This is a genomic window from Micromonospora sp. NPDC047670 (genome assembly GCF_043204915.1).
Taxonomy (GTDB): Bacteria; Actinomycetota; Actinomycetes; order Mycobacteriales; family Micromonosporaceae; genus Micromonospora.
This window is the reverse complement of sequence record NZ_JBIDDA010000011.1, coordinates 75,848-185,002: the sequence shown is the minus strand read 5'-3', so window position 1 is coordinate 185,002 and position 109,155 is coordinate 75,848. Positions and strand designations below refer to the sequence as shown.

General features: G+C 73.8%; 87 protein-coding genes, 2 pseudogenes and 1 riboswitch. Of the genes and pseudogenes, 43 read left to right on the top strand and 46 right to left on the bottom strand.

The genetic code is table 11. From position 1 onward, the window contains the following. Nucleotides 1-162: 162 nt before the first annotated feature. From ACGF7U_RS24405 to ACGF7U_RS24395, 3 genes are all read right to left on the bottom strand, one after another. Nucleotides 163-1,164 (bottom strand): glycosyltransferase family 2 protein, encoded by a 1,002-nt coding sequence (locus ACGF7U_RS24405; RefSeq protein ID WP_393110279.1) that lies wholly within the window; start codon nt 1,162-1,164, stop codon nt 163-165. Continuing rightward, nucleotides 1,161-2,813 carry a carbamoyltransferase gene (locus ACGF7U_RS24400; RefSeq protein ID WP_393110277.1) on the bottom strand — a complete coding sequence of 551 codons (1,653 nt, stop codon included), beginning with the start codon at nt 2,811-2,813 and terminating at the stop codon, nt 1,161-1,163. The genes ACGF7U_RS24405 and ACGF7U_RS24400 overlap by 4 nt, the downstream gene beginning before the upstream one ends. A gap of 139 nt (nt 2,814-2,952) precedes the next feature. After that, complete coding sequence (locus ACGF7U_RS24395; protein ID WP_393110275.1) at nt 2,953-4,218, bottom strand: globin domain-containing protein; 1,266 nt, start codon at nt 4,216-4,218, stop codon at nt 2,953-2,955. A 117-nt stretch (nt 4,219-4,335) separates the two neighbouring features. On the opposite strand from ACGF7U_RS24395, the gene ACGF7U_RS24390 reads away from it, so the two are divergent. Then, on the top strand, nt 4,336-4,836 hold the full coding sequence (locus ACGF7U_RS24390; protein ID WP_393110273.1) for an RrF2 family transcriptional regulator: 501 nt from the start codon (nt 4,336-4,338) through the stop codon (nt 4,834-4,836). Between the two features lie 253 nt (nt 4,837-5,089). Here the strand turns inward: ACGF7U_RS24390 and ACGF7U_RS24385 are convergent, their stop codons facing one another. After that, on the bottom strand, nt 5,090-6,349 hold the full coding sequence (locus tag ACGF7U_RS24385; RefSeq protein ID WP_393110271.1) for a hypothetical protein: 1,260 nt from the start codon (nt 6,347-6,349) through the stop codon (nt 5,090-5,092). Between the two features lie 309 nt (nt 6,350-6,658). On the opposite strand from ACGF7U_RS24385, the gene ACGF7U_RS24380 reads away from it, so the two are divergent. From ACGF7U_RS24380 to ACGF7U_RS24360, 5 genes and pseudogenes are all read left to right on the top strand, one after another. Beyond that, nucleotides 6,659-8,752 carry a hypothetical protein gene (locus ACGF7U_RS24380; protein WP_393110269.1) on the top strand — a complete coding sequence of 698 codons (2,094 nt, stop codon included), beginning with the start codon at nt 6,659-6,661 and terminating at the stop codon, nt 8,750-8,752. Nucleotides 8,753-8,960: 208 nt separating this feature from the next. Continuing rightward, complete coding sequence (locus ACGF7U_RS24375; RefSeq protein WP_393110267.1) at nt 8,961-11,018, top strand: type IIA DNA topoisomerase subunit B; 2,058 nt, start codon at nt 8,961-8,963, stop codon at nt 11,016-11,018. Between the two features lie 38 nt (nt 11,019-11,056). Next, nucleotides 11,057-11,317 (top strand): annotated as a pseudogene (locus tag ACGF7U_RS24370) (DNA gyrase subunit A); the annotation flags it as partial. After that, nucleotides 11,291-12,118: pseudogene (locus tag ACGF7U_RS24365) on the top strand (LAGLIDADG family homing endonuclease); the annotation flags it as partial. The pseudogenes ACGF7U_RS24370 and ACGF7U_RS24365, both read left to right, overlap by 27 nt. A gap of 30 nt (nt 12,119-12,148) precedes the next feature. Further along, nucleotides 12,149-14,845 carry a DNA topoisomerase (ATP-hydrolyzing) gene (locus tag ACGF7U_RS24360; RefSeq protein ID WP_393110299.1) on the top strand — a complete coding sequence of 899 codons (2,697 nt, stop codon included), beginning with the start codon at nt 12,149-12,151 and terminating at the stop codon, nt 14,843-14,845. A 140-nt stretch (nt 14,846-14,985) separates the two neighbouring features. On the opposite strand, the gene ACGF7U_RS24355 is transcribed toward ACGF7U_RS24360, so the two are convergent. From ACGF7U_RS24355 to ACGF7U_RS24340, 4 genes are all read right to left on the bottom strand, one after another. Beyond that, nucleotides 14,986-16,332 carry a uracil-xanthine permease family protein gene (locus ACGF7U_RS24355; RefSeq protein ID WP_393110265.1) on the bottom strand — a complete coding sequence of 449 codons (1,347 nt, stop codon included), beginning with the start codon at nt 16,330-16,332 and terminating at the stop codon, nt 14,986-14,988. Between the two features lie 276 nt (nt 16,333-16,608). Then, complete coding sequence (locus tag ACGF7U_RS24350; RefSeq protein ID WP_393110263.1) at nt 16,609-17,832, bottom strand: glycosyltransferase family 2 protein; 1,224 nt, start codon at nt 17,830-17,832, stop codon at nt 16,609-16,611. Continuing rightward, nucleotides 17,774-19,363: a glycosyltransferase family 39 protein gene (locus ACGF7U_RS24345; protein ID WP_393110261.1), complete on the bottom strand. Its 1,590-nt coding sequence runs from the start codon at nt 19,361-19,363 to the stop codon at nt 17,774-17,776. Before ACGF7U_RS24345 ends, ACGF7U_RS24350 begins: the two co-directional genes overlap by 59 nt. A 320-nt stretch (nt 19,364-19,683) precedes the next feature. Further along, the gene (locus ACGF7U_RS24340) at nt 19,684-20,292 is read right to left on the bottom strand and encodes an alpha-ketoglutarate-dependent dioxygenase AlkB (protein ID WP_393110297.1); all 609 of its coding nucleotides are present in this window, start codon (nt 20,290-20,292) and stop codon (nt 19,684-19,686) included. 193 nt (nt 20,293-20,485) lie between these two features. Here ACGF7U_RS24340 and ACGF7U_RS24335 point away from each other — a divergent pair, with 193 nt between their 5' ends. From ACGF7U_RS24335 to ACGF7U_RS24315, 5 genes are all read left to right on the top strand, one after another. Continuing rightward, nucleotides 20,486-22,444 carry a hypothetical protein gene (locus ACGF7U_RS24335; protein WP_393110259.1) on the top strand — a complete coding sequence of 653 codons (1,959 nt, stop codon included), beginning with the start codon at nt 20,486-20,488 and terminating at the stop codon, nt 22,442-22,444. A 167-nt stretch (nt 22,445-22,611) separates the two neighbouring features. Beyond that, the gene (locus ACGF7U_RS24330; protein WP_393110257.1) at nt 22,612-23,250 is read left to right on the top strand and encodes a hypothetical protein; all 639 of its coding nucleotides are present in this window, start codon (nt 22,612-22,614) and stop codon (nt 23,248-23,250) included. Nucleotides 23,251-23,521: 271 nt separating this feature from the next. Next, nucleotides 23,522-24,673, top strand: coding sequence for a helix-turn-helix domain-containing protein (locus ACGF7U_RS24325; RefSeq protein ID WP_393110255.1), 1,152 nt, complete (start codon nt 23,522-23,524; stop codon nt 24,671-24,673). Nucleotides 24,674-24,858: 185 nt separating this feature from the next. Continuing rightward, nucleotides 24,859-25,020, top strand: coding sequence for a hypothetical protein (locus tag ACGF7U_RS24320; protein WP_393110301.1), 162 nt, complete (start codon nt 24,859-24,861; stop codon nt 25,018-25,020). Nucleotides 25,021-25,231: 211 nt separating this feature from the next. Then, a complete protein-coding gene (locus tag ACGF7U_RS24315; RefSeq protein ID WP_393110253.1) occupies nt 25,232-25,405 on the top strand; it encodes a hypothetical protein in 174 nt (57 codons plus the stop codon). Between the two features lie 10 nt (nt 25,406-25,415). On the opposite strand, the gene ACGF7U_RS24310 is transcribed toward ACGF7U_RS24315, so the two are convergent. The 6 genes from ACGF7U_RS24310 to pseB all read right to left on the bottom strand — a co-directional run bounded on the left by ACGF7U_RS24310 (nt 25,416) and on the right by pseB (nt 32,122). Further along, nucleotides 25,416-26,468, bottom strand: a complete 1,053-nt coding sequence (locus tag ACGF7U_RS24310; protein WP_393110295.1) for a PseG/SpsG family protein — start codon at nt 26,466-26,468, stop codon at nt 25,416-25,418. Continuing rightward, a complete protein-coding gene (locus ACGF7U_RS24305; RefSeq protein ID WP_393110293.1) occupies nt 26,465-27,187 on the bottom strand; it encodes a cytidylyltransferase domain-containing protein in 723 nt (240 codons plus the stop codon). The genes ACGF7U_RS24310 and ACGF7U_RS24305 overlap by 4 nt, the downstream gene beginning before the upstream one ends. A 119-nt stretch (nt 27,188-27,306) precedes the next feature. After that, nucleotides 27,307-29,142 (bottom strand): class I SAM-dependent methyltransferase, encoded by a 1,836-nt coding sequence (locus ACGF7U_RS24300; RefSeq protein ID WP_393110251.1) that lies wholly within the window; start codon nt 29,140-29,142, stop codon nt 27,307-27,309. Further along, nucleotides 29,139-29,975: a hypothetical protein gene (locus ACGF7U_RS24295; RefSeq protein WP_393110249.1), complete on the bottom strand. Its 837-nt coding sequence runs from the start codon at nt 29,973-29,975 to the stop codon at nt 29,139-29,141. Before ACGF7U_RS24295 ends, ACGF7U_RS24300 begins: the two co-directional genes overlap by 4 nt. A gap of 9 nt (nt 29,976-29,984) precedes the next feature. Then, nucleotides 29,985-31,142: a DegT/DnrJ/EryC1/StrS family aminotransferase gene (locus ACGF7U_RS24290; protein ID WP_393110247.1), complete on the bottom strand. Its 1,158-nt coding sequence runs from the start codon at nt 31,140-31,142 to the stop codon at nt 29,985-29,987. Continuing rightward, nucleotides 31,139-32,122 carry a UDP-N-acetylglucosamine 4,6-dehydratase (inverting) gene (pseB, locus tag ACGF7U_RS24285; protein ID WP_393110245.1) on the bottom strand — a complete coding sequence of 328 codons (984 nt, stop codon included), beginning with the start codon at nt 32,120-32,122 and terminating at the stop codon, nt 31,139-31,141. The genes ACGF7U_RS24290 and pseB overlap by 4 nt, the downstream gene beginning before the upstream one ends. A gap of 246 nt (nt 32,123-32,368) precedes the next feature. Between pseB and ACGF7U_RS24280 the strand changes: the two genes are divergently transcribed. Genes ACGF7U_RS24280 through ACGF7U_RS24260 form a run of 5 tightly spaced genes read left to right on the top strand, consistent with a single transcriptional unit; the run spans nt 32,369 to nt 37,031 of the window. Continuing rightward, on the top strand, nt 32,369-32,611 hold the full coding sequence (locus ACGF7U_RS24280) for an acyl carrier protein (protein WP_393110243.1): 243 nt from the start codon (nt 32,369-32,371) through the stop codon (nt 32,609-32,611). Next, nucleotides 32,592-33,374: an SDR family NAD(P)-dependent oxidoreductase gene (locus ACGF7U_RS24275; protein ID WP_393110241.1), complete on the top strand. Its 783-nt coding sequence runs from the start codon at nt 32,592-32,594 to the stop codon at nt 33,372-33,374. Before ACGF7U_RS24280 ends, ACGF7U_RS24275 begins: the two co-directional genes overlap by 20 nt. Then, nucleotides 33,371-34,765 (top strand): AMP-binding protein, encoded by a 1,395-nt coding sequence (locus tag ACGF7U_RS24270; RefSeq protein ID WP_393110239.1) that lies wholly within the window; start codon nt 33,371-33,373, stop codon nt 34,763-34,765. The genes ACGF7U_RS24275 and ACGF7U_RS24270 overlap by 4 nt, the downstream gene beginning before the upstream one ends. Next, nucleotides 34,759-35,811 (top strand): acyl-protein synthetase, encoded by a 1,053-nt coding sequence (locus ACGF7U_RS24265; protein ID WP_393110237.1) that lies wholly within the window; start codon nt 34,759-34,761, stop codon nt 35,809-35,811. The genes ACGF7U_RS24270 and ACGF7U_RS24265 overlap by 7 nt, the downstream gene beginning before the upstream one ends. Further along, nucleotides 35,808-37,031, top strand: a complete 1,224-nt coding sequence (locus tag ACGF7U_RS24260; RefSeq protein WP_393110235.1) for an acyl-CoA reductase — start codon at nt 35,808-35,810, stop codon at nt 37,029-37,031. The genes ACGF7U_RS24265 and ACGF7U_RS24260 overlap by 4 nt, the downstream gene beginning before the upstream one ends. A gap of 120 nt (nt 37,032-37,151) precedes the next feature. On the opposite strand, the gene pseI is transcribed toward ACGF7U_RS24260, so the two are convergent. The 4 genes from pseI to ACGF7U_RS24240 form a co-directional block, all read right to left on the bottom strand. After that, on the bottom strand, nt 37,152-38,204 hold the full coding sequence (gene pseI / locus ACGF7U_RS24255) for a pseudaminic acid synthase (protein ID WP_393110233.1): 1,053 nt from the start codon (nt 38,202-38,204) through the stop codon (nt 37,152-37,154). After that, on the bottom strand, nt 38,201-38,704 hold the full coding sequence (locus ACGF7U_RS24250) for a GNAT family N-acetyltransferase (protein ID WP_393110291.1): 504 nt from the start codon (nt 38,702-38,704) through the stop codon (nt 38,201-38,203). Before ACGF7U_RS24250 ends, pseI begins: the two co-directional genes overlap by 4 nt. Nucleotides 38,705-38,745: 41 nt before the next feature. Then, complete coding sequence (locus ACGF7U_RS24245) at nt 38,746-39,882, bottom strand: glycosyltransferase family 2 protein (RefSeq protein WP_393110231.1); 1,137 nt, start codon at nt 39,880-39,882, stop codon at nt 38,746-38,748. Between the two features lie 89 nt (nt 39,883-39,971). Continuing rightward, complete coding sequence (locus ACGF7U_RS24240; protein WP_393110229.1) at nt 39,972-41,297, bottom strand: polysaccharide pyruvyl transferase family protein; 1,326 nt, start codon at nt 41,295-41,297, stop codon at nt 39,972-39,974. Nucleotides 41,298-41,559: 262 nt separating this feature from the next. On the opposite strand from ACGF7U_RS24240, the gene ACGF7U_RS24235 reads away from it, so the two are divergent. The 5 genes from ACGF7U_RS24235 (at nt 41,560) to ACGF7U_RS24215 (ending at nt 46,783) form a co-directional block, all read left to right on the top strand. Further along, nucleotides 41,560-42,837 carry an acyltransferase family protein gene (locus ACGF7U_RS24235; protein WP_393110227.1) on the top strand — a complete coding sequence of 426 codons (1,278 nt, stop codon included), beginning with the start codon at nt 41,560-41,562 and terminating at the stop codon, nt 42,835-42,837. A 167-nt stretch (nt 42,838-43,004) separates the two neighbouring features. Beyond that, nucleotides 43,005-43,469 carry a hypothetical protein gene (locus ACGF7U_RS24230; protein ID WP_393110225.1) on the top strand — a complete coding sequence of 155 codons (465 nt, stop codon included), beginning with the start codon at nt 43,005-43,007 and terminating at the stop codon, nt 43,467-43,469. A gap of 205 nt (nt 43,470-43,674) precedes the next feature. Next, entirely contained in the window at nt 43,675-44,433 is a 759-nt protein-coding gene (locus ACGF7U_RS24225; protein ID WP_393110223.1) for a hypothetical protein, read from the top strand. Nucleotides 44,434-44,718: 285 nt separating this feature from the next. Continuing rightward, a riboswitch (cyclic di-AMP (ydaO/yuaA leader) is annotated at nt 44,719-44,860 on the top strand. A 227-nt stretch (nt 44,861-45,087) separates the two neighbouring features. Continuing rightward, nucleotides 45,088-45,933: a C39 family peptidase gene (locus ACGF7U_RS24220; RefSeq protein WP_393110221.1), complete on the top strand. Its 846-nt coding sequence runs from the start codon at nt 45,088-45,090 to the stop codon at nt 45,931-45,933. A gap of 106 nt (nt 45,934-46,039) precedes the next feature. Then, a complete protein-coding gene (locus tag ACGF7U_RS24215; protein ID WP_393110219.1) occupies nt 46,040-46,783 on the top strand; it encodes an alpha/beta fold hydrolase in 744 nt (247 codons plus the stop codon). Between the two features lie 52 nt (nt 46,784-46,835). On the opposite strand, the gene ACGF7U_RS24210 is transcribed toward ACGF7U_RS24215, so the two are convergent. The 4 genes from ACGF7U_RS24210 to ACGF7U_RS24195 form a co-directional block, all read right to left on the bottom strand. Continuing rightward, a complete protein-coding gene (locus tag ACGF7U_RS24210; RefSeq protein WP_393110217.1) occupies nt 46,836-48,560 on the bottom strand; it encodes a CDP-glycerol glycerophosphotransferase family protein in 1,725 nt (574 codons plus the stop codon). Between the two features lie 36 nt (nt 48,561-48,596). After that, nucleotides 48,597-50,099: a D-ribitol-5-phosphate cytidylyltransferase gene (locus ACGF7U_RS24205; RefSeq protein WP_393110215.1), complete on the bottom strand. Its 1,503-nt coding sequence runs from the start codon at nt 50,097-50,099 to the stop codon at nt 48,597-48,599. Nucleotides 50,100-50,244: 145 nt separating this feature from the next. Continuing rightward, complete coding sequence (locus tag ACGF7U_RS24200) at nt 50,245-51,063, bottom strand: ABC transporter ATP-binding protein (RefSeq protein WP_393110213.1); 819 nt, start codon at nt 51,061-51,063, stop codon at nt 50,245-50,247. Continuing rightward, nucleotides 51,056-51,952, bottom strand: a complete 897-nt coding sequence (locus ACGF7U_RS24195; protein ID WP_393110211.1) for an ABC transporter permease — start codon at nt 51,950-51,952, stop codon at nt 51,056-51,058. The genes ACGF7U_RS24200 and ACGF7U_RS24195 overlap by 8 nt, the downstream gene beginning before the upstream one ends. Nucleotides 51,953-52,157: 205 nt before the next feature. Between ACGF7U_RS24195 and ACGF7U_RS24190 the strand changes: the two genes are divergently transcribed. Then, nucleotides 52,158-52,766 carry a TetR/AcrR family transcriptional regulator gene (locus ACGF7U_RS24190; RefSeq protein ID WP_393110289.1) on the top strand — a complete coding sequence of 203 codons (609 nt, stop codon included), beginning with the start codon at nt 52,158-52,160 and terminating at the stop codon, nt 52,764-52,766. Between the two features lie 10 nt (nt 52,767-52,776). On the opposite strand, the gene lhgO is transcribed toward ACGF7U_RS24190, so the two are convergent. After that, nucleotides 52,777-53,973, bottom strand: a complete 1,197-nt coding sequence (gene lhgO / locus ACGF7U_RS24185; RefSeq protein WP_393110209.1) for an L-2-hydroxyglutarate oxidase — start codon at nt 53,971-53,973, stop codon at nt 52,777-52,779. A 118-nt stretch (nt 53,974-54,091) separates the two neighbouring features. On the opposite strand from lhgO, the gene ACGF7U_RS24180 reads away from it, so the two are divergent. From ACGF7U_RS24180 to ACGF7U_RS24165, 4 genes are read left to right on the top strand one after another with little or no spacing between them, the layout of a single operon-like run. Continuing rightward, nucleotides 54,092-55,231 (top strand): DegT/DnrJ/EryC1/StrS family aminotransferase, encoded by a 1,140-nt coding sequence (locus ACGF7U_RS24180; protein WP_393110207.1) that lies wholly within the window; start codon nt 54,092-54,094, stop codon nt 55,229-55,231. Nucleotides 55,232-55,256: 25 nt separating this feature from the next. Continuing rightward, a complete protein-coding gene (locus ACGF7U_RS24175; protein ID WP_393110205.1) occupies nt 55,257-56,189 on the top strand; it encodes an NAD-dependent epimerase/dehydratase family protein in 933 nt (310 codons plus the stop codon). Then, nucleotides 56,186-56,653 carry an acyltransferase gene (locus ACGF7U_RS24170; protein ID WP_393110204.1) on the top strand — a complete coding sequence of 156 codons (468 nt, stop codon included), beginning with the start codon at nt 56,186-56,188 and terminating at the stop codon, nt 56,651-56,653. Before ACGF7U_RS24175 ends, ACGF7U_RS24170 begins: the two co-directional genes overlap by 4 nt. 13 nt (nt 56,654-56,666) lie before the next feature. Further along, nucleotides 56,667-57,854 carry a glycosyltransferase family 4 protein gene (locus ACGF7U_RS24165; RefSeq protein WP_393110203.1) on the top strand — a complete coding sequence of 396 codons (1,188 nt, stop codon included), beginning with the start codon at nt 56,667-56,669 and terminating at the stop codon, nt 57,852-57,854. A gap of 104 nt (nt 57,855-57,958) precedes the next feature. On the opposite strand, the gene ACGF7U_RS24160 is transcribed toward ACGF7U_RS24165, so the two are convergent. Then, nucleotides 57,959-59,068 carry a lysylphosphatidylglycerol synthase domain-containing protein gene (locus ACGF7U_RS24160; protein WP_393110201.1) on the bottom strand — a complete coding sequence of 370 codons (1,110 nt, stop codon included), beginning with the start codon at nt 59,066-59,068 and terminating at the stop codon, nt 57,959-57,961. Between the two features lie 234 nt (nt 59,069-59,302). On the opposite strand from ACGF7U_RS24160, the gene ACGF7U_RS24155 reads away from it, so the two are divergent. Together ACGF7U_RS24155 and ACGF7U_RS24150 are read left to right on the top strand one after the other, a co-directional pair. After that, nucleotides 59,303-60,403, top strand: coding sequence for a DegT/DnrJ/EryC1/StrS family aminotransferase (locus ACGF7U_RS24155; RefSeq protein ID WP_393110199.1), 1,101 nt, complete (start codon nt 59,303-59,305; stop codon nt 60,401-60,403). Beyond that, nucleotides 60,400-61,365 (top strand): Gfo/Idh/MocA family protein, encoded by a 966-nt coding sequence (locus tag ACGF7U_RS24150; protein ID WP_393110197.1) that lies wholly within the window; start codon nt 60,400-60,402, stop codon nt 61,363-61,365. Before ACGF7U_RS24155 ends, ACGF7U_RS24150 begins: the two co-directional genes overlap by 4 nt. 150 nt (nt 61,366-61,515) lie before the next feature. Here ACGF7U_RS24150 and ACGF7U_RS24145 read toward each other — a convergent pair whose 3' ends face one another. Then, a complete protein-coding gene (locus ACGF7U_RS24145) occupies nt 61,516-63,576 on the bottom strand; it encodes a DUF6541 family protein (RefSeq protein ID WP_393110195.1) in 2,061 nt (686 codons plus the stop codon). Between the two features lie 506 nt (nt 63,577-64,082). Here ACGF7U_RS24145 and ACGF7U_RS24140 point away from each other — a divergent pair. Further along, nucleotides 64,083-65,840 (top strand): CDP-glycerol glycerophosphotransferase family protein, encoded by a 1,758-nt coding sequence (locus ACGF7U_RS24140; RefSeq protein WP_393110193.1) that lies wholly within the window; start codon nt 64,083-64,085, stop codon nt 65,838-65,840. Between the two features lie 77 nt (nt 65,841-65,917). Here ACGF7U_RS24140 and ACGF7U_RS24135 read toward each other — a convergent pair whose 3' ends face one another. Together ACGF7U_RS24135 and ACGF7U_RS24130 are read right to left on the bottom strand one after the other, a co-directional pair. After that, a complete protein-coding gene (locus ACGF7U_RS24135; RefSeq protein ID WP_393110191.1) occupies nt 65,918-66,463 on the bottom strand; it encodes an acyltransferase in 546 nt (181 codons plus the stop codon). A 165-nt stretch (nt 66,464-66,628) separates the two neighbouring features. After that, complete coding sequence (locus ACGF7U_RS24130) at nt 66,629-66,967, bottom strand: DUF952 domain-containing protein (protein ID WP_393110189.1); 339 nt, start codon at nt 66,965-66,967, stop codon at nt 66,629-66,631. Nucleotides 66,968-67,066: 99 nt separating this feature from the next. Here ACGF7U_RS24130 and ACGF7U_RS24125 point away from each other — a divergent pair, with 99 nt between their 5' ends. The 3 genes from ACGF7U_RS24125 (at nt 67,067) to ACGF7U_RS24115 (ending at nt 69,643) form a co-directional block, all read left to right on the top strand. Beyond that, on the top strand, nt 67,067-67,378 hold the full coding sequence (locus ACGF7U_RS24125) for a hypothetical protein (RefSeq protein ID WP_393110187.1): 312 nt from the start codon (nt 67,067-67,069) through the stop codon (nt 67,376-67,378). A 129-nt stretch (nt 67,379-67,507) separates the two neighbouring features. Next, nucleotides 67,508-68,164 (top strand): response regulator transcription factor, encoded by a 657-nt coding sequence (locus ACGF7U_RS24120; protein WP_393110185.1) that lies wholly within the window; start codon nt 67,508-67,510, stop codon nt 68,162-68,164. A 9-nt stretch (nt 68,165-68,173) separates the two neighbouring features. Further along, a complete protein-coding gene (locus tag ACGF7U_RS24115) occupies nt 68,174-69,643 on the top strand; it encodes an ATP-binding protein (RefSeq protein WP_393110183.1) in 1,470 nt (489 codons plus the stop codon). Here ACGF7U_RS24115 and ACGF7U_RS24110 read toward each other — a convergent pair. The 4 genes from ACGF7U_RS24110 to ACGF7U_RS24095 form a co-directional block, all read right to left on the bottom strand. Further along, entirely contained in the window at nt 69,593-70,567 is a 975-nt protein-coding gene (locus ACGF7U_RS24110; protein ID WP_393110181.1) for a TAXI family TRAP transporter solute-binding subunit, read from the bottom strand. The genes ACGF7U_RS24115 and ACGF7U_RS24110 overlap by 51 nt on opposite strands. Before the next feature lie 80 nt (nt 70,568-70,647). Further along, on the bottom strand, nt 70,648-71,322 hold the full coding sequence (locus ACGF7U_RS24105) for a hypothetical protein (protein WP_393110179.1): 675 nt from the start codon (nt 71,320-71,322) through the stop codon (nt 70,648-70,650). Between the two features lie 102 nt (nt 71,323-71,424). Further along, complete coding sequence (yaaA, locus tag ACGF7U_RS24100) at nt 71,425-72,219, bottom strand: peroxide stress protein YaaA (protein ID WP_393110177.1); 795 nt, start codon at nt 72,217-72,219, stop codon at nt 71,425-71,427. 63 nt (nt 72,220-72,282) lie between these two features. After that, nucleotides 72,283-73,902, bottom strand: coding sequence for a hypothetical protein (locus tag ACGF7U_RS24095; protein ID WP_393110175.1), 1,620 nt, complete (start codon nt 73,900-73,902; stop codon nt 72,283-72,285). Between the two features lie 136 nt (nt 73,903-74,038). On the opposite strand from ACGF7U_RS24095, the gene ACGF7U_RS24090 reads away from it, so the two are divergent. Continuing rightward, nucleotides 74,039-75,079, top strand: coding sequence for an App1 family protein (locus tag ACGF7U_RS24090; protein WP_393110173.1), 1,041 nt, complete (start codon nt 74,039-74,041; stop codon nt 75,077-75,079). A 65-nt stretch (nt 75,080-75,144) separates the two neighbouring features. After that, nucleotides 75,145-75,642: a DinB family protein gene (locus tag ACGF7U_RS24085; RefSeq protein WP_393110171.1), complete on the top strand. Its 498-nt coding sequence runs from the start codon at nt 75,145-75,147 to the stop codon at nt 75,640-75,642. Nucleotides 75,643-75,732: 90 nt separating this feature from the next. Here the strand turns inward: ACGF7U_RS24085 and glgB are convergent, their stop codons facing one another. From glgB to glgA, 3 genes are read right to left on the bottom strand one after another with little or no spacing between them, the layout of a single operon-like run. After that, nucleotides 75,733-77,835, bottom strand: a complete 2,103-nt coding sequence (gene glgB, locus ACGF7U_RS24080) for a 1,4-alpha-glucan branching protein GlgB (protein ID WP_393110169.1) — start codon at nt 77,833-77,835, stop codon at nt 75,733-75,735. Beyond that, on the bottom strand, nt 77,823-79,919 hold the full coding sequence (locus ACGF7U_RS24075) for a maltotransferase domain-containing protein (RefSeq protein ID WP_393110167.1): 2,097 nt from the start codon (nt 79,917-79,919) through the stop codon (nt 77,823-77,825). Before ACGF7U_RS24075 ends, glgB begins: the two co-directional genes overlap by 13 nt. Before the next feature lie 38 nt (nt 79,920-79,957). Further along, complete coding sequence (glgA, locus tag ACGF7U_RS24070; RefSeq protein WP_393110165.1) at nt 79,958-81,166, bottom strand: glycogen synthase; 1,209 nt, start codon at nt 81,164-81,166, stop codon at nt 79,958-79,960. A 71-nt stretch (nt 81,167-81,237) separates the two neighbouring features. Between glgA and glgC the strand changes: the two genes are divergently transcribed. Together glgC and pgm are read left to right on the top strand one after the other, a co-directional pair. Continuing rightward, nucleotides 81,238-82,470, top strand: a complete 1,233-nt coding sequence (glgC, locus tag ACGF7U_RS24065; RefSeq protein WP_393110163.1) for a glucose-1-phosphate adenylyltransferase — start codon at nt 81,238-81,240, stop codon at nt 82,468-82,470. Further along, nucleotides 82,467-84,113, top strand: coding sequence for a phosphoglucomutase (alpha-D-glucose-1,6-bisphosphate-dependent) (pgm, locus tag ACGF7U_RS24060; RefSeq protein ID WP_393110161.1), 1,647 nt, complete (start codon nt 82,467-82,469; stop codon nt 84,111-84,113). Before glgC ends, pgm begins: the two co-directional genes overlap by 4 nt. A gap of 422 nt (nt 84,114-84,535) precedes the next feature. Here pgm and ACGF7U_RS24055 read toward each other — a convergent pair whose 3' ends face one another. Continuing rightward, a complete protein-coding gene (locus tag ACGF7U_RS24055) occupies nt 84,536-85,465 on the bottom strand; it encodes an NAD(+)/NADH kinase (protein ID WP_393110159.1) in 930 nt (309 codons plus the stop codon). Between the two features lie 311 nt (nt 85,466-85,776). Here ACGF7U_RS24055 and ACGF7U_RS24050 point away from each other — a divergent pair, with 311 nt between their 5' ends. The 4 genes from ACGF7U_RS24050 to ACGF7U_RS24035 all read left to right on the top strand — a co-directional run bounded on the left by ACGF7U_RS24050 (nt 85,777) and on the right by ACGF7U_RS24035 (nt 89,546). Then, nucleotides 85,777-86,565, top strand: a complete 789-nt coding sequence (locus tag ACGF7U_RS24050; protein WP_393110157.1) for a sugar phosphate nucleotidyltransferase — start codon at nt 85,777-85,779, stop codon at nt 86,563-86,565. A gap of 11 nt (nt 86,566-86,576) precedes the next feature. Next, the gene (locus ACGF7U_RS24045; RefSeq protein WP_393110155.1) at nt 86,577-87,584 is read left to right on the top strand and encodes an SDR family NAD(P)-dependent oxidoreductase; all 1,008 of its coding nucleotides are present in this window, start codon (nt 86,577-86,579) and stop codon (nt 87,582-87,584) included. A gap of 67 nt (nt 87,585-87,651) precedes the next feature. Then, nucleotides 87,652-88,638, top strand: a complete 987-nt coding sequence (locus ACGF7U_RS24040; protein ID WP_393110153.1) for an NAD-dependent epimerase/dehydratase family protein — start codon at nt 87,652-87,654, stop codon at nt 88,636-88,638. Nucleotides 88,639-88,640: 2 nt separating this feature from the next. After that, complete coding sequence (locus ACGF7U_RS24035) at nt 88,641-89,546, top strand: NAD-dependent epimerase/dehydratase family protein (protein WP_393110151.1); 906 nt, start codon at nt 88,641-88,643, stop codon at nt 89,544-89,546. Between the two features lie 9 nt (nt 89,547-89,555). On the opposite strand, the gene ACGF7U_RS24030 is transcribed toward ACGF7U_RS24035, so the two are convergent. Then, nucleotides 89,556-90,854 carry a lipopolysaccharide biosynthesis protein gene (locus ACGF7U_RS24030; protein ID WP_393110149.1) on the bottom strand — a complete coding sequence of 433 codons (1,299 nt, stop codon included), beginning with the start codon at nt 90,852-90,854 and terminating at the stop codon, nt 89,556-89,558. Nucleotides 90,855-91,429: 575 nt separating this feature from the next. On the opposite strand from ACGF7U_RS24030, the gene wzy reads away from it, so the two are divergent. Then, complete coding sequence (gene wzy, locus ACGF7U_RS24025) at nt 91,430-93,022, top strand: O-antigen polysaccharide polymerase Wzy (protein WP_393110147.1); 1,593 nt, start codon at nt 91,430-91,432, stop codon at nt 93,020-93,022. A 39-nt stretch (nt 93,023-93,061) separates the two neighbouring features. On the opposite strand, the gene ACGF7U_RS24020 is transcribed toward wzy, so the two are convergent. The 7 genes from ACGF7U_RS24020 to ACGF7U_RS23990 all read right to left on the bottom strand — a co-directional run bounded on the left by ACGF7U_RS24020 (nt 93,062) and on the right by ACGF7U_RS23990 (nt 101,361). Then, nucleotides 93,062-94,342, bottom strand: coding sequence for a glycosyltransferase (locus tag ACGF7U_RS24020; protein ID WP_393110145.1), 1,281 nt, complete (start codon nt 94,340-94,342; stop codon nt 93,062-93,064). A 34-nt stretch (nt 94,343-94,376) separates the two neighbouring features. Next, complete coding sequence (locus ACGF7U_RS24015; protein ID WP_393110143.1) at nt 94,377-95,567, bottom strand: glycosyltransferase; 1,191 nt, start codon at nt 95,565-95,567, stop codon at nt 94,377-94,379. Between the two features lie 8 nt (nt 95,568-95,575). Further along, nucleotides 95,576-96,802 (bottom strand): glycosyltransferase family 4 protein, encoded by a 1,227-nt coding sequence (locus ACGF7U_RS24010; RefSeq protein ID WP_393110140.1) that lies wholly within the window; start codon nt 96,800-96,802, stop codon nt 95,576-95,578. A gap of 38 nt (nt 96,803-96,840) precedes the next feature. Then, a complete protein-coding gene (locus ACGF7U_RS24005; protein WP_393110138.1) occupies nt 96,841-98,712 on the bottom strand; it encodes a polysaccharide biosynthesis protein in 1,872 nt (623 codons plus the stop codon). Between the two features lie 149 nt (nt 98,713-98,861). Next, a complete protein-coding gene (locus ACGF7U_RS24000) occupies nt 98,862-99,506 on the bottom strand; it encodes a NeuD/PglB/VioB family sugar acetyltransferase (RefSeq protein ID WP_393110136.1) in 645 nt (214 codons plus the stop codon). Continuing rightward, nucleotides 99,503-100,651 carry a DegT/DnrJ/EryC1/StrS family aminotransferase gene (locus ACGF7U_RS23995; RefSeq protein WP_393110134.1) on the bottom strand — a complete coding sequence of 383 codons (1,149 nt, stop codon included), beginning with the start codon at nt 100,649-100,651 and terminating at the stop codon, nt 99,503-99,505. Before ACGF7U_RS23995 ends, ACGF7U_RS24000 begins: the two co-directional genes overlap by 4 nt. After that, the gene (locus ACGF7U_RS23990; RefSeq protein WP_393110132.1) at nt 100,648-101,361 is read right to left on the bottom strand and encodes a sugar transferase; all 714 of its coding nucleotides are present in this window, start codon (nt 101,359-101,361) and stop codon (nt 100,648-100,650) included. Before ACGF7U_RS23990 ends, ACGF7U_RS23995 begins: the two co-directional genes overlap by 4 nt. Nucleotides 101,362-101,596: 235 nt before the next feature. Between ACGF7U_RS23990 and ACGF7U_RS23985 the strand changes: the two genes are divergently transcribed. Next, entirely contained in the window at nt 101,597-102,541 is a 945-nt protein-coding gene (locus ACGF7U_RS23985) for a DUF389 domain-containing protein (RefSeq protein ID WP_393110130.1), read from the top strand. A 6-nt stretch (nt 102,542-102,547) separates the two neighbouring features. Here ACGF7U_RS23985 and ACGF7U_RS23980 read toward each other — a convergent pair whose 3' ends face one another. Further along, nucleotides 102,548-102,979 carry a hypothetical protein gene (locus ACGF7U_RS23980; protein WP_393110128.1) on the bottom strand — a complete coding sequence of 144 codons (432 nt, stop codon included), beginning with the start codon at nt 102,977-102,979 and terminating at the stop codon, nt 102,548-102,550. A 654-nt stretch (nt 102,980-103,633) separates the two neighbouring features. After that, the gene (locus ACGF7U_RS23975; protein WP_393110127.1) at nt 103,634-106,126 is read right to left on the bottom strand and encodes a Tex family protein; all 2,493 of its coding nucleotides are present in this window, start codon (nt 106,124-106,126) and stop codon (nt 103,634-103,636) included. Nucleotides 106,127-106,260: 134 nt separating this feature from the next. Here ACGF7U_RS23975 and ACGF7U_RS23970 point away from each other — a divergent pair, with 134 nt between their 5' ends. Then, the gene (locus ACGF7U_RS23970) at nt 106,261-107,772 is read left to right on the top strand and encodes a deoxyguanosinetriphosphate triphosphohydrolase family protein (protein WP_393110125.1); all 1,512 of its coding nucleotides are present in this window, start codon (nt 106,261-106,263) and stop codon (nt 107,770-107,772) included. Nucleotides 107,773-107,814: 42 nt separating this feature from the next. On the opposite strand, the gene ACGF7U_RS23965 is transcribed toward ACGF7U_RS23970, so the two are convergent. Further along, nucleotides 107,815-108,963 (bottom strand): MBL fold metallo-hydrolase, encoded by a 1,149-nt coding sequence (locus ACGF7U_RS23965; RefSeq protein WP_393110123.1) that lies wholly within the window; start codon nt 108,961-108,963, stop codon nt 107,815-107,817. Nucleotides 108,964-109,155 lie beyond the last annotated feature (192 nt).

The following is a 109,155-nucleotide window of genomic DNA, read 5'->3' as shown; positions in this document are numbered from 1 at the left end:
CCCCCGGCACCACACGCACCTTCTCCGGATCACCGTTGTACGGAACGTCCTCCACCAACGTGCCATCCCGATCCAGCAACACCGCGTCGAACAGGCGCCGACCTGCGCCGATCGGGGCGTCGTCCATGTCGGAGCGGTTGCCCCGGGCGGGGGAGGTGGACATCAACGTCCCGCTCCGGGTCGCTCCGCGCGGCTGCGCCACCAGCCGCGGAGCCAGTGCGTGACCGCCAGCGGCGGGATGGCCGCGCTGGTCACCAGCATGGTGGCGACCTCGTCGGCGGTCCGGGGCCCGGGGGCGATCCGGGCGCGGGCGAACTCGGCGGTGCCGGCCGTCCAGCCGAGCGCCCCGGCCACGGCGACGCCGCCGAGCACGGCCCGGGGCGCGCCACCGGCGAGGGGCCGCAGGGCGGCGGCGACCAGGGCGAGCGCGCCGGCCGCCGTGACGGCGACGTGCCGGTGCCGCCGCCCGGGCGGCAGCCGCAGGTCGGTTCGCCAGTGCCGGCCGTACAGCCGGCGCAGCAGCGCGTCGTCCGCGTTGCCGCGCTGGACCCGCAGGCTCACCCAGCGGTCCTCGGGGCGTACCGGGTGGGTCACCGCCCGCTGGCCACGGACCAGCTCCCAACCGGCGCGCCGCACCCGGTGGGCCAGCTCGGCGTCCTCCCGGTAGGCGCGCGGGAAGCGCTCGTCGAACCCGCCCGCGTCGGCCAGCGCGTCCCGGCGGTAGGCCATGTCGGCGGTGATCCACTCGCCCTCCGCGAGCCCGGCGGTGCCGCGCTCCCAGTCGGTCGGCCGACGGCGGGTCGGCAGCGGCACGTGGACCCGGCCCTGCACCCCGCCGACCAGGTCGCCGACGCGCAGGTCCGTCAGGAGCCGGCGGGCCCAGTCCGGCGCCGGGACCACGTCGTCGTCGAGGAAGACGATCCAGGGGGAGCGGGCCGTGCGCCAGCCGAGGTTGCGGGCCGCCGCCGGCCCCGCGCCGGGGCCGTTCAGCACCTTCGTGTACGCGGCCAGCGCCCCCGGCACCGCCAGCTCGCCGGTCGAGTCGCGGCGGTCGTCGACGAGCAGGATCTCCGGGTCGGGCAGCTCGCCGACCTGCTCGGCGAGCGCCTCCAGCAGCACCGCGAGGCTCGGCCGGCCGAGGGTCGGCACCACGATGCTGATCACTTCGCACCCCCCAGCGCGCCGCGCCGCACCGCGAAGGGGCCGAGCGCCAGCAGCTCCACGGGGGCGGAGCCGAAGAGCTCCATCGCCTCGCGCGGGGTGTCGACCATCGGCCGCCCCGCGGTGTTCAGCGAGGTGTTCACCACCACCGGCAGCCCGGTCAGCCGCTCGAACTCGGCCAGCATCTCGGCGACAACTGGCTCGGTGTCGGCGTGCACGGTCTGCACCCGGGCGGTGCCGTCCACGTGGGTGACCGCGGGGATGCGGTCGCGCCAGTGCGGCTTCACCCGGTGCACGAAGAGCATGTACGGGCTGGGGAAGACGCCCTCGAAGATCTCCGCGAAGCGTTCGGCGCGGACCATCGGGGCGATCGGGCGGAACTGCTCGCGTCCCTTGACATCGTTCATCCGGGCGGTGGTGGCGGGGTCGCCGGGGTGGGCCAGCAGGGAGCGGTGTCCCAGCGCCCGGGGGCCGTACTCGCTGCGGCCCTGGTACCAGGCGACGATGCCGTTGTCGGCCAGCACCCGGGCCGCCTCGGCGGCGATCGAGTCCGGCCGGGAGTACGGCAGCGCCGCACGCCGCAGCTCCGCCTCCAGTTCCTCGTCGGTCCAGCCGCGGCCGAGGTCCGCGCCGGCCATCGGGGCGGAACGGTCGCCCAGGTCACGGGCGACGTGCAGGGCCGCGCCGAGCGCCGTGCCGGCGTCCCCGGCGGCGGGCTGCACCCAGACGTTCCGGTACGGGCCCTCGGCGGCGAGCCGGGCGTTGGCCACGCAGTTGAGCGCCACCCCGCCGGCCATGGCCAGCGTGGACGCCCCGCCCGAGGCGTCGTGCAGCCAGCGGGCCAGGTCGAGGACGACCTCCTCCAGCCGGGCCTGCACGCTGGCGGCCAGGTCGGCGTGGTCGTCGGTCATCTCGCCGTCGGCGGCGCGGGCCTTGGCCATGCTGCCCCAGTCGATCCGGTCGACGGTGAAGCCGCCCTCCGGGGTGACCCGGACCAACTCGCGCAGCAGGCCCAAATGCTTCGGCCGGCCGTAGGAGGCGAGCGCCATCACCTTGTACTCGTCGCTGGAGTGCAGGAAGCCGAGGTGCCGGGTGAGGTCCTCGTAGAGCAGGCCGAGGGAGTGCGGCAGCTCCTGGGAGTGCAGTGGTCGCAGCAGCCCGTCGGAGTACACGCCCGCCAGGTGGCTGGCCACCTCGCCGCGTCCGTCCAGGACGAGCACCGCCGTGTCGTCGCCGCCGGGCGGGGCGGCCAGGCCGGCGGACGCGGCGTGCGCGACGTGGTGCGGGACGAACCGCACCTTCGCCGGATCCAGGCCGGGCAGGGCGGCGGCGAGGAACTGGGGCGCGCGCTGGGCGTACTCGACGCGCAGCCAGTCCCACGGGTCGGTGAGCCCCAGGCTCTCCGCGGGGCGGCAGAGCCCGGGATCGAAGGAGTACGCGACGGCGTCGAGGTCGTCCGCGTCGATGCCCGCGCTGGCCAGACACCAGGCGGCGGAGAGTTCGGGCAACTCCCACGCGGAGAAGGCGAGGGGACGTTTGCCGTGCTTGCGGCGGCTGAACCGCTCCTCTTCGGCGGCGGCCACCACCCGGCCGTCGACCACCAGGGCGGCCGCCGGATCGTGAAAGATCGCGTTGATGCCAAGGACCCGCATGCGGAGTCCCTACCCTCGACTTCTCCTCCTAACCTCTAGATCATCGACTTCTCTCGGCGGGCGGGTCAGTCGGTTGTGGAGCGCCACCGGGCGGCGGGGCGACAAGCCCCACCGCCCGTAACGGCGCGGCGACTCCGGGTCAGGACTGGTCGTCGCGGAGCATGCCCGGCCCGAACACCTCGTAGGCGATCCGCTCCGTTGGCACGCCCCGGCGCAGCAGACCACCCCGGACGGTGTTCATGAACGGCAGCGGCCCGCAGAGGTGCACGTGGGCGTCGGGGGAGAGCGGGATCAGCGCCGGGTCGACGCGCCCGCCGGCCACCTCGGCGGTCAGCCCGGCCAGCTCGGCGTCGGTGACCTCCTCGTACCAGAGGGCGGTGCGCAGGTTGGGCAGGGCGGCGTGCAGGCGCGGCAGTTCGCCGCGGAACGCGTGGGCCGCGCCGGCCCGGTCGGCGTGCACCAGCACCACCGGGCGGTCGGGCTCGGTGGCCGCCAGGTGCTCCAGCGCGGCCATCGCCGGGGTCAGCCCGATGCCCGCGCTGACCAGCAGCAGCGGGCCCTCGCCGGCGACCGCGCTGACCTCGCCGAAGGGCGGGCTGAGCCGGAGCAGGGCGCCCTCGGCCACGTGCTCGTGCAGGAAGGTGGAGACCATGCCGTCGGGGGCGCCGGCGACGCCGCGGACCCGTTTGACGGTGATCCGCCAGTGCTCGGCCCCGGGCCGGCCGGAGAGGCTGTACTGGCGGATCTGCTGCCCGCGACCGCCGTCCAGGTCCACGGCGACCGACGCGTACTGACCGGGGACGAAGGTGGGCGCCGGGCCGCCGTCGGCCGGGACCAGGGTGAACGAGACGACGTCCACGGCCTCGGTGACCCGGCCGGTGACCCGCCAGTCCCGCCAGACCGACTCGCCCTCGCCGAGCCCGGCCCCGGCGTAGAGGCGGGCCTCCCGGGCGACCAGTTCGCAGGCGAGCAGCCAGTACACCTCGTCCCAGGCCGCCGCGACCTCCGGCGTGACCGCGTCGCCGAGCACCTCGCCGACGGCGGCGAGCAGGTGGCGACCCACGATCGTGTACTGGCCCGGGGTGATGCCGAGGGAGGCGTGCTTGTGCGCGATCCGGTCCAGGATCGGGCCCCACGGTGCGTCGCTGCCGCCGGTCAGGTGCTCCGCGTACGCGACCACGGCCGCCGCGAGCGCGGCCTTCTGGGCGCCGGTCGCCTGGTTGCCCCGGTTGAAGATGTCGAGCAGCTCCGGGTGGGCGTCGAACATCCGCTGGTAGAACCGGCCGGTGATCGCCTCGCCGTGCGCCTGCACGGCGGGCAGGGTCGCCGTCACCACTGTTGCTGAGGACTCCGAGAGCACGACCTGTCTCCTTCTGCGCTGAACCGCTCGGGCCGTGCCAGCCAAACAGGTATGTGGAATACCTCTTCAGGGTCGAAAGTCCCGGGTCGAGAGTCGTCCGGATCACACGCCCGGTCCGTCGGCCCCTGGGTCGGCGGCGTCCGCGCTGGCTAGGGTCGGTGCGTGAAGCTCAACCGGTCCACCGACATGGCGCTGCGGATCGCCATGCTCGCCGCCGCGAACCCGCGCCGGATGACCGTGGACGAGCTGGCCGACCAACTGGTGCTGCCCCGCAACCACGTAGCGAAGGTGGTCCAGCGGTTGCAGCGGCTCGGCGTGCTGGTCACGATCCGGGGTCGCTCCGGCGGGGTGGCCTTCGCCGAGGGCGGCCACGACGTCACGGTGGGCCGGGTGGTCCGGGCGTTCGAGGGCGCCGACGAGGTGGTGTCCTGCGACGAGCCGGCCTGCTCGCTGCGGGCCGCCTGCCGGCTGCGGGGTGAGCTGCGCCGCGCCCGGGACGCCTTCCTCGCCGTGCTGGACGGGGTGACCCTCGGCGGTCTCGTCGACGGCCCGACCGGCCCCGTGCTGCTCGCCCTCGGCCTGCCCCGCGCCCGCCCCGCCCCCGACGGACCGCCGGGCGGCGTGTCCGGCGGCCCGGCGCGGGCCGGGTCGGGTGCGGTCTGAGGAGAGGGCTCGTCCGGGGCGCTCCCGGACCTCGCCGCCCGCCCGTGCTCGGCGTCGGCATCCGCGGCCGGCCCGACGTCGTTTCGGGTCCGGCCCGACGTCGTTTCGCGGCCGGCGCCGGGCCCCCGTAACCGCCACGGCCGTCCGCCGCCCCGGCGCCGAACCCGGCCGCACGCCGTCCGCGTCCGGCCCGACGTCGGACGCGGCGGGACCCCGCGCCGGGCGGCACGGGGTCCCGGTGGCGTCGTCCGGGTCAGGCGACGATGATCGAGCCGTCGCCGGCGCGGACGCAGGAGACCGCGCGGGCGCTGGTGGCGGCGGCCCCGCTCAGACACTGCCCGAGCACCTGGTGGCCGGCGGCGTTCGGGTGCCAGGACTCCTGGCAGGTCTGGAAGTAGGACACGCAGGTGTTCGCGATCCGCTGGATGGCGATCTTGTCCTTGCCCTCGAGGCTGGTGACGAAGGTGCCGTTCGGCGGGCTGTCCTGCAGCCGGATCGGGGTGGCCAGTGCCCCGGCCGGGCTGGCCGCCGACTCGCAGAGCCGGGCGCCGTCGAAGGCCCGCTGCACGTTGAGGTAGACCAGGTCCGCGCCGGGGAACTCGGCGGCCATGCTGTCCCGGGCGGACTTGACCAGCGTGCCCAGGCCCTGCGAGAAGCGGTGCCCCGGCAGCAGGCTGGCCCGGTGGATCGGGCAGCCGGCCGCGTACCGCTCGGCGCCCAGCGCCCGGAACTTGTCCCGCGTGTCGTCCCGGCTGTCCTCGCTGTGGAACGTCGCTTCGAGGTCGAACGGCAGCGGGTTGGTGTAGTCCTGGAAGACGATCCGGTGCTGGCCGTCGGCGTCGATCTCGCGCAGCGTGGTGAGCAGCTGGCGTACGGCCGCCGTGGTCTCCGCGGTCGCGGCGCTCCACTGGGCGGCGGTGGCCAGGTCGGCGTCGGTGCAGGGTTTCTGCTCCACCGGCCCGCCCAGGTACGCCCAGAACTCCCACCAGCCGGTCCAGGCGTCGGCGATGAAGCGGTTGGCGCACTTCTCGGCGACGTCGCCGAAGGTGAACGAGCTGTTGTTCGAGCCGAGGCCGAGCAGCACCAGGTCGATGTCGTGGGTCCGGCCGACCGCGCGGAGCTGGTCGAGCTGGGCGGCGACCTGCCGGCCGCTGCTCCGGGCCGCGGAGGCGGTGGCGATGTCGTGCGGCTGGCCGCCGGAGCACGCGAGGTTGAACCGGTCCTGGATGCCCGGCAGGTTCGCCCGGTGCAGCGAGGCGTTCGCCGAGCGGTGGCAGAAGAACGCGTTGTTGTTGGGTGCGGTCCAGCCCGGGAAGCCTTGCGCCGCCCCGGTGATGTCGACGACCGGTGTGTACGCCCCGGCGCCCTCGCCGCTGATGAAGCTGTCGCCGAGCGCCACCGCGGCGGTGGGCGGCACGGCCGCGGCCGGGGCGGGCAGCCCGACGGCGGTCGACAGGGCGGTGGCGGCGACGGCGAGCGCCGCCGCGAGAGCGGTACGACGGAACCTGGACATGACGTCCTCCATCTGTCCATCGAAACGTGAAAGATCCTCCGAGGCCGCGATCACATCACCGGCGCACGATGGGCGTCAATGGAATGTCGCGGAAAATCTCGATGGAGGAGACGTCCGACGGGAGGTCGCCACGGCCCATGCCCTGACGGAACGTCGACCATCGGGTGGCGGCGGGGCGGTCGTGAGGGCCTATGTCCCGCTTGTACTCACAGGATGTGACAGCTATGGACACCGGTCGAAGTCCGTCTCTACAGTTCCGGCGTCCGGCTTTCTACTTCCACGGGGGTTGCGGTGGCCGTCGGCCGCTCGATGCGTGCTGTCCGAATCCAGAACCGATCCGTCCGCCGCCTCATGGTCGGCGGGCTCGCGGCGGCGCTCGGCGCGACCGCGCTGGTCGCGCCCGCGTGGGCCGCGCCGCAGCCGCCAGCCGGCGGCACGGGCGCCGCCGCCGAGGCGGAGCGAGCCGCAGCGACGGCCGCGCGGACCGGCCGGCGGGTGGAGGTGCTCGCCGCCCGCACCGAACTGACCCAGGTCTTCGCCAAGCCCTCCGGCGGCTTCGTCGCCGAATCGGCCGCCGTCCCGCAGCGGGTCCGCCGGGCCGACGGTTCGTGGGCCGACATCGACCTCACCCTGCGTCGCGACGGCGCCGACGGGTTCCGCCCGGCGGTCTCCCCGGCCGATGTGCGGTTCTCGGCCGGCGGGCACGGCCCGGCCACCACGCTGACCAGCGGTGGGAGGTCGCTGACCCTGTCCTGGCCGCACGCGCTGCCCGCGCCGGTCGTCAGCGGGGACGCCGCCACCTATCCCGAGGTGCTGCCCGGCGTGGACCTGGTCCTGCGGGCCACCCGCACCGGATTCACGCACGTCCTCGCGGTGAAGACCGCGCAGGCGGCCGCCAACCCGGCCCTGCGGGAGATCCGCTTCGACCTCGGCGGCGACGTGCGGGTCCGGCGCGACGCGGACGGCTCACTGCGGGCGCACGCCGGTGCCGTCGAGGTGGCGCGCAGCGCGCCGGCGGAGATGTGGGACTCGGCCTCCGCCACCGGCCGGTCGGCAGCGGGGCGGTCCTCCGCCGCCGGTCCCGGCGCGGGGGCCCGGACCGCTCCGGTCGCCACCGCCATCGACGCCGCCGGCGACCTGGTGCTGCGCCCCACGCCGCGCCTGCTCGACCCGGCCCGGGCCGCCTTCCCGGTCTACATCGACCCGGCCTGGTCCTCGGGCGCGTCCCGCTGGGCGTACGCGACGAACAACAACTCCAACAACAGCGACCTCAGCGCCGCCCGGGTCGGCATGGACTCCGTGAGCGGGGTCGTCTACCGCTCCTACTTCGAGTTCCCCATCTCCGCCCTCCGTGGCAAGCACATCGAGTCCGCCTACGTGCAGATGCGGCTCGACCACTCCCACTCCTGTGGCAACACGCCGACCTACATGTACCAGTCGGTCGGCATGACCAGCGTGCCTCGCGTGACCTGGGCGCCGACGTTGAGCACGCTGCGGGCGTCCGCCGGTTCGCACGCCAACGAGAGCGGCAGCTGCGTCGACTCGCCCCAGCCGGACATGACGGTCAACTTCACGGGCAGCGGCGTCACCGCCGGGCTCAGCAGCGCCCTCACCAGCGGCATGACCGCGATCACCTACGGTTTCTGCGCGTGCAGCGACTCGTCCGGGACCGGTGAGAGCACGCCGGACCGTTGGAAGAAGTTCATCCCCTCCAACGCCCGGCTGGTGGTCGACTACGACTCCCTGCCCGGCCAGCCGACCAACCTCCAGACCGGCGGGCAGGAGTGCGTCGCCGGCGGCCGGGTCGCCCTGTCGACCGCGCCGACCCTCTCCGCCGTCTTCCCCGACGCGGACGCCGGCCAGACCCTGCAGACCACGTACGAGCTGCTGGAGATTCCCGCCTCGGGCAGCTACGACAGCAGCACCCCGCGGCTGACCCCGCCGGCCGGCGCGGCGGTGACCGCGGGTGCCCGGTCCACCACGGCGCCCCTGACCGGCGTCAGCGGCGGCAGGGCGTACGCCTGGCGGGTCCGCGGCACCGACGCGGCGCCCTACGACATGACCAGCCCCTGGTCGCAGTGGTGCGAGTTCACCGTCGACGACACGGCCCCGACGGTGACCGTCGACCCGGTCACCGATCCCGCGCCGCCCGGCCAGCTCCACACCTACAAGGTCCGCTCGCCCGACCCGGACGTGGTGAGCTTCCGGTACGGCTGGAGCAGCCCGCCGACCGAGGAGGCGGAGGCCGGCACCAGCCTGGGCTATCCCGGCAAGACGGTGTCGGTGACCCTGACCACCCCGGCGTACGGCACGAACACCCTCTACGTCGCGGCCGTCGACAGCGTCGGGAACGTCGGGTACGGCTCCGTTGTTGTCCAGGTGGACCCGCCCGCGGCCGGCTGACCCGCGAACCGGTCACGGCGCCGACGGACGCCTGATCCGGACAGACCTCGCGACACCGCCGCAGGGGCCCGCACCGCGACGTGGTGCGGGCCTCGCTGCGGGGCGCCGTCGTCCTGTCGCATCTCCCGGTTAGGCTCGCTCCGGCGCACCGGCGGACCGACGATGTCGGACGCGGCACCACACCGCCGAGACCTGGGAGTACGACCAGTTGACCGCAGAGCCTGAGACCCTGTACGGGGCCGACGACCTCACGCACCTCGAGGGGCTGGACGCCGTCCGCAAGCGGCCCGGCATGTACATCGGCTCCACCGACAGCCGTGGCGTGGGTCACCTCGTCAACGAGATCCTCGACAACTCGACCGACGAGGGCGTCGCCGGCCACGCCACGAAGGTCGAGGTGACGCTGCACGCCGACGGCTCGGTCCAGGTCGACGACGACGGGCGGGGCATCCCCACCGACGTGCACGCCAAGTCGGGCATCTCCGGCGTCGAGCTGGTGCTGACCCGGCTGCACGCCGGCGGCAAGTTCGGCGGCTCCGGCTACAAGACCTCCGGCGGCCTGCACGGCGTGGGCGCCTCGGCGGTCAACGCCCTGTCCCGCCGGTTCGACGTCACCGTCCGCCGGGGTGGCAAGATCCACGCGATGTCGTTCCGGCACGGCGTGCCGGGGATCTTCGACGGCGACGGCCCCGAGGCGGCCTTCACCCCGGGCCCGGGGCTCCAGATCGTCGGCGCGATGAAGCGCGGCCAGCGCACCGGCACCTCGATCCGCTGGTGGCACGACGCGCGCTACTTCGAGACCGGTGCCGCGCTGGACGCCGACGCCGTGCGGATGAAGCTGCGCAACACGGCGTTCCTGGTCCCCGGCGTGAGCTACACGCTGCGGGACCACACCGGCGAGGAGCCGACCGAGGAGAGGTTCCACTACCCCAACGGGCTGACCGACATGGTGGAGTTCCTCGCCCCGGCCGGCGACCGGCCCGTCTCCGGCATGCTGCTGGTCACCGGCGAGGGCACCTACCGGGAGAACGCCGCCGACGCCAACGGGGTGATGCAGTCCAACGTGCAGCGTCGGGCCGAGGTCGAGGTGGCCTTCCGCTGGGGCACGGGCTACGAACGCACCGTCGAGTGCTTCACCAACACCATCCGCAACGCGCACGGCGGCACGCACCGAAAGGGCTTCGAGCGGGCCCTGGCCCGCACCCTCGCCGACGCCGTCCGCAACACCCGTGGCCTGCTCAAGGCCAAGGAGGACCCGCCCACCCTGGACGACGTGCTGGAGGGCATGACGGCGGTCGTGCACGTCCGGATCCCGGAGCCGCAGTTCACCTCGCAGACCAAGGACGAGCTCTCCACCGCCGGAATCACCAAGGTCATCCAGTCGCTGGTCGAGCAGCACCTGAAGTCCTGGCTGGAGGACCGGCGGACCAAGGCCGAGGCGCGCACGGTCCTGCAGAAGATCGTCGACGCGGCCCGGGTGCGGCTGACCCAGAAGCAGCAGAAGGACGCCGCCCGGCGCAAGACCGCGCTGGAGGGCGCGTCGATGCCCGCCAAGCTGGTCGACTGCCGCGCGGCGGGCATCGAGCGTAGCGAGCTGTTCATCGTGGAGGGGGACAGCGCCCTCGGCACAGGGCGGCTTGCTCGATCTGCGGAATACCAGGCGCTTCTTCCGATTCGGGGCAAGATCCTCAACGTACAGAAGGCCAACCTCCAGCAGGTGCTGGACAACGCCGAGTGCGCGGCGATCGTGCAGGTGCTCGGCGCCGGCTCCGGTCGCACCTTCGACCTGTCGGCCATGCGCTACGGCCGAGTGCTGATCATGGCGGACGCCGACGTGGACGGCGCCCACATCCGCACCCTGCTGATCACGCTCTTCGCCCGCTACATGCGACCGCTGATCGAGGCCGGCCGGCTCTACGCCGCGATGCCGCCCCTGCACAAGATCACCACCAGGGGGCGCAACCCGCAGACGATCTACACCTACACCCAGGCCGAGATGGAGGCGACGGTCCGCAAGCTGGAGAAGGCCGGCAAGCAGATCGTCACCCCGATCCCGCGGTTCAAGGGCCTCGGCGAGATGGACGCCGACGAGTTGTGGGAGACCACGATGAACCCGGCCACCCGGGCGGTCCGCCGGATCACCCTCGACGACGTCGACGCCGCCGAGCGGATCCTCGAACTGCTGATGGGCGAGAAGGTGGAGCCGCGCCGCAACTGGCTGATCGACTCCGCAGACCGGGTCGACCGCGAGGCGATCGACGCATGACCAGGCCCGTCACCACCCGCCCGGAAGAGAGCTGAACGATGGCACGCCGCAAGGACGACCGCGCCAAGGTGGACTTCTCCGCCTTCGACCAGGCCGGCGCGCGGGTCTTCGACAACCCGCTGGTCACCGAGGTCTCCGACTCCTACCTGGAGTACGCCTTCTCGGTCATCCACTCCCGGGCCCTGCCCGACGCCCGCGACGGCCTCAAGCCGGTGCACCGGCGCATCCTCTGGTCGATGTACGAGCAGGGGCACCGCCCCGACCGCGGGCACGTGAAGTCGGCCCGCATCGTCGGGGACTGCTTCGTCGCGGGGACCCTTGTCTCGACGCCCGAGGGCCTGCGGCCGATCGAGGCTGTCGACGTCGGCGACCTCGTGTTGGACGGCGACGGGGCTGCCGTCCCGGTGACTGCGGTCTATCGGAACCCGGATTCGGACCTGGTCCGAGTCACCTGGAACAACGGCCACACCATGGTCGTGACTCCAGGACAGCGGTTCCGCGTGGTGAACGAGGACCTGACCGTCCGGTGGCTGGAAGCGCGAAACCTGACCGGACATCTCACCGTCGCCTACGGCACGCGCCGGCACGCGCCACCCGCGAAGGAGGATGGCACGTATGACTATGTCCGTGGGCTCGTGGTGGCTGAAGGCTTCGCCGTCGATCGGTCCCGCAACGCGGACGGCCGCGTACGGCTGCACATGTGCGACGTCGAACCGCTCGACGTCGCCCACGGTTGGGCCATCGCGAACGGGTTGAACGCTTCCCGCAGCAAGCGCGAGGCAAGCAATCCGCGCCATCGCGACCAGCACATCCTGACGTTCGCCAGGCATCAGGGTCTGCTCGAGGCCGGCAAACCACTCAGTCATGAGAAACGCGTGCCCGACGACGTCATCGAGGACCGTTCCGCGTGGGTGCCGTTCCTCGCCGGGTTCTTCGACGGTGATGGTTACGTCCGTAAGCGTTTCCGGGAACTCGTCTTCGTGAGCACGAGCGAGACCCTGGTGCGCCAGATCTACTCCATGCTCGCTGACCTGGGGGTGCATGGTCATCATTGGAGCAGCGGACGAGCCGGCCACCGCCCGCTTCTCGGCCTGTCTGTCACCGGGCGTGATGCTGCCGTCGTCGCCGAGATGCTCCTGCCCTGGGTGCGAATCGGCTACAAGGGCGACGATCTTCGGCGGGTAACTGAGCTGGGCTATCGCTACGGCGGCAAACAGGGCAACGACCGCCTGCCATGCCGGCCGGTGATGCGGGAGTTCACCAACGCTCACCAGGGCGGCGGATGGTTCCGCGACGAGGACGGAAATGCCTTCCGGGCGTCCCTGTCAGGCACCGGGAGCAAGGTGCGGTACGGCAAGGACCGCAACGGCGTACCTCTGTCGGAGCGGTCCTTTCCCCTCTGGCGCGCGGAGCGGGACGGTTGGGTCCGCAAACTTCGGCGCATCGGCTCGCCCCTCGCCGGTCGGCTCGAGGCGCTGGCCGGACAATCGTTCCTCCGGGTCGTCGCCGTCGAGGCCGTTCCCTCCGCTGCCACCTACGACATCCAGGTTGGCTCCGACGAGCACGCCTTCGCAGCTGAGGGCTACGTGGTCCACAACTGCATGGGTAAGTACCATCCGCACGGCGACACCGCCATCTACGATGCGATGGTCCGGATGGCGCAGGACTTCTCGTTGAACATTCCGCTCATCGACGGACACGGCAACTTCGGTTCCCCAGACGACGGACCGGCCGCGCCGCGCTACACCGAGGCCCGGATGTCCCGCGAGGCGATGCTGCTCGTCGGGGAGCTGGGCGAGGACACCGTCGACGTCGAGCCCAACTACGACGGCTCGCTCACCCAGCCCACCGTGCTGCCGGCGGCCTTCCCCAACCTGCTGGTCAACGGCGCGTCCGGGATCGCGGTCGGGATGGCGACCAACATGATCCCGCACAACCTCGGCGAGGTGGTCCAGGCCGCCCGCTGGCTGATCAACCACCCGGACGCCACGCTCGACAAGCTGATGGAGTTCGTCCCCGGCCCCGACCTGCCCACCGGCGGCCTGCTGCTCGGCCTCGACGAGGTGCGTCGGGCCTACGAGACCGGGCGCGGCGTGGTGCGGATGCGGGGCAAGGTCGAGATCGGCCCGGTGGAGGGCAGCCGGGGCCGGCAGGCGATCACCGTCGTCGAGCTGCCCTACGGCGTCGGCGCGGAGAAGGTCATCGCCGCCATCACCAACGAGGTCAACAAGACCAAGCGGCTCACCGGCATCGCCGACGTCAAGGACCTCACCGACCGGGAGAGCGGCACCCGCCTGGTCATCGAGTGCAAGGTCGGGGTCAACCCGCAGGCCCTGCTCGCCGACCTCTACCGGCTCACCCCGCTGGAGCAGTCGTTCGGCGTGAACAACCTGGTGCTGGTCGACGGGCAGCCGCAGACCCTCGGGCTGAAGGCGCTGCTGGAGGTCTTCCTGGCCCACCGCTACGAGGTGGTGACCCGGCGCAGCTCCTACCGCCGCCGCAAGCGCGAGGAGCGGCTGCACCTGGTCGACGGCCTGCTGATCGCCCTGCTCGACATCGACAAGGTCGTCAAGCTGATCCGGGCCAGCGAGGACGCCCAGGCCGCCAAGGACGGCCTGATGCAGAAGTTCAGGCTCTCCGAGATCCAGGCCACCTACATCCTGGACACCCCGCTGCGCCGGCTGACCAAGTACGACCGGATCGAGCTGGAGGCCGAGCAGGAGAAGCTGCGCGGGGAGATCGCCGAGCTGTCCAAGATCCTCGACGACGACAAGGTGCTCAAGAAGGTCGTCTCCGACGAGCTGTCGGCCGTGGTGAAGCAGTTCGGCGCGCCGCGGCGTACCACCCTGGTCGACGGCGACCTGAAGGAGGTGCTGGCGGCCTCCGCGCCGGCCGGCCCGCTGGAGGTCGCCGACGACCCGTGCCAGGTGATCCTCTCCGCGACCGGGCTGGTGGCCCGGACCGCGGCGGAGTCGGAGGAGGCGTCCGAGGGGCGCCGGCGGCACGGCCGGGTCAAGCACGACGCCGTACGCGCCGTCGTGCACTCCACCGCCCGGGGCCGGGTGCTGCTGGTGACCAGCGCCGGCCGCGCGTTCAAGGTCGACGTGCTGCCGCTGCCGGTGCTGCCGGAGCAGGCCGGGACGGTGTCGCTGCGCGGCGGGATGGCCGCCGCCGAGCTGGTGCCGCTGGAGCCGGGCGAGACCGTCGTCGGGCTGGCGCCGCTCGGGTCGACGGCCGAGGGCTCGCCCGGGCTGGCACTGGGCACCCGGCAGGGCGTGGTCAAGGTCTGCGCGCCGGAGTGGCCCGTCCGCTCCGACGAGTTCGAGGTGATCGGCCTGCGCGAGGGCGACGAGGTGGTGGGGGCCACCTGGCTCACCGACGGCGCCGAGACGCTCACCTTCGTCACCTCGGAGGCGTCGCTGCTGCGCTTCCCCGCCGGGCTGGTGCGCCCGCAGGGCCTCAGGGGCGGCGGCATGGCGGGCATCAACCTGCCGGCGGGCGCGCGGGTGGTGTTCTTCGGCGCGGTCCGCACCGACGACCCGGCGCACGGCGAGCCGATGGTGGTCACCTCCACGGGCGCCACCGTGAAGGTGACGCCGTTCAAGGCGTACCCGGCGAAGGGGCGGGCGACCGGCGGGGTGCGTGCCCACCGCTTCCTCAAGGGTGAGACCGACGTGGTCGTGGCCTGGGTCGGGCCGCGGCCGGTGGGCGCCACCGCCACCGGCGAGCCGGTGGAGCTGCCGGCGGCCGACCCGCGCCGCGACGGCTCCGGCTTCGCCGTAATGCTCGGCCCGACCGTCGTCGGCCATCAGGTCGAGCGCGACTGACCCGTCCTCGGCCAAGGGCCGGCTGCGCGAGCAGCCGGCCCTCATCCCTGCTCTCCGGGCCACTTCGTCGATCACGGGTTGCCGGTCGGCGGGCATCGCGCGCCGCCAACCCCTTGACCAACGTCGGCCGGGTGAGTGGGTCAGAGTTCGGGCTCGGGGGCCTGACGGGTCCCGGGGGTGGTGCCGCGCAGGCGGGCCACCAGGCGCATGCCGTGGTAGATGACCAGGGCGGCGGCGGTGCCCAGGGCGATGCCGTTGAAGGACAGGTCGCCGGCGGTCAGGGTGTAGTTGGCAGCGCCGACGATCAGCGCGACCGCCGCCGTCATCAGGTTCACCGGGTCGTGGAAGTCGACCCGGTTCTCGATCCAGATCCGGGCGCCGAGGATGGCGATCAGGCCGTAGAGCGCGGTGGTGGCGCCGCCGAGCACGCCGGCCGGCACGGTGAGGATCAGCGCGCCGAACTTCGGGCTGAGCCCGAGCAGCACCGCGGCCACCCCGGCCACCCAGTACGCGGCGGTGGAGTAGACCCTTGTCGCGGCCATCACGCCGATGTTCTCCGCGTACGTGGTGGTGCCGGAGCCGCCGCCGGAGCCGGCGAGCACGGTGGCCAGGCCGTCGCCCAGGAACGCCCGGCCCATGTCCCGGTCCAGGTTGCGGCCGGTCATCGCGGCGACCGCCTTGACGTGTCCGGCGTTCTCCGCGACCAGCACCAGGATCACCGGGATCACCAGCACCACCGCGCGCAGGCTGAAGCTCGGCGCGTGGAACTCGGGCAGGCCGAGCCAGGCGGCGTCCCGCAGCCCGTCGACCGCCTTCGGGTCCAGGTCACCGAGGACGGCGGCGAGCAGCCAGCCGACCACCACACCGAGCAGGATGGACAGCCGGGCCAGGAAACCCCGGAAGGCGACCGTGGCGAGCAGGATCGCGGCCAGGGTCACCACGGCGATCAGCGGCTGGGCCTTCACCCCGGTGCCGCTGCCGCCGCCGTCCCAGGCGACCGGCGCGAGGTTCAGGCCGATGAGCGCGACGATCGCCCCGGTCACCACGGGCGGCATCAGCGCGTCGATCCAGCGTGACCCGGCGAGCTGCACGACGAGCCCGACGGCGGCGAGCGCGACGCCGGCCACGACGATGCCGCCGAGTGCCGGCCCGATGTCCCCGCCGGCCTTCGCCGCCAGCACCGGCGCGATGAAGGCGAAGGACGAGCCGAGGTACGAGGGCAGCCGGTTGCCGGTGATCAGCAGGAACAGCAGCGTGCCGAGCCCGGAGAAGAAGAGCGTGGTCGCCGGCGGGAAACCGGTGATCAGCGGCACCGTGAAGGTGGCGCCGAACATCGCCACGACGTGCTGCACGCCGATGCCGAGAGTGCGCGGCCAGGAGAGCCGTTCGCCGGGGTGGACCACGTCGCCGGGCCGGATGGACCGGCCGTCGCCGTGCACCGTCCAGGCGGACCAGCGGGAGCGCGGCTCGGTGGAGGCTTTTGTCATGGGTCGCCCTTCGCGTCGTCAAGAGGTGACGGGGGCGCTGACGAAACCCAGGAGTCGTTTCTAGCAGAGCACCACCCCGCCCGCCCCGCCGCCCCGCCCGCGCCCCGCCCGCGCCCCGCCCCGCCCATTCCGGGGCTCGCGCCGATCTTGCACTTTGTGCCCCCGCGATGCGACGGATGCCCTTTTTGCCCGGGCAGAAAGTGCAAGATCGCGGGGGCGGGGGCGGGGGAGGGGAGGGGAGCGGGGGAGGATGAGGGGCGGTGGGCGGGTGGGGTGTTAGCGGGTGGTGGGGATGCGGTCTTCGGCGGGGGTGGGCTGGCGGACGATCGTCGGCGCCGGATGTGTCGGGCGGAGCGTGAGCAGGCTGCCCACCAGGCCGGAGAAGAGCACGACCACGCCGAGCGCGATCGCGGTGGCCGACGGGAGCACCACGCGCAGCGTGTCGTGCGGGTTCAGGTCGCCGAACCCGTCCAGCCCCCAGTAGGCGACCGCCCCGACGGTGCCGGCGGTGCCGGCGACGAGCAGCAGCAGGCCGACGGTGACGCTGGTCTCCAGCCGCAGGAGACGGATCCAGCGGTCCGAGGCCCGCTGCGGGACGAGCCGCTCCTGCCGGCCGTAGATCTCGGCCAGGCCACCGAAGAGCACGAGCTGCACCCCGACGAGCACCATCAGGCAGGCGTAGACCAGGGTGCTGACGTCGAGCCGGACCGGGCCGAGGTTCAGTGGGCCCGCGGTGAGCGCCCCCACCCCGGCCAGCCCGAGCGCGGCCAGCGTGGCACCGGGTCGGACCAGCGTCTTGCGCGGGGCGAACACCAGCAGGAACCGCAGGTGACGCCAGCCGTCCCGCCAGGTACGCAGGTGCGGCGGGCGGGACCGGCCGTCGGGCGACAGCGTGGTCGGCACCTCGACGATGTCGTACCCGGCCAGCGCGGCGCGCACCACCAACTCGGAGGCGAACTCCATGCCCGGCATGCACAGCCCGAGCGCGCGGATCCGCTCGGCGTTGAAGCCCCGCATGCCGCAGTGGAAGTCCCGGACCTCGCGCAGCCCGAAGAGCCGACGGCCGAGCCAGCTCAGGACCGGGTTGCCCAGGTAACGGTGCAGCGGCGGCATGGCGCCCGGCGCGATGCCGCCCCGGAACCGGTTGCCCATCACCACGTCGTGCCCGGCGCGCAGCGCCTCGACGAACGGGCCGAGGTCGGACAGCGCGTACGAGTCGTCGGCGTCGGCCATGATGACGTACCGGCCGCGCGCCTGGTCGATCCCGTTGAGCAGGGCGCCGCCGTAGCCGCGGATGGGGGCGTGCACCACCCGGGCCCCGGCCCGCTCGGCGATCTCCTGGGACCCGTCGGTGGAGCCGTTGTCGGAGACCAGCACCTCCCCGACGACCCCACACTCCCGCAGCGACCGCAGCGCCTTGCGGACGCAGACCTCCAGCGTCTCAGCTTCGTTGAGGCACGGCAGCAGCACCGTGACCTCGATCTCTGGTTCGTTCGTCATGCTCCCCGTTGCTTTCTGCCGTGGTGGGCGCGAGCCGGTCCGGCTCGCCGTCGGTCGGCGCGGGCTGGTCCGTCGGACCGTCGGCCGGCGCGGGCCGGTCCGGCTCGCCGTCGGTCGGCGTGGGCTGGTCCGTCGGATGAGGTGCCGACCGCAGCCGCTGCCAGCCGACCGCGGCGGCGATCGGGAGGAACGCCAGGGCCGGCAGGCCGTAGCGGTGTTCGAACATCGACGTGGCCACCGAGAAGACCATGATCCCGACGCCGATCCCGGCGTACAGCAGGGCGATCAGGCTCAGCCGCAGCCGGCCCCGGCGCGGCCACACCGCCCCGACCAGCGCGAGCAGCACCATGGCGGCCAGGACCGGAGGCGGGGTGACCCCGTAGCGGCCGTAGGCGTGCAGGAACCGGCTGGCCGCGTTCGGCTCGACGTCCCGCGACGGCGCCGGTCTCCAGTCGTAGTCGGGGCCGGCGGTGCGCGGCACGCAGTCGTAGTCCGCCGCCCAGTCGGTCGGCGCGGGTTGCGGTCGCCACCAGGTGGCCAGGCACGACTCGGTCGGCGCGAGCGGGGTCGGCCAGAAGTAACGCCCGGTGTCCGACGCCACGGCGGCCAGGTAGTCGCCGGGCTGCTGGCGGAGCACCTCCCGGGCGAACTCGTCGAGGTCCTCAGGCCGGTCGGCGTTGCGGATCGGGCTGTCCCGGTTCCAGATGAACCAGTCAGGCCGGGCGGGGCGCTGGTCCAGCGGCTGGGTCGGGCAGAGCTTGCGGAGCCCGGGCCGTAGCTCCAGCCGGTCGCAGTCGGCGATCTGCGCCGTCCGTCCGTAGAGGAACTTCCCGCCCTCCAGGCCGAGCGCGCCCTTGACGGTGCCGATGCCGGCGAAGGCGGCGCCGAAGAACACGACGATGCCGAGCAGGTACGCGGCCGGCGCCCGCCAGCCGCGCCACGACACGAGCAGGAACAGCAGCAGGGCGCCGAGGGCGACCACGCCGGTGGGCCGGGTCGCCATGCCCAGCGCGACGGCGACGCCCGCGCCCAGGGCGGCGAGCGTCCCCGGCCGTTCCCGTCGGACCAGCAGCAGCGCCGCGACGGCCAGCGCGGTGGTGAACAGCGTCTCGGTGAGCAGGTACTGCTCCAGCGTGAGCTGGGTGGCGTCGAGCAGGATCGGCGTCGCGGCGAGCGTGGCCGGCCAGGGACCGACGCCCAGGCGGCGCAGCAGCAGGTACGCCGCGACGCCCAGGGCGAGCCCGGCGAGGTGTTGCAGGGCCACCACCGAGGCCACCGTGCCGGTCCACTCGAAGCCCTTGAGCAGCCACGGGTACGTCCACCGCGCCGGCATCGCCGGCCACTGCGCGGACAGCCGGAGGTACGTCCCGGAGTCGCCCTGGAACCACAACGCGGGCGGATACGCGACCATCATGGCGATCCGCAGCGCGAGACCGGCGGCGAGCACGACGACGAGCCCGGCATGGCGACGCAGCAGGGCGGGGAGGAAAAGGGCGTCGGTTCGCCGCGCGGTCGGGCGTCCAACGAGCACGGGATGCTCCAGACGACAGCGGAGAGTGATTGGGTCGTCAAGCTAACACGACGATCCGTGACGGTGGGGGCACCGACTCGGCCCAGAAGGCCACATTCGACACAGACCACCTGGCACTCATCCACATGGGGCGATGCCGTCGGGCTCCGCCCTGCGGGCCCTCACCCGAACGGCGGAGTAGTGGACGCCGATCGGTCGGTCCGCCCATCCGCACGGCCTCGCCCGCTCAGCCGCCGGCCCTCGGCAGCCATAGCCGCCCCTCCCGACCGCCGCCGCGTGCACGGCCGGCGCCCGGTCCGGTCGCGCCCGAGGGCAGTGGGTCAGGCGACGCCGGCGGGGCGGAACTGGACGCTGACGCGGGGGCCGACGGGGCGACTGGTCTTCGGCACCGCGTGCTCCCAGGTGCGCTGGCAGGAGCCACCCATCACCACGAGGTCGCCGTGCCCCAGCGGGAAGCGCAGGCTGGCGCCGCCGCCGCGGGGCCGTAGCAGCAGCGTGCGGGGCGAGCCGAACGAGACGATGGCGACCATCGTGTCGGTGTGCGCGGAGCGGCCCTGGGTGTCGCCGTGCCAGGCGACGCTGTCCCGGCCGGAGCGGTAGAGGCACATGCCGGCGGTGACGAAGGGCTCGCCCAGCTCGGGGGCGTAGTGCCGGGTGAGCGCGGCGCGCGCTTCGGTGAGCAACGGGTGCGGCAGCGGGCGGTGGCCGGAATACCAGCAGAGCAGCCGCGGCACGTCGACCTCGGCGTCGTACATCGTGCGGCGCTCGGCCCGCCACGGCACGTCCCGCAGCAGGGTGTCGAAGACCTCGTCGGAGCCGGCGACCCAGCCGGGCAGGTGGTCTACCCACGCGCCCCGGGTGAGCGGGTGCCGGCGCAGCCGGCCGGCCAGCGGCCCCAGCGACGGCTCCGCGGCGGTCAGGTCCAGCATCGACGGCTGGTAGGCGGCCCCGGTCACCCGCCCAGCCTACCCGGCGGGTTGGCACACGTGTACGACGTGGGGCAGCTTGTCGCCCGCCCGTCACCTGGCGCACACGTCGGCGTCGTCAAACGTCGGCCTGCCGCCCCTACCGTGAGGCGGCTGCGTTCGGGCCCGGGCGGGCCGCGCGCCGAGGAGACGACCAGTGCAGAGCAGTTCCACCCGAGTGCCGGTGGCGCCCCGCCCGGCGGCCCCGCCGGAGCCGGCCCGGGCGAACCGGGTCCGCCGATCGGCGACCGCCGTCGGGTGGCTCGCCGCCGCCTGGGTCGTCCCGCTGCTGGCGTACGCGCTGGGCGTGGCCGCCGTGCTCCCACCGCTCGTGCTCGTGCTGACGGCGGCGCTGCTGCGTGCCGGGCGCACCCTGCTGGACCGGCTGGTGCTGGCCACGGCGCTGCTGCTCGGGGCGCTCTGCGCCGCCGCCCTGCTCTTCTCGGTGTGGCCGTGGGGCCTGCACCCGGTGCCGGTGGCGGGCACGGCGCTGACCGCGCTGCTCGGCCTCGCCCTGGTCACCGGCGCCCGGCCGCGCCTGCCGCGCCCCGCGCCGGCCGACGCGGCCCCGGTGGTCGCGGCGGTGCTGGCGACGCTGGCCCTGGCCTGGCCCTACCTGCGCGCCGACGGCCTGGCCGGCCGGCTGGCGTACGCGATGACCGGCGAGGACAACAGCCGGCACCTGGCCGCCGTGGAGGGCATCCGGGCGGTCGGCGGCTACCTGTTCAGCGACCCCGACGGTGCGGCCCGGACCGCCCCCGAGGCGATGGTCTGGTATCCGCAGGGCTTCCACGTCACGGCCGCGCTGCTGGACGGCTTTCTGCGTTCGTCGACCGCGCCCGGCTCGCCGGCGAGCGTCCTGGACCACTACCTCGGCTGGTCGCTGGCCGCGTACGCCCTGCTGGTGCTCGCGGTGGTGTGGGCCGCCGGGCGGATCGCCGGCCGGCTGCTCGATCCGCTGCGCGCCGTCGCCCTGGCCGGCGCGGTCACCGCGCTCGCCCTGGGCTCGGAGCTGGCCCGGTTCGTGGTGTACGGCTATCCGGGGGAGAGCCTGGGCCTGGCGCTGACGGCGATCCTGGTCGCGCTGGTCTGCCGGCCGGTGGCCGGCGTCGGCACCCAGCTCTGCCTGCTCGGGGCGCTCTGCGTCGGCATCGGCTTCGCGTACCTGATGTTCCTGCCGGTGGTCGGGGTGCTGGTGCTGGCCTGGCTGGTCCGGCACCGGCGGGCGGTGCGCAGGCGGCCCTGGCTGGCCGGGGCGGTGGCGCTGGCCACGGCCGTGCTCACGCCGCTGCCGAGCGTGGCGGGCCTGCTCTTCACCGACCAGGTCGACAACGCCGCCACCGGCGGGGGCGTCTTCCCGCGCTACGACGCTTACCTGGCGCTGGTCGGCGTGGTCGGCGCGGGGCTGATCGCCGGCGGCCTGCGCCTGCCGGTGTGGCGCCGGTACGCGGGGGCCCTGGCCGTGGCGTTGGTCTTCGCGGGCGGCTTCCGCATCTGGTTCGCTCTACAGGGCACCGACCCGCGCTACTACTACGGCAAGACGCTGCACCTGCTGCTGGTGGTCCTCTTCATCGGGGTGGGCGCGGTGTTCCTGCTGCGGCCGGTGCCGTGGCGCGCGCGGAGCCCGGACCGGCCCGGCCCGGTCGCCCGGTCGCTCGTCGCCCTGTCGCTGGTGGCGGCGACGGCCGGGGCGGCCGGCCTGGCGCGCGGCGGCGGGATCTTCGCCCAGCCGTTCGGCGCGCGCAGCACCACCTGGGCGGCGGCCTGGTGGTCGGGACTGCTGGACCGGCCCCGGCAGGCCGACGTGACCGTCCGTGCGCTGGCCCACGCGCCGGTACGCGCCGGCGAGGTCACGGTCGTGGTCAGCGAGCACCGGCGGGAGGGCTACCTGGAGACGCTCTTCCTCGCCACCCTCCAGGGCACCCACGGCGCCTCCGCGCCCGCGTTCTACAACCTGCCGCTGTCGGAGCCGGCCCGCTCGGCGGCCCTGGTCGAGCAGGAACGGCGACCGATCCGCTTCCTCGCCACCGGGCCGGAGGCGGCGGCGGTGGTCGAGCGGCTCCTCGCCGAGCGCCCGGAGCTGCGCTCCCGCATCACCCTCGAACTCCTGCCCTGACGACGTCCGTCACCGTCGACCATGAAGGACGGTGCAGGTGGCCGGGGGATCGGGATACGCGGAGATAGTCCTGTTCCTGGCTCGCATGCCAGCACTCACGGTCGCCTACTTGGCCGACGGCATCTGTAACGTTCCCGTCCGACTGCTGATCGCTGAGGGAGTGGGGCATGAGCAAGGCCATCACGAGGACGTTCGCCTGGGGTGTGTTAGCGGTGATGGTCGGAGGCGCGGTGTCCGGCTGCTCGCCCCAGTCCGACCGAAGGGCGGCGCCCTCTGCTTCTGCGTCGGCGCAACCCTCCGCGAGTCCGTCCAGCATGCGGGCACGCCTGGAGCTGCCGATGCGGCTGGGCAATCGCTCCCGGTTCTTCCATCGGCCGTTTCTCTTCGCGGTGGGCGACAACCTCGAGCAACTCAGTCGGTTGGTGGACGACCCGAGGGACGCAGCCGGACAGGTCTACAACGGCGAGACCGACGCCGACTATGCGGTACTGGTCGGCGCTGTGGCAGGCACCGTGAGGAACGAGGAAGCCACGCTGGACGAGGTCTTCAGGCTGTTTCCGCGAGTTCGTGAGGTCCGAGCGGTGGATCCTGGCCCCTTGGGTGGTGTGGCCCGGTGCGGAAACGGTCGGAGCGACCAGTACCACATCACCATGTGCGCCTGGGCCGATCGGATAAGCGTCGGCACGGTCACCATCCTCAGCCCCAAGAAGCGCCTGGGCCCTCCCGGGAACGAGTTCATAGAGATCCGGAGCATGTTGGAGTTCCCGGTCCCGGGACCCGACCCCCGCTCGGTGAAGAATGGCTAGGTCGAGCGGCAGTGCCTGGCCTCGGGTGATGGGCTGACGAGACGACGCCACAGGATCTGCTTGGCCGAATCATGATCGGACACTGGCCGTGATCTGATGTTCGGCCTGTTGGGTTCAGGTCCGTGGTGTTGCGGCGGGCGCTCTACGAAGCGTCATCGATCGGGGTACCGTCGGTGGCGGCGTGTCGCCGAGTGTCGTTGGCTGCTCGCCGCATCGACCGCCGACCGAGGAGATGGTTGTGCCTCGCCGAGCCATACCCGCCGATCCGTCCGTGGGCGACCGCATCCGGGCCCGTCGCGAGTTGCGCGGGTGGAGCATCCGGTACGCCGCGAGTCGCGCGGGCATCTCGCACACGACGTGGTCGCGGATCGAGCGCGGTGTCCAGCGCACCGACCGGTACATGGTGGTCGAGCTGGCGGCTGCCCTGGAGTGCTCGGTGTTCGACCTGACGGGGCAGTCGTACACGCCTGCCGATCGGCAGCTCGACGGCGCGCGTATCGACGCCGAGCGGGTGTGGCGGGCGATGCTGGCCCACCCGTTCGCCGCGCCGCCGGTCGCCGGGTCCGCCACTGTGGAGCAGGTGACCCGAGAGTCGGCGCTGGTGCGTGATCTGTACGGCCGATGCGACTACGCCGGGGCGCTGCGTCGGCTCGTGGACCTCCTGCCCGTCCTGCACGGCGTGACCGACCAGCGGGCGGCGTACCGGTTGATGGTGCCGGTCTACGGCGTGGCGATGGGTTCGCTGCTGAACATCGGCTACGCGGCGCACGCCTGGTTGGCCGCCGAGCGGTGTGCTGAGGCGGCGGCCCTGCTCGACGATCCGGTTGCGGTGGGGGTGGCGGCGGCGAACCGCGCCCGGGTGTCGGCGTACACGGGCGCGTACGGTCCGGCCCGGGCGTTCTGCGACCGGGCCGGGGCGGACCTGGACGGCAGCGGCGCGGCCACGGCGTTGGATGTGCTCGGGTTCCTGCACCTGGCCCGCGCGCACCACCTGGCCGGCCTCAAGGACCAGGCCGCAGCCGAGGACCACTTCGCCGAGGCGGCCCGGATCGCCGTGCACACCGGCGAGACGACGAGCTGGGACCTGGCGTGGGGGCCGCGCAACGTGGCGTTGTGGCGGATGGCGTACCAGCTCGACACCGGGCGTCCGCAGGAGGCGTTGCGGACGGCCGCCGGAGTGGTCGTGGCCGAGCTGCCGGCGGTGCGCCAGGTGTACTTCTGGCTGGACATGGCCCGCGCGTTGGTGGCGGTCGGGCGGGAGCGAGACGCGGTGCGGATGCTGCTGGCCGCCGAACGGGTCGGTCCGCAGCACGCCCGGTCGTCGACCGCTGGGCGGGAGATCACGCGCGGGCTGCTGCGCCGAGGTCTCGTCGCCACGGAGCTGCGGGGCCTGTGTGAGCGCATGGGGGTCTCCAGCCGATAGTGGTGCGTAGGTGTTCCATCACGCACCGTGCCGTCCATAACGTCCCGATCAGGACGCGACGGCAGCAAACGCGTGCGTGGCCGGTCGCGTCCGCCGGGTGGCGGCGGTGACGACCCTGGCGCGGCACCTGACGTCCGCGCTGCCGTCGCCGCCCTTCCCTCCCCGAACAGAGGAAGGCGGAACCTGTGGCGACGTGGTCCGAGCTGCGTGGAATCGTGCGGTGGCTGCTACGGCGGCCGGACTCGCGCCCGCCGTCGGGCGTCGGCCAGCGCCACCAGGCCGCCGAGCAGGAGGCCGCGCGGCGGCGGTTGCTCGACCAGGCTGAGCGGCTGCGGGACGGAGCATGACCGCCCACGGCCCGGTGCTGCCGGTCTGGAGCTGCGGCGGGTGTGGCGCACCCTGGCCCTGCCGGACCCGCCGTCAGGAGTTGCAGACGGAGTTCGTGGGCGCTCCGATGTCACTGGCGCTGTACATGGGAGCGCAGTTCGTCCGCGCCGCCGAGGATCTGACCTGGGCGCCGGCCGGCACCCTGCACCGGCGCTTCCTCGGGTGGATCCGGTGAGCATCCTGCGGCCCGGCGACGAGAAGTTCCACTACAGCGACGGCTCACACCGGTGGATCCCCCCGGACCCGGACTACGACCAGGAGGTCTGGGACGAACAGGTGCGCCAGCACAAGCTGGGTCACCTGAGGAACGAGCAGCCCAAGGTGCGCATCCGACGCCTCGTCTGAGCCCGGCGGATCAGGCCGTCGCGGCGGCGAGGGCGGCCAGTACCGCGTCGGCCACCCGGCCCCGGCCCAGGCCGTCCACTGTGGACCAGGCGCGGGCGGAGAGTGCGGCGCGGCGCTCCGGGGCGGCGAGCAGCCCGGTGAGGGTGCGGGCGGCTGCGGCCCGCGCCGCCCGGCCCGGCATCCCGGGGGCGGTCAGCTCCGGCAGCTCGCCGAGGCCGGCGACCAGGCCGGCCTGGACCACCCGGTGGTACGACTCGCGCTGGTTGTCCACCACGCAGACCAGCGCGGACGGCGCGCCGAGGCAGCACAGCTCCCAGGTCGAGGTGCCGGCCGCGCTGACCACCAGGTCCGCCGCGCCGATCAGCGCGGGCAGCTCGTCGGTGGGCGGCACCGGGCACAGCGACTGCCCCCGCCCCGGCGGCACCGCCGCCAGTTCCGCCTCCATTTCGGGGCGGCCGACCACGACGGTGAGGTCCATCGGGTGCCCGGTCGCCAGCAGCACCCGGGTCAGCACCGGGGCCGCGCCGACCGCGTCGGTGCCGCCGAAGAACGCCAGCACCCGGGGTCGGCCGGCCGCCGTCGCGGGCCGGGGCGCGGCCGGCCGGGCGGCCACCACCGAGTCCCGCAGCATGGCGTACGCGCTGCCGGCGAGCAGCCGGCCGGCCGGCGCGGGGGTCGACGCGCCGAAGTTCTGGTCCAGGTAGAGGTCGGCGTCCTGCCCCCGGGTGTCCCCGTCGACGACGGCCAGGGTCAGCACGCCCGCCTCGCGCAGCGCGCCCGCCGCGGCCGGGTCCAGCTCGTAGGAGTCGAGCACCATCACGTCCAGCGCGTGTCGGCGCGCGGTCTCCACCAGCTCCCCGGGGATCTCCGGGCCGGGGTGCAGCGGGATGCCGCGGGCGGCCAGTTGCGCGCCCGCCCAGCCGACCCGCTCGACGGTGCCGAACACCTCGACCTGGGCGCCCCGGGCGAGGAACTCCTCGCCGAGGGCGAGGCAGCGGACGAGGTGCCCGACGCCCCGCCGGGGCCCGGCGTCGCAGCGCAGTCCGACGCGTACGGTGCTCAGGACTCCTCCAGCCGCTTCTGTCGTACGTCGGCGTTGACGGCGCGCAGCGCCGGTTGCCCGTCGAGCCAGTCGGCGAGCTTGGCCAGCGGGACGCTGACGTCCCCGAAATGGTCGGTCACCGCCCGCACCAGGGTCCAGTCGGCCTCGGTGTCGAGGGTGAGCCGCAGGTCCGAGCGGTCCGGGGTGAGCGTCACCCCGAGCACCCGGAACAGCTCCGGACGGGAGTACGCGTACGAGGTCACGTGCACCCGGTGGTGGTCGGTGGCGAGCCGGTCCAGCGTCCGCAGCGTGTCCGCCCGGATGATCTCGACGTCCAGGCCCCGGGGGAGGGTGCGGGCGATGGACGTGCTGGCGTAGTCGAGGCCCGGTACCGCGCGCCAGACGGCCGCGACCAGGGCGATGATCTCGGGGTCGAGCAGCGGGCAGTCGGCGGTGAAGCGCATCACGGCGTCGCCGGGGTGGGCGTCCAGCGCGCCGACGAAGCGGGTGAGCACGTCGTCGACGGGGCCCCGGTGCCACGGCACGCCCAGCCGGTCGCACTCGGCCACCACGGCGTCGTCGGCGGGCTCGGTGCTGGTGGCGACCACGAGGTCGGCGGGGACGCCGCTCTCCCGCGCGGCCCGTACCACCCGGCCGAGGACGCTGCGCCCGGCGAGCGGTCGCAGTACCTTGCCGGGCAGCCGGGACGAGCCCATCCGCGCCTGCACGACGCCGACAATCCGGGGGCCGGCTCCGGTCGCGTCCGCAGCTCGGTGGCCCGTGTCGGTCGCGCCCGCCGGCCGGGGGCCGGTGCCGGTCCGGTCGGGTGCCGTCGGGCTGTCGGCGCCCGGTGCGTCGGTCACCGCTTCTCCTCGGAATTCGGGGCGAGGGCCTGCCGGGCCCGGCGCTTGGCCGCCCGGGCGCCCCGCTTCGCGATCCGCGCCGGGGCGATCGCCAGCCGGCCCACCCGGTAGCTCAGCGAGCCGCTGAGCAGGTTGATGGTCGCGTCGGCGCGGCGCAGCGCCCGCTCCCGCGAGGTGAGCAGCTCCTCGGTCCACTTCAGCAGCGCGGCCAGCCGGGCCAGCTCCTCGCGCTGGCGCAGCCACGCCTCCCGTAGCTGCTGGTAGCTGCGACTGCCCAGCGGCGGGCCGGTCGGCTCGACGGCGCGCAGCTCGGTGGCGAGGGCGACCCGCCCGTCGGCGTCCAGCCCGTGCAGCGCGGCGGCGATCGCCGCCTCGGCCTCCACGGCCGCCGCGACGGTCGGCCGGTCCAGGTCGTGGCCGGCGACCCCGCCCAGCACCACGGTCAGGCCCGCCACGTCCAGCGTGGAGGTCCACGGGTGGGCGTACCCGCCGGTGAGCAGTTCGGCGGCGAAGCGCCACAGGCCCCGGGCGAGCACCACGTCGACGGCGAGCGGCTCGGCGGCCCGCCAGCTCGGGTCGAGCACCGCGAAGGCGTCCCCGGCCACGACGACGTTGTCCACGGTGGCCAGTCCGACCGCGCCGGCGAGCCGGCCGTCGGCGTCGACCTGCCCGGCGAGCCAGCGGGCGTACCCGCGCAGCAGCCGGCGCAGCGTGTCGGTGTCCCGCCGCAGGCAGCCGTCGAGCAGCAGGGTGCGCAGCAGCCGCCCGTCCGGCACCGGCCCGGCGAGCGCCCCCGGGTCCCGGTACGCGGCCAGCCGGCTGGCGAACGGCGCCGCCGGCGCGCCCCGGCTCTCCGCTGCGGCGGCCCGCCACCGCCAGCCGTCCGGGCCGTCGACCACCTCGACGACGCCGGCTCCGGGCGGCCCGGTCTGCACCAGCGCCACGGGCAGGTCGGCGTGCCCTCGGGCCGCCGGGTCCGCGCCGGCCGGGTCCGCCCCGGCCGGGCCGGCGGCCCTGTGGGCGAGCACCAGCCAGGCCGGCGCCAGCTCGCCGGCCCGGCCGGCGTGCAGCGCGTCAACCGCGAGCCGGGCCGGATCCTGGAGCACGGTGTCCCGGGCGGCGGCGCCGGAGCACGCCCCGTGCAGCGCCGCGTCGAGGAACCCGGAGGTGGTCCGCCGACTCAGCGCGCCGGTGTCGAGCAGCGCGGTCGGCGCCGCCGGGTGCGGGTACGCGGCGAAGGACGCCTCGGCGCGCAGCCCCACGGCCGCCAGCCGGTCGCTCAACTGCGCCAGGTTGGCCGGGCGGTCCGCGTCGAGCACCCCGCCGATCGTCCAGGCGGCGTCGTCGCGCCGGGCGTACCACGGGGAGGTGGCGACGAGCCGGTGCAGACCGAGCGGGTTGTCCAGGCGCAGCAGCAGCGCGCCGCCGGGGCGCACCGCCGCCGCCAACCGGTCCAGCACGCCGGCCCAGCCGAACCGCGTCCCCTCCACCGACTCGACCGCGTCCAGGCCGGCGCCCGCGATCACCACGTCGAACCGCTCATCCGCCGGCAGGCCGGCCGGGCCGGCGACCACGACGTGCGCGGCGCGGTCGGCGAGGGCGACCCCGTCGGGGTGGCTGCGCAGCAGGCAGGTCACCTCGGCGTGCGCCAGCCGGTCGAGCAGCGCGGGGTCGTGCGGCCCGGCCAGCAGCACCCGGGCGCCGGCGGGCACGACGTGGGCGGCCAGCGCCGCCAGCGGCCCGCCGTCGGCCAGGCGCTCCTCCGGCAGGTCGGACCAGGCCAGCATCTCCCCGCCCGGCAGCGCGATCCGGGGCGCCGTCTCAGTCGTCAACTCGTCTCCTCCTGGAGGTTCGCCCACCCGAGCAGCTCGCGCAGCTCGGCCGGCGTGCAGCGGTGGTCGGTGCCCAGCTCGGCGCGGGCGATCTCCACGGCGGTGGGCAGGTCCACCTGCTCGCCGTGCAGCTCCGGCCACTGGCGGCGGATCCGGGCGGTCCCGCCGAAGGTGGGGTCCTCGTCGGCGAGCACCATCGGGTCGCCGTAGACGGCCGGCTCGCAGCCGGCGGCGATGCCGTAGAAGATGGCGCTGGTCAGCCGGTTCGACGCCACCCGGCGGTGCCGGCGCAGCTCGGTGAGCTGCTTGTCGAGGAAGAGCGGGTCGGTGTCCTTCCACCAGTGGCCGCGGTAGCCGTGGCAGATGACCCGGAAGCCGGCGTTCTCGTAGAGCCGGCGCACCCGGCGCATGCCGTACTCGTGCCAGTAGAGGCAGACGGTGACCGGGCCGGGCTCGGTGTCCCGGATGCGGGCGATCAGCTCCCGGTGGTCGCCGCGCACGTGCTGGCCCTCCCAGCCGTGGAACGGGTACCAGATGGTCCCCGCCCGCTCCGACTCCGGCGGGTCCTCGGGCCGCATCGCCAGCAGGTAGGTGAAGGGCGCGCCGATGACGGTGACGTTGCGCCGCCCCACCGACCAGGCCCGCCGCCGGGTCTGCTCCGACCAGAGCAGGCTCGGCGTCCGCTCGGCGTACGGGTGGCCGGGGGCGAGGCCGTCGCCGATGTTCCAGCCGTGCTGGACGTACCCGTTGATGCGCGGCGGGTGGCCGTCGCCCAGGCCCGCGTAGCGGGCCAGCACGTGGGCGTGGCCGTAGAAGTGGTTCGCGTGGTGCATCAGGTCCCCTCAGGCGGCGGATCGCGCCGTGGCGGTGCGCAGCGCCGCGCCGAGGGCGTCGACGACCCGGTCCTGGTCGGCCTCGGTGAGGTCCGGGAAGAGCGGCAGGGACAGCTGCTGTTCGTAGAACGACTCGGCCACCGGGCAGGATCCGCGCCGGTAGCCCAGGTCGGCGAAGGCCGGGTGCCAGTGCACGGGGATGTAGTTCACCTGCACCCCGATGCCGGCGGCGCGCATCCGGTCGTACACCTCGCGGCGCCGCCCGTCGAGCACCCGGACCGGGTAGAGGTGCCACGCGGGGGAGGCCCAGGAGCGCCGACCCGGGGTCAGCACGCCGGGCAGGTCGGCCAGCGCCTCGTCGTAGCGGGCGACCAGCCGGGCCCGGCGGGCCAGGAAGTCGCCGAGCCGGCGCAGTTGGCTGCGGCCGAGCGCGCAGAGCACGTCCGGCAGCCGGTAGTTCAGCCCGAACTCGTGCACCTCCTGGTGCCAGCCGCCCTCGTCCGGCCAGCGCTGCTCGTCGCGCTCGCGGACCAGGCCGATGTTGCGGAACCGGCGGGCCCGCTTCAGCAGGTGCGGGTCCGTGGTGGCGACCGCGCCGCCCTCGGCGGTGGTGAGGTTCTTCGTCGGGAAGAACGAGAACGTCGTCAGGTCGGCCAGCGAGCCGACCGGCCGCCCCCGGTAGGTGGCGCCGATCGAGTGCGCGGCGTCGGCGAGCAGCAGCGCGTCCGTGCCGGCCGTCGCGGCGCGCAGCGCGTCGTAGTCGGCCGGGTGGCCGGCGTAGTCGACCGCGGACACCACCCGGGTCCGGCTGGTCGTCGCCGCCGCGACCGCCGCCGGGTCGAGGGTGAAGGTGTCGTCCTCCACGTCGGCGAAGACGATCTTCGCGCCGAGGGCGACCGCGCTGCTGGCGGTCGCCACGAACGTCATCGGCGGCACGATCACCTCGTCGCCGGGACCGACCCCGGCCGCCGCGTACGCCACGTGCAGCGCCGCGGTGCCGTTGGAGACCGCCGCGCAGCCCGCCCCGCCGGTCCACCCCGCCAGGTCCGCCTCGAACGCGTCGACCTGCGGACCGGTGGTGAGCCAGTCGCTGCGCAGGGCGGCGACCACGGCGGCGACGTCGTCGTCGGTCACCGACTGCCGGCCGTACGGGAGCAGCCCCGTCATGCGGTGACGCCCAGCATGTCGCGCAGCCGCTGGACGCTGAGCCACTCGTCGTTGCTGTCCGACTGGTACGCGAACCCGTCCGGCACCGGCTCGCAGCCGACCGGCGGCTGGTAGCCCCAGGTGGCGATGGTCGGCTGCACGATGAACCGGTCCTTCGCGCGCAGGGTCCGGCGGCTGTCGTCCGGCGCGATCATCTCCTCGTGCAGCTTCTCGCCGGGGCGGATGCCGACCTCGTGCGTGGTGGCGTCCGGGGCGACCGCCTCGACGAGGTCGAGGATGCGCATGCTCGGGATCCGCGGGACGAACAGCTCGCCGCCCTGCATCTGGTCGAACGAGTCCATGACGAACTGGACCGCCTGGTCCAGGGTGATCCAGAACCGGGTCATCCGCTTGTCGGTGACCGGCAGGCTCTTGCCCTCGGCGGCCAGCCGGCGGAACAGCGGGACGACCGAGCCGCGGCTGCCGACGACGTTGCCGTAGCGGACGACCGCGAACCGGGTCGGGTGCTGCGCGGCGTAGTGGTTGGCCGAGATGAACAGCTTGTCGCCGACCAGCTTCGTCGCGCCGTACAGGTTGATCGGGCTGGACGCCTTGTCGGTGGAGAGCGCGATGACCTTCTTCACGCCGGCCTCGATGGCGGCGTCCACGACGTGCTGGGAGCCGGTGATGTTGGTGGCGATGAACTCCGACGGGTTGTACTCGGCGGTGTCCACCTGCTTGAGCGCGGCGGCGTGCACCACGTGGTCGACGCCGTGCATCGCGCGGGTCAGCCGGTGCCGGTCCCGGACGTCACCGATGAACCAGCGCAGTCGCGGGTCGTCGCCGAGCAGCTGGCGCAGCTCGTACTGCTTGAGCTCGTCGCGGGAGAAGACCACCACCCGGGCCGGGTCGGCCTCGGTGAGGACGTGCCGGAGGAACGTCCTGCCGAAGGAGCCCGTTCCACCGGTGATCAGAATGGAAGACCCATTCAACTCGCTCAATTGGTGCTCCCATGGTCGTGGTCGATTCCGCGGCCACCCTGCCCGGCCGGCCGGATCGAGACGCTAGACCGGGCGGGTTAACACCTCCACGCCCCTCGGTGAACTGTCGCCGCGCCTGGAGTGAATGCGAAACGCCTTGCAGGCAAACACTTTTCGCCTGCTCAGGGCCAGCTTGAAGGCCCTCTGGCCTCGGCTACACTCGGCCCGCACGTCGAGGCGTGCGGACCAGTTACGGAGGAAATCGCGGTGGAACTTGAGCGACTGAGAGTCGTCTTCCGCACGGCATTGGAACTGTCCGGCGACGCCGATGTGGACGGTCTCGAATATCGCGGAATCGAGAAATGGGACTCGCTCGCGCACATGTCCCTGGTGGCCGCCGTCGAGGACGAGTTCGGCGTCATGCTGGACACCGACGAAGTGATCGACCTCAGTTCCTTCGACCGCGCGCGGCAGATCCTGGAGAAGCACGGTGTCGTCCTCACCGACTGACACCGCCGCGTCCGGGCCGGCCGCCGGCCGGACCGCGCCCGCCCGCCGGGTCCTCGTCACCGGGTCGACCCGGGGCATCGGCCGGGCCGTCGCCCGGCTGCTCGCCGCGCGGGGCTGCGCGGTCGCGGTGCACGGCCGGCTGCCCGGCTCCGCCGACGAGGTGGCCGCCGGCCTGCCCGGCGGGCCGCACCTGGCGGTGCACGGCGACGTGGCGGAGCCGGACCAGGTCCGCGCGGCGATGCGCACCGTCTTCGCGCGGTGGCGCGGCCTGGACGCCCTGGTGGTCAACGCCGGGGTGCACGAGGCGGGGCTGCTGGGCGCGGTGCCGGACGAGACGGTGACCCGGCTGTTCGCGGTCAACGCGGCCGGCGCCGCCCACACCCTGCAACAGGGGGCCCGCCTGCTGCGCCGGGGCGACCGGCCGGCCGTGGTGCTCACCGCGTCGCTGGTCGGCTCGGCCGGCGCCGCCGGCCAGACCGTCTACGCGGCCAGCAAGGCCGCCGTCGAAGGGCTCACCCGGGCCGCCGCCAAGGAACTCGGACCGGCCGGGATCCGGGTGAACGCGGTCGCCCCGGGCTTCATCCGCACCGACCTGCTGGCCGACCTCGACGAGCCGGGCCGGCGCGCCCGCGCGGAGGCCACCCCGCTGCGCCGGCTCGGCGAGCCGGAGGAGGTCGCCGAGGTGGTCGCCTTCCTGCTCTCCCCGGCCGCCGCCTTCGTCACCGGCCAGGTGGTCGGCGTGGACGGCGGGCTGACCCCGTGACCGGCCTGGTGCATCCCGACGCGCGGCTGGTGGACGCGGCGACGGGCCGGCAGGTCGGTGGCGCGGAACTCGCCACCCGGATCGCCGACCTCGCCGCGCTGCTCGACCGGGAACCGCCGGGCGTGGTGTTCGCCGCCGCTCCCGCCGAGATCGACGCGGTGCTGCGGATCCTCGCGGCCTGGCAGGCCGGCCGCCCGGTGGCGCTGCTCGACCCGCAGGTCGCGCCCGCCACGCTGCGCGGGCTGGTCGACCGGTTCCGCCCCGCCGTGCTGCTCACCGGCCCGGAGCCCGTCGACGGCTACGAGCCGGGCCCGGTCGGCCTCGGCCCGGCCTGGCGGCGCACCGGGCCCGCCGGCCCCGCGCCCCACCCCGACCTGGCGCTGCTGCTCACGACCTCCGGCTCGACGGGCAACCCGAAGCTCGTCCGGCTCTCCCGCGCGGCGGTGCGGGCCAACGCGGCGGCGATCGCCGCCGCGCTGGGCATCGACGGGGACGAGGTGGCGCCCACCACCCTGCCGCTGCACTACACGTACGGGCTGTCGGTGCTCACCAGCCACCTGTACGCCGGCGCCACCGTGCTGCTGGAGCGCTCCGGACTCACCTCCCGCGAGTTCTGGACGGCCGTCGACCGGCACCGGGTCACCTCCCTGGCCGCCGTGCCCTACCAGTACGAGATGCTGCGCCGGCTGCGCTTCGCGCCGGCCCGGCACGAGCGGCTGCGTACGCTCACGCAGGCCGGCGGCCGGCTGCACCCGGAGCTGGTGGCCGACTTCCACGGCCGGATGGCCGGCGTGGCGGGCCGCCTCTTCGTCATGTACGGGCAGACGGAGGCGACCGCCCGGATGACGGTGCTGCCACCCGACCGGCTGCCGGAGAAGCTCGGCTCGGTGGGGCTGCCGGTGCCCGGCGGGGCGCTGTCCGTCCGCACCGACGACGGCACGGAGACGACCGCACCGGCCCGGACCGGCGAGATCGTCTACCGGGGACCCAACGTGATGATGGGCTACGCCGAGACCGCGGCCGACCTGGCCCGCCCGGACGAGCTGGGCGGCGTGCTCGCCACCGGCGACCTGGGCCGGTTGGACGCCGACGGTTTCCTGCACGTCACCGGCCGGCTCAAGCGGATCGCCAAGGTCTTCGGCGTCCGGGTCAACCTCGACGACGTGGAACGCTCCCTCGGCCACCACGGCCCGGTCGCGGCGATCGCGGGCGCGGACCGGCTGGTGGTGGTGGCCGAGGGCGCCGACGCCGACCGGCTGGCCCGGATCCGCGCCGAGGTGGCGCAGGCACTGGGCACCCACTCGTCCGGCGTCCAGGTGCGCGGCGTGGACGCCCTGCCGCTGACCCCGACGGGCAAGCCCGACTACCGCGCGCTGGAGGCACAGTGCTGACCGACGTGTTCACGCTCACCCAGCCGGAGAAGGAGGAACGGCTCCGCGACGAACTGGTCGGGCTGCTGGCCCACCACCGGCGGCACTGCCCGCCGTACGCCCGCATCCTGGACGCCCTGGGCGGCGCGGACGGCGACCCCGCGACGCTGGCCGGCCTGCCCTGGCTGCCGGTCCGGCTGTTCAAGACCCGCAAGCTGGCCAGCGTGCCGGACGACGAGGTGATCCGGGTGCTCACCTCCAGCGGCACCACCGGCGAGGTCAGCCGCATCCACCTGGACCGCGCGGCGGCGGCCACCCAGTCGAGGATGCTGGCCCGCACGCTCGGCACCGTGCTGGGCCCACGCCGGCTGCCGATGGTGGTGGTGGACCGGGCCGGCGTGGTCGGCGACCGGCGCTCCTACTCCGCCCGTGGGGCGGGCGCGCTGGGCATGGTCAACTTCGGCCGCGACCACCTGTGGCTGCTCGACGCCGACGACCGGCCGGACGTGGCCGCGCTCAAGGACTTCCTCGGCCGGCACGGCGACGCGCCGTTCCTGGTCTTCGGCTTCACCTTCATGGTCTGGCGCTACCTCTACGAGGTGGCCCGGGACCACGGCCTCGACCTGTCCCGGGGGATCCTGGTGCACTCCGGCGGCTGGAAGAAGCTCGCCGACCAGGCCGTGGACAACGCCGAGTTCCGCCGCCGGCTCGGCGCGGACACCGGCCTGGAGCGGATCCACAACTTCTACGGCATGGTCGAGCAGATCGGCACGGTCTTCCTGGAGGGGCCCGACGGCGGCTCCCTCTACTGCCCGGACTTCGCCGACGTCATCGTGCGCGACCCGGTCACCTGGCAGGAGGCCCCGGTCGGCACCCCGGGCGTGATCGAGGTGCTCAGCACCCTGCCCACCTCGTACCCGGGCAACGTGCTGCTCACCGAGGACCTCGGCGTGGTGCACGGGGTCGACGACGGGCACTGGCCGGGCAAGCGGTTCAGCGTCCTCGGGCGGCTGCCCCGCGCCGAGGCCCGTGGTTGCAGCGACACCTACGTCGGAGGTCAGGCATGACGGTACGGATGCGCTTCCCCGCCGGGCCCGACGTGCCGGTGCAGGACCTGCTGCCCCCGGCCGTCGACCCGCCGCTGACCGTCGGCGACGAGCGGATCGTGGACTTCCTGACCTCGGTCTCCCGGCGGCTGCTCGCCCCGGCGCTGGCCCGCCGCCACCCGGAGCTGGGCTCGCTCGGCTTCTTCCTGCGCCGCCGGGAACTGGCGCGCGGGGTGCAACGGCTGCACGCCGGGCTCGACGACAACGTGCTCGCCTTCCCCCGGGGCGTCGTGTTCCACATCCCGCCCGCCAACGTGGACACCATCTTCGTCTACTCCTGGGCGCTGTCCGCGCTCGCCGGCAACACGAACGTCGTCCGGATCTCGCCCCGGTCGGCGGCGGCCGCCGACGCGATCCTGGAGGTGCTCAACGACAGCCTGGACTCGGCCGACCCGGTCGTGGCCCGGACCCAGCGCATGGTCACGTACGGCCACGACGACGCGGTGACCGCCCAACTCAGCGCCGGCTGCGACGTGCGGGTCGTCTGGGGCGGCGACCGGGCGGTGACCGCCGTGCGCCGGCACCCGCTGGCTCCCGCGGCCCGGGACCTCACCTTCCCCGACCGGTCGTCCTACGCGGTGCTGTCGGTGCCCGGCTGGGAGGCCACCCCGCTCGCCGAACGGCGGGACGCCGTGGCCCGCTTCGCGAACGACGCCTACTGGTTCGACCAGGCCGCCTGCGCGTCGCCCCGGGCGGTGTTCCTGGTCGGCGACGCCCGCCGCGCCGACGCCGTGCGGGCCGAGTTCGTCGCCCTGCTCGGCGTGGCCGTGCGGGAGCGGGGCTTCGACGTGGACGCGGCGATGGCCGTCGAGAAGCGGGTCGGCGCGTACGGGCTGGCGGCCGACGGGGGAGTGACCCGGATGGTGTTCCACGACAACCTCGTCGCGACCCTGGAGCTGGACGGGCCGGCGGCGGCGCCCCGGGAGTGGCTCGGCGCGGGGACGTTCGGCTTCGTCACCGTGGCCGAGCTGGCGGAGCTGGCGCCGTTCGTGCGCCGCCGGGACCAGACGCTGACCCACTTCGGTTTCACGCGCGCCGAGCTGGTGGGCCTCGCCCGGCGGCTCGGCGGCCGGGGCATCGACCGGATCGTGCCGTTCGGCGCGGCGCTGACCTTCGCGCCGGTCTGGGACGGCTACGACCTGCTCCGCGAGTTCGTCCGGCTGGTCACGGTCGCCGACTGACCCGGCCCCGGCCCGCCCCGCGAGATCGCCCGGCGCGCCGGCCCCGCCGCGCACCCGCCTCGTCGCCCGAGGAAAGGGCCCGGTCCGTGCGGACCGGGCCCTTCTGCGTGCGGCGTCGCCTCAGACGAGGTCCCAGCTCAGCGGCGTCCCCTTCGGCACGTCGCGGGTGAAGGCGCGGCCGAGCACCCGGTCGAGGTCGGCCGGGGGGAGCCCGCCGGCCGGCCGGATCGAGCGCACGACCGCCGGGGTGACCGGCTCGCCGGCCCGGACGTCCTCGACCACCCAGAGGGACCGGCGGAACCGCAGCCCCTCCCGCTCGGTCGGGGTGGGCCCGATTGCGGTGCCGCCCAGCGCCGCCCAGGCCCGCTCCGACTCGACGGTGAGGGCGGTCAGCTCCTCCGGCTCCAGCGAGAACTCCGAGTCGACGCCCCCGTCGGCCCGGCGCAGCGTCACGTGCTTCTCGATCAGGCAGGCGCCGAACGCCACCGAGGCGACCGGGACGCCGATGCCCGGCGTGTGGTCGGACAGGCCCACCGGCAGGCCGAACGCGTCGGCCAGGACGGGCAGCCGCCGCAGGTTGCTGTCCTGCGGTGGCGCCGGGTAGGACGCGGTGCAGGCGAGCAGCACGATGCCGTCCGCGCCGCCCTCCCGGGCGGCGCGGACGGCCGCGTCGATCTCGCCGACGGTGGCCATCCCGGTGGAGATGACCAGCGGCTTGCCGGTGCCCGCGACGAGCCGGATCAGCGGCAGGTCCACCAGCTCCGACGAGGCGATCTTGTACGCGGGCGCGTCCAGCTCCTCCAGCAGCTCGACCGCGGTCGCGTCGAAGGGCGAGGAGAAGACGGTGAGGCCGTGCCGGCGGGCCCGCTCGAAGATCGGCGCGTGCCACTCGTACGGGGTGTGCGCCCGCTCGAAGAGCTGCCAGAGGCGCTCGCCGCCCCACAGGTCGTGCCCGTCGGAGAGGCGGAACGCGGGGGAGTCCACGTCGATGGTGATGGTGTCGGGCCGGTACGTCTGGAGCTTGAGCGCGTGCGCCCCGCTGGCCGCCACCGCGTCGACGATGGCGAGCGCCCGGTCCAGGCTGCCGTTGTGGTTGCCGGACATCTCGGCGACCACGAAGGGGCGCTCGCCGGGGCCGACCGCGTGCGGTCCGATCTTGACTGTCGCCGTCATGTTCCTCTGCTCTTCTCCGTCCACACCACCTGGTGCGGCGTGCCGTCGATGTCCCGCTCGTACCGCCGGACCTCGCGAAATCCGAAGCGCCGGTGCAGGGCCAGCACCGGTGCGTTGCTGGCCAGCGTCTCGCCGCCCAGCGTCTGGGCCCCGAGGGTGTCGAAGGCGTACGCGATCGCGGCGCGCTCCAGCGACAGCCACGCCGGCAGCAGCTCCCCCCGGGCGTCCAGACCGTCGATGTCCAGGTAGAAGCCCCAGGTGAGGGCCCGCTCCGGGGAGGTGACCCCGGAGAACGTGACGATGCCGGACGGCACCTCGTCGTGCAGGTGCACCAGCACCCGCCGGTCCGGGTCGGTCCGGACCCTCGACCACCAGGCGGTGTGCTCGACCAGGCCGATCTCGTGGCTGGTCAGGCTCACCGCCCGCACCTGCGGGTGGTTGCGCCAGAGCAGCATCCGGTGCAGATCGCCGTTGTCCGCCGGCCGCAGCAACCCCGTCACCGGGGGATCGGCCATCCGGAGCCCGGTCGTCGACGGCCCGCTCATCGGCGGCTCGCCATCACGGTGGGCTGGTCCGCCGCCGTCCCGGTCGCGGGTGGCCCGGCCTCCGCGACCTGTCCCGCCCGCCCGTCCTCCGTGGTGGCGGCCGGCCGGGCGCCCCGCACCCGGCCCGCGGCCCGGTGCGCCCGGCGCAGCGTCGCGTACGCGAGGTAGCTGTTGCGCCCGACCAGCCGGTGCTTGAGCCCCGCCACCCCGGCCGGGCGGGAGTAGCCGGCGCCGGGCAGGTAGCGGCGGTAGTGCTCGGCCACCCGGCGGAAGAACGCGCGCCGCAGCCTGGGGTGCAGCCGGTCGTCGTTGCCCGCCACCACCAGGTAGTGGCTGATCATCAGCGTGAACAGCTCGACGCGCAGCCGGTCGTCCGGGGCGTGCCGGTCCAGCCAGTCGAAGAGCCGCTCGTACTGGTCGAAGGCGTCGAAGTGCCGCCGGCTGCGGGTGGAGGTGATCGCGCCGAGCCGGCCCTGCCGGTACAGGTAGCAGACCCGGTCCAGCACGGAGATCCGCTCCGCGCCGATGAGCAGCGGGTGGCTGAACGGGATGTCCTCGTACCAGCCGGGGTGGAAGCGCAGCCCCAGCTCGGCCATGAACCCCCGGCGGACCACCTTGTTCCAGGCGGTGTGCTGCACCCGCAGCAGCTGGGGCCGGTCGGCCAGGCGGACCACGCCCGACACCCCGCGCAGCAGGTGGCTGCTCGCGTCGACCTCCCGCCGGCCGCCCTCGTGCACCCGCAGGTGGTCCAGCATCAGCACGTCGGGCCGGTCCCGGCGCAGCCGGTCCAGCACCGCCGCGACGGTGCCCGGCGGCAGCCAGTCGTCGCTGTCGACGAACCAGACGTACGCGCCGACGGCCACGTCGAGACCGGCGTTGCGGGCCAGGCCCAGGCCGACGTTCTCGGTCAGGTGCACCGTGCGGATCCCGGCCCGACCGGCCGCGTACGACCGCAGCATCTCCCCGCAGCGGTCCGGCGAGGCGTCGTTCACGGCGATCACCTCGACCGCGTCCGCCTCGCCGGCCGGGATGTCGGCGCGGATCGACTCGAGGCACTGGTAGAGGTACGGCTCGACGCCGTACACGGGCACGACGATGCTCAGCAGCGGTGCTTGCGTCGGCTCAATGACCACGCCGACACCATCGACCGCGCGGATGGCCGGCCCCGGAACCTCACGTTGCCGGCGAAGGTGAAGTCCCTGAACAGCCGCCCAGCGCGGGGTTAACGGTTCAGGATCCGGCGCACCGGACCGCCCACGACCCGCTTGACCCGGTTGCCCAGGCGCTGCTCGCGGAGCGTTTCCGCGTCCTCCCGCAACGCCTCGTTGCGGTCCCGCAACCACTGGATCCGCTCCAGCAGCACCTCCGTCGCGGTCGCGGCGGCCGGCCGCACGGCGGGCGGGAAGGCGGTGGCCCGCACCCGCGCGTCGAACCGGGCGGCGCTGTCCCCGTCGGCGAAGGCGTTGCCGAGGTCGTGCTTGGTGAGGAAGGCGAGCATCGTCTCGTAGCGCGCCTTGTGACCCTCGTTCAGCGCCGTGTAGTCCGCCTCCGCGTAGAGCTGGGCGGCGTCGACGTCGGCCGGTACGTCCTTCATCACCCGGTGTGGGATGTCGAAGTACCGGGCGAGTTCCAGGGTGCGCGAGTCGTGCGCGAACAGGTAGCCGGGCGTGCCGGCGACCAGCGCGGTGATGGTGCCGTGGATCCGGGTGCCGAAGGCGAACTCGAACCCGGAGAGGTAGTCCATCCAGGTCCACGGGTCGACGAACATCCGCACCTTGTCCTCGGTGAACAGCGGGTGCGAGGTGTGGATCGGGATCGGGCTGGATTTGCCCCGGTCCTGCGGGGCGTCGCCGTAGAGCAGAATGCCGAGCGTCTTGAGGTCCTGCGGCAGGTAGCGCAGGTTCGGGTACCGCTCGTGGTGCCGGGCGATGATCTTCGCCATCGACTTCACGTACGGCGAGACGGTGAGCGCGACCCGGTCGTCCGGTGCCAACGCCGCCTTCCTCTTCTCCACCCGCAGGCTGTCGCCGTGCAGGAACATCGACGGGCAGCCGATCACGTCGACGGCCGAGAAGCCCAGGGCGCGCAGGTAGCCCTCGGTGATCTCACCGCGTACGCCGATGCTGTGCGAGCGGTCGAGCACCGCCCGGACGAACCGGGTCACCACGTCGTCGATGGGGCGCAGGTACTCCCGGTCGCCGTCGACGTCGGTCTGCACGCCCACCCCGAGCACCACCACCGGGATCTTCAGCCGCTCGACGAGCTTGGTCATCAGCTCGATCCGGTGCGCGTAGCTGCGCCGGAAGGCGTTGGCGAGCGGTACGACGTAGACGTCGTACCGCTCGTTGATCATGTCGGCGTCGCGTGGGTTGACCTTGAACTCGGTGGCCGTGATCTCGGCGGTGGCGGTCCCCAGGAGCTTGTGCGCGGCGTGGCTGAAGACGAGGTTGCCGTTGTTCTCCCCGATCCAGTTGCCCTCGTGGGCCTCCTCCGGGGAGTAGACGTCGAAGGGGCCCTTCTTCGCCCGCATCAGGATCCGCTGGTGCATCCGTCCCCGCCTTTCGTCGCCTCCGGGTCACGGAATATTAGGCCACCGGCCGGCGCGCGCACAGACGCGCGTCACTCCGCCGCGCGGGGGACGGAACCGTCGTCCGGCGGCCGGCAACGGTATGGCGCGCCCGGGGCGCGGGTAGGGTGCCCGGCGGGCGGCGCCGACCGGAGGCCGCCGCGGGCCGTCGCCGACGCCGCCCGCCGACGGCCGAGGAGGAGACGCACGTGCTGGTGACCCTGCGGACCGCCGGGCCGCCGGCATGACGGGTGCCGCGACCGTCGCGCCGGACGCCCGACCCGCGCCCCCCGCCTCGCGGCTGCCGTCGCTGACCGGGCTGCGCTGGGTCGCCGCCCTGCTGGTCTTCGGCTTCCACGCCGGCACGATGGGGATCATCGCCGAGCCGGACCACCGGGCCGTGGTGAACTGGGTCTTCACCCTGGGCCTGTCCGGCGTGCAGTTCTTCTTCATCCTCAGTGGCTTCGTGCTGGTCTGGTCGGCCCGGCCGAGCGACTCCCGCCGGGCGTTCTGGCGCCGCCGGATCGCCAAGATCTGGCCCAGCCACGTGGCGCTGTGGGTGCTCGCCCTGCTGGTCGCGGCCTGGTTCGCCGACCCGGTGGACCGGGCCGTCGCGGTGGAGAACCTCTTCCTGCTCCAGGCGTGGGACCCCCGGCCGGGCGCCTTCTACAGCATCAACAACGTCAGCTGGTCGCTGTCCTGCGAGTTCTTCTTCTACCTCTGCCTGCCGCTGGCGCTGCCGCTGGTCCGCCGGGCCCGACCGTGGGCACTCTGGACGGTCGTGGTCGCGGTGCCGCTGCTGATCCTGGCACTCTGGCCGGCCCAGGCGCTGGTGCCCGAGGAGAGCCGCTGGTGGTTCACGCAGATCTTCCCGCCCGTGCGGTCGCTGGAGTTCTGGATGGGGGTGGCCGCCGCCGAGCTGATGCGGCGCGGCCGGTGGCGCGGGCCGGGCCTGCCGGTGGCGAGCCTGGTCTTCGTGGCCATCTGGGTGGTCGCCGCGCAGTGGGTGCGCGCCGAGCTGTGGGCCGCGCTGCTTGCGGTGGCGTACATCCTGGTCATCACGGCGGCGGCGGACGCCGACGTGCGCGGGCGGCCCTCGGCGTGGCGGTCCCGGCCGATGGTCTGGCTCGGCGAGGTCTCCTTCGCCTTCTACCTGGTGCACGTCCTGGTGATGGTGACCGTGCTCCGGCTCACCGGCGACTGGGGCACCGGGTTCCACGGCTGGTGGGGGCTGGGCGCGGTGCTCGGTTTCCTGCTGGTCAACCTGGCTCTGGCGGCGGTGCTGCACCGCTTCGTCGAGACGCCGATGATGCGGCTGCTCAGCCCGCGCCGGCCGGCCCGGGCCACCCCGCCGGGCGGCGGCGCGGCCGCCGCGCGGCTGCGACCGGGGGAGTCGGCGCCGGCCGCGTCGGCGGTGGAGCGCGGCAGCCCCGTGCCGCGTCCCCGGCACGCCGAGCCGGAGCGCCGGCCGGTGTACGTCGATCCCCCCGCGACGGCCGGCCGACCGCGCCCGCGGGCATAGGCCACCGCCCGCGCCGGGGCGGGTGCGAGGTGGCGCGGCGCGGGCCGACCGGGGTGCGGGCCCGCCCGCGCGGGCGGCCGGGGACCGCGTCCACCCTGGTCGGTACGGCCCGCGCCGACACGCCCGGCGGCGATGCGGACCGGCGGCGTCGGCGGTAGCGTGGTCGCGTGCTCCCCGTCGCGCTCACCTGTCCCCTGTGGTGGGTGGCGCGGTGGGCCGCGCGGCTGCTGACCGGCCTCGCCGTCGCGGTCGCGTTCGCCGTCGGTGCCGGGGCACTCCCCGCCGCCCTCCCGGCCGACGCCGGGGCGCTCCCCGTCGCCCCGGCCCATGCCGGGACGTTCCCCGTCGCCCCCGCCCATGCGGGGCTGCCCGGGGCCACGGCGATCCCCGGCACGGTGCCCCCGGCCGTGGCGGCCCCCGTCACGGCGGTCTCCGTCGACCTGCCGGGCTGCCGCCGGGTCGGCGACGACCGCGTCGCCGGCGCCGACGAGCGGGCCGCCAGCGCCCTCGCCGCCCTCGCCGCCCCGGCCGACCCGGGCCAGGCCGGTGTGGCTGTCGCCGCCGGTCCGGCCCACGCGCCGGCCGGGCACACGCCGGGCGCCGCCGGCCCCCGGGCCCCGCCGCGCGACTGACCCGCACCATCCCGCCGGGCCGACGTGCCCCGCGACCGCGTCCGCCGCGAGGCGTCGGGAAGGCCCCTTCCGCCACCGCAGGCATCGACAGGTGCCCGTCCTGTGCCCCCCCACCACCCGCACCCGTCCGGCGGCGGGGTGCGGCGTCGCCGCTCCCCGCCGCGGTGCCCCCGCTGCCGCACTCGCTACCCGTGAGGTGCCGACCATGGAGACCGTCTTCTACCAGTTCCTGATCGAGGTGCCGCGGGCCGCCGCCATCTGGTCCGCCCTGCTCCTGCTGGCCCTGACCGTGCTCGCCGTCCTGGTCGCCCGCCCCGAGCGGGTTCCGTCCGCCGACGAGCCGGCCCCGACGCCCGCCGACGACCCGGCGGCCGAGGCGACCGACCTGCGTCGCTACGCGGAGGAGGTGGCCGTCGCGGCGGAGCGTGCGGCCCGGACCGCCCGGCGGCGGCGGGCCGCCTGGCTCGCCGCGCAGGAGGAGGTCGACCGGGCCTGGCAGGCGTACGACGAGGCGGAGACGGCCGCCCGCCGGTTCACCGGGGCTGCTGCCCTGCCCCCTCCCCGCACCCCGCGCACGCCCGCCGAGTACGCCGCCCGGGAGCGCTGGCTGCACCACGCGGCGATGGCCGCCCACTGGCGCGGTGACCTGACCGCCCGCCAACTCAGCGACGTGTTCGGTCACCGGGCGGGCTGGGATCCGCGCCGGCACCCGGCCGAGCAGGAGATCCTGCTGGCTCGGGCGGTACGCGACGCGAAGCGGGCCGGCTACCGGGCCGCCGCCGAGCGGGAGCGGCTGGCGTGGCGGGACGCCGACCTGGCCGCCGAGGCGGCGCGTGCCCTGGCCGCGGAGGCGTACGCAGCGGCGGTCCGGCTCCGGCCGGGTCGGCTCCCCGCAGCCCGCCCGGCGACCGAGGCGCACCGCCCCGCGGCCGCCGCGCGCTGGCGCCCGGCGCGGGTGGGCTGACGCGGGCCGGCTTCGGTGACGCCGGTCACAGCGCGGTCGAATCGGTCATCGGGCGCGGCCCGGCCGAATTCCGCCAACCATTCCGCGCCGAAGTCGGCCGGTCGTCCGGTTGTCGACCGAGGGCGCGCCGGAAAACGACTGTTCCATTGAGTCACGTCAGTGCCAAACTGCCCGCAAAAAAGTCCCGCGATCAAGGTTTAAGCAGGTGGGGGCGGGTTGGCAGGGCGCGGGCCGGCCAGTAATGTCGGCCCGTCCGGTGCGGTACCCGTTCGCAAGAGGCGACGCCGCGCCGACCCGCCTAATCGCGCACAGACGAGCCGGGGACCCAGTGCAACACCGGGGTGAATCCGCGGGCCACGGCCCGTGGTAGGGCGTTCTTCCCGCCCGAATCCGTCAGCTAACCCGGTCGGCGGCGTCGGAAGGAGTTCCATCCTCGTGCAGCACCCACCCACCCCCCGCTCGACCCGCCGCCTCCACGGCGCCGCGGTGCCCGCGCTCGCCCGGCCGCACGCCGCGAGCTGACCCCACCGGTCACCGCCCGTCGCCCGGCATCCCGGGCGCAAATCCCCTGAGTGGCCCACCACCCCGCCCGGACCCCGTCCGCGCGGTCGGTTCCCCCTGCGGCGGACCGACGGCCGCTCACCCCCCGAGCCCGTGGAGGAAACCGTGAAGCACCACCTCAAGCGACAGCTTCGTCGCCTCACGTCCGAGCGTCCCTACCAGGTGGCCGCCGCGTCCGCCGCGGCGCTCGTGCTGGCGTCGGGCACCGGCGCGCTGCTGGCCGGCGCCGACGAGGCGCCCGCCGCCGCACAGGCCCCGGTGGCCGTGACCGAATCGCGTGACGACACCGCCGCCTCGCGCGGCGAGGCCCGCGTCGCGGCCGCCCCGTCGACCGCCGCCGCGGTCGCGTCCAGCGCCGCTCCCTCGGCCAGCGCCACCAGCGCCGCGCCGAACCCCGACCTGACCCGCAAGCCGGAGCCGCCGAAGCCCCCGAAGTCCAAGACCCTGGACTACGACTACGAGGCCCAGACCACCTTCTACAACTGTGGCCCGGCCGCCGTCCGGCACGCCCTCAGCGCCGCCGGCGTCGCGCGCAGCCAGGACGCCCTCGGCGCCCAGCTGGGCACCGACGAGATGGGCACCGACTCCGCCGAGGACACCACCCGGGTGCTGAACGCGACGGTGAAGGGCGACCCGTACCGGACCCGGATGATCCCGGGCAACGCCGCGACCCCGGCGCAGATGGACCGGCTCCAGGCCGACGTGGTCGCCGCCATCAGCGACGGGCGGGGCGTCGTGGTGAACATCGCCGGCAGCGCCACGGACACCGACGGCGGCTGGCACTCGTTCCCCGGCGGCCACTACATCGCCGTCGTGGGCTACCAGGACGAGGGGCGGCTGGTGAAGATCGCCGACTCGGCGAACCCGGCGACCGCCTCGTACTGGATGTCCACCGTCGCCCTGGCGAACTGGGCCGCCACCCGCGGCTACTCCGCCTGAGACGACCCGTCGGGCGTCGGCCTCCCCCCGGGGGGAGACGGCGCCCGGTGTCGTCTCCGGGTCAGGGCCCTCGCCGGGGCGTCCGGCGGGTGGCACACTGCGGCGCATGGCCGATGAATCAGGTGACCGGGACGGTCGACGCGTCCTGCTGCTGCTGCACGGCATGGGCGCGACCGGCGACGTGTGGCTGCCCTGGGCGCCGCTGCTGGAGCGCCGGTGGGCGGGGCGGTGGCTGGCGCCGGACCTCGCCGGCCACGGCTGGTCGCCGCCGCTGCCGGCGTACTCGTTCGCCGGGCTGGCCGACCGGGTCGCCGTGGGGCTCGCGGCGGGGGACCGGCTCGTCGTGCTGGGGCACTCCCTCGGCGGCGTGGTCGGGCTGGCGCTGGCCGCCCGCGGCGCCGGGCTGCCGGTCGACGCCGTGGTCGGGCTCGGCATCAAGGCCGTCTGGTCGCCGGCCGAGCTGGCGAAGGCCCGGGAGTTGGCCGACCGCCCGGTGACCTGGTTCGCCAGTCGGGACGAGGCCGCCCGCCGCTACCTGCGGGTGGCCGGCCTGACCGGCCTCCTCGCGCCGGACGACCCCGCGGTCGGGGCCGGGCTGCGGCAGGTCGACGGCCGCTGGCGGCTGGCCATGGACCCGGCCGCGTTCGGGGTGGGCGAGCCGGACCTGCCCGCCCTGCTGGCGGCGACCGACGTGCCGGTGCTGCTCGCCCGCGGCGAGCACGACCCCATGGTCACCGACGCTCAGCTCAAGGAGCTGGGCGTACCGGTTGCCACCCTGCCCGGCCTGGGCCACAACGCGCACGTCGAGGATCCCGAGGCGGTCCTGGCCCTCGTCGACCCCTACCGCTGACCCGTGCGATGCGGCCGCGTCCGGGCCGACGGGCACCGGAGCGCGGGCCGGGTCACGTGCGGGGGGAGAGGGACGCCTCGTCCGGCTCGACCGGCAGGTCGGCCCCGCCGGCGGCGCGCGGGGTCGGCGGGTTCCAGCCCGCGTCGAGCTGCCGCCGCGCGGCGTCGAGGAACGCCTCGGCGTACGACTCGGCGGGGAAGTCGCCCAGGTAACGGGTCCGGGTCGCCCAGCGGGCCGAGGCCAGCGGGTCGGTGTCGAGCAGCGCGGTCAGCACCTCGTCCACGTTGGACATGTCGCGGCGCAGCACGTAGCCCGAGCCGGCCAGCGGGAACCGCTCGGCGAACCGGTCGCCCTCGCCGCCCATGTCCGTCACCGCGTACGGCTTGCCCGAGTAGAGGTAGTCGGAGATCACCCCCGACACGTCGGAGACCAGCGCGTCCGAGCGGTTCGCGCACTCGGCCAGGGTCAGCTCGCGCGCGGCGGCGCCGAAGACGTGCTGCCGGCCGCTGCGGGCGCGGTCCGCGGCCAGCAGTTCGGTGAGCCGCCCCAGCTGCCGTGCCGAGGCCGGGTTCTGCGACGTGTACGGGTGGGCCCGCAGGATCACCGTCGCGCCCCGCGCCAGCAGCCCGCGCAGCAGCGCCTCGGCCACCGGCAGCGAGCAGTAGTTGGCGTCGGCGTGGTGGCCCGTCCAGGTCGGCGTGTAGAGCACCGTCGGGTTCGCCAGGGCCCGCGCCGGCTCCGACCGGACCTCGATCGACTCGACCTGCGGCCGGCCGACCACCACGAACTTCTCCGCCGGGATGTCCACGCCGGCGCGGGCGTACCGCTCGATGGCGGCCTGGCCGGCGACGAAGATCCGGTCGAAGATGGCCGAGACCGGGTTGGCGCTGGGCGCCTTGTCGCTGTCGCCGTGGTGCAACTGGACGTGGGTCAGCTGGGTGAAGCGGATGCAGTGGCTGTTCTTCGCGCCGTGGTTGACGTAGAACGCCACCCGCAGGCTGGGCACCAGCGCCTCGTCCATCGCCTTCAGCGTCGGGCAGTAGACCACCGGCGCCGTGGTGGCCGCGGCGATGGTGGGCAGGAACTCCGGCTCCCGCAGCATGACCAGGAACGGCCGGCCGAGCCGCTGCAAATACGGCAGCCACATGGTGACCTGGTACTCGGAGCCGGGCGGGGCGGAGAAGTAGAGCAGGAACTCGGGCTGGTGGCGGCGCAGCGCCCGGGAGACCGGCGACCCGCCGGCACCCGGCCGGAACCGGCGGCGGGCCAGGTCCAGCCCGACCGCCCCGGCCCCGGCGGCGACCAGCGCAACCGCGGCCAGCGCGATCCGGGCCGGCAGGGTCGCCGCGGCCGCCAGCGCCACCACGGCGAGCAGCCCCAGCAGGGCGTCGCCGAGGCGCGCGGCGACCAGCGGCGTCCAGGAGCGCACCGGCAGGTTCGCGGCGCGCAGCTCCAGGCCGCCGGCGTCGCGCAGCGGCCCGACGAGCAGCACCAGCCCCAGCAGGACCAGCGCCGTCGCGGCCAGCGCGGGGTCGAAGCCGGCGTCCAGGCGCCGGGCGTACCCGACCAGGACCGCCGCCGCGACCAGCGCGGTCTCGGCGACGCTGTCGGCGCCCGGCCGCACCCGCCGCTCCCAGGCGACCGCCGCGAGGGCGGCCACGGTCAGCCCCAGCCCCCAGCCGGTCGCGCCGGTCAGCGCGACGACGAGGAAGGCCAGCACCGCCAGGCCGGTGGCCAGGGCGCGGGCGGCCAGCTTCCGGACCAGGTCACCACGCATGTCGGCTCCGTTCCCCGCCGTGGCCCGAGACCCGCGTCAGCCGGCGCTGGCCGGGCTGGCGGCCCGCTCGGCCTGCCCCGGCACCGACTGCGCCGGCACCTCGCCCGGCGCCCGGCGCACGTCGATGACCTGGCCGGTCAGGTCGGAGATCAGCACGTCCAGCGAGGCCTGGGCGACGGTCTCGGCGGCGAGCAGGGTGTGCTCGGGCTCCTCGCCGAACGCCTTGGTGCGCATCGGGGTCGCGGTGCGCTCGGGGTTGATGCAGTTGACCCGTACGCCGAGCTCGGCCCACTCGTCGGAGAGCGCCTGGGTGAGGTTCACCAGGGCCGCCTTGGTGGAGGAGTAGAGCGCGTACTGGGCGCGGCCGCGGGTGTAGGAGCTGGAGGTGTAGAGCAGCAGCTGGCCCTTGGTCTGCTGGAGGTAGGGCAGCGACTGGCGGGCGGCGATGACCGGCCCGACGAAGTTGACCTGGAGCACCCGGTCCATGGTCTCCTCGTCCATCTCGGCGAGGGCGCCCTTCTCCAGGATGCCGGCGGTGACCACCACGTGGTCGATCCGGCCGGTGGCCTCGAAGGCCGTCTTCAGCGCCGCCTCGACGTCCGCCGCGCGCTCCACGTGGGTGCCGGTGCTGGAGCGGCTGAACGGGAAGACCTGCGCGCCGTAGCGGCGGGCCAGCTCGGCCAGGTCGTGGCCGATGCCGTAGCTGCCGCCGAAGATGACGATGGTGCGGCCCGTCAGCTCCTCGGTGTAGCTGCGGTGGTCGGTGACCCGGGGCGCCTGCGCGGCGGCGAGCTGGAACAGCTTGTCCGCCAGGTGCACGTCGACCGGGTGGGTGACCTTGATGTTCTCGTCGGAGCCGTCGATGACCTTGATCGGCGTGCCCGGCAGGTAGCGCAGCACGACCCCGCAGTCGTCGGTGGCGGCGAAGTGGGGGTCGCCCTCGGCGAGCCGGTAGGCCTCGCGGATGGTGCCCGAGCGGAACGCCTGCGGGGTCTGGCCCCGGCGCAGCGACGAGCGCACCGGGATGTCGGTGATGCAGTCGTTCTCGTCGACCTGGATGATCGTGTCGGCCGACGGGATGGCCACGTCGACCGCGGCGTACGTCCAGAGCGCGTTCACGCACTCGCGCACGATCCGGCCGCTGACCAGGGGCCGCACCGCGTCGTGGAAGAGGATGTTGCAGTCGCCCTCGCCGACCGCGTCCAGCGCGATCCGGGTGGTGGCGTTGCGGGTGTCGCCGCCCTCGATCACCTTGGTGACCTTGCGGAAGCCGGCCTTGTCGACGATCTGCTGGGCGTCGGCGACGTGGCCGGTGGCCATCAGCACGATGATCTCGTCGATCTCGGGGGCCGCCTCGAAGACCGCCAGGGTGTGCTCGATGATCGGCTTGCCGGCGATCTTCAGCAACTGCTTCGGGATGCCGAGACCCAACCGGGTCCCGGTGCCGCCGGCCAGCACCACCGCCACCGTCCGCGAGGGCCGCCACGGCGCCGGGGTCTCCGGTGTGGCGTCCGGGCCAGTGGTGTGGTCCTGCGTCATTGCCGAATCCTCACTCTCAGGGATGCGTGAACAGAAGGTTCCGCCCGCGCGGCGCCGGGATGAACCTTAACGCGCCGGGCTTGCCGCCCCAACGGGACGACGCGGTCCGTAGGGCACCGCAGGGGGTGCCGTACTACGGCGCGCGCTACTTGCCGTTGGCGAACGCCTCGTACGCCCGCAGGACCTCGTCGGTCGGGCCGTCCATCCGCAGGACGCCCGATTCCAGCCAGATCGTCCGCTCGCAGGTGTCCCGGATCGAGGAGAGCTGGTGGCTGACGAGGAAGACCGTGCCGGCGCTCTCCCGCAGCTCACGCACCCGCTGCTCGCTGCGCTTGCGGAAGCCCTTGTCGCCGGTGGCGAGGGCCTCGTCGATGAGCAGCACGTCGTGCTTCTTGGCCGCCGCGATGGAGAAGCGCAGCCGGGCCGCCATGCCGGAGGAGTAGGTGCGCATCGGCAGCGAGGCGAAGTCGCCCCGCTGGTTGATCCCGGAGAACTCGATGATCTCCGGGGTCTGCCGCTGCACCTCCTCTGGCGGCATGCCCATGGCCAGGCAGCCCAGCACGACGTTGCGTTCGCCGGAGAGGTCGTTGAGCAGGGCCGCGTTCACGCCCAGCAGCGAGGGCTGCCCCTGGGTGTAGACCGCGCCCCGGTTGACCGGCAACAGGCCGGCGATCGCCCGCAGCATGGTCGACTTGCCGGAGCCGTTGCTGCCGATCAGCCCGATCGCCTCGCCCCGGTACGCGGTGAAGCTGACCCCCTTGACCGCGTGCACCTCGCGGATGTTCGGCGCCGAGGTGCGGCTGACCATCCGCTTGAGGGCACCGACCGGGCCGCCGCCCCCGCCGCCGCCCTTGTGCACCCGGTAGATCACGTGCGCGTCGTCGACCACCACGGTCGGGACCCGCTCCTGGATCCGGGGCAGCGTCACCGTCACGTCGTTGGACGACTCGAACTGCTCAACCACGGCCGTACTCCTGTTCGCCCCGCCAGAAGTAGATGAAACCCCCGACGCCCATCACGATCGCCCAGCCCACCGCGGCCAGCCAGAGCTGGAGCAGGGAGGAGCTGAGCAGCGGCGCCTGCTCCAGCAGCGCGACGCGGGCCAGCTCGATGTAGACCAGCGCCGGGTTGAACTCGACCAGCCGGGACGCCCAGGCGGGCAGCTGCTCCTCGAACAGCGCCACGCTGTAGAGCACGCCGGAGCCGTACATCCAGGTGCGCAGGACGAAGGGCATGACCTGCTTGAGGTCGGCCAGCTTCGCGCCCATCCGGGCCACCGCCATGGTGAGCCCGGCGTTGAAGACCGCCTGGAGCATGATCGCCGGCACCAGCAGGAGCCAGGCGAAGGTGATCGGCTCGCCGGTCACCAGCACGATGGCGACGAGCACCACCATCGAGCCGAGCAGCTGCTGGAACTGGGTGACCGTGACGGCCAGCGGCAGGCAGGCCCGGGGAAAGTGCAGCGCCCGGATCAGGCCCAGGTTGCCGGTGATCGACTGGGTGCCGTTCTGCACGGCGGTCTGGGTGAAGTTGAAGATGAACAGACCCGTGCAGAGGTACGCGATGAAGTTCGGGATGCTGTCCTGCTTCAGCACCACGCCGAAGATCAGGTAGTAGACCGCCGCGTTGGTCAGCGGGGTGAGCACCTGCCACAGCTGCCCGAGCCGGGCGTTGCTGAACGAGGCGACCAGCTTCGCGTTGGCGTACGCGGCGATGAAGTGCCGGTAGCGCCAGAGCCGCCGGGCGTACTCGCCCAGGGTCGGCCGCTCGCCCGCGACCCGGAGTCCGTACCGGGCGGCCAGTTGCGCCTGGGACAGGCCGGAGTCGGGATCGGCCAGCGCGGTGTTGGCCATGGGATGGGCGCTCCGATCTTTCGTGACGACGGATGAGGCGCGACGATGGAACCAAGCGTGGAGCGCCGCCTCGCCGCTGCGTGGACAGTAGTCCGAAACACGTCGGGACGCAACCGTACCGTCGTTGCGCTACATTGTTCCTCGTGACAGCCGAGACGAGCACCAGGTGACGACCGAGAAGAGGCGGGCGCCGGCCGGCGCGGCGGTGCTCCGGGACGACATCACCACCGCCATCCGCCGCGCGCTGATGCAGGAGCTCGCCGCGGTCGGCTACGGCCGGCTCTCCATCGAGGCGGTGGCCCGCCGGGCCGGGGTGAGCAAGACCGCGATCTACCGGCGCTGGAGCTCGAAGCTGGAACTGGTGCTGGAGATCGTCGCGGCGGCGGCCACCGGCAAGCTGCCGGCGCTGGACACCGGCACCCTGCGCGGCGACCTCCAACTGCTCTTCCAGGTGGTGGCGCACGCGCTGCGGCACCCGCTGGCCTCGCAGATCATCCCCGACCTGCTCGCCGAGGCGGCCCGCAACCCCACCATCGACCAGACCCTCCAGCAGGTGCTGCGGGCGCGGCAGCAGGAGATCGGCGGCCGGCTCATCGGCCGCGCGGTGCAGCGCGGCGAGCTGCCGCCCGACACCGACCCCGAGGCGGCCGTCGACCTGATCGTCGGCCCGCTCTACTGGCGGCTGGCGATCGCCCGGACCCCGCTGACCGACGCGTACCTGGACACGCTGGTCGAGGCGGTGGCCACCGGGCTCGGCGCGGGCGCGGGGGTGCCCCGGCCGCGCGGGGCGGCGGCGGACGCCACGCCCGCCTGACCGGGCGGGATCAGCGCGGCGCGTCCACCGGGAGCCGGGAGACGATGTGCCGGGCGATCTCCAGCGAGCTGGTCGCGGCGGGGGAGGGCGCGTTCAGCACGTGCACCTGCCGGTCCGCCTCGACGATCAGGAAGTCGTCCACCAGGCCGCCGTCCGGCAGGATCGCCTGGGCGCGGACGCCGGCCCCGGCCCGGACGATGTCGGCCGGGGTCAGCTCCGGCACCAGCCGGGCCAGGCTCGCCGCGAACCGCTTCTTCGACAGCGACCGGGCCACCTCGGTCAGCCCGTAGCGGTAGTGCCGACGGCCCAGCGCCCACAGGCCCCGGTAGGTCAGCTCGTCCCAGATGTCGCGCGGGCTGACCCGGCCCCAGGAGTAGCCCTCCCGGGCGGTCGCCAGCACCGCGTTCGGGCCGGCGTGCACGCTGCCGTCGATCATCTTCGTCAGGTGCACCCCGAGGAACGGGAACTGCGGGTCCGGCACCGGGTAGATCAGCCCCCGCACCAGGCCCTGCCGCTGCGGCACCAGCTCGTAGTACTCGCCCCGGAACGGCACGATCCGCACCGGCGTGGGTACCCCGGCCAGCCGGGAGATGCGGTCCGCGTGCAGGCCGGCGCAGTTGACGAGGACGTCGGCCACCACCTCGCCCCGGGTGGTGCTCACCACCACGCCCTCCGGCCGGGTGGCCACGCCGGTGACCTCGGTCCGCGTCCGCAGGTCCGCCCCGCCCGCCGCGAGCAGCTCGGCGAGCTTGCGGCAGACCGCCCCGAAGTCGACGATGCCGGTCGAGGCGACGTGCAGCGCGGCGACGGCGGCCACGTGCGGCTCGTACTCGGCCGCCTCGGCGGCCTCGATCAGCCGCACCGGCAGGCCGTTGGCGAGGGCGCGCTCGTGCAGGGCGCGCAGCCGGGGCAGCTCCTCCGGGTCGGTGGCGACGATCAACTTCCCGCAGATGTCGTACGCGAGCCCGTGCCGCTCGCAGAACTCGACCATCGACGCGCTGCCGGCCTTGCACATGGTGGCCTTCAGGCTGCCCGGCTTGTAGTACACCCCGGCGTGGATGACGCCCGAGTTGTGGCCCGTCTGGTGGGCCGCCCAGCCGGCCTCCTTCTCCAGCACCGTGACCTGGTCCCCGGGCCTGTCGCTCATCAGCCGGTGTGCCACGGCGAGCCCGACGATGCCGCCACCCACCACCACGAACCTGGTCATCTCATCTCCCCTGCCGACGCCGCGAGGCGATGGTAACCAAGTCCGCCCGCGCGCCCGACTCGCGGACGACCCGCCCGGTTGGCCTAGACTGCTCCGGGTCCATCACTCTGGGGGTCACATGTCTGAGGTCATCGCGCTCGGCCAGCCCACGGTCGGCGAGGCGGAACTCGCGGCCATCGCCGAGGTCTTCGCCTCCGGCTGGCTCGCCGGCTCCGGGCCCACCTGCCGCCGCTTCGAGGAGCGCTTCGCCGCCACCGCCGGCACCCGGCACGCCCTCGCCACCAGCAACTGCGGCTCGGCGCTGCACCTCGCGCTGCTCACTCTCGGTGTCCAGCCGGGCGACGAGGTGATCGTCGGCGACTACACCTTCCCGGCCACCGGGCACTCGGTGATGTGGACCGGCGCCAAGCCGGTCTTCGCCGACGTGCGGCCGGACACCTGGACGGTCGACCCGGCCGCCGTCGAGGCCGCCGTCACCCCGCGCACCGTCGGCATCATCGCCGTCGACGCGTTCGGGCAGCCGGCCGACTACGACGAGCTGCGCGCCATCGCCGACAAGCACGGCCTGTTCCTCGTCGAGGACGCCGCCTGCTCCGCCGGCGCCACCTACAAGGGCCGCCCCGCCGGCAGCCTGGCCGACGTCGCCACCTTCAGCTTCCACGGGCGCAAGGGCATCACCGCCGGCGAGGGCGGGGCCTACGTCACCGACCGCGACGACCTCGCCGCGCACGCCCGCAAGCTGCACACGTACGGGGTGGAGGGGGCGCTCACCCGCGCCGAGCTGTCGCACCTGCCGATCCCGACCTTCACGGAGCTCGGCTACAACTACCGGCTCTCCGACATCGCCGCGGCGATCATGCTCGCCCAGCTCGACCGGCTGCCGGACCTGCTGGCCGCGAAGCGGCGCACCGCGGCCCGCTACGGCGAGCTGCTCAAGGACCACGAGCTCATCACCACCCCGTACGAGGCGCCGGACCGCGAGCACCCCTGGCAGTCGTACGTCGTCACGCTGGACCCGTCGGTCGACCGGGGCGCGGTGGCGCTGGCGCTGCGGCAGCGCGGCGTGCAGTGCACCTTCGGCACGTACGCCTCGCACGTCCAGCCGCTCTACGGCCAGACCACGCCCTGCCCGGTCTCGGCGGACCTGTTCGCCCGGCACCTGGCCATCCCGATGCACGCCAACCTCACCGACGCCCAGGTCGAGACCGTCGCGACCACGCTGGTAGACGTCGTCAACACCGCGGCCACCAGCCGCTGACCCCCCAGGAAGGACACGCTCCGCCATGTCGAAGCAGACCGTCTTCATCACCGGAGGCGCGGGCTTCATCGGCCTGCACGTGGTGCCCATGCTGTTGGAGAAGGGCTACAAGGTCCGCATCTTCGACAACATGTTCCGCGGTGACCGCAACCGCGTCGCGGAGCTGGTGGCCACCGGCGACGTCGAGCTGATCGACCAGGACGTCCGCTACGGCGGCGCCGTGCACGCGGCCATGAAGGGCTGCGACTACGTGATCCACCTCGCCGCGGTCTCGATCAACAAGAGCCAGGCCGACCCGTACGAGTCGATCGACATCAACATGGTCGGCAACCACAACGTGTTCGCCGCCGCCGCCGACCACGGTGTCAAGCGGCTGGTCTTCGCGTCGTCGGCGTCGGTCTACGGCGACCCGAAGAAGCTGCCGATGCACGAGGACGACCGGCTCGACCCGCTCACCCCGTACTGCATCTCGAAGCGGGCCGGCGAGGACCTGCTCGGCTTCTACCAGCGCAGCAAGGGCCTGAACTGGATCGCCCTGCGGTTCTTCAACGTCTACGGCCCTGGCCAGAAGCCGACCGCCTACTACACCTCCGTGATCAACCACTTCGTCAAGCGCCTGAAGAACGGCGAGCCGCCGGTCATCGACGGCAAGGGCGAGCAGTCGATGGACTTCATCCACGTCCACGACATCGCCCGCTCCGTGGTCGCCGCGATGGAGGCCGAGCAGGGCAACGTGCCGGTCAACATCGGCACCGGCATCGACACCTCGATCGCCACCCTGGCCGAGATCCTGATCAAGGCCGTCGGCGTGGACGTGCAGCCGCAGTTCAACCCGCGTGAGGTGCTGGTCAGCCGCCGCGCGGCCGACATCACCCGGGCCCGCGAGGTGCTCGGCTGGGAGCCGACCATCGCCGTCGAGGACGGCATGACCGACCTCATCAAGACCGAGGTCGCGTGACCCAGGCGTCGCCCGCCGGGGGTCCGTCGCACGACGGGCTCCCGGCGAACCCGTACAACCCGCACGCCTGGGTCATCGGCGAGCCGGTGATCGGCGCCGGGACGTGGATCGGCGCGTTCACCGTCATCGACGGCTCCGGCGGGCTGACCATCGGCGCCGGCTGCGACATCAGCTGCGGCGCGCAGATCTACACCCACTCCACCGCCCGGCGTTGCGTGTCGGGGCGTGCCTATGCTTCGGTGGACCGGGCGCCGGTGGTGATCGGCGACCGGGTGTTCATCGGGGCGAACGCGACCGTGATGATGGGCGTCACCATCGGTGACGGCGCGGTCGTCGGCGCGGGGGCCGTGGTCACCCGGGACGTGCCACCAGGGGCGGTCGTGACGGGGGTCCCGGCCCGGGTGGTCTCGACAGTCGAGTTGGACGGCGGCGATGTCCGGTTCGTCCCTGTAGCGGAGAGCTAGGAGCACCCCTCCCGTGCGTATCGCAGTCGTCAACAACTTCTTCCCGCCGCGCGCGGGCGGAAGCTCGCACCTGTCCGAGTCGCTCGCCAAGGGCTACGCCGCCGAGGGGCACGACGTGCTGGTGCTCACGGCCGCCTATCAGGACGCCCCGGCCGTCGAGGAGCGCGACGGGATGCGGATCGTCCGGCTGCCGGCGTGGATGCTGCCGCAGACCCGGCTGGCCGTCAGCTTCGACATCTCGTTCACCAGCCGGCCCAGCCTGCTGCGCCGCGTCCGCAAGCTGCTCGACGAGTTCCGGCCGGACGTCATCCACCAGCACGGCCAGTTCTTCGACCTCACCTGGGCGACCGCGCTCTACGCGCGTAAGCGCCGGGTGCCGGCGCTGCTGTCCATCCACACCCGGCTGGAGAACCCGCAGGCCCGCTACGCGAAGGTGTTCCGCGGGCTGGACGCGACCATGGTCAAGCCGTTCATGTGGCGGTCCAAGCCGCGGCTCGTGGTGATGGACGTGCTCATGCAGGAGTACATCGAGGCCCGCTACCGGGGCGCGCACTCCGGCCTGGTGCCGATCCCGGTCGGGGTGGACCCGGACTGGGTGCTCGGCGGCAACGCCCAGCGCGTCCGTGAGCGGCACGACCTGGGCTCCTCGCCGGTGATCCTGTCGGTGGGGCACGTCATCCCGCTGCGCGACCGCGTCGCGCTGGTCGAGGCGCTGCCCCAGGTGCTGGCCCGGGTGCCGGACGCGAAGCTGCTCATCTGCGGGCAGGTCTACTACGGGCTGTTCGCGGAGCGGGCCCGCGCGCTCGGCGTCGAGCACGCCGTCATCGCGGCCGGCAAGGTGGCCAAGAGCGAGATCCCCGACTACCTGGCCGCCGCGACGGTCGAGTCGCACGAGCAGGGGCTCGGCCTCGGCACGGCGACCCTGGAGGCGATGGCGGCGGGCGTGCCCGTGGTGGCGCCCGCGCGGGCGGACAACTTCCCCGGCATCTCCCTGCGCGACGGCGAGAACGTCCTGCTCTGCCGGCCCGGCGACGTGTCCGGCCTGGCCGAGCGACTGATCGCCGCGCTGACCGACCCGGCCCTGGCCAAGCAGATCGGGGTCAACGGCCAGTCGCTCATCCGGGAGCGCTTCAGCCTCGACCGGGTGCTGCACCGGCACCTGGAGGTGCTCGGCGAGATGGCGGCCGCCCGCCGCCGCTGACCGTACGCCCGAACGCCGGTGCCCCCGACCAGTTCGTCTGGTCGGGGGCACCGGCGTTCGGGCGTACGGGTGGTGTCCGCCGGGCCCGGCCCGGCGGGGTGACGTCAGCGGGTGGTGACCGGCGTCGCGGCCTGCTCGGCGGCGGCGCGGGGCGCGGGAACCTGCTCGACGGCGGCCGCCTCGTCGGGAGCCGCCTCGTCGGGAGCCGCGCCGGCCGGCGTCCCCCGGCGGAGCTGGCGCACCCCGGACAGGGCGGCGATGCCGGCGGCGAGCAGGTCCGCCACGGTGAAGATCAGCCGGGAGGCGAGCGCGATGCCCGTCGCCGCGCCGATGCCGCCGGCGTCGGTGAGGAAGGGCGCCATGGTGGCGACCAGCACGGCCTCCCGGACGCCGAGCCCGGAGGGGGAGAGGAAGGCGAACATCCCCACGGTCATCGCGATGGCGAACGAGCCGATGCTGCGCAGCAGGCCACCGAGGCCGGGAGCGGCCTGCGCGTTGGCCAGCAGCCACAGGTGCACGCCGAACAGGGTGTAGCCCAGGGCGCTCCAGCCGACCACCCGCAGCACGCCGGGCAGGGTCAGCTTGTGCTGCAGCGGCGGTCGGCGCAGCACCTTGAGGACGAGCTGGATCAGCCGCGTGAGCACCGGCGGGATCGCGCAGATCAGGGCGATCGGGAACAGCACGGCGACGATGTAGAGCGCCACCCGCACCGGCTCGGCGTACTCGGCCCCGGTCTCGGCGGTCGCGTCCAGCAGCGAGGGCAGGCTGAGCAGGCCGACGCCGAGCGCGGCGACCACGCCGAGACCCAGCGCGACCAGCGTGGCCAGGAAGGCCCGCGCGCGCGGCAGCCCGGCCCGCCGGCCCAGCTCCATCTGCAGGACGTACGCCCACACGCTGCCCGGGATGTACTTGCCGAGCTGCCCGACCATGCAGATCCGCAGGGCGGCGGGAACGGACACCCGGTGCTCCAGGTCCTCCGCGGCGGCCCGCCAGGCCATCGAGTTGGCGAACATCCCGGCGAGCACCGCCAGCACCGCCAGCACCACCGAGGGCCACGCCAGGTCGAGCCACGTCTGCCGGACGTCCGGCCACTGGCTGACCACGCTCCAGGTCATGCCCGCGGCGATCGCGGCGATCACGACCACCCGTACGCCCAGGGAGAGCCAGCGGGACGGACTCTTCGCCGCGCCGGCCCCCTCGGCCGGTTCGGTCACCGTTTCGACCTGCGTCGCGGTCTCTGCCACGGCCGTCCTGCCTCCGCGTCGCCCTGACCCGTTGGGGTCGCCTGCACAATTCGCCGAGACTAGCGCAGCGCGGGGCGTACCACGAACCCAGGCCGACGGCGAGTCGAGGCGTGCGCGGATTCTCCCCGAGGCGGTCCAGATGTGCCGGGGTCCTCCCGCGCTGCTACGGTCTGCACGCTGCCCCATACCCCAAGGAGAGCTCCTGTGATCCCGATTTCCGTCGTCAAGCTGGACGAGGCGGCCGAACGGTTGGCGGTCGAGGTGATCCGTTCGGGCGTCATCGCGCAGGGACCGATGGTGGCCCGCCTGGAGCGCGAGTTCGCCGACCTGGTCGGCGTCGAGCACGCGGTGGCCGTCAACAACGGCACCACCGCGCTCGTGGCCGCGCTCCAGGTGCTCGACCTCCAGCCGGGCGACGAGGTCGTCACCAGCCCCTTCACCTTCGTCGCGACCCTCAACGCGATCCTCGAGGCGGGCGCCACCGCCCGGTTCGCCGACATCCGCGAGGACGACTTCTGCGTCGACCCGGACGCCCTCGCCGCCGCGGTCGGCCCGCGCACCAAGGTGCTGATGCCGGTCCACCTGTACGGCCAGCCCGCCGACATGGACGCGATCGCCCCGTTGGCGCAGCGGCACGGCCTCGGCCTCGTCGAGGACACCGCCCAGTCCCTGGGCGCGACGATCTCCGGGCGCGGCGCCGGCAGCTTCGGGCTCGGCACCTTCTCGCTGTACGCCACCAAGAACCTCACCACCGGTGAGGGCGGCATGATCACCACCAACGACGCGGGCCTCGCCGACCGGCTGCGGGTGCTGCGCAACCAGGGCATGCGGCAGCGCTACCAGTACGAGGTGGCCGGGCACAACTACCGCCTCACCGACCTGCAGGCCGCGCTGGGCATCCCGCAGATCGCCGCGTACGGCGAGAACGTCAAGCGCCGCAAGGACAACGCGGCCCGGCTCTCCGCCGGCCTGGCCGACGTGCCCGGGCTGCGCCTGCCGACCGAGCAGCCCGGCCGGTCGCACGTCTGGCACCAGTACACGGTGCTGGTCACCGACGAGGCCCCGGTGAGCCGCGACGAGGTGATCACCCGGCTGACCGAGCGCGGGGTGGGCTGCGGCATCTACTACCCGAAGACGGTCTACGACTACGACTGCTACCGGGAACACCCCCGGGTCGTCGCCGACCCGGCGCCGGTGACCGAACGCGTCGTGCGCCAGTGCGTCTCGCTGCCGGTGCACCACCACCTCTCCGACAGCGACCTCGACCAGGTGATCGAGGCCGTCCGGGCGGCGGTGGGCGCGTGACCGCCAAGCTGCGTTTCGCCCTGGTCGGCACCGGGGTGATGGGCTCGCTGCACGCCCGCGTGATCGCCCAGTCCGACCGGGCCGAGCTGGCCCGGGTGATCGAGCCCCGGCGCTCGGTGGGCCAGCAGATCGCCGAGCGGTACGGGGCCGGCTGGGCGCCGAACGCCGACGACCTCTCCGACGTCGACGCCGTGGTGATCGCCGCGCCGACCGAGTTCCACCACGGCCTCGCCGACCAGGTGCTCGCCGCGGACAAGCCGCTGCTGATCGAGAAGCCGGTCTGCGGCAGCCTCGCCGAGACCGAGGAGATCGTCGCCACCGCCGGCAAGCGCGGCGTGCCGCTGCTGTGCGGGCTGCTGGAGCGGTTCAACCCGGCGGTGCTGACCGCCCTCGCCCTGGTCGACCGCCCGGTGCACCTGACCGCCACCCGGCACTCGCCGTACGCGCCGCGGATCCGCACCGGGGTCGCCTGGGACCTGCTCATCCACGACGTCGACCTGGCGATCCAGGCATTCGGCGGCGAGGAGCCGGCGGCGGTCCGGGGCACCTTCGGCCACTTCCACCCGGACTCGCTGGCCGAGGCGGAGGACGTGGCGGAGACCGTGCTCAGCTTCGGCAGCGGCGCCCTGGCCAACGTCTCGGCCAGCCGGATCGGGCAGCGCAAGGTCCGGACGCTGGTGATCAGCGAGGTCGACCGGCTGATCGAGGCGGACCTGATCCGCAAGGACGTCACCATCTACCGGCACGTGTCCTCCGACGCGGCGACGCCGGACGGGCGCGGCTACCGGCAGCAGAGCATCATCGAGGTGCCGGAGCTGCTCACCAACCGGGAGCCGCTCGCCGCCCAGCTGGACCACTTCCTGGACATCGTGGCCGGCACGGCCGACGCCGACGTGGAGCGGCAGCGCATCCTGCCCGCGCACCGCGTGGTCGGCCGGCTCTTCGCCGACAACGGGCGCTGACGAGCCGTTCGAGCAGACGGAAGGGGCGGGGCGACCACGGTCGCCCCGCCCCTTCGTCGTCGTGGACCCGGGCCCGGTACGCGCCGGGCTCACCGGCCGGGCCGTCCGCGCCCGAGGGGCCGGGGCACGGCGTGCCCCGGCCCGTCGCGCTCAGCCCCCGGTGGCGCAGCTGCGGCCGGCCTCGGTGACCCGGTAGATGCTGATCCGGCCGATCTTGTGGGCCAGCTCCAGCTTGTCGCTGGACTCCAGCCGCTTGCGCTCGTAGTGCTTGTCCCAGGCGCCGGGCATGTTCCGCGTCCCGACCACCACGTACGAGATGTTGAACCGGCGCACCTCACACCCCGCGGGCCGGGCGTCGGCGTTGTCCACCAGCCAGTTCCACGCGTCCCACCGCCGGTCGTAGTTCTCCGCCGGCAGGCCGGGCAGCGGCGGGATGCCGAACAGCAGCGGCACCTCGTAGTCGGCGTAGGCCCAGGTGATGAACTCGTGGTGCCGGTCGTAGGCGACGGTGGCGCCGGGCGGGTTGTTCTCCGCCAGCCACTTGTACGTCTTCTCGTAGGACTCGCCCACCGGCGCCCGGCCCTTGAGCGCGCCCCGCAGCGGCTGCCAGCTCGCCGGCACGGCGGCGAGGCCGAGCAGCACCACCACCAGGACCCCCGCGGCGACCGCCGCCGGCGCCTCCGAGCCGCGCAGCGCCCCGGCCTTCGCGGCGACGCGGGTCAGCAGCCACCCGACGGCCAGCCCCAGCACCACCGCACCGGCCACCGCCAGCACCCCGTACACAGGGAAGATCATCGAGCGGACCCGCTCCCGGACGCCGTACCAGAGGCTCGACAGCGTCATCGCGGCGGCCGAGTCGGACGCGGTGGTCCACACCCCGATCGCGGTCCAGACCACCCCGGCCGCGAGCCACGGCCGGGCCCAGCGCAGCCGGGGCAGCACCAGGCAGAGCGGGGAGAGCAGCAGGCACGGGATGACGAGCCAGAGGCCGACCTGGATCGTCGGCTCGCTGAGCTGGAAGTCCGCGCCGCCGACCCCGGGATAGGCGAACAGCACGTAGCGCTGCGGGTCGGTGACCCAGTACTCGAACGACTCGCCGTACTTGCCGAGCAGGGCGGGCGGGTTCGACAGCCGCTCGCCGTTGGCGCCGGCCAGCACCCCGAGCAGGGGGAGCAGCGGCACCAGCCCGGCCAGCACCATCGCGCCGGCCGCCGCGGCGACCCGGCGCAGCACCCACCGGCCGCGTACGGCCAGCAGCATGCCGATCGCCAGGACCGCGATGAACAGCACGTCGTAGGTGTGCGTCATGACGATCCCGGCGCCGCACAGGCCGGCGAGGAGGCCCAGCCGGACGGGGTGGGCGCCGCGCGCGGCGAGCGCGATCAGCAGCGCGATCGCCCCGGCCATGCAGGGCGCGGTCTGCTCGGTGATCCGACCCGTGATCACCGACATCCACATCGGGCCGAGCACGGCCGGCGCGGCGGCGGCGCTGGCGGCCACCACCGGCCGGCCGCCGAGGGCCCGGACGCAGGCGTAGACGGCCGCCACCAGCGCGAGCGGCCCGACGAGGATCGACCAGGCGCTCAGCACCGTGCTGATCCGCCCGCCGGAGAGCTCCGCCGCCTGGGCCCAGGACACGTTCGCCGCGAGCGGGTAGAAGGAGCAGGACAGCGCCGGTTCGGTCGAGCCGCTGGTGCAGGCCGAGGAGATCAGCACGCTGTCGGTGTCCATGATCCGCCGGGTGAGGAAGCCGTGGTTCATGGCGTCCCAGCCGGGCGGGGCGACGAGCCGGCCCAGCATCAGCCAGCCGAAGGCGACGCTGATCGCGGCGGGGATCGCGATCCCGATGACGTCGGCGCGGCCGGGGCGTACCGCCGGCAGTCGCAGCCGGGTGATCCGGGCCCGCCACCCGGCGTCGGCCGGCCGGCCGACGGCGTCCCGGCTGTCGGCGTCCGGCTCGACCAGGCCGCGGGTCACCAGCCGGGAGGCGAGCACCGCGAGGCCGGCGAGCAGCACCTCGGCGGCGAGGACCGCCAGCGGACCGTCCGGCAGGCCGAGTTGTGGCAGCCATGTCATGGCGAGGGTGACCAGGCCCAGGGTCAGCGCCGGGGCGGCGGCCCAGGCCGCCCACCGGTAGCGGCCCGGGGGCAGGGCGAATCCGAGCAGCGCGCCGGGCACGACGGCGACGGCGAGCGCGATGAGGGTGGTCAATCCGTGGATCCTTTCCAACGGAACACGCGGTTCCCCCGCGACGGCTGGTGGTGGAGCCGTGACGTGGCCGCCCGCGCGGCCACCCGGACGGCGAGCGGCCGGACCAGTATAGGAACGGACGCCGGGCGCGCTGCCTCGGCAAACCCGCGGTTCTCCGCCCGCCGTCACCCGCGTCGCTTTTGCGGTGGATCATCCCGGCCTGAAGGCAGCCGGGGTCGGGAGGGAGCAAATCGTCCCGGTGTGGCGGTACCCGAGCGATACCGGCGCGTTCCTTCGCGTTAAGGTCTGACCGGCGTGGTGGCGGGTGGCCGCGGGCGCCGGCGCCGTCGCTGGCCGACGACGATGGGTGGACAGGCGGTTCGACCGCGACCTCCGTCCCGTCGCGGCCCGGCGGGCGTGCCGGTGGCGTCCCGGCGCGCCGACGGTCGCCTGAGCGGGGGAGCCCTGCCGTCACGGCGCCAGTGACGGTCGGTGAGCCAGTCGTCGATCTCGTAGGGAGCTAGTCCTTGTTCGGCAAGTTGATGGGACCGGCGGGAGTCGCCGCCCGCGGCGCGCTGCTGCTGCTGGCCTACCTCGTCATGCTCGCCGCCGGTGCCTTCGGTTGGGTCGGCGTCTTCGCCGTCGCCGGGCTCGCCGCGCTCGCCGGCGAGTACGCGCTCGCCCGCTGGTCGCCGGCCACCCACACACTGCTGGAGAAGGTCGGCCTGCGGGGCGACTACCGCCAGCTCGCCCGCGACCTCGCCGTCGTGCTGCTGGTGGTGGCCGAGGTCCGGCCCGACGCGACGGAACTCGGCCTGATCCTGGTGCTGCCGTCGACGGTCTGGCTGATCTCGGTCTTCGCCGGCGCGCTCGCCACGATGATCGACCGGCGCAACCCCCAGTCGGCGCTGGTGCGCAACATCGAACTCGGCCCGATGCGCGCCGCGCCCCGCCCGCCGGACTGGGCGGCCTGGCTCGCCGGTGACCGGCTGGCCCTGGTCAACGTGGTGCTGGCGCCGGCTGCCGTGTTCGCGGCGGCGCTCGACAGCGCCGCGCCGGTGCTCGGCGCGGGCGCGGTGGCCGTGCTCGCCGCCGCGCTGGTCGGCGCGATCATCGCGCTGACCTGGCTGCGCGGCCGGGGCATGGGCCAGAGCCCGTTGCTGCCGGCGGTGCAGCGCTGGCTGGACAGCTACCGGCCGCAGGTCGCCCTCTACTTCGCCGGCCCGGCCAAGGACGTCTACCAGGCCAACATGTGGCTCGCCCCGACCGAGGCGCTCGACCAGCGCGCGGTGGTGCTGATGCGCAGCAAGGAGGCGTTCTTCGAGCTGGCCGACACCCGGCTGCCGGTGATCTGCGTGCCGGCCGGCGTGGACTTCATGAACCTCGAACTGGGCAGCGTGCGCGCCGCGCTCTACGCCGCGAACGTCGGCGCGAACATCCACATGCTCCGCGAGCCCGGCATGAAGCACGTCTTCGTGGGGCACGGCGACAGCGACAAGCAGGCCAGCGTCAACCCCTACAGCAAGGTGTACGACGAGGTGTGGGTCGCCGGTCTCGCCGGGCGGGAGCGGTACGCCCGCGCCGGGGTGGGCGTGCTCGACTCCGACATCCTCGAGATCGGACGGCCGCAGCTCGCCGGGGTGCACACGTTCGGTGCCGAGTCGGTCGACCGGCCGTTCACGGTGCTCTACGCCCCGACCTGGGAGGGGTGGCTGGACGACGACCCGTACCACACCTCGCTGGTGCTGATGGGCGAGCGGATCGTCAAGGGACTGCTGGCCACCACGCCCGCGGTCCGGCTCATCTACAAGCCGCACCCGCTGACCGGCTCCCGCGCCAAGGAGGCCAAGGCGGTGCACGAGCGGATCGTGGAGCGGATCCGCGCCGCCGGCGGCGACCCGGACGCGGCCTCCCTGGACGGCACCCGGCACCTCGTGGTGACCGGCCGGACGCCCGCGCTGTTCGACTGCTTCAACCAGACCGACCTGCTGATCAGCGACGTGTCCAGTGTGGTCTCGGACTTCGTGCAGAGCCAGCGGCCGTACGTGGTGGCCAACCCGGGCGGCCTGCCCGAGGACGAGTTCCGCCGCGACTACCCGACGTCGCGGGCGGCGTACCTGCTCTCCCGCGACTGCGGGGAGCTGGAGAAGATCGTGTCGGTGACCCGGGCCGGCGACGACCCGATGACCGAGGCCCGGCGGGAGCTGAAGACCTACCTGCTCGGCCCGGCCGAGGCGAACCCGATGGAGCGGTTCCGGGAGGAGATCGCCCGGCTCTGCCGCTGAGCGGCGACGCACAACCGCGACGGCGGTGGACGGGAGCGCCCGTCCACCGCCGTTCGTCGTCGGGAGTCCCTGCCGGATCAGCCCTGCCGCCGCGGCGGGTTGTCCACGTCGCGGGAGACGACCTCGCCCCGCTCGTCGACCCAGCCCTTCGGCCGCGCCGGGTTGCCCGCCACGAGCTGGTACGGCGCCACGTCCCTGGTGACCACCGAACCCGCCGCGATCATCGCGTACTCGCCCACCTCGATGCCGCAGACCAGCGTCGCGTTCGCGCCGATCGACGCGCCCCGGCGGACCACGGTCGGGGTGATCTTCCAGTCCGGGTTCTGCGCGCGGGGGCGGAAGTCGTTGGTGAAGACCGCGCACGGCCCGACGAACACCTCGTCCTCCAGGGTCACGCCCTGGTAGACGGAGACGTTGTTCTGGATCTTGACCAGGTCGCCGACCGTGACGCCGGCGTCGACGTACACGTTGCGGCCGATGACGCAGCCGGCGCCCACCTGGGCGGTGGACCGGATGTGGGCCAGGTGCCAGACCTTGGTGCCGTCGCCGACCCGGGCACCCTCCTCGACGTCGGCCGTCGGGTGGACGAAGACGGAGGGGGACGGGGAACTGCTGTCAGTCATCCTTCAACTCGCATGGGTCGCAGGGCGCGCCGGGCGCCGTCGGTGACCCGCGTTCGGCGTACGCCGCAAGCGGCGGCCGCCCGCGCGGATCCGGGCTGCCGCGCCGGCCCCGGTCACGGTAGATCAGGTCGGGGCGCGCGGACTCGCCGTAGCATAACGACCCGCTCAGCGCAGCAGCGCCGCCACCGCGTCGGCGACCGGCACGTCCGCCGGCAGCGCGTCGGCGGCCACCACCGCGGGCACCGGCAGCGGCCCGTAGAGGTGGGGGAAGAGCGCGCCGCCGCGCGAGGGCTCCCAGCGCAGCGCGTCGCCCAGCCGGGCCGGGTCGACGGTGAGCATGGTCAGCCCGGTGGCGCCGGCGAAGACCCGCCGCGCGGTCTCGACCACCTGGTCCGGCCCGGAGAGGTGGATGAAGCCGGACTGCGCGTCCATGGCGGTGCCGGCGAAGTGCCCCGCGGCCAGGGCGTCGTCCCACTCGACGGTCGGCAGCAGCTTGTAGATCACCCCGGCAGCCTACGCACGGCCGGCCCGGTTTTCCGCGGTACGGCCGCGCCGGCGCCCCGCCGGCCGGCATGCTCGGGTGGAGCCGCGGAGGGGTGGGCGATGGAGAGCTACGACGACGACTGGACCGACAGCCAGCGGGCGCTGTACGACGAGTGCTACCGGGCGGGCGGCGAGTGGGCCGGCGACCCGGACACCCCGACCGAGGACGTGCAGCACGTGATCAACCTCGGCCAGGCCGACGACGACACCCTCGGCGACGCCGAGACCGACTACCCGCCGCTGGTCGACGCGGTCACCCAGGCCACCGGCGAGAACGTCACCAGCGTGCCGGCCAGCCACCACGACCCGGGTTTCCGGGGCTTCGTCGACGGGGTCCGGGACGCCACCGCCGACGAGGTCTTCGGGCTCTGACCCCGGCCCGCCGCCGCTCCCGGCGGGCCGGCACGGTCCGGGCGGCGGCCGACGCGGGGCCTACCCTCCCGCTCTCCGCCGCCTTCTGCCACCATTCGGGTCGACAGATCGACGGATTGGGGGCCCCGGGTGCGCATCCTGCTGGTCGAGGACGATTGTCGGGTGGCCGCCGCGCTCTCCGCCGCCCTCACCCGCCGGGGGTACGAGGTGGAGCACGCCGCGACCGTCGCCGCCGCCCTCTCCGCCGCCCCCTGCGACCTGGTGCTGCTCGACCTGACCCTGCCCGACGGGGACGGCACCGACCTGTGCCGGGAGCTGCGCCGGCGCAGCAGCCAGCTCGGCATCATCGCGGTGACCGCCCGGGGCGAGGAGCGGGACCGGGTGCTCGGCCTGCGGCTGGGCGCGGACGACTACGTGGTCAAGCCGTTCTCCATGACCGAGCTCCAGGCGCGCATCGAGGCGGTGCTGCGCCGCGCGGCGCACGCGCTGCCCGAGCGCAACCTGATCGAGGCCGGCCCGGTACGCATCGACGTGGCCGCGCGGACGGTCGCCGTGGCCGACCGGCCGGTGGCGCTGACCCGCAAGGAGTTCGACGTCCTGCTCTCCCTGGCCCGGCAGCCCGGGGTGGCGGTGCCCCGCGAGCGGATCCTGCTCGACGTCTGGGGCACCACGTGGGGCGACGGGCACACCGTCGAGGTGCACGTCGGGTCGCTGCGCGGCAAGCTGGGCGACCCCCGCCTGGTGGAGACCGTCCGCGGGGTCGGCTACCGGCTGCGCGGCGAGTGAGGCGGGGCCGTGCGACGTCGGCTGGTGATCAGCTACCTGCTGCTGATGGTGCTGGTGCTGATCGCGCTGGAGACCCCGCTGGCGGCCACCCTGGCCACCCGGGAGACCGACCGGGTACGCGCGGACCGGCTCGCCGACGCCACCCGGTTCGCCTCGCTGGCCGGCCCGGCGCTGCGCGGCGGCACCCCCGGCCCGCTCGACAACGAGCTGCGCAGCTACGACGACCTGTACGGGATCGGCGCGGCGGTGGTCGACCGGGACCGCCGCACGGTGACGGCCTCGGAGAACTGGCGGCCGGCCGCGGGGATCCGCGAGGCGCTGGACACGGCGCTCTCCGGCCAGCAGGCCAGCGGACCGGAGTCGGTCTGGCCCTGGGTCGACCGGCCGATCGTGGTGGCGGTGCCGATCAACGACGGCGGTGAGGTGCTCGGGGCCGTGGTCACCGCCACCCCGTCGGACGACGTCCGGCGCGCCGTCACCGTCTGGTGGCTGGTGCTGGCCGGCACGGGGCTGCTCGCCGTGCTGGCCTGTGTCCTCACCGCGTTCGGGCTGGCCGGCTGGGTGCTGCGCCCGGTCACCGAGCTGGACGCGGTCACCCACGAGATCGCCGAGGGGGACCGCGGCGCCCGGGTGCAGCACCGGCTCGGGCCGCCGGAGCTGCGCCGGCTGGCGGCCAGCTTCAACCACATGGCCGACGCGGTCTCCGACGTGATGGACCGCCAGCGGGCGTTCGTCGCGCACGCCAGCCACCAGCTGCGCAACCCGCTGACCGCGCTGCGCCTGCGGGTGGAGGAGCTGGGGCCGAGCCTGACCGACCCGGACGGGCGGGCCGAGCACCGGCTGGCCCTGGAAGAGACCGACCGGCTCGCCCTGGTGCTGGACGCGCTGCTCACCCTGGCCCGCGCCGAACGGCGGGAGAACCAGCGGGTCACCGTGGACGCGGCGGCCGTGGCCGCGTCCCGGGTCGCCGCGTGGGAGCCGCTCGCCCGGCACCGGTCGGTCGCCCTCCGGCTGGTGGCACAGGACGCCCCGGCGTACGCGCGAACCGTGCCGACCGCCATCGACCAGGCCCTGGACGCGCTGATCGACAACGCGGTCAAGTTCAGCGGCGCCGGTGGGAAGGTGACGGTGACCGTGCGGCGGCACGAGGGCGGGATCGCGCTGGAGGTCCGGGACACCGGCCCCGGCATGACGGAGAGCCAGCTCGGCCAGGCGACCGAGCGGTTCTGGCGGGCGCCGGAGGTGCAGAACGTGGACGGCGCGGGGCTGGGCCTCACCATCGTCGCCGTGCTGGTCGACGCCTCGGACGGGCGCCTCACCATGCGCCGGGGCGAGCCGTGCGGCCTGGTGGCCGGTCTCTGGTTCCCGGCCCCGACCGACCCGCTCGACCCGACGGACGCGACCGGGGCGCTCGCCGGCGGGGGCGGGTCAGGGTTTGGCGGCGCGGTACCAGTCGACAGCGCCGGGGTGCAGCGGTAGCGGGGCGGTGGCGATGGCCGAGCGGGGGCTCATCCGGCCGGCGGCCGGGTGCGCCGCGGCCAGCTCCTGCCGGCGTTCCATCAGCAGCCGGGTCACCTCCCGGACCAGCGGCTCCGGCAGGTCGCTCCGGACGATCAGGAAGTTCGGGTTGGCCACGGTGGTGACCGGGTCCGTGCCGTACACCGAGCGCGGGATGTCCCGGGACACGTAGACCTCGGGGTTGCTGTCGCGCAGCGGCTCGGTCCACTCGCCCAGGTCGATGATCCGGGTCGCGCTGTCGTCGGCGAGCTGCTTCACCGCGGTGACCGGCAGCCCGCCGGAAAAGAAGAACGCGTCGATCGTGCCGGCGCGCAGCGCCGCGACCGAGTCGTCGAGGCCGAGCCGCTCCCGGCGTACCCCGTCGCCGCCCAGGCGGGCCACCTCCAGCAACCGCGAGGCGGTGATCTCGGTGCCGGACCCGGGGGCGCCCACGGAGACCCGCCGGCCGCGCAGGTCGGTCAGCGTGCGGATCGGGCTGCCGGCGGTGGTGACCAGGTGCAGCAGGTCGTCGTAGACGCGGGCGACCGCGACCACGGACGGGTGTGCCGCCGGCGCGGCCGGCAGCACGTCGGCCTGGGTGAAACCCAGTTCGGCCTCGCCCGAGCCGACCAGCCGGACGTTCTCCGCCGAGGCGGCGGTGACCACCACGCTGGCGTGGACGTTCGGCAGCTCCCGGTTGAGGATGTCGGCCAGCGACCGGCCGAAGGCGTGGTAGACCGCCGTTGGGCTGCCGGTCGCGATCCGGATCGGCACCGGCGGCTCGGGGGAGTCCCGACAGCCCGCGAGGCCGGGCAGCGTCACCAGCAGCAGCAGCGACAGCAGCGCCGCCGGGCGGCCTGGGCACGGGCGGGCGCGGCGGGACCGGGTTCGACTCACGCGCTGCACTCTGCGCCGCGCGGGCCGTCGCCGCAACCCGCCGTCCGCGGGGGCCGGGCCGCGAGCCCGACGTCCGCCCCGTCCGGCGGTCAGGCCGGTTCGGTCGCCCTGGCCGCCTCCAGCGCGGCGCTGTGCAGGATCCGCTCGCGGTCAGGGCCGTCGGCGACGCAGACCATGAAGCATCCCGTGCCGGGACGCAGCAGCGCCGGGACGTCCAGCAGGGCGGCCCCGCGCACCAGGACGGCGGCCAGCTCCCGATCGGCGAGCCGGACGCCGAGGATGTGCCGGCGGACGTGCCGCCCCCCGGCGAGCAGGGCGGCCCGCCAGGCGGCCGCCGCCAGCCGGGGCCGCCACACCCGCCGCGCCATGGACGCGCCGGGGAACGGTCCGCCCAGCAGCTCGCGCCGGCCCTGCCGCCAGCCAACCTCCAGCATCCGCGCGTACGCCGGGCGGTGCGCTGGCGGCACGGACAGGCGGTGCAGCTCGTAGCGGCGGCGCAGCCCGCCGACGGTCACCTCGTGCTCGATCGGGACGTCGAGGCGGCCGAGCAGTTGCCGGAACCGCTGCGCGGCCTCCTCCCGGTTGAACTCGACAGCCGCCGGCCGGAGGTGCGGCACCGGGCGGCGGGCGCCGGCGGTCGCCGGCGGGGGCGTGCAGCGCAGCAGGCAGGCGGCCTCGAACGCGTCGGCCAGGGTCAGCCAGTCCAGCGGCGGCGGGGTCGACGGCAGGGGTGGCCGGTCGAGCAGGATCGGTTCGGGAGCCAACTCAGGCGCTCCTTGTCGGCGTCGGGTATCCCCCTACCGTGACCCGAAGACGCCGACGAGGAAACCGATCGGCCGCAGCCTTGAGGAAATCTTGCGGCAGCCCTACAACTCGGTGACGACGACATCGACCTGGCGTGGCCGGCCGGCCGGGCCGGGCTGCTCCAGCACCGTGTACTTCAGGTCCCGCAGCGCGGCCACCAGCCCGTCGGCCGAGCGCGGCCGGACGCCCGCGGTCAGCAGGTCCCGGACCAGCCGGCCCTTGGTCGCCTTGTTGAAGTGGCTCACCACCGACCGGACGGGCGCGCCGTCGACCTCCCGCTCGTGCAGCACCCGGACCGTCACCGTGCGGGCGGCCACCTCGCCCCGGGGCGCCCAGGTGGCCGCGTACGCGCCGGAGCGCAGGTCGAGCACCGGCCCGGCACCGGCCACCGCGTCCATCGCCGGCGCGAGGGCCCGCCGCCAGTACGCCGACAGCGCGCCGACCCCCGGCAGCCGCGCCCCGATCGGGCAGCGGTAGGGCGGGATCCGGTCGGTGAGGCGGACCGCGCCCCAGAGGCCCGAGCTGATCAGCACCGACCGGCGGGCGGCCCGCTGCGCCGCCGGCGGGAGCGAGGCGAGGTCGAGCGCCTCGTAGAGCACCCCCGTGTAGAGCCGGCCGGCGGGCGCGGTGGCCGCCGCCCGCAGCCGGGCGTTGCGCCGCAGCTCGCCCCGCTGGCCCTCGCTGAGCCCGAGCGCCTCGCGGGCCGCCTCCTCGTCGCCGGCGCTGAGCGTCACCAGGGCGGACAGCACCTCCTCCCGCGCGCCGGTCAGCTCCGGCAGGGAGAGCCGGGCGGGGTCCAGCCGCCGGCCGGTGCCGGCGTCGGCTTTCCCCTCGGAGGGCGGCAGCAGGATGAGCATCGGGTGGACTCCTCGCCTCGGCACGGCGTCCGCGCGCCGGTCCGGCCAGCGTACGGCCCGTCCCTACCGCCACGGCCGCACCGGCGTCTCCGGGTGGTACACGCGATACCCGCCGACCTCGGCGCGCAGCGCGGCGTCGGCCCGGTCGCCCAGCAGGGCGCGCAGCCGCCGCTCCGCCGCCGAGCCGGCCTCCAGCACGTACCCCGGCCGGTCGGCCCGCCCCACCTGCCGCCAGTACGCGGGGTAGCGGTTCTGCCCGGGAGTGAGCTCGCCGTCGAGCACCGCGCACACCACCTCCTCGGCCGTGTTGAAGATCAGCCGGTTGCAGGTCCAGTAGTCCCCGTACACCTCGTGGGGGCCGCCGACGCGGAGCCGGTCGGCCAGCTCGCGGGCCTGCCGCTCCTCGACGCGGGACGCCCCGGCCCCGGAGACGGCGAACAGCACGGTGACCACCAGCGTGGTGGCGGTCAGCGCGGCGAGCACGGCGGTGGCGAGCGCCCCGGCCAGCCGGCCGAGCGCCCCGACCGTGCCCCGCCAGCAGGCGACCGCCGCCAGCCACAGCGGCCACAGCACCGCCGGCAGGGAGAGCTGGAGCACCGACAGGTACCGGGCGTTGTCCAGCGGGCTGGTGGCGGCCAGCGGGCTGCGCACGTACGACAGCAGGGTCAACGCCGCGCCGACGACCAGCGCGAGGTGCACCACCGGGCCGACCCGGCGGGCGGGCGGGGCGCCGGCGGAGCGGCGGTACGCGACCACGGCGAGCGCGGCGGCGACCGCCAGCAGCGCCGGGTAGAGCAGGCCGAACCACTCCTGCCCGCGGGTGCAGCCGTCCACCGGGCAGAGGCCGGCGGCGAGCGGCACCCCCTCCAGCAGCCCGCCGTCGAGCCGCCGCGGCCACGTCGGCGCCGGCCCGGCCTTGGTGCTGATCTCGCGGAACACCGACAGCGAGTCCTCGCCGGGCGGGGCGACCAGGTTGTCGCGGATCATCGGTGCGATCCCGACGGCGAACCCGGCCAGCAGCAGCGCCCCGGCCCAGCCGAGCAGCTCCCGGCGGGCGACCCAGAGCAGCGCCAGGGCGGCCGCCGCCAGGTAGGGCAGGATCAGCCAGTCCGACCAGGCGGCCACGCCGGCGAGCAGGCCGAAGAGCCCGACGGCCAGCCGGCGGTGCCGCACCGTCCCCCGGGCGAGCCCCACCACGACCAGCAGCATCAGCAGCACCGCCGCCTTGACCTCCGGCCGGCCGCCGACCACCGTCAACTGGTCGCGGACCACGCGCTCCCCGCCCAGGGCCAGCAGCCCGACGACGAACGCGGCGAACCAGGGCGAGCAGATCCGCCGGGTCAGCCGGTGGATCAGCCAGAGGAAGAGGGCGTAGAGCAGCACCAGCGGCAGGCGCAGCAGCGGCCAGCTCGGCCCGGCCGCCGCGATCAGCGGGGCGGCCAGGTACGACTCCAGCATTCCCATGTAGCGCTGGCCGTAGAGGAAGACGGGCAGCTCGCGGCCCTGGGCGATGTGCAGCGCGGCCAGCCCGAAGGTGGCCTCGTCGCTGTTGGAGACGGGCACCGTGCACAGCGTCAGGACCAGCCGGTAGCCGACCCCGGCGAGGCCGAACAGCAGCGCGACGAGCGCCGGCCGGTCGAGCCGCGGGCGCCATCGCCCACGCTTGCGTACTGGTTGCGACACGACCAACGCCCCCGTCGTCGTCCCGACCGGAGTGTTTCACGCCGCCGGGGCCGGGCGGGGCGGATCGGTTCAGCCGGCCGCCGACGGAGATCGCCTCGCGTGGCCGAGGTCGCCGGGTTGTGGCAGGGTTGCTGGCGTGCCACCCACTCCCGCCGGCCAGTTGGCCGTACCCCACCTGCACCGGGCCGCGCGGCTCGAGGACGCCGTGCATTCGCTGGTCGAGCGCCGGTTGCGGCGCACCGGCTGGCGGACGAACGTCATCGCGTACGCCGGCTACGGCGCGCCCGGTTGGGCGCGGGTGATGTGCCGGGTGCTGCTGGGGCGGCCGGACACCCGCCAGCGGGGCCGGCTGGAGAAGGTCCGCGGCTGGCGCAGCTTCACCACGCTGCCGGCCAAGCACGTGACGGTGACGATCGAGGCCGGCGGGGTGCGCCACGAGGCGCGCGCCGACCGCAGCGGCTTCGTCGACACCGTGGTCGAGGCGGACCTGCCGCCCGGCTGGTGCTCGGTGCGGATCAGCCTGCCCGACGCCGAGCCGGTCGAGGCGCCGGTGCGCGTCCTCGACCCGGAGGTGCGCTTCGGCATCCTCTCCGACATCGACGACACGGTCATGGTCACCGCGCTGCCCCGCCCGCTGCTCGCCGCCTGGAACACCTTCGTCCTCGACGAGCACGCCCGGGCGGCGGTGCCCGGCATGGCGGTGCTCTACGAGCGGCTGGCCACCGCGCACCCCGGCGCCCCGGTCTTCTACCTCTCCACCGGGGCCTGGAACGTCGCGCCGACGCTGACCCGGTTCCTGTCCCGGCACCTCTACCCGGCCGGGCCGCTGCTGCTGACCGACTGGGGACCCACCGCGGACCGCTGGTTCCGCAGCGGCCGGGAACACAAGCGGGTCACCCTGGCCCGGCTGGCCAAGGAGTTCCCGGACGTGAAGTGGCTGCTGGTCGGCGACGACGGGCAGCACGACCCGGAGATCTACCGCGAGTTCGCCGCCGCCCACCCGCAGAACGTGGCGGGGGTGGCCATCCGCCGCCTCTCGCCCGCCCAGTCGGTGCTGGCCGGCAGCCTGCCCGCCCCGGCCGGCAGCTCCTCGGCCGGGCCGGTGGGGCAGAAGTGGCTCTCCGCGCCCGACGGGGCCGGGCTGTGGAAGCTGCTGCGCGACGCGGGCCTGGTCTGATCCCCCCACGTCGGCCGGGCCAGGTCCGCCGGTTGCTCCGGGCGACGGTCTGGAATGCTTCGCCCATGCCTTCCTACCCGCCCACCTTCGCCGACCACGTCCTCGCACAGCCGGCCCGTGCCCAGTTCGAGGCGTTCCTCGACGAGCACCGCGACGCGCTCAACGGCTGCCTGGACGGGCTGACGGAGGAACAGGCGCGCCGGTCGTTGGTGGCCTCGCAGACCACGCTGCTGGGTCTCGTGAAGCACGCGACCTTCGTCGAGAAGGTCTGGTTCGACGAGGCCGTCACGGGCCGGTCGCGCGCCGAGATCGGCATCCCCGAGACGTCGGACGAGTCGTTCGTCCTCCATGACGACGACACGATCGCCACCGTCCGGCAGGCACACCGCGAAGCCTGCGAGGCATCGCGCCGCGCGACGTCCTCCCTGGGCCTGGACGACGTCCTGCACGGGTACCGGCGGGGTCCGCTTCCGCTGCGGTGGGTGTATCTGCACGTGCTGCGCGAACTCGCCCAGCACTGTGGGCACGCGGACATCCTTCGCGAGCAAATCGTCAACGGGTAGTGCGCGGACCGGCACCGCCGGGGCTTCACCGCCGCCGCCACCTGGGGCACGTCGTCGTACTCCCCGGCGCGCTACGGCGCCAACTAACGGTCAGTCCCGGCGGAGCCAGAGCACGCCGAGCGGGGGCACCTGGAGCGCGGCGGACGCCGGCAGCCCGTGCCACGGCACGGCCTCGGCGTGCACCTCGCCCAGGTTGCCCACCCCCGAACCGCCGTAGTGCTGCGCGTCGGTGTTCAGCACCTCCGTCCAGGTCCCGCCGGCGGGCAGCCCGATCCGGTAGTCGTGCAGCGGCCGGGCGGAGAAGTTCGCCACGCAGACCAGGGTGGAGCCGTCGGGGGCGATCCGGACGAACGAGACGGCGTTGTTGGCGACGTCGTCCCCGGCGATCCAGCGGAAGCCGGCGGGCTCGGTGTCCTGCGCCCAGAGCGCGGGGGTGTCCCGGTAGACGCGGTTGAGGTCGCCGACGAGGCGCTGCACGCCGGCGCGGGCCGGGTCGTGCAGCAGGTGCCAGTCGAGCCCGCGCTCCTCGCTCCACTCCCGGTCGTCGGCCAGCTCGCAGCCCATGAAGAGCAACTGCTTGCCCGGGTGCGCCCACATGTACGCCAGCAGGGCGCGGACGTTCGCCAGCCGCTGCCAGGTGTCGCCGGGCATCTTGCCCGCGAGGGAACCCTTGCCGTGCACCACCTCGTCGTGGCTGATCGGCAGCACGTAGTTCTCGCTCCAGGCGTACGCCAGGGAGAACGTGAGCTGGTGGTGGTGGTGCTGCCGGTAGATCGGGTCCTTCGAGGTGTAGAGCAGGGTGTCGTGCATCCAGCCCATGTTCCACTTGAAGCCGAAGCCGAGCCCACCGGCGTCGGTGGAGCGGGTCACCCCCGGCCAGGCGGTGGACTCCTCGGCGATCAGCACCACCCCGGCGTGGTGCTTGTAGACCGTCGCGTTCACCTCCTGCATGAGCGCGATCGCCTCCAGGTTCTCCCGGCCGCCGTACCGGTTCGGCGCCCACTGCCCCTCCTGTCGGGAGTAGTCCAGGTAGAGCATCGAGGCGACCGCGTCCACCCGCAGCCCGTCGACGTGGAACTGCTCGCACCAGTAGAGCGCGTTGGCGACCAGGAAGTTGCGCACCTCCCGGCGGCCGAAGTCGAAGACGTACGTGCCCCAGTCGGGGTGCTCGCCGCGGCGCGGGTCGGGGTGCTCGTAGAGGGCGGTGCCGTCGAAGCGGGCGAGGGCCCACTCGTCCTTCGGGAAGTGCGCCGGCACCCAGTCGAGGATCACGCCGATCCCGGCGGCGTGCAGCCGGTCCACCAGGTACCGGAAGTCGTCCGGGTCGCCGAAGCGGGACGTCGGCGCGAAGTAGCCGGTGACCTGGTAACCCCACGAGCCGCCGAACGGGTGCTCCATCACGGGCAGGAACTCCACATGGGTGAAGCCCAGCCCGGTGACGTACTCGGTCAGCTCCTCGGCCAGCTCCCGGTAGCCCAGCCCCGGACGCCAGGAGCCCAGGTGCACCTCGTAGACGCTCATCGGCTCCTGGTGTGGCTGCCGCCGGGCCCGCCGCTCCAGCCAGGCGGCGTCGCCCCACTCGTACGCGGAGTGGTGCACCACCGAGGCGGTGGCCGGCGGCACCTCGGCGTACGCCGCGAGGGGGTCCGCCTTGTCCCGCCAGTGCCCGTCGGCGCCCAGGATCCGGTACTTGTAGCGGGCGCCGGCCCGGACCTCCGGGACGAAGATCTCCCACACCCCGCTGGAGCCGAGCGAGCGCATCGGCCAGCCGTCGTCGGGCGCCCAGCCGGTGAAGTCGCCGACCACCCGCACGCCCCGCGCGTTCGGCGCCCAGACCGTGAACGCCACGCCCTCGTCGAAGACGCGGGCGCCGAGGGCCTCCCAGAGCCGCTCGTGCCGGCCCTCGCCGATCAGGTGCAGGTCCAGCTCGCCGAGGGTGGGCGGGTAGCGGTAGGGGTCGTCGTGCACCCGGCCGTCGACCTCGATGCGGTAGTCGAGCACCTCGCCCGGCACGTTCGCCTCGAACACCCCGACGTCGTGCGCCCGCCGCATCGGGTACCGCTCGCCGCCGACCAGGACGGCGACGTCGGCGGCGCCCCGGCGCAGCGTGCGGATCACCGTCCGCCCGTCGGCGGGGTGCGCGCCGAGGACGGCGTGCGGGTCGTGCGTCGCGCCGGCGATCAGCTTGTCCATCGGGCGTCGTCCTCCTGCGCGGGAGCGGTGGGGGCGGTGCCGCCCGAGAGGTCGTCGGGCACGCTCTCGACGGTCAGGTCGGGCGTCGCCGACGCCGGGACCGCCGGGCCGGCCGGGGCGGTGGGCCGCCGCACGGTCAGCACGTGCGCCGGTTGCAGGTACGGGTCGAGGCGTACGGCGTTGCGCTGCCCCCAGTCGTAGCTGGCGCCGGTCAGCTCGTCGTGCACCGTGAACCGGTCGTGCCAGTCGAAGCCGAGCGCCGGCATGTCCAGCGTGGTGTTGCCCCACTGCACACCCTGCGGGTCGAACGAGCAGACCACGATGACCGTGTTGCCGGTGTCCGGGTCGTGCTTGGACCAGCAGAGCAGCGCCGGGTTGTCGATGTCGTGGAAGCGCAGGTTGCGGAGCTGGTGCAGGGCCGGGTTCTCCCGGCGCACCCGGTTGAGGGTGGCGATGAACGGGGCCAGCGAGCGGCCCTGCGCCTGCGCGCCGGCCCAGTCCCGGGGGCGCAGCTCGTACTTCTCGTTGTCGAGGTACTCCTCCGCGCCGGGGCGGGCCACGTGTTCGAACAGCTCGTAGCCGGCGTACATGCCCCAGGAGGGGGAGAGCAGCGCGGCCAGCACCGCCCGGATCTTGAACATCGGCGGGCCGCCGTGCTGGAGCGAGGAGTGCAGGATGTCCGGCGTGTTCGGCCAGAAGTTCGGCCGCATGTAGTCGGCCGCCGCGACCAGTTCCTCGCAGTACGCCCGCATCTCCGCGGCCGAGGTGCGCCACGTGAAGTACGTGTACGACTGGGTGAAGCCGATCTTGCCCAGCCCGTGCATGATCGCCGGCCGGGTGAACGCCTCGGCGAGGAAGAGCACGTCCGGGTCGACCCTCTTCACCTCGGCGATCAGCCAGTGCCAGAAGTCGAACGGCTTGGTGTGCGGGTTGTCCACCCGGAAGATCCGGATGCCCTCGCCCACCCAGTGCAGCACCACCCGCAGGATCTCCGCCCGGATGCCCTCCGGGTCGTTGTCGAAGTTCAGCGGGTAGATGTCCTGGTACTTCTTCGGCGGGTTCTCCGCGTACGCGATGCTGCCGTCGGCGCGGGTGGTGAACCACTCCGGGTGCTCGGTGACCCACGGGTGGTCCGGCGCGCACTGCAACGCCAGGTCCATCGCCACCTCCAGGCCCTGCTCGGCCGCGGCGGCGACGAAGTCCCGGAAGTCCTCCGGAGTGCCCAGGTCGGGATGGATGGCGTCGTGGCCGCCCTCCGCCGCGCCGATCGCCCACGGCGAGCCGACGTCGTCGGGCCCGGCGGTCAACGAGTTGTTGCGGCCCTTGCGGTTGATCCGGCCGATCGGGTGGATCGGCGGCAGGTACAGCACGTCGAAACCCATCGCGGCGACCCCCGGCAGGCGCTCGGCGGCGGTGGCGAACGTGCCGGAGCGGGCCGGCGCGTCCACGGTGGCCGGGATCGCCCCCTCAGAGCGGGGGAAGAACTCGTACCAGGCGGAGAAGAGCGCCCGCGGGCGGTCCACCCAGAGCCGGTGCTCCTCGCCCGTGGTGACCAGCTCCCGGACCGGGTGGTCCCAGAGCAGGCCGGCCAGCTCCAGCGCCGGGGCGACCCGCCGGGGCAGCGGCAGCCGGTCGTCGCGCAGCGCCCGCGCCGCCGCCGTCACCCGGTCGACGTCGGCCGCCGGCACCAGCTCGGCGGCGGCGTCCAGCACCCGGGCGCCCTCGGCCAGGTCGTTGGCCAGGTCCTCCGGCCCCTGCCCGGCGGCGATCTTCTTGGTGACCGCGTTCTGCCAGGTCAGGTACGGGTCCTGGAACGCCTCGACGGTGAAGACCCACTCGCCGACCGCGTCCGGGCGGATGACCGCGTGCCAGCGGTCCTGGCCGGGCTCGCCGGGACGCATCCGGGTGAACGGCCGGGCCCGCCCGTCGGGGCCCAGCCACACCACGTTGCAGCCCAGCGCGTCGTGCCCCTCGCGGTAGGCCCGGGCCGACACCGGCACCGGCTCGTCGACCACCGCCTTGGCCGGGTAGCGACCGCAGGAGACGACGGGGGAGACGTCTTCGATCGGAAACCGTCCAGTCACCCCGCCAACCTACTGCGCGAGATCAGTTCGCGCGCGGCTCAGCCGGCGGCGCCCACCGACCGGTACACCTCCAGCGTCCGCTGCGCCACGGCGTCCCAGGAGAACTGCTCGACCGCCCGGCGCCGGCCCGCCAGCCCGAACCCGGTGGCGCGCTCCGGGGCGGCCAGCACCTCGTTGATCCGCGCCGCGAGGTCGGCGACGAACCTGCCCGGGTCGAGCGGCCGGCCGGAGCCGTCGGCCGCCTGCTCGATCGGCACCAGCAGCCCCGTCTCGCCGTCGACGACCACCTCCGGGATGCCGCCGGTCGCGGTGGCCACCACCGCCGTCTCGCAGGCCATCGCCTCCAGGTTCACGATGCCCATCGGCTCGTAGACGGAGGGGCAGACGAAGACCGTCGCGTGCGTGAGCACCTGGATCACCTCGTGCTTGGGCAGCATCTCGGCCACCCACACCACGCCCGAGCGGCCCGCCCGCAGCTCGGCCACCAGGCCCTCCACCTCGGCGGCGATCTCCGGGGTGTCCGGCGCGCCGGCCAGCAGCACCAGCTGGGTGTCCGCGGGCAGGTCGCGCGCCGCCCGCAGCAGGTACGGCAGCCCCTTCTGCCGGGTGATCCGCCCCACGTACACGACGCTCGGGCGGGCCGGGTCGATGCCGAGCCGGTCCACCACGTCCGTGCCGTGGTCCGGGGCGTACTGCGCCGTGTCGATGCCGTTGTGGACCACCCGGACCCGCTCCGGGTCCACCGCCGGGTACGCGGTGAGCACGTCACGCCTCATCCCCGCGCTGACCGCGATGACCGCGTCGGCGGCTTCCACCGCCGTCCGCTCGCACCAGGAGGAGAGCGCGTAGCCGCCGCCGAGCTGCTCGGCCTTCCACGGCCGCAGCGGCTCCAGGCTGTGCGCGGTCACCACGTGCGGCACCCCGTACAGCAGCTTCGCGGTGTGCCCGGCCAGGTTGGCGTACCAGGTGTGGCTGTGCACCACGTCGGTGCCGGCGCACCCCGCGGCCATCTCCAGGTCCACGCCCATCGTGCGCAGCGCGGCGTTCGCGCCGGTCAGGCCCGCCGGTTCGGCGTACGCGGTGACGCCGGGCTCGCTGCGCGGCGCGCCGAAGCAGTGCACCCGCACGTCGGCGAGCCGGCGCAGCTCGCGGGCCAGGTACTCCACGTGTACCCCGGCCCCGCCGTAGACCTCCGGCGGGTACTCCCGGGTCAGCAGATCGACGCGAAGGTGTGCGGAGGCTGTCATCCACCGCACCCTAGTGCAGAAGTGTGCCCGTACGAGTGGTGAAGTGCCCGGCGGATGGTTAGCGTCTGGACATGGCTGCCAAGGTGCTCGCGATCGTCCTGGCCGGCGGAGAGGGCAAGCGCCTCATGCCGCTCACCACGGACCGGGCCAAGCCGGCCGTCCCGTTCGGCGGGATGTACCGCATGGTCGACTTCGTCCTCTCCAACCTGGCGAACGCCGGCTATCTGAAGATCGTCGTGCTGACCCAGTACAAGTCGCACTCGCTGGACCGGCACATCACCAAGACGTGGCGGATGTCGACGCTGCTCGGCAACTACGTCACACCGGTGCCGGCGCAGCAGCGCCGTGGGCCGTGGTGGTTCGCCGGCTCCGCCGACGCGATCTACCAGAGCTTCAACCTGATCAACGACGAGCAGCCGGACTACGTGATCGTCTTCGGCGCCGACCACATCTACCGGATGGACCCCCGGCAGATGGTGGAGGACCACATCGCCTCCGGCGCCGGGGTCACCGTGGCCGGCATCCGGCAGCCGCTGTCGATGGCCGACCAGTTCGGCGTCATCGAGGTCGGTGCGGACGGCCGGCGGATCCGGGCGTTCCGCGAGAAGCCCACCGACGCGGTCGGCCTGCCCGACGCCCCCGACGAGATCTACGCCTCGATGGGCAACTACGTGTTCACCACGAAGGCGCTCTGCGAGGCGGTCGAGCGCGACGCGGAGGACAAGACGAGCAAGCACGACATGGGCGGCAGCATCATCCCGATGCTGGTGGAGCGGGGCGAGGCGAACGTCTACGACTTCCGCGACAACGAGGTGCCGGGCAGCACCGACCGGGACCGCGGCTACTGGCGCGACGTGGGGACGCTCGACTCCTTCTACGACGCCCACATGGACCTGATCAACGTGCACCCCGTGTTCAACCTCTACAACTTCGAGTGGCCGATCTACACGGCGCAGCCGCCGTACCCGCCGGCGAAGTTCGTCCACCAGTGGGGCGAGCGGGTCGGCCGCGCGGTCGCCTCGATGGTCTCGCCCGGCGCGGTGATCTCCGGCTCGCTGGTGGAGAACTCGATCGTCTCGCCCAAGGTGAAGGTGCACTCCTGGGCGCACGTGGACGGCGCGGTGCTGATGGAGGGGGTCGACATCGGCCGGCACGCCGTCGTCCGCCGGGCCATCCTGGACAAGAACGTGATCGTGCCCGAGGGCGCCGAGATCGGCGTCGACCTGGAGAAGGACCGGCAGCGCTACACCGTTTCCGACAACGGCATCGTGGTGATCGGCAAGGGACAGAAGGTGGAACCGTGAGCAGTCACCCCCGGGCCGGCCAGCCCGCCCAGCCCGCCGACCTGGTCGACGTGCCGCGGCTGGTGACCGCCTACTACGCCGAGCACCCGGATCCGCAGGACCCGGCGCAGCAGGTCTCCTTCGGCACGTCCGGGCACCGCGGGTCGAGCCTGCGCAACGCGTTCAACTCCGACCACATCCTCGCGGTCACCCAGGCGCTCTGCGACTACCGGCGGGAGCGGGGCCTGGACGGCCCGCTCTTCCTCGGCCGCGACACCCACGCCCTCTCCGCCCCGGCCGCGGTCGACGCGCTGGAGGTGCTCGCCGCCAACGAGGTCACCGTGCTGTTGGACAGCCGGGACGGCTACACGCCCACCCCGGCGGTGTCGCACGCCATCCTGACCCACAACCGGGGGCGTACCAGCGGGCTCGCCGACGGCATCGTGATCACCCCGTCGCACAACCCGCCCGACGACGGCGGCTTCAAGTACAACCCCAGCCACGGCGGGCCGGCGGACACCGACGTCACCAAGTGGATCCAGGACCGGGCCAACGCCCTGCTGGCCGACGGCCTCAAGGAGGTCCGCCGGATCCCCTACGCGCGTGCCCGGACCGCCGACACCACCGGGTCGTACGACTTCCTCGCCGGCTACGTCGACGACCTGCCGGCGGCGATCGACGTGGACGCGATCCGCGACGCCGGGGTGCGCATCGGTGCCGACCCGCTCGGCGGGGCGAGCGTCGCCTACTGGGGCGAGATCGCCGAGCGGCACCGGCTGGACCTGACGGTGGTCAACCCTGCCGTCGACCCCACCTGGCGGTTCATGACCCTGGACGGCGACGGCAAGATCCGGATGGACTGCTCGTCGCCGAACGCGATGGCCTCGCTGATCGCCGCCCGCGCCGACTACCAGGTCTCCACCGGCAACGACGCCGACGCCGACCGGCACGGCATCGTCACCCCCGACGGCGGCCTGATGAACCCCAACCACTACCTGGCGGTGGCGATCGCCCACCTGTTCCGCACCCGGACGAACTGGGGTCCGGCCGCCGCGGTCGGCAAGACCCTGGTCTCCTCCTCGATGATCGACCGGGTCGCCGCCGACCTGGGCCGGCCGCTGCTGGAGGTGCCGGTCGGCTTCAAGTGGTTCGTCCCCGGGCTGCTCGACGGCGCGGTCGGCTTCGGCGGGGAGGAGAGCGCCGGCGCGTCGTTCCTGCGCCGCGACGGGGGCACCTGGACCACCGACAAGGACGGCATCCTGCTCTGCCTGCTCGCCGCCGAGATCATCGCCACCACCGGCCGCACGCCGAGCCAGCACTGGGCGGACCTGGCCGAGCGCTTCGGCGCGCCCGCGTACGCCCGGATCGACGCGCCGGCGACCCGGGAGCAGAAGGCCGTGCTCGGCAGGCTGTCGCCGGAGCAGGTGACCGCCACCGAGCTGGCCGGCGAGCCCATCACCGCGACCCTCACCGCCGCGCCGGGCAACGGCGCGCCGATCGGCGGGCTCAAGGTCACCACGGAGTCCGGCTGGTTCGCTGCCCGGCCGTCGGGCACGGAGGACGTCTACAAGATCTACGCGGAGTCCTTCCAGGGCCCGGAGCACCTGGCCCGGATCCAGCAGGAGGCGAAGGAGCTCGTCACCGACGTGCTCAAGCACACCTGAGCCCTGGTCGCGTCTGCCCGCCTCGCCCGGACCGTCTCGCCGCCTGCCGCCTGCCGCCTGCCGCCTGCGGTCTGCGGTCTGCCGTTGGTTGTCTGACGCTCGCCGTCCGCGGTCTTGGCCGTCCTGGCCCTTTCGAGCTGAGTCGTTTGCGACATCAGAGCCACGGTTCGAGGCAGGGACGCCGCCCGGGCCCCTGCCGGGAACCGAGCTGCGTCGGTCGGCCAACAGGTGCGCGAATCGTTGACGACATCAGCTCGAAAGGCCCGCCGAGGACGAGGTGGGCGTGCCGGGCAGGCGAGCGGAAGCTGGATGTGTCGGCGTGCCAGGCGAGCGGACGTGCGGGATGTGTGGCGTGTCGGCGGACGCGCGACCGGGTGGGGAGGACGGTCTGAGGGGCGGGCCGCAGACGCGGGTGGGGCCGGTCAGCGCGGCGGGGGCAACTCGCGGCGGTTGAGCTTCTCGCGGAGACCCTCGGGCAGCAGCTCGCGGAGCTGCTCCGGCAGCAGCGGCAGGTCCAGCAGGCTCAGCTTGAGCTGGCTGCGCTCCTGGTAGCGGCGCGGGTCCAGACGGACGACGAGGCCGGCGTCGCGCCGGTAGCGCACCTGAACGGTCCCCTCCGTCGCGGCGTCCCGGATCACCACGCCGTCCACCTCCACCGCGACGGGCCCGGAGCCCTCCCGCAGATCGAGGCGGATCGTCTCGTGGGGGGAGAGCACCACCGAGCGGGAGATGCCGGCCATCGGCGCAGACGGGGTCACCACCACCGCGTCGGTGGCCGGGGAGATCAGCGGTCCGCCGGCGGCGTAGCTGTAGGCGGTCGAGCCGGTGGGGGTGCTGACCACCAGCGCGTCGCAGCGGTAGTACCCGTACTGCTGCCCGTCGACGGCGAGGGTGGCGTCGACGAAGCCGGCACCCGGCTGGCGGATCAGCGCGATGTCGTTGAACGCGACGAGGTCGTCGCCGCAGACGTCGCAGGCCAGGCAGCTGTGGCTCTCCACCGTGAAGTCGTGCGCGACCAGCCGGTCCAGCGCCGTCGGCAGCTCCGGCGGCTCCACCTCGACCAGGAAGCCGAGCTTGCCGACGTGCACGCCGAGCACCGGCTTCGGGTCGTGGACGGCCGAGCGCAACGCGCCGAGCATCGTCCCGTCCCCGCCGATGGCGATCAGCGCGTCCGAGCGGACGGCCACCTCGCCCACCGGCAGCGGCTCGACCGTGGCGGGCACCCGGTGCCGGTCCTCCGCGCGTACGGCCAGGGACATCCGGTGCCGGGCGGCCCAGTTCACGATCGTGTCGACCACCGCGGAGACGTCCCGGGTGGGGTGCAACACCAGCCCGAGCCGGCTCCGATCCATGCCTACAGCTCACCACATCCGGGCGCGTCCGGACGGGCGTACGGGAAGGCGCGCCGGCGGTCCGGGAACCGTGGCGCACCCCGTGTGTCGGCCACCGGCTTGACCGATCCGTCAGCGTTCGGTTGGTTCCGGTCTGCCGGGCGGCGGTCGGAGGGTCGCGGCCCGGCCTGTGACGCGGGTCGCCCATTGTCCTTTTTGCGTGACTTAGTGGCTGCCGGCTCGTTGTCCCGCCTGACCGGTCGCCGAGACATGGTGGCGTCACCGGCCGGTCTCGAGCGGGGTCGACGAGCGGGTCGGGGAGAGGAGGGGTGATGCATGTAGTGATCATGGCGGGTGGCAAGGGTGTGCGGCTTCGGCCCTACACGTCCGTGCTGCCGAAACCGTTGGTGCCCATCGGGGGCAACTACGCGATCCTGGAAATCATCCTTCACCAGTTGGCCGCGCACGGGTTCACGCGCGTCACGTTGGCGATCAGCCACCTGGGCTCGCTGATTCGAGCCTTCGTCGGCGATGGCTCCCGATTCGGTCTGTGCGTGGACTACATGGAGGAGCGGGCTCCGCTCTCGACCATCGGCCCGTTGTTCGGTATGCGGCAGCAGCTGCCGGAGCACTTCCTCGTCATGAACGGCGACGTTCTCACGAATCTCGACTATGCCGACCTGCTGCATTCTCATTCCCGCTCGGGCGCCCCGCTGACCGTGGCCACCTACCGCCGCAGCGTAAAGATCGACTTCGGGGTGTTGGAGGCCGAGGGCGACAAGGTCGTGAAGTTCAGCGAGAAGCCGGTGCTGCACTACCGGGTCAGCATGGGGGTGTACGGCCTCTCCGCCCGAACGATCGCGGAGTATCCGGTGGGGCGCTCCTTCGGGTTCGACGAACTGGTCCTGGACCTGCTCGACAAGGGCGATCCTCCGGTCAGCTACGACTTCAACGGCTACTGGTTGGACATCGGTCGACCGGAGGACTACGACGAGGCCAACCGCTCCTTCGACGAGATCGAACCGATACTCCTGCCCCAGGGATCGGCGTTGACCGGGCCGCAGCACCGCAGCGTGGTCGACCCCGTTGCACTTTCCGACGTACCGACATCAGCAGAGTAGGAGCAGGCTGGATGCGCACATCACCGGACGCTGGACTGGTCGCGGTCACCGGCGCGGGTGGCTTCATCGGCTCGCACCTCGTCGAGGCGCTGGTCAACCGCGGTCATCGGGTTCGCGCCTTCGTGCACTACAACGGCGCCGGAACGTACGGGTGGCTGGACACGCTCGGGCCCGACCAACTCGCGGGCGTGGAGGTCGTCGCCGGCGACGTGCGGGACCGGGGAATGGTGCAACGTCTGGTGGACGGGGTGGACGTCGTCTACCACCTGGCCGCCCTGGGCGGCATTCCCTACTCCTACCTGGCCCCCCAGTCCTACGTCGAGACGAACATCGTGGGAACCATGAACGTGCTCGAGAGCGCACGGACGATCGGGACGCCCAGAGTGGTCGTCACCTCGACGAGCGAGGTGTACGGCACGGCGACGACGGTGCCGATGACCGAGTCCCACCGCCTGCGCGGTCAGTCCCCCTATGCCGCGTCCAAGATCGGCGCCGACAAACTGGCCGAGAGCTACCATCTCAGCTTTGGCCTGCCGGTGGTCACGCTGCGGCCGTTCAACACGTACGGCCCCCGTCAGTCGACGCGAGCCGTGATCCCGACCATCATCAGTCAGCTTGCCGGCGGTGCCACGTCGATCGAACTCGGCGCCGTCGACACGACGCGGGACCTTCTCTACGTCGGTGACACGGTGGCCGCCTTCATCGCGGTCGGGACGGCGCCGGCGGACCGGGTGGTCGGCCAGGTCTTCCAGGCGGCAACCGGTCGGGAGACCGCCATCGGCGAGCTGGTCACGAAGATCGGGGCCATCTTCGGGACGCAGCCCGAGGTCGTGGTCTCGGACGCCCGGCTCCGGCCAACGGGATCGGAGGTGGAGCGGCTCCTCGGTCACAACGGACTGCTTCGCGCGCAGACAGGCTGGCAGCCGACGATGTCCGTCGACGACGGGCTGAAGGCCACCGTGGAGTGGTTCCTCGACCCCGTGAACATCGGCCGGTACCGCGCCGACCGTGCCATCTGACCACCGGGGCGCACGCCTCGACCGCCGGCCTGGCGTCGCGCCGGCCGGCACCTGACTGGGAGCAGCAATGAAGATCGTGGTGACGGGTGGTGCGGGGTTCATCGGCTCGAATCTGATCGACGCCCTCACCAGGGTCCCGCAGGTCACGGAGGTTGTCGCCGTCGACGACCTCTCGACCGGGTCCTTGGACAACCTGCGGGACCTGCCGGTCCAGTTGTTCACCGGCACGATCCTGGACGCAGACCTGCTCGACAAGGCGCTGGCCGGAGCGGCCAGCGTGGTGCACCTCGGCGCGCTGGGATCGATTCCGAGGTCGATAGACGACCCGGTGCGTAGCCACCACGCGAACGCGACCGGCACGCTGATGGTCCTCGAAGCCGCACGGCGCCACGGAGTCGGCCAGGTCGTACTCGCCTCGTCGTCCTCCGTCTACGGGGCGAACCCGGTGCTGCCCAGGCGGGAGACGCTCCGGCCGATGCCGTTGTCCCCGTACGCGGTGTCCAAGCTGGCGACGGAGGCGTACGCCAACGCGTACTCCTGCTGCTACGGGATGTCGGTGCTGCCGTTCCGCTTCTTCAACGTGTTCGGTCCGCGCCAGGCGGCGAACCACGCGTATGCGGCGGTGGTACCGCGTTTCGTCGACGCGGCACTCTCGGGGCGACCGCTGCTCGTCTTCGGCGACGGTAGGCAGACCCGTGACTTCACCTATGTCGGCACCGTCGTGACGGTGATCATCGATGCCGTGCTCCGTCGGGTGTCGACGCCGGACACGGTGAACCTGGCCTTCGGCACGCGGACGTCGTTGCTCGAACTGATCAGCGAGCTCGAACGCGCCCTGGGGCAGTCGGTGGTGGTTCGCCACGAACCGCCCCGTCCCGGTGACGTGCGTGACTCACAGGCCGACTGCACCCGGCTGCGGGAACTCTTTCCCGACGTGTCCGCCACGCCCCTGGCCGACGGGCTTCGGCTGACGGTCGACTGGTACCGCGCACGCTCGAAGCCAAGGCAGGACGTGACGGGCGCTCTGCCGTTCGCGCAGGCCCGGCGACACTGAGGGTGGGCATCGACACGCCGCGCGTCCTCCTGTTCGGTGCCTCCGGCTTTCTGGGACGGCACATCAGGGCGGCGCTGGCCGCGGAAGCCACGCTGCTCTGCCCGTCCCGGGCGGAGTGTGACCTGCTCGACGTCAGCGTCGACGCACTCACCGGGTTGGTGCGCGCGACGACGCCGAGCGCGGTCGTCAACTGCACCGGCCGGGTGGGGGGCAACGGGGACCTCATGGTGCGGGCGCACACTCTGGTGACCGCGAAGCTCATCGAGGCGGTGGCCCGCGGCGCGCCCGGGGCTCGACTGATCCGGCTCGGTTCCGCCGGAGAGTACGGGCCGGTGCCCATCGGCCGTCCGGTTCCGGAGACCCAGCCCGGCGATCCCGTCGGTGCGTACGGGCTGAGCCACCTGGCGGCGACTCGTCTGGTGGAACTGGCGGTCGCAGCGGGGCGGGTGGACGCGCTCGTGCTGCGGGTCTTCAACCCCATCGGTCCGGGCATGCCGGAGCAGAACGTGCTGGGGCGAGCGACACGGCTGCTGCGCACGGCCCTCAGGTGCGGCTCTGCCGAGATTGTGCTGGGCCCGCTCGACGCGTGTCGCGACTTCGTGGACGTGCGAGACGTGTCGATGGCGGTGCGGGCGGCCCTGCGGGCACCCCTGCTGCGGCGGCCGGTCGTCAACGTGGGCAGCGGTACGGCGGTCCCGATCCGACGCGTCGTACGCATGCTCGCGGCGGTTGCCGGTTACGACGGCGTGGTCACCGAAGCGGCGCCACCGCCCGACGCGGCGCGTTCGGCCGGCGTGCCGTGGATGTGCGCGGACATCTCGGCAGCCCGGGAACTCGGCTGGACGCCCTCCTACGATCTCGCCGACACGGTGAAGGCGATCTGGGTGGCGGATTCCGGCGTCTCCTAGGCGGCGCACTCACCGTGGAGACGTCGGGACGGGGACGTTCCCCTCGTCGAACCCCGCAGCCGCCCCCACCCCCACCGCCGCGTCGTGACCGACGGGAGACAGCGCATCGCGCCGCGCGGCGACTCGGCGACGCAGGAGGATCACCGCGGCGCCGGACAGGCCGGCGTACAGCAGGACCGACGCCCATGCGGCGCCGTACGCGCCCCATTCCCGCGCCGCCAGGACGAACAACAGCACCGCGGCTCCCATGCCGGCTGCGCCGACCCGGCCCGCCGTGCCCATCCAACCGCCGCCCAGCAAGCCACGGCTGGCGACGGCGAAGGGTGCGAACAGGAGTTCGGCGACGAGCAGTACGAGCAGCAGTGGCTTCGCCTCGGCGAACGAGGGACCGAAGACGGGTGTGATGAGGAACCATCCGGCGACGGCCACCGGAAGACCCGTCACCAGCGAGGCGAGGACGGCACGCAGCACGGCGCGATCCACGTCCGACCTCCCGCAACCGAGGGTGACCTGCCGGTACGTCACCTGGCCGATCGCCGCCGGGACCACCCGCGGTGCCTCACTCAACGTCGCGGCTGTCGAGTAGACGCCGACCACGCCGGCGCCGGCGACTCCGCCGAGGATGTAGCGATCCGCCCGGAGCGCGAGCGCCAGTCCCACCGTGAGGTAGAGCGACTGGACTCCCGACCGGAGGAGCCGGCTCAGCTCGCGTCGGTCGGGTCTGCTGAGCAGAAGCAGTCCGACCGAGTGGAGGTGCGCCGTCTGCGCCGCAGCGACCGCAGTCATGCCGGCGGCCTGACCCAGCAACAGCGACTCGGCGGTGCGGGTCAACAACACCGCGGCCAGTACGAGCCCGACGGTCCCGCCGGCGGCGATTCCGGCCGCCCAGGCGCTCCCCGCCCTGAACCGCCCGGCGGCGTACCAGGCGTCGGGAAACTGGACCAGCGCGATCTGTCCCAGTGTCGCCACCAGCACCGCGGCGAGGAACGCCGGTGCGGCGAGCCCCGCGTCGATGGCCAGTCCGCACGCCCAGCACGCGAGGAGCGCCAGGACGCTGCCGAGGACCGTGGTCGCCGCGGAGAGCCAGGTGTAGGACGCCACCAGCCTGAGACGGGCGACCTCGTCGTCGAGCGTCGGTAGGCGTGCCCTGAGGGCGTGTGAGGCCCCGAGCCCGGCCACGAGGGCGGCGATGCTGGCGCTGGTGGCGCCGATCACCATCAGGCCCCGGTCGTGGGGTCCCAGCAGGCGGCTGGCCAGGATGGCGCTGACCGCCAGGTTGCCCGCCTGGGCCACGCTCGAACCGGCCATGGACGTCAGCGTGCGCTTCATCGCCGGACTGCCCGCAACCGGTCTCGCACCCGACCCGCGGCTGGATCGTTGAGGGAGAGGGAGCGTCGCGCACCGGCGGCAAGGGCGGGCTGGCGGGCGACGGCCACCGGGCACTCCACTGTGACGAGGCCGCCGCATCGACTCACCTGAGTTCGGCGGAATGCGCTCAAGGCGTTCCCTCCCGGAACGTACGCGAGGTGTGTCCTCCGAATCAACGGCTCGTGCCGGGAATGGATGCGGTCAGCGAGGAACATTGCGCCGTTGATACGCCGCCTCTTCCCGCAGTTCTCCGACTCTTGTGCCCAGCCGGACGTCGAAACGCAAGCGAGCGACCGTCACAAATTCCCGGTCTTGGCAAACGCGGGTGGCTGAACTTCCTATTCTGATACAAACATGCAGGGGCGTGGCTCCGTATGTGGCTCTGCCCGCCGAACCTCGCGGCCGACCGCAGAAATCGGCGTTCGAATTGTCGACCGAACCCGCCCGCCCGCCGCGATCCACCGCCGGCCTTCGTGGTGCGGCCCACTCCAGTCACCGACCGAAGGGACTCGACCATGGAGGTCCTCGCCATGCCGACCGCACCACCGGCCGCGGCCTCGGGGCACCGGCGTGAAAAGGTCGGCAGCGCGGATACCGACGTCATTTCCCCCACCGGTGTCCGACCTGACGCCATGGCCTGGGTCGCGCTGACCCAGCTGGCGCTGGTCGCCCTCTTCTACGACCTCCTGCTGGCCTCACCGAGGCTCGCCGCCGGTGCCGCGGCAGTCGTCGCCGTCGCGGACACCGCGATGCTGATGCGCCTTCGGGGAAATCGCCAGGTGAGCCTGGGGTCGATCTTCCTCGCCGTCTATGCCGTGTTCCATGTCGGCCTGGCGCCGTACCTGGTCCTCGGTGTCGTACCGGAACTGCTCACCAGGAACACCGGCGATCCGTTGACGTGGCTGCTGTCGCCGCAGATCGCCGCCGCGTTGACGTTGGTGATCATCAGCATGTCGGCGTTCGTGTTGGGCTACGCGCTCGTCGCCTCCCGTCGGAGGCCCGGCCGGCACAGCCGGTCCGCCGCTCTCGCCGCCGACCGCTCAGGATCGTCGGTCATGGTCTGGGTCGGACCCATCCTGGTCCTCGTCGGGGGGGTGCTCCTCCTCGGTGTGGTCCTGTCGGAGGGGCTGAGTGCGCTGGGCGCCGACAACTTCGCGTCGTTCCGGAACGACGAGCACAACCCCCGACTGGCGTGGGCATCCCTGTTTCTCGGAATCGGCATGGCGGTTCTCGGCACCAGTGGCCGGTTGAGCCGATCCCACTGGTGGGCCCTGGCATTTCTTCCGCTCGTCGCCATCCCGCTCGCCATCGGACTCCGGAGCGCGACCATCTTCCCCCTGGCCGCCTTCCTGGTCGCCTGGGCGAGACGGCACAGGGTGCGGGTACGACTGTGGCACGGGGCGGTGGTCATCGCGCTTCTCACCCTGGGTTCGGTCATTCGCCAGGCGCGTGAGGGGGGCGCGGGCGGCTTTCGCCTGACGAGTGCCTCGCTCAATCCCTTGGACGGCCTCGCGGAGTTGAGCGCGACGCTGCGGACCGTGGTGGTGGTCCGGGAGTGGCGCCAGGTCGAGGATCAGCCATTCGCCGGCTGGGGGACCTACTGGGCGCCGGTGGAACGTCTCATCGGTCGCGTCTTCGGCCTGGACGTCACGCCTGCCGCCCTCGACGACCGGAACCTCTCCACCGCATTCCTGACCCGTCCGGACCTCGGCCCGATCGGAGGTTCGCCCACCGCCGAGGCATATCGCGCGGCCGGGGTGGTGGGCGTCGTCGTCGTGCTGGCACTGATCGGGGCGTTCATCGCCTACCTGGACGGGAGACGGTCCGGCTCGATCTGGGAGTACGCGGTAGGGATGATCGGTTACGTGTTGCTGGTCTGGAGCCGCAACAACTTCACACCGGTCGTCGCGCAGGCCGGGCTCTGTCTGGCCATCATCCTGGTCGCGCGCTGGATCGGCGCGCAACGGCTCAACCCTGCGGCCGGCACGCAGCTCGTCGGGGCCGTCCCCGGCGGACCGGCAAAGGCCCACCGGCGCTCGACGCGTCCACCCGGCGGCCGTCGGCGCCGGGACGCGGCGGCGCGGGGGCACCGCGTGGCACGGCGGTGACGTCAGCGCGGTACGCGGTGACGCCAGTCTTCGGCGTCCTCAGGAATCGACGCCGGACCGCTGCCAGAGTCGCCGCCACTCCGTGGCGACGCTCTCGACCGTGAAGGGCGACGTCCGCAGGGAACGGCTGAGTTCCCTGCGGTCCTCGGCGTCCATCCCGGCCTGTTGCAGGGCGGCATCGGCCCAGACGTCCGGGCCCGCCGACAGCGGGATCGGCACCACGCCGCGGACGTGGGTGGAGACCTCCCGGAGAGTGGGCAGATCGGTCGCCACGACGGGCACGCCGGCGGCCACCGCCTCCAGGATGACGCCGGGCAACCCCTCTCTCACGGACGGCAGCAGCAGTACGTCGGAGGCGGCCAGCACCGACGCGATCTCCGCGACCTCGCCGGCCAGGACGGCATGGGGGTCGGTGAGGACATCCGGATGTCGACCGGTGATGTCGTCGACGCCGCCCGGCCCGGCCACGAGCAGTCTGGTGTCCGGTCGCAGCGCGCGCGCGGCGTGGTAGACCTCGACGAGGAAGCCCCGGTTCTTCTCGGGTGCCGACCTGCCCAGATAACCGAGCACGGGGACGTCCGCGGGGATGCCCCAGTGCTGGCGCGCGGTACGTCGGTCCCACCCCTCGACGCGGTTGGGAGCGACCCCGTTCGGCAACACCCGGTACCGGGGATCGTGGGGCCGTGCGCCGGCGAAGTCCGTCGCGGCCGGCGTCACGCCCAGCACATCCGTCGCGACCTGTGGCAGCAGCCACCTGAGCAGCTGACGTTGGGTCCTGCGTCGCCGGGTTCCCGGTCGTCCGTCGCCCTCGCTCGACAGCCGCGCCACGCGCACCGGGACACCGTTCACCCGGGCCGCGAGCAGGACCAACGCGCTGGTCAGGCTGATGTGGGAAACGACCACGTCGGGACGTAGCGACCGCAGACAACCCCACATCCGTACGGGGAACGAGTGCCTCGGTAGCAACGGCAACTGGAGGACGGAGGCACCGGCGGCCCGGAACTCCCCGGCCAGCGTGCCCTCTCGTCCGGCGAGCGTGACGAAGGTCTGGTGGACCTCCGAAGGCGGTATCACCCGACAGATGTCGAGCGACGACGTCTCGACGCCGCCTCTGTCGAGGCAACCCAGGACGTGGACGACGCGGACGGCGCGCCGCTCGACGTTGGACGAGTCCCCGGGTGCCGGCGTCTGGTGCGATCGGCCGGCGCCCGGACCGGCAGTCCCCTCCGCACGCGCCGGGACGGCCGCCTGGTATCCGCTCCTGCTGCGGCTCGGTCGGTCGGCGTGCGGTAGGGGAGGCGTGACGGATCCGCTTGACATGACGCACCTTTCCTCGACGGCGGGTGCGGCGGGCTCAGCGCGAGCGCGCCAGGTCGTTGCTGGTCGTGGCCTGGCGTACCGCCCGGTAGAAGGCTTCGCGCCGGGGTGCGAGAGAGTCCCGGGAGTACCGCCGGGCGCGAGTCAGGTTCCTCGCGGAGGCGGCGGTCATCCGGCGCGGATCACCGAGCATGCCGGCGACGGCCGCCGCGAGGGCCTCGGGGTCGTCTGGCCCGACCAGGTCTGCTGGTTCCAGGAGTTCCGGAATGCCACCCACCCGGGTGCCGACGGCGGGCAGGGCGCGGGCCATGGCCTCGATGAGTGCCCGGGGCAGCCCTTCCGTGCGTGACGGCATGACGAAGAGGTCGGCCGCGTCGAGCTGCCGCCGAACGGCAGTGCCGGGCGGACACCAGCCCTCGAACCGGACCCGGTCGGCGACGCCGAGGCGTTCCGCCAGGCGTTCGAGATCGGGCCGGTACCGGCCCGTGCCGAGGTGGATCAGGCGCGCCGGCGCGCCGGCGCGGTTCAGCCTGGCGAGCGCCTCGATGAGCACGTCGATGCCCTTGTACAGCTGGTCCATCGTGCCGATCGAGATCAACGTGGGCTCGGCGTCGCCCCGGTGCGTGATCACGCGTGGCCGTTCGACGAACGCGTCGACGGGCAGGTCGATGCTCGAGATCGCGGCGGTCGGGACGTCCGGACCCGCCGGGTACCGGGCCTGCAGGTGGGACTCCGTCACGTACGAGGCGGCGACGGCGGACCGGCACTCCCGGCGGAGGCGGTCGGCGAACCGCCTCCGCAGCAGCGGGCGAAGCGGGTGCCGGAGCACGCCCGGGGCGAAGACGTCGTACGGGTCGCCGACCACCTCCAGCGCGTACGGCAGGCGCTGGCGATCGCGGTGGGCCGCCAGACGGGTGCCGATCGGGGAGGGCACCCGCAGGATCACCGCGTCGTCCCGATCGGCGGCCGACCGCAGCACCCTCCCGATCGCAGCTCGGGTGGCCAGGTACTCCCGTGCCCCGACGTAGTACGGCACCGGCCAGACGTGGACCCCACTGCCGTCGGTGCGGACGGCCTTCGCTCCGGGGTCCGCGGTGTCCCGTACCCGCGCCACCACCCTCACCTCGTCGAAGACCGACAGGTACCTGGTCCAGAAGCGGTACGCGGGGCCGTCCGACGTCCAGACCGCCCCGTCGGGAGTACGGCTGAACCGGGCCTCCGTGCTCACCACCACTCTCACCGGCGCCCCGCCGGGGTGGCTACCGTCTCGCAGACGCCGGCGACCTGCCGAGCCGTGCGGCGGTTGTCGAACCTGTCGACCATCAGCTGCCGGGCGGCCCTGCCCCGGCTCGCCAGCGTGCCCGCCTCGAACTCGTCGTACGCGTCGGCCAGGGCGGCCGCGAGCGCCGCCGCGTCGTCGCGCGGCACGATCCAGCCGGACCGCTCGTCGACGGTCTCGGGAAGCCCTCCGGCGTCGCTGACGATGCTCGGCACCGCCATCGCTCCCGCCTCGACCGCCGCCCCGTGGCTCTCACTCAGGGACGGGCTGACGCTGACGTCGGCGGCCTGGTAGCACGGCCGGACGTCGGGGACGGTCTCCAACCAGGTGATGGTCGGATCGTCCGCGACGCGGAACCGCTCGACCAGTTCCGCGCGATACGTCGCCCCGGCTGCCGTCCAGCCGCCGCCGACCAGCAGCAGGTGCGCTCGCGGGTGTCGCCGGCGGAACATCCCCCATGCCTCCAGCAGGACGTCGTGGCCCTTGATGCCACGTCCCGCGTGCACGAGCCGCTTCGGCGGGTACACGTACGCGACCATCACCGCCAGGAACGCGTCCCGGGGGATCCCCAACTCGGCCCGGGCCGCCGCCCGTTCCTCGGGCCCGGTGCCGGTCGGGTCGAACGCGCTGGTGTCCACCCCGTAGGTCGCGACCGCCCGACGCCGGGGAGGGCAGCCCAGCGCCGCGTACCGTTCGGAGGCGTTGCGGCAGCCGCAGACGATGACGTCGTCCATCCGCCACAGCAGCCGCTCGGCCGCCCGGATGAACGGCGAGTCCAGGTAGAGCGGACCCGCCACGGTGTGGACCCGGCGCAACGGCAGCCCGACGGTGGCCAGCCGCGCCACGTACGCGGAGGCGATCAGGTGGTACTGCAGGACGTCCGGGCGCAGCCGGCGCATCAGGCGGCGTAGGCGCCACAGCCCGGCCACCATCGACGGGCCCGGCCGGAAGGGGAACGGAGACTCGACCACCTCGAACCGGCGCCTACGTAGCTCGGTGGTGAGCCGGCCGTCCCCGGGCGGGAGCACCACGACCACCTCGTGCCCGCGCTCGCGCATCGCCTCCACCTGCGGCAGGATCCATGTCCCGCCGCTGTTCGTCTTGATCAGGACGGCGATCCGGAGTCGCCGGGTCGCGGGCTGCGTCTCCTGGTTCCGGACTCGCTTGTCGTCGGTCGCTGTCACCTTGGGGAACTCCCTTCGTCACGGCTGCCGCCGACCCGTCAGCGGGGCAACGGTGCCCCTCGGGGATGGTCGAGGACCGCGCCGACCGGCTGGCCGCAGAGGCGGGCGAGCTGCGCGATGACCTTGTCGGTGTCGTCGTACGGGTCCAGCCCGCTGACCTCCATCGGGTCCAGCGTCGGCACCGTGACGTGCGAGACCAGCGGATGCAGTGGCCGGGTGTCGATCTCACCGGTGCCGAAGAGGTCCTCGTGCAGCTTCTCGCCGGGTCGCAGCCCGGTGTAGACGATCGGCACCGAGCTGTCCGCCTGCTCGGCCATCTGTCGGGCCAGGTCGGCGATGCGCACCGGCTCGCCCATGTCCAGCACCAGTGCCTCGCCGTCGCGGCCGATCTCGGCGGCCTGCAGCACCAGGTGCACCGCCTCCTGCACGGTCATCAGGTAGCGAGTCACCTCCGGGTGGGTGACGGTCAGCGGCCGGCCGGCCTCGATCTGCCTCTGGAAGGCAGTCACCACCGACCCGCGGCTGCTCAGCACGTTTCCGAACCGCACGCTGAGGAAGGTGCCGGGAAACCGGGAGGCGGCGTGGGCGGTCAGCCGTTCCGTGATTCGCTTGGAGTAGCCGAGGACGCTGATCGGGTCGGCGGCCTTGTCGGTCGAGATGTTCACGAACTTGGCCACGTCGCGGCAGGCGTCGAGCACGGACAAGGTGCCCCAGACGTTCGTCTTGACCGCCTCGCCCGGGTGCCGTTCCAGCAGGGGGAGGTGCTTGAGCGCCGCCGCGTGGAAGATGATGTCCGGACGGCGTTCCTGGATGATCCTGCGGATGCCCTCGTCGTCACGCAGGTCGGCGAGGATCAGCTCCGGTCCGTCCAGCAGGGCCCGGCCGGAGAGCGACATCTGGAGGCTGTGCAGGGCGGACTCGTCGCGGTCCAGCATCATCAGTTCGCCGGGATCGGCCTTCATCACCTGCCGGCACAGCTCGGATCCGATCGAGCCGCCGGCGCCGGTGACCAGGATCCGGCGGCCGGCGAGGCTGTTGCCGCTCAGTGGCAGGTCGGTGACCACCTGACGGCGACCGAGCAGGTCGCTGATCTTCACGTCGCGGACGTCCGTGACCGTGATCCGGTGGTCGACCAGGTCCCGCACCGGTGGGAGCACCTTGAACGCCGCGCCCGTCTCGAGGGTGGCCTCGCGGATCTGGCGGATCAGGGCGGCGTCGGCGTTGGCGACCGAGAAGATCACCGTGCTGGCGCCGGTACGGCGGACGGCTGCGCTGACGTCGTGCCGTCCACCCAGGACCCGTACTCCGCCGATGCGCAGGTCGCGCTTGTCCGGATCGTCGTCCAGGGCCCCGACGGGCAGGTAACGCCCTCGGGGGTCGCTGAGCATCGCCCGCAGCAGGCCCTGCCCGGCGTCGCCCATCCCGAACAGCAGTACTGGTGTCGCCGACCGGACGTCCGGACGCATGGCGAGATCGCGGCGGTGCCGGTACGCGAATCGGGCGGCGAACATGAACAGCAGGGCCAGGGCGCCCCCGACCAGCGGAGTGCTCGCCGGCACCGGACGGTCCGCGGACGGGAGCAGGCCCAGCAGCACGATCCCGGCCGTCGTGATCGCCGTGCCGGTGACGCCCTGTACCTCCTGAAGGCTGCCCAGTGGATGACGTCCGGAATAGAGCCGGCGGAGCGCGGCCACCGCCACGTGCACGACCGCGGCGACCGCGCCGATGCCGGCGGCCCGTGCCAACAGACCGGGCGGCGGTTGGAACTCGTAGCGGGTCCACGCGGCCGCGACGAAGCCGATGAGCCACGCGACGGTGTCGGTGGCGAGGAAACCGACGGCTCGGCGGCGGGCCCGGGCTCGGCGTGTCCCTTCGTCTGTCCGTCGCGGGCTGTCCGTGTCCAGCGGCATGAGTGCTCCTTGTTCCGTCTCCGGCCCATTCCGCTCGCGGCGGAAGGAATTTGTCCCGTTCAAGCTTCTTACACCGCTAACGTCACTTTTGGCCGTTTTCTGAATCGTCGGCCGAACATCCGATGGCTCGGGTCAGAGGGGGGACCGGGTCATCGGGCCGGCACACCCTTCACCACGACGTCCGGGGGAACGTCCCGAACGACACAGGCGCCGGCCCCGACCGTGCTGTCCCGACCGACGTGCAGGCCCTGGAGCACCGCGGCGGTGGTGCCGATCAGCACGCCCTCGGCGAGGTGGCAGTCGCCGGAGACCGCGGCGAGCGGGTTGACCGAGACGTAGTCGGCGAGCGTGCTGTCGTGGCCGACGGTGCAGTTCTGGTTCAGGTGCACGTGCCGGCCGATGGTCACGTTGGTGGTGACGCGCGCCCCGGCGAACGCGACGAACCCGGGGCCGTGCGCGGTGTCCGGTCCGATGGTGGCCGCCGGGTGCACCAGGCTGGCGGCGGGAAGGCCGTAGCCGTCGAGACGGTGTCCCACGGCGCGTCTGACCCGCGGATCGCCGATGCCGATGACGTGGTGGGTGTCGACTGGCGCGTCGCGCAGCCACGCGAGCCCACCGAGGTAGGGCACATCGAGGCCCTGCACCCGCTTGAGGTTCTCCTCGCTCGGCCGGTCGTCGACGAAACCGAGCACTCGCCAGCGTGGCCGACCGGCGTCGGCGTCCATCGCCCTGGCGATGGTGAGAACCTCCCGGCCGTGGCCGCCGCAGCCGACGACCACCAGTGGAACCGTCACGCCGTCGGCGCTCCGGCTCGGGCCGTCAGGAACTCGTCGATCGCCCCGAGCACCCGCCCGATCTGCCCCTCGTTCAGGGCGCTGCCACTCGGCAGGGCGAGTCCGTCGGTGAAGAGCGCGTCGGCTGCGCCGGTGAGCACGCTCTCGGCTCCGGCGTAGACAGGCTGGCGGTGCATCGGCTTCCACACCGGGCGGGTCTCGATGTTGCGGGCGGCGAGATGGGCCGCGAGCTCCGTGGCCCGCCAGCCGGACCGGTCCGAGTCCACGCGGACGCAGGTCAACCAGCAGTTGCTGCCCGCGTCCTCCGCGCCGATCAGTTCGACGCCGGGCGCTGGCGCGAAGAGCTTGGCGTAGTGGTCACGCAGTTGCCGACGACGGGCGATCATCCCGTCCAGCCGCACCAGTTGGGCGCGGCCCAGCGCGGCCAGGAGGTTGCTGAGCCGGTAGTTGTACCCGACGTCGCGGTGCTCGTAGTGGGGCGTCGGCTCCCGTGCCTGGGTGGCCAGGTGTCGGGCCCGCGCCAGCAGCGTCAGGTCGTCGGAGACGAGCATCCCGCCCCCGGAGGTGGTCATGATCTTGTTGCCGTTGAAGGAGAAGGCGCCGATGCGGCCGAACGAACCGGCGGGTCGTCCACCGTGGCTGGAGCCGAGCGCCTCCGCGGCGTCCTCCACCACCGGCACCTCCGCCTCGGCGCAGACCGGCAGCAGCGCCGCATAGTCCGCGCAACTGCCGAACATGTCGACCGGTACGACCGCGCCAACACGGTGGCCGTGCGCGCGCAACCGGCGCAGCAGTTGGGCCACGAGATCGACGTCGAGGTTGCCGGTGCGCGGGTCGCAGTCGACGAAGACCGGCCGGGCGCCGGTGTAGCGAACGGCGTTGGCCGTGGCGACGAAGGTCAGTGTCGGCACGACGACGACATCGCCGGGCCCGACACCCACACCGAGCAGGGCCAGGTGCAGGGCGGCCGTACCGGAACTCACCGCCACCGCCCCCCGGGTGCCGACCCGCTCGGCCACGTCGCGTTCGAACGCGTCGAGGTCCGGACCGACCGGCGCGACCCAGCCCGACCGCAGGGCGGCGAGCACGTACGACTCCTCCAGCGGTCCCACATCGGGCGGCGAGAGGTAGATGGTCCTGCTCATCGGGTACCTCCGGGTCGTGTCGTCATGCCCGGTGTCCGGTCCTGTCGTCCGGGCGCCGACCATTGCGGCGTGCCGAGGAACTCCGGGGCGGTGGCGGAGCCCTCCGCGGAGATCCCCTCCCGGCGCAGCACGGTGCGGACGGTCGCGAGGAGGATCGACAGGTCGAGCCGGAGACTGTGGTTGTCCACGTATCGGACGTCGAGGTCGAGCTTCTCTTCCCAGCTGAGGCTGTTGCGTCCCCGCACCTGGGCCAGCCCGGTGACGCCCGGCCTGACCTCGTGCCGCCGAGCCTGTGTGGGGGAGTAGCGCTCGAGATACTCGGGTAGCAGCGGGCGAGGGCCGACGAGGCTCATGTCCCCACGCAGCACGTTCCAGAGTGTTGGTAGTTCGTCCAGGCTGGTGGCCCGCAGCCAGCGCCCCAGCGGAGTGAGTCGATCACCGTCGCCGACCAGGCCCCGGGACGGGGCCGGCGGCAGCATGGTGCGGAACTTGACCAGTTCGAAGGGGCGGCCGTGCAACCCGGCCCGGCATTGCCGGAACAGCACCGGCCGACCGAGTCCCACCGCGACCAGGACAGCCACCACCCCCAGCACCGGCGCGGTGAGCACCAGAAGCACGGCGGCCACGACCGCGTCGAGGATCCGCTTGCCCCGGTCCGACCCGCTCTGCCGGCGCGGCGGGCGTTCGGGCGCGTTCACGAGACCAGACACCGCCACCGTTCCGACCTCCCGTGAGCAGCCGCCATCGTACAAAAGGTTCTATCAGGCAGAGACACCGCGAAGACCCTCAAAGCAGACAGCGGCGACGTAACCCGTCGGATCAACCCCAGAAGTCCGGTTGAGGAAACGGCCGCGAGCAGGCCATTCGTGGCCCGCCCCCGGAGGGAGGCCGTCCGCCTGCCATCGGCAGTAGAGTGCTCGACGGCCGAGAGCGAGGGGGAGGGCCGTGCTGCACCTGAGGGTGATCGCTCCACCGGACCAGTCCGCCGCGGTCGCCGACCTGCTGGCCGCCGACCCCGGGGTGACCCACCTGGCCGTGCTCGCCGGCGCGGCCCGCCAGCCCGCGGGCGACCTCATCCTCTGCGACGTGGTCCGGGAGAGCGCCGACAGCGTGCTGCGCGACCTGCGGCAGCTCGGCGTGGAGGCACGGGGCGCCATCGCGGCCGACGACGTGGAGCTGACCATCTCCTCGGCGGCGGACCGGGCGGCCCGGACCGCCCCGGGCAGCGGCGCGGACGCGGTGGTCTGGGACGAGATCGCCGCCAAGACCGGCGAGCAGACCGAACTGTCCGCCACCTACCTCGTGCTGATCACCGTCGCCACCATGCTCGCCGGCATCGGCGTCCTGCTCGACCAGCCGATCCTCATCGTCGGGGCGATGGTCGTCGGGCCGGAGTTCGGTCCCCTGGCCGCGCTCTGCGTGGCGCTGCTGCGCCGCCGGGTGTCGGTCATCGCCCGGTCGGTGCAGGCCCTGGTGGTCGGTTTCCTCGCCGCCATGGTGGCCACCGTGCTCAGCACCTGGGCGCTGACCGCCGCCGGCCTGGTCGACCGCGGGATGCTGCTGGCCGATCGCCCGCTGACCGACTTCATCTGGCGGCCGGACGCGCTCTCCTGGGTGGTCGGTCTGCTCGCCGGCGTGGCCGGCATGCTCTCGCTGACCTCGAAGAAGTCCGGCAGCCTGGTCGGCGTGCTGATCTCGGTGACCACGGTGCCGGCCGCCGCGAACGTGGCCGTCGCCGCCGCGTACGGCGTCTGGCACGAGGCGGCCGGTTCGGCCCTCCAGTTGGTGATTAACCTCTGCGCGATCGTGCTCGCCGGCCTGGTCACGCTGGTGGTGCAGCAGTCGTGGTGGTACCTGGCCCGACGCCGCCCCGGGCTCGCCCGCCGCTGACCCCGGTCAGGGCCCGTCGTCGCCGTCGAGCCGGCGGGCGAGCAGGGTGCGCAGTGGGATCGACTCGCCGTCGCGGCCGCCCGCGCCGACGACCAGGGGCGGCGGGCTGGGCTGCGGCTCGGCCCCGAGCAGCCGGGCGCGCAGCCCGCCCGGCACGGTCAGCAGGTGGAATCGCCCCGCCACGTCGACCGCCCGGGTCCGGGCCCGGTCGACGTACCAGCCGCGCAGCCGCGTGCGGTAGCGGCCGCGGCCGTCGTAGGCCCGGGCGGCGAGCCGCTCCGTGGGCAGCCCGCGCCGGGTCGCCTCGACGACGAACCAGGCGACGAGTTTCGCCGCCTCGGCCTGCTCGGCCGCCCGGCGGCGCTCGTCGGCCGCCGCGTGCGCCCGCACCGCCCGCTGCTGCCGCTCCCGCCACTCCCGGCCGTCGTCCTCGTCCACGACCGCGACGGTACGCCCCGCCGCCCGCCACCTGAAAGCATCCGGCCCGGGTCCCACCCGCCGCTCCGGCGAGACAACGGCTGGTCGAGGGGGTGGCCGCCTGTGGCCGGCCAACGGGCGGTCGAGGGGCGGTCAGCAAGCGGTCAGCGGGCGGTCGAGGGCGGTCGAGGGCGGTCGCACGTGGCCGGTCAGCGGCGGTCGAGGGGCGGCCGCTGCGTGGGGGCAGTGGTGGCCGGCGAGCCGGCCCGCGGGCGAAGGGCTCACACGACGCTGTCGAGCTGAGTCGTTTGCGACATCAGGCGGTTGCCCGGATCGTCCTTGCGTGAATCGTCTACGACATCAGCTCGACAGCGTGCCACGGGTGGGTCTCTCAGAACCGTCGACGAACGATCGGTCCCATGCGTCCACGCGCGCGGCCCCGATGCGCCCCCGAGCACCCCTGAACGCCGCCGAGCATCCCCGAGCGCCCCGAGCGCCCCGAGTGCCCCGAGCGCCCCGAGTGCCCCGAGTGCCCCGAGCGCCCCGAGCGCCCCCGCACACCGCGGGGGCGTGACCCCGCCGGCACGACCCGATCCGCTGCCCGACCGGCGGCCAGCCGACCAGCCGGCGGACCGGTCGACCGGCGGACCGGTCGACCGGCGGACCGGCGGGACCTCAGGCCAGTCCGGCCCGGCGCAGCGCGTCGGCCATGGCGTCGTTGGCCGGCGCCGGCCCCGCTCCGCCACGGCCCTGCCGCGCCGCCCCGCCCCGACCGCCGCCGTGCCCTGGCTGACCGCCCTGACCGCCGCGCCCGCCGCCCTGGGCACCCCGGCTGTCGCGCCCGCCGCCCTGCCCCGGCTGACCGCTCTGACCGCTCTGGCGGCCCTGACCGCGTCCGCCGCCGGGGCCGCCCTGACCGCCCCGCGACGCGCCCCGGTCACCGCGTGCTCCGCCCTGCCCGCCGCGCCCGGCGCCCGCCTCCGCGTCGTCCTCGAGCCGGAGGGTGAGCGAGATCCGCTTGCGGGGCACGTCGACGTCGAGCACCTTGACCCGGACCACGTCGCCGGACTTGACCACCTCGCGCGGGTCCTTGACGAACGTCCGGGACATGGCCGAGACGTGCACCAGACCGTCCTGGTGCACCCCGACGTCCACGAACGCGCCGAACGCGGCCACGTTGGTGACCACGCCCTCCAGCACCATGCCCGGGGTCAGGTCGCTGATCTTCTCCACGCCCTCGACAAAGGTGGCGGTGCGGAACTCCGGACGCGGGTCCCGCCCGGGCTTCTCCAACTCGGCGAGGATGTCGGTGACGGTGGGCAGGCCGAAGGTGTCGTCGACGAAGTCGGTGGCCCGCAGCCCACGCAGGATGGTGCTCCTGCCGATCAGCGAGCGCAGGTCCTGCCCGGTGCTGGCCAGGATCCGGCGCACCACCGGGTACGCCTCGGGGTGCACGCTGGAGGAGTCCAACGGATCGTCGCCGCCGGGGATGCGCAGGAAGCCGGCGCACTGCTCGAACGCCTTCGGGCCGAGGCGGGGGACCTTCCTCAGCTCGGCGCGGGTGCGGAACGGCCCGTTGGCGTCGCGGTGCAGCACGATGTTCTCCGCCAGCCCGGCGCCGATGCCCGACACCCGGGTCAACAACGGCGCGGAGGCGGTGTTGACGTCGACCCCGACCGCGTTGACGCAGTCCTCGACCACCGCGTCCAGCGACCGGGAGAGCTTCACCTCCGACAGGTCGTGCTGGTACTGGCCGACCCCGATCGAACGCGGGTCGATCTTGACCAGCTCGGCGAGCGGGTCCTGGAGGCGACGCGCGATGGAGACCGCGCCGCGCAGCGATACGTCCAGCCCGGGCAGCTCCTGGGCGGCGTACGCGGAGGCGGAGTAGACCGACGCGCCGGCCTCGGAGACCACCACCTTGGTGAGGTTGAGCTGCGGGTGCCGCTTGATCAGCTCGCCGGCCAGCTTGTCGGTCTCCCGACTGGCGGTGCCGTTGCCGATGGCGACCAGCTCGACGCCGTGCGCGCCGGCGAGCCGGGCGAGGGTCTCGATCGAGGCGTCCCACTGCCGGCGCGGCTCGTGCGGGTAGATCGTGTCGGTGGCGACCACCTTGCCGGTGGCGTCGACCACGGCGACCTTCACGCCCGTACGCAGGCCCGGGTCCAGGCCCATCGTGGGCCGGGTGCCGGCCGGCGCGGCGAGCAGCAGGTCCCGCAGGTTGGTGGCGAAGACCCGCACCGCCTCCTCCTCGGCCGTCTGCCACAGCCGCATCCGCAGGTCGGCGCCGAGGTGGATGAGGATCCGCGTGCGCCACGCCCAGCGCACCGTGTCGGCCAGCCACCGGTCCGCCGGCCGGCCCTTGTCGGTGATGCCGAACCGCCCGGCGATCGCCGCCTCGTAGCGGCTCGGCCCGGTCGGCACCGCGTCGGCCTCGCCGGCCTCCTCGGGCTCCATGGTCAGGTCGAGCACGCCCTCCTTCTCGCCCCGGAACATGGCCAGGATCCGGTGCGAGGGCAGCTTCGGGTACGGCTCGGCGAAGTCGAAGTAGTCGGCGAACTTCGCACCGGCCGACTCCTGCCCGTCGCGTACGCGGGAGACCAGCCGGCCCCGCGACCACATCTGCTCGCGCAACGTGCCGATCAGGTCGGCGTCCTCGGCGAACCGCTCGATGAGGATGGCCCGGGCGCCCTCCAGGGCGGCGGCGGGGTCGGCGACGCCCTTGTCCGCGTCGACGTAGCCGGCGGCGGCCTCCCGGGGATCCTGCGAGGGGTCGGCCAGCAGCGACTCGGCGAGCGGCTCCAGCCCCGCCTCGCGGGCGATCTGCGCCCGGGTCCGGCGCTTGGGCTTGTAGGGCAGGTAGATGTCCTCCAGGCGGGACTTCGAGTCGGCCGCCATGATCTGCGCTTCCAGGGCCTCGTCGAGCTTGCCCTGACCGCGGATCGACTCCAGCACCGCCGCGCGCCGCTCGTCCAGCTCGCGCAGGTAGCGCAGCCGCTCCTCCAGGGTGCGCAGCTGGGTGTCGTCGAGCAGGCCGGTGGCCTCCTTGCGGTACCGGGCGATGAACGGCACGGTGGCGCCGCCGTCGAGCAGCTCCACGGCCGCCCGTACCTGACGCTCGGCGACGCCGAGCTCCTCGGCGATCCGCTGATGAACAGAGAGGGTCACGATCTCGATCCGCCTTCGGTGTGGGTTCCGCTGTGCATTGTGCCGGCCCGGACCGACGGCCGTCGCCGCCCCCGCCCCGGCGTGCCGGCGGTGACCCTCGGCACGCCGGCACGCGCTGCGCTAGCGTGGCGATCATGGAACCTCCCGCGGACCCGCGGGCCCGGCGGCTCTTCGGCGGCAGCGCCCGGGCCCTCGGCGACCTCGCCGCCAGCCCCTTCCGGGCCGACCGGGACCGGATCGTGGCCTCGCCGTTCTTCGCCCGGCTGAACGGCGTGACCCAGGTGGTCAGCCCCGGCGGCTCCGGCCTGCTGGTGCACAACCGGCTGACCCACAGCCTCAAGGTCGCCCAGGTGGCCCGGGCGATCGCCGAGCGGCTCACCGCCGACGGCGAGCACCGGGACCTGCTGGAGAAGCTGGGCGGCTGCGACCCGGACGTGGTGGAGGCCGCCGCCCTCGCGCACGACCTCGGCCACCCGCCGTTCGGGCATCTGGGGGAGCGGGTGCTGGACCGGCTGGCCCGGCAGCGGCTGGGGCTCACCGACGGCTTCGAGGGCAACGCCCAGTCGTACCGGATCGTCACCAGCACCGAGATCCGCGGCGCGGCGACCACCGGCCTGGACCTCACGGCGGCGGTGCGGGCGGCCATGCTGAAGTACCCGTGGACGCGGCTGGACCACCCGGATCCGCACCCCCGGCTGATGGACCCGCCGCCGCGCGGCGCCAGCCCACCGCCGGACGACCCGGGCAGCGGCTCGTCGAAGTTCGGGGCGTACCGGACGGAGGTCGACGACCTGCGGCAGGCCCGGGAGCCGTTCGCCGGCCGCATCCCGGACTGGCAGCAGACCGTCGAGGCGTCGGTGATGGACACGGCCGACGACGTCGCGTACGCGATCCACGACGTGGAGGACTTCTACCGGGTCGGGGTGCTCCAGCAGGGCGCGGTGGCCGCCGAGCTGATGGCCTGGCAGCGCGAGAGCGGGCACTTCCGGGCCATCACCGACGCGGCGCTGGCCGCCGCGGCCCGCCGGCCCGGCTCGGCGATCGAGCGGCTGCGCCGGCAACTGCACCGCAAGGACGCCTGGATCGCCGACGACGACGCGTTCGCCGCCGCCGTCGAGCACGTCCGCGAGGAGTTGGTGGAAGGGCTGCTGGCGATGCCCTTCGACGGCTCCATCGAGGCGGAGCAGTACGTGGCCCGTTTCTCCGCCCGCTGGACCACCCGCTTCGTCGACGCGATCACGGTGGTCGAGCAGCCGTCGGTCCGCTCCGGCCACGTGCAGCTCGCCCCGGCCCAGTGGCACGAGGTGCAGGTGCTCAAGTTCGTCCACCACCGGTTCGTGCTGGCCCGGCCGGACCTGGCCCTGCACCAGCGCGGGCAGGCCCGCCTGCTGGGCACCCTGGTGGAGGCGCTGCTGGACTGGCTGCTCGACCCCGAGGAGGAGTCCCGGCTGCCGCGCCGCCTGCACGACCTGGTGGAGCTGGCCGAGGCGGAGCTGCACCCGCGTACGCCGGACCGGATCGGCAAGGCCCGCGGGCGGGCGATCGTCGACTTCGTCGCGCAGCTCACCGACGGCCAGGCGGTCGCCATGCTCGACTCCCTGTCGGGCCGCTCCGGCGCGCTCTGGACCGACGCCTTCGTCCTCTGAAGGGCGGCGCCGCCGGCCGGAGCGGCAGCACGCCCGCGCAGGTCAGGCGACCGCCTGCCACCAGCCGTCGACGGCCGGCGGGTCGTCCACCGTCACCCGCTCGCCGGGGCGGGGCACGGCCAGCCGTACGTCCCGGGCCTTCGCCTCGGCCCAGATCCGGTCCACCGGCTCGGACCAGTCGTGCAGGGCGAGGTTGAACGTCGCCCAGTGCACCGGTAGGAGCAGCCCGCCGCGCAGGTCGAGGTGGGCGGCGACGGCCTCCTCGGGGAACATGTGGATGCCCGGCCAGGCCCGGTCGTACGCGCCGATCTGCATCAGCGTGACGTCGAACGGCCCGTGCCGCTCGCCGATCTCCGCGTAGCCGTCGAAGTAGCCGGAGTCGCCGGTGTAGAAGACCTTCCGGTGCGCGCCCGCCACCACCCAGGAGCTCCAGAGGGTGCCGTCGCGGCGCAGCCCCCGGCCGGAGAAGTGTTGGGCGGCGGTGGCGGTGATCTCCAGCCCGGCCACCCGGTGGCTCTCCGACCAGTCCAGCTCGACGATCCGTGCCGCCGGTACGCCCCACCGGTCCAGGTGCGCGCCCACGCCGAGCGGCACCAGGAACGGCGCCGACTGCAGGGCGGTCAACGCCTGGACGGTCGCCATGTCGAGGTGGTCGTAGTGGTCGTGCGAGATGAGGATCGCGTCGACCGGGGGCAACTCGTCGAGGCGGACGGGCGGCTCGTGCAGGCGGCGCGGGCCGACCAGCGTCGACGGGGAGCACCGCTCGCTCCACACCGGGTCGAGCAGCACCTTGCTGCCCTCGATCTCGATGAGCGCGGAGGCGTGGCCGTACCAGACGACGTTCAGCTCGCGCGCGGCGTCGGCGGCCGGGGCGGCGGCGCCCGGTCGCAGCAGCGGCACGGGCGCGCTGGGGCGGCGCTTCTGCTTGCCGAAGATCAGCTCCCGGATCAGGTTGCGGTCCGGGGCGCCGGCCATCGAGCGGGTGCCGCCCGGGTTGCGGAAGGCGCCGTCGCGGAACTGCGGCGAGCGCGCCGCCCGCTCCGCCCGCGCGCCGGCGAGCCGGCCGCCGAGCGCCGCCGGCACGTCCCGGGCCGCCCACGCCAGGCCGGCCAGCGCGGCCAGCCCCGCCGCCCCGCGCAGCCGGCGCCCGAGCGCCCCGTCGAGTCCCGTGCGTTCCGCTGGTGCGCCCATCGCCGTCCCTCCGCCGTGTCCCGTCGTACACGGTAGCCCGGCCTCCGGCGGGGCTGCCGGCGGTGGGGGGGGCCCCGCCCCCCCGGGGGGGGCCCCCCCCCCCCGCGCGGGGGCCCCCGGCCCGGGGGGGCCCCCGGGGGCGGGGGGGCCCGGGGCCCCCCCCCCGGGGGGGGGGCGGCCCCCCCGCGCGCG

Excerpts from the sequence above, each read along its gene's own strand:
- ACGF7U_RS24360 (WP_393110299.1), top strand. The coding sequence starts at position 12,149 with ATGCTCCTGCCCTGGGTGCGAATCGGCTACAAGGGCGACGATCTTCGG.
- ACGF7U_RS24330 (WP_393110257.1), top strand. The coding sequence starts at position 22,612 with ATGAGCAAGGCCATCACGAGGACGTTCGCCTGGGGTGTGTTAGCGGTG.
- ACGF7U_RS24355 (WP_393110265.1), bottom strand. The coding sequence starts at position 16,332 with ATGACAAAAGCCTCCACCGAGCCGCGCTCCCGCTGGTCCGCCTGGACG.
- ACGF7U_RS24050 (WP_393110157.1), top strand. The coding sequence starts at position 85,777 with ATGCATGTAGTGATCATGGCGGGTGGCAAGGGTGTGCGGCTTCGGCCC.
- ACGF7U_RS24290 (WP_393110247.1), bottom strand. The coding sequence starts at position 31,142 with ATGACGGGGCTGCTCCCGTACGGCCGGCAGTCGGTGACCGACGACGAC.
- ACGF7U_RS24125 (WP_393110187.1), top strand. The coding sequence starts at position 67,067 with ATGGAGAGCTACGACGACGACTGGACCGACAGCCAGCGGGCGCTGTAC.
- ACGF7U_RS24380 (WP_393110269.1), top strand. The coding sequence starts at position 6,659 with ATGCGTGCTGTCCGAATCCAGAACCGATCCGTCCGCCGCCTCATGGTC.
- ACGF7U_RS24085 (WP_393110171.1), top strand. The coding sequence starts at position 75,145 with ATGCCTTCCTACCCGCCCACCTTCGCCGACCACGTCCTCGCACAGCCG.
- ACGF7U_RS24350 (WP_393110263.1), bottom strand. The coding sequence starts at position 17,832 with ATGACGAACGAACCAGAGATCGAGGTCACGGTGCTGCTGCCGTGCCTC.
- ACGF7U_RS24055 (WP_393110159.1), bottom strand. The coding sequence starts at position 85,465 with ATGGATCGGAGCCGGCTCGGGCTGGTGTTGCACCCCACCCGGGACGTC.
- ACGF7U_RS24260 (WP_393110235.1), top strand. The coding sequence starts at position 35,808 with ATGACGGTACGGATGCGCTTCCCCGCCGGGCCCGACGTGCCGGTGCAG.
- ACGF7U_RS24385 (WP_393110271.1), bottom strand. The coding sequence starts at position 6,349 with ATGTCCAGGTTCCGTCGTACCGCTCTCGCGGCGGCGCTCGCCGTCGCC.
- ACGF7U_RS24180 (WP_393110207.1), top strand. The coding sequence starts at position 54,092 with ATGTCTGAGGTCATCGCGCTCGGCCAGCCCACGGTCGGCGAGGCGGAA.
- ACGF7U_RS24040 (WP_393110153.1), top strand. The coding sequence starts at position 87,652 with ATGAAGATCGTGGTGACGGGTGGTGCGGGGTTCATCGGCTCGAATCTG.
- ACGF7U_RS24400 (WP_393110277.1), bottom strand. The coding sequence starts at position 2,813 with ATGCGGGTCCTTGGCATCAACGCGATCTTTCACGATCCGGCGGCCGCC.
- lhgO (WP_393110209.1), bottom strand. The coding sequence starts at position 53,973 with ATGACCAGGTTCGTGGTGGTGGGTGGCGGCATCGTCGGGCTCGCCGTG.
- ACGF7U_RS24135 (WP_393110191.1), bottom strand. The coding sequence starts at position 66,463 with ATGACTGACAGCAGTTCCCCGTCCCCCTCCGTCTTCGTCCACCCGACG.
- ACGF7U_RS23995 (WP_393110134.1), bottom strand. The coding sequence starts at position 100,651 with ATGAGCAGGACCATCTACCTCTCGCCGCCCGATGTGGGACCGCTGGAG.
- pseI (WP_393110233.1), bottom strand. The coding sequence starts at position 38,204 with ATGACGGCGACAGTCAAGATCGGACCGCACGCGGTCGGCCCCGGCGAG.
- ACGF7U_RS24340 (WP_393110297.1), bottom strand. The coding sequence starts at position 20,292 with ATGCTGGACCTGACCGCCGCGGAGCCGTCGCTGGGGCCGCTGGCCGGC.
- ACGF7U_RS24225 (WP_393110223.1), top strand. The coding sequence starts at position 43,675 with ATGGAGACCGTCTTCTACCAGTTCCTGATCGAGGTGCCGCGGGCCGCC.
- ACGF7U_RS23970 (WP_393110125.1), top strand. The coding sequence starts at position 106,261 with ATGGAACCTCCCGCGGACCCGCGGGCCCGGCGGCTCTTCGGCGGCAGC.
- ACGF7U_RS24210 (WP_393110217.1), bottom strand. The coding sequence starts at position 48,560 with ATGCGTGGTGACCTGGTCCGGAAGCTGGCCGCCCGCGCCCTGGCCACC.
- ACGF7U_RS24215 (WP_393110219.1), top strand. The coding sequence starts at position 46,040 with ATGGCCGATGAATCAGGTGACCGGGACGGTCGACGCGTCCTGCTGCTG.
- ACGF7U_RS24045 (WP_393110155.1), top strand. The coding sequence starts at position 86,577 with ATGCGCACATCACCGGACGCTGGACTGGTCGCGGTCACCGGCGCGGGT.
- ACGF7U_RS24205 (WP_393110215.1), bottom strand. The coding sequence starts at position 50,099 with ATGACGCAGGACCACACCACTGGCCCGGACGCCACACCGGAGACCCCG.
- ACGF7U_RS24020 (WP_393110145.1), bottom strand. The coding sequence starts at position 94,342 with ATGTCAAGCGGATCCGTCACGCCTCCCCTACCGCACGCCGACCGACCG.
- glgA (WP_393110165.1), bottom strand. The coding sequence starts at position 81,166 with ATGACAGCCTCCGCACACCTTCGCGTCGATCTGCTGACCCGGGAGTAC.
- ACGF7U_RS24235 (WP_393110227.1), top strand. The coding sequence starts at position 41,560 with ATGACGGGTGCCGCGACCGTCGCGCCGGACGCCCGACCCGCGCCCCCC.
- ACGF7U_RS24005 (WP_393110138.1), bottom strand. The coding sequence starts at position 98,712 with ATGCCGCTGGACACGGACAGCCCGCGACGGACAGACGAAGGGACACGC.
- yaaA (WP_393110177.1), bottom strand. The coding sequence starts at position 72,219 with ATGCTCATCCTGCTGCCGCCCTCCGAGGGGAAAGCCGACGCCGGCACC.
- glgB (WP_393110169.1), bottom strand. The coding sequence starts at position 77,835 with ATGGACAAGCTGATCGCCGGCGCGACGCACGACCCGCACGCCGTCCTC.
- ACGF7U_RS24175 (WP_393110205.1), top strand. The coding sequence starts at position 55,257 with ATGTCGAAGCAGACCGTCTTCATCACCGGAGGCGCGGGCTTCATCGGC.
- ACGF7U_RS23965 (WP_393110123.1), bottom strand. The coding sequence starts at position 108,963 with ATGGGCGCACCAGCGGAACGCACGGGACTCGACGGGGCGCTCGGGCGC.
- ACGF7U_RS24295 (WP_393110249.1), bottom strand. The coding sequence starts at position 29,975 with ATGCACCACGCGAACCACTTCTACGGCCACGCCCACGTGCTGGCCCGC.
- ACGF7U_RS24195 (WP_393110211.1), bottom strand. The coding sequence starts at position 51,952 with ATGGCCAACACCGCGCTGGCCGATCCCGACTCCGGCCTGTCCCAGGCG.
- wzy (WP_393110147.1), top strand. The coding sequence starts at position 91,430 with ATGGAGGTCCTCGCCATGCCGACCGCACCACCGGCCGCGGCCTCGGGG.
- glgC (WP_393110163.1), top strand. The coding sequence starts at position 81,238 with ATGGCTGCCAAGGTGCTCGCGATCGTCCTGGCCGGCGGAGAGGGCAAG.
- ACGF7U_RS24030 (WP_393110149.1), bottom strand. The coding sequence starts at position 90,854 with ATGGCCGGTTCGAGCGTGGCCCAGGCGGGCAACCTGGCGGTCAGCGCC.
- ACGF7U_RS24240 (WP_393110229.1), bottom strand. The coding sequence starts at position 41,297 with ATGCACCAGCGGATCCTGATGCGGGCGAAGAAGGGCCCCTTCGACGTC.